This window comes from Candidatus Tisiphia endosymbiont of Myopa tessellatipennis, from assembly GCF_964031105.1.
Classification (GTDB): Bacteria; Pseudomonadota; Alphaproteobacteria; order Rickettsiales; family Rickettsiaceae; genus Tisiphia.
In genome coordinates, this window is record NZ_OZ035005.1 from 519,043 (window position 1) to 634,385 (window position 115,343).

Here is a 115,343-nt window from a genome sequence, read left to right on the forward strand (position 1 = left end):
GGATGCCTTACCTTCTATACCTCTGTTTCCCATTAGACCTACTTCAATAATCTTAGTACCTGTAAGTTCTGGTATAAGATCATTTACCCCTTTATCAGTTATCTTGTTATTTGCTAGATTTACTACTTTAACCTTAGTATTGCCTTCTTTAAGTGATTTTATAATATCTATTGCTCTTTCATCACCTATTCTATTATGTGCTAGATTTAATGTAGTAACTTCAGTACCTGTAAGCATTGTTCCAAAGTCTATTGCTCCTGTAGTTCCTATCTTATTATGTACTAGACTTAATACTTTAACCTTACTCCCTTTAAGAATTTTTCCAATCTCTTGTGCTTTTTGGGGATCAACCCCAACATCCCATAGATATAATTCAGTAATATTACTATTTTCGAGTTGTTGTTTGAGCATTTCTGTATTTAGATCATAGCTGAAAGTTAACTTACTACCATTACCATGTAGTATAATATTACCATTAGCATCATGTAGTATAAGACCATCACCTACTGCACGTTTTCCCCTAATAAGAGATTGGTCATCATTATGTTTTGTAGAGCCTTTTGATTTGTTATGGTTTTGGCTAGTTGAAGTAGTTGCAGGAGTAGTATCAAAAAGAACAGGCGTCTTACTTACCTCAGTGGGACTTGTTACTCTATTCAATAAGCTATTTTGATTATCTGCCGAGATAGCTTTCTTGGACGAAACGGTAATACTAGAAGAAATGGCAGAAAGGGCGGTAAGAGCAGTCAAAAAAGCTTGTGTAGTAGGAGTATGTGCTTTACCTCCATCAATAGGCTCTATAATATTCTGCCTTGAAAGATTAGGTTCATAATCCAATATGGCAGGAATATTAGGTAAGTCATCTGTGTTTAGTCTATTATTTCCTTGTATGTTGTTCCCATTATTCAGCTTTTTATTAAATAAGTATGCTTCAATATCTTGTTCCTTCAGAAACTTCCCTTGACTCGTCCGATGCTGATTAACCCAATCTCCATTATTAATACGTCCCATATTTTTTCTCTCCAGTTATATTACAGATTATTAAAAATTTATTTACTATAAGATAGTATTAGAATAATATCTGTTAACTAATGTCAAGCAAATAATAACAAACTTTAATATTTAAGAACTTTTTTGTAAAATAACTTAGTCTAGATAGCATTAATGTAATCTGAGTCCGATGTAAGACATCGGTTTAATAGCCTCGATGTCACCCCTAATAGAGATAATAGACTTCTTTCAAAACTCGCTTATGCTGAGGGATTTGAAGGAGACGCGGAATCTCGACCCGCAGCGTACTCTAATGTACGTGAGGATTCGAGTACCGCATCGACGTACAAATCACCAGCAGAAGTAGAGTTTCGAAAGAAGTCTAATACTGATAACTTGTTACATCGAACTTAGGTTAAATTACCTTATATTCGACAACAAATTTTTGCTCTTGAACAAACTCATGATTAGCTATATCTTGAAAATATCTACCAATAATATAACTCTTTTTACTATAGTTATTCAATAGCCTAGTCATGATTCTCCACTTTTTTTGATAATACTTCATCAAGTTCTTGCATAAGATCTTCAGGGAGTTGCTTTACTTTATTGGGAGATTCTTGAGATTGTGATTTTTCTAACACATTTGTAGTATCAATAATCTTTGATTTTTTAGGTAATTTAATGGATTCCAAACTATCTTGTGGTAAAGTTCTTATAAGATTTTTACTTAAATTATCTAGATACGATGTAGTCACAGATTCCTTAAGCCATTTTGGATATTTATCAATAGTAGTATTTTGTATAACGTCTTTTAGGGTTTCTGCTTGTAAGTAACTGTCAGAAAAGAAAATTGTTAGGACTAGGAAGATACATAAACAAATAATCATACCTCTAAACATGCCTGCGGCTAAGCCTATAGATCTGTCAATGACCCCACCACTTATAATAGAGATCATCAAAAGAAATTTACGGGTTACAAAAGAGCATATGATTAGAGAGATAATATAGGAAATAATCCCAGAGGTAACTACCAATGCAATGTGGTTATTAAAATATCGAGTAATAATGGAAATAGTATATGGAGATAGGTAATAGGCAAAAAGAATTGAGACTATAAAGCCAAGTAAGCTAATAGTAAGCTTTATTATTCCTCCATATGCCCCGAGCATCGATGAAGTAGTAATAATTGCCAGTATTATTATGTCAAACCAAGTAAACATTAGACTTTTTCAAAAATTACTTTAAGTTTAGAACAGAAGTTGAGTATATTTACTATCATGTTCAAAATTTTTATTAAACCTCTCAGATAAAGTTTCAAAAGAGGTCTATTGAATAGCCGTAATTTAACATTATATGTATCTAAAAGCTAGTATGTTAATAAATTTTAAAATACAATAAACATTATGAGTGTAAACGATAAGATTTTTGATAATTTATCTGGTAAGGTTCTGATCGCTACTCCTTACATGCTTGAGGGTATATTTAATAAATCACTTATTTATATGCTGTCTCATACAGCAGAAGGAGCAATGGGTTTAATTTTCAATAATTTAGTGAATCATATAGAGATAAAATCGTTTTTTAAAATATCTGATGATCAAATAGATAGTAACATTATGATGCCTATATATCTAGGAGGACCAGTTGAGCATGAACGCGGATTCTTCCTACATTCTGATGATTATAACGAAAATCTACTATTGAAGTTTCAGAATCATTTAGCAGTTAGCTCTAATCCTAAAATCCCTCATGATATTGCTTCTGGTCATGGTCCTAAAAATAGTTTATTTATTATTGGATACACTGCTTGGAAAGCAGGGCAGCTTGAAACAGAGATTAAGGAGAATTTGTGGATAATAACAAAGTGTGATAAAGAATTTATTTTTTCTGATCATCCAGAGAATAAGTGGCACAATGCTTTACACAATCTCGGTATCAAAGAATCCCACTTTACTTCACGAATGGCTAATGCTTAACATCAGATCATAAACTTGAGAATTAATTCTTCAAGTTATTATAGTAGTTTATGGAGGGAATCTTGACTTGGGTTGTTTTTTGTAAAGTGATTGCAGGTTTACTAATCTACGATCTTGGTTTTGCAAACCAAGAAAATAAAGTGATGAGCTTCCGCCAAACTATTTATTTTAGCCTTTTTTATTTAATTATAGCATGCCTCTTCGGTATTTTCATTTTTTTTGATATGGGAGGAGAAAAAGCCCGGGAATACTACACTTGCTTTTTTATAGAGAAAGCTATGTCATTGGATAATATTTTTATTATATTGATGGTTTTTCAGTTTTTCTCTATTCCTTTAATATATCAGCATCGGATATTATTCTTGGGAATTCTAGGTGTCATTGTTTTTAGAGCCATAATTATATATCTAGGTGTCATTGTTATCTCGAAATTCTCTTGGTTATTATATATTTTTGCAGCTATTCTTATAGTTACAGGCATCAAAACTTTTTATATAGCAAAAAAAAGTTTTAAAGTAGAGGAATCGTATATTTATAGAATTCTACAAAAATACTTTAATCTTACTCCTAAAATTTCCGGTTACAAATTTTTTATTAAAACTAACAATAGGTTAAGTATTACGCCTCTTCTTGCATCATTAATAATTATAGAAATCATGGATATTGTCTTTGCCATTGATAGTATACCAGCAATATTTGCTATCACTAAGGATCCTTACATAATTTATACTTCTAATATTTTTGCCATATTAGGTTTACGTGCCTTATTCTTATGTTTAGCTAATATTGTTGAGCAATTTAGTTATATAAAATATTCGCTAGCATTAATATTAATATTTATTGGCATAAAAATATTCGCTGAACATTTTATTGAGATTCCATCTTACGCTGCACTGGCTATGACTATTACTCTTCTGTTGCTTGGTATTATTGCTTCTATTATCAGAAAAGGAGTGTATACTAAACTGTAAACTATTAGTAATATTTCAATTTAAGAACTAAAGAAATTTTACACTGGCATAAAATATTTTTTTGTGCTAGAAGTTTGGAATTATTGTATCGTCTTATTCAAAGCTTACTTATGTATAGATTATGTTTATTCCATACAAGTCATTATAAGTGGCTAGAGTTTAAGTGTTTTACTAAATTTAATTTATGTTATGAGGTTCTAATTATGAGTGAAAATATAAATATTACACAAAATGTTGTTGAGCAAGATATTGTCGAACAGGAGGTTATTGAAATCGTCGCTAACACATTAAAAGTAAAGAAGGATTTAATCACTCCTGAATCTAGATTCGTTGAGGATCTTAAATCAGATAGTTTAGATACAGTTGAATTAATGATGGCAATAGAAGCAAAGTATAAATGTGATATACCAGATGAAGATGCAAGTAAAATTTTAACTGTCTCTGATGTTGTACAGTACATAATAAAAAAATAACTAATTAATAAATAATCATGTCGACTAGAAGAGTTGTTATAACCGGTATTGGGCTTGTCACACCACTAGGAATTGATGTAAAGACCTCTTGGGAAGGTATTATAAAGGGTCGCAGTGGTATCAAGTCAATCACAAAATTTGATACTTCTAACCTTGCCTGTAAAATAGCGGGTACAGTGGATCACTCAACAGATAATGGCTTTAACCCGGAAAAATTTATTGACCCTCGCAATGTCCATAAGATGGATTTATTCATTCAATATGGTATAGGAGCAGCTACTGAGGCAATCGAGGATAGCGGGTGGAAAGTAAAAGATGCATTATCTGGAGATAGGACCGGCTTAATACTTGGTTCAGGAATAGGTGGACTTGGGATGATCGAAGAAACATCCGTAAAGTTTCATAAAGAAAATAATGGCAAAGTTAGTCCATTTTTTATCCCCTCCTCATTAATTAACCTCCTTTCAGGTCATGTTTCCATTAAATACGGATTTACCGGACCAAATCAGGCTGTCGTTACAGCTTGTTCTACTGGCTCTCATGCTATAGGGGATGCTATGCGTATGATTCAATACGGTAATGTAGATGTTATGGTTGCTGGTGGGGCTGAAGCACCGGTCACTCCGGTTGGAGTGGCTGGATTCGTTGCCGCAAGGGCATTATCTACTAAATATAATTCTACGCCTGAAATTGCATCAAGACCATGGGATCAAGATCGTGATGGATTTGTAATGGGAGAAGGAGCAGGTGTTGTAGTACTTGAAGAATATGAGCATGCTTGTGCTAGAAACGCTAAGATTTATGCTGAAATTATTGGATATGGTTCTACTGGCGATGCTTATCATATGACCTCACCTCATCCCGATGGAAGAGGTGCTTATAGATCTATGTCTGATGCTCTTAAAGATGCAAAAATTGATGCAAGTCTTATTGATTATATCAATGCCCACGGCACTTCTACCCAAGTTGGTGATGCTATAGAGTTAACGGCTGTTCAAAAATTATTTTTGGATGCTAACCCAAATGTTCTTATGTCGTCAACCAAATCATCTATTGGTCATTTGCTTGGGGCAGCTGGTAGCGTGGAATTAATATATTCAATTCTTGCTATGCGAGACCAAGTTGCTCCACCAACTCTAAATTTGCATAAACCGATAACAGAAGCAAAAATAGATTTAGTTGCTTTAGAAGCTAGAAATACAAAAATTAGTTATGTACTTTCTAATTCATTCGGATTTGGAGGAACTAATGCTAGTTTAATTATTAGGAAAGTATAGGATTTACTTTTGGTTTGTATCATTTTCAAAAGTTGGAGTAGGAAGCTGGTATTTATGTTGGATAATTGTTGTAAGCTCTAAGGGGGATTCAGTAATTGGTAAATGTTTGTAACATAAAGTAGTTAATATATTTTCTAGTTGTTTTGTTCCACAACACATGCTAATACTTATAAAATTTTTAAAAGTTTCTTCTATTATCTTCTTAATCTTTTCTGGAGATTTTATACCAACAGTTTCTAAATTGTGAATTCTGTCAAATATTTTAATCATTATGATATCATATCTCTTTTGCTGCCATAATAATTCCATGATTTCTGCCGAGCTAATCTTTCTGTCACACTTAACTCTAGTTAGTTTTTCTACCTGATCAGCAATTAGATCACTAAAGATATAGGCAATCTTGCTTTTGGTAAGTTTAGTATCCTCAATGGTATCATGCAATATAGCGGTTACAGTTAAATCGGTTCTAAAGTACTGCTTATCATTTTGTGCTGCGTACTCTGCAAGCATATACGCCACTTCTATTGGATGTGAGTAATAGGGTTCTCCTGTTTGTTTTTTCTGCTCTCCATGATACTCTTTGGCGTAATAGATGGCTTTTTTAACAATGTTCATATCTATTGGTTAATCTACTTTACTATTCAGCTGAAAGAGTTTAGCAAGTAAGCTATCAGCATAATCACATGATTCAAACTTTAGCCAACTATTATTAATGCCTTCCATAAAAATCCTCAATATTTTGATATCCTAACTTATAGGTTAAACTAAAACTTAAGGTATTTGCAAAGATTTATTACTTTTTAGGTAATGAAAATAAATATTTCTTAACTTTGTTGTATAAATAGCTACTTATCTTCGAGATGGATAGGATCAAAATTGTGCCATAAAACGAGGTTAGTATACGGCGTGTGGGACAGAAAATTAAATTGACTACATGTATGAACCTCCTGTAAAATGCAAGAAAAAAATAACATCTAATAGCAAAAATGCAAATGCATACATGTATCCGGCTTATAGTTAATAAATTATGTGTAATTTATCCTACAGCCCTGATGGAATTCGCTGGCTTACAAATTTACTATATACTTATCATTTTATCGGCTTCAAAGAGCCATTGTAGTCATCAGTTTCTTTGTAAGCTAAGGTTTGTCTTATTTACCATCAATATTATTATCTCACGCATATTCCGGGTTGGAATCTCTTACATATTCTTTGTTTACCTATTAATTAATAAACCACTATTTATTTTATTTTATGTTAATTATAATAGCTTTGTGCTACAAACTTTACTCTCTACATAATCATCCCCTGACCTTAGTACTGCAAACACCACTCTTGCCAGTTTATTAGCTACAGCAACTACTGTTTTATTATGTCCATTTCGCTCAGATAAATTAAACATCCACTGCGTAAATTTGCTAAAATCTTTTTTAGATTTTTGTTCTTCCAATGTAAATCTTATCTTGGCATTTAGTACAGCTCTAGCTCCTTGGATCAATAGAGTACGCAAGTAAACATCACCTCGCTTGCTAATTCCAAGCAACTTATCTTTCCCTCCACTGGAATGCTGCCTTGGCACTAATCCAAACCATGCCGATAATTGCCTACCATTCTCAAAACTTGTAGCATTACCTATTGATGCTATTAAAGCAGTAGCAGTAATTAAACCAAGACCAGGTATAGCTGTTAATCGTTGATATTGAGTTAAGTTGCTAGCTATTATTTTTAATCTTTTTTCTATCTCTTTTATTTTTTTGTCATTATCCAAAAATTCCTCTTTCAGTTCACTAAATGTTTGATAACCCAGCTGGCTTAAATTTCCTTCATCTGAAATCTCGGTTAATTTTGTCATAACCTTAATTGATCCCTTGAGGAATAATAAAACCAAATTCATGTAGTAGACCCCTAATTTCATTAGCAAGGGCAGTACGATTTTTTACCAATCTCTCTCTTACTCGATGAATTGATAAAATATCTTGTTGTTCTACAGTTCTAATTGGTACAAACCTCATATTTGGTCTTGTTACCGCTTCACATATAGCTTCTGCATCAGCTTGATCATTTTTATTAGTTTTAACATACGGTTTGACAAATTGTGCTGCCATTAGTTTTACTGTATGCCCCAATTTAGTTATTTCTCTTGCCCAGTAACTAGCTCCGCCGCAAGCTTCCATCCCTACCAAACATTTTGGTAAATTAGCCATAAATGTTAAAACTTGATCTCTCATTAATTTTTTCTTTAATACCGTCTTACCATTTTTATCTACACCATGAATTTGGAAAATTCTTTTTGCAATATCTATACCAATTGTGGTAACTTCCATCTTAGCCTCCTGATTGTTATTTTAATATTTAATATTAACTTTAGAAGATTAGCAACTGCTTTTCATTCTGTATATCAGGAGATCCATACCATTATTTTTTCACCTGTGGAATTTTATAATAAAGAAATACTGATAAAAGTGTACTTTAATGACAAGAGTTTTTATTTGAAACAAAACAATGGTAATACACATAAGAAGCATTATGTTGACTAATTTTTAGTATGTCAAGTAGAAAAGTGATGTTTACATGACTACAAACTTCATGCCAAAACCACTGCAAACCTGATTCTTTAGACGTTTTAAGCACTTTTTTGTCTCGAAGATGAGTAGCCAGTTATCAGACCTCCCAACCATTCATTATCAGTTAAATTACACAAGCCTAAAACAGAGAGAGATAAAGCTGTAAAATATCAACGAAAGAGGGGATATCAAGCATGGATAGTAAAGAATAGTTATGACCGAAGGGAGAGCGTAGAAAATACGCTTTTTCGTTTTAAAACTTCTTTTGGTAGCAAGTTTTTATCAAGAGATAATCAGAATATGACAAATGAAATATCGATTAAATGCCACCTTCTAAACAAAATGTTTTAGATTGGCAAACCAATTTCTGTTGCCGTTTGCTAACCCTCTATTTTGGGGTTAGGGGTAATTTATCTCAAATCCTATTTATGCAACAAAGCCCAAAAGAATTATTAAAATTTAACAGAAGTCATTGGTCATGCGAAAATAATTTAAACTGGATAAAAGATAAGGTTTTTGAAGAAGATAAGTCAACTATTAGTACTGGAGAAAATCCGTTAATAATGTCATTATTGGGGATAATAGCTCTATTTTCAAACAAAATTACTGAAACTAGAGAAAATTTTAACAATTATAGACATAGGTTGGTTATTTAAATTATTCTCAACTTAAAGTTAGGATTTTTAAACTGCCCTGAACCTAGAACAGCCTAATTAAAATATTATTTAGCCAAACCAATTTATTAAAGTAAAAGTGATAGCATAATGCATGACTGAAGCAAAGATTGCTGCTGCAATGTCATCTACCATAATACCAACACCCCCTTTGATATTAGCATCGAGCCAATTTATTGGCCATGGTTTTATTATATCAAAAAATCTAAACAACACTAAGGGCAAAGCAAATAAAAAGATAAAATTTATTAGTTGTGAACTTAAATATTTTGTAAGTCCTGAGTAGTTTACGAAAACCACAGAAAAACAACTTAGTATTATTGTTAGCATTTGACCAACTACCTCATCAATCACCACTTCTTTTGGATCGTCCTGTGTAGCATATTGTATGTATATTGAAGAGAAGTATGTGCCTAACATAAATAACAATAGGCAAATCAAAAGAGTAATAATAAAGAGAGTAATAAGTTGTGCTTGTAAAGTTGTGAAATTAGTAAATGAAAAAATTAGTTGATTAGTTAGAGAAAGATATACGATCAAGTAGCACAAAGGGAAAGCAGCTAAAGACCCAAATGTACCAGGACAATATTTTATTCTACCTATATAGAAAAAAGTTACAAAAAGTTCTACAAATTTTTTTCTTTTAGACATAATTCTGCTTAATTTTCTGATAATTCAAATAATTGATGCAAGCAACGTATTGTTTTTTCAGTATCTAGGTCTTTTATTAGGATAGAAATTTTAATTTCTGAGATTTGTATCTTTTTCACTGGTATATTTTCTTTTTCTAGTTCATTTAATACCGTACCAAGTAGGGTTTGATCATTTTTAATACCATAACCAATAATTGATACTATAGAAATTTGACTGTCAATGATAAAATTATTTATTTGATTAGTATTTTTTAGATCATCTAGTAAATGTTGTAATTTATTTTTATCGGATAGTTGGATAATGAAACTATATTGTATATTTGTCTTAATATTTTCCATTAATTCTAGGTGAATATTATGGTCAGCGATGAGTTTGCATATCTTAGAAAAACTCAATTGGGAGGATACCACTAATTGTAATAAATTCTTGTTGGAAGTAATACCAGTAATTTGCCTATTTTCCATAATTTTATCTCTAGATGTTATTAGTGTACCATTTTTTTCGTGGTATAATGGGAGTAAAAACGACGATAAAACGCGTATGGGTACATTATATCTAATAGCAACCTCTAAGGAACGTGGATGCAGCACTTTAGCTCCACAAGATGTAAATTCCAGCATTTCTTCAAAACTAATCTGTGATAATTTTGTTGCTCCCGGGACAATGCGAGGATCGGCAGTAAACACTCCTTCCACATCAGTGTATATATCACATCTATCAGCTTTCATAGCAGCTGCAATTAACGAGGCGGTAGTATCTGATCCTCCTCGACCAAGCGTTGTCAACCTATTATTATTGGTAACACCTTGGAATCCAGCAACTATTGGAATGATGTTTTGCTTAATACATTCTATTAACAAACTAGTAGAGAGTTGTTCAACCAAAGCTTTGCTATAATTATCATTGGTTAAGATCGGTAATTGCCATGCCAGCACAGATCTTGCACTCATGCCTTGTTCTTGTAGTTTAAGGGCTAGTAAAGATGCTGTTACCATCTCCCCGCTACAAAGAGCGGCATCATATTCTGCGAGTTCTGAATTGGTCTTAAGACTAGAAACTTCATTACATAGAGTAACTAGTTGGTTGGTAACCCCGACCATAGCTGAAACGACAATTATTACTTGATTGCCATGCTGCTTTTCAAGCTTAATTATTGGAATAATTTCTTTTATTCTTGCAATGTTAGCAACGGAAGTTCCACCAAATTTTTGAACTATTACTGACATAAATCTGCAAGCGTAATTTTCGATGTCATTCCTACGTAGGTAGCAGAATCTAAAAAAATAGACCAAGAGGGTTTGTTAGACTTTTTTAGACTCCTGTCTACGCAGGGGTAACATTGTGTGGTTAATAGGGATGACATCTGCAGGCAGAAATAGCATCATCACTGCACAATATTGACTATTTTATAGTCTCTCTTACTAGAAAATTCTACTTTGCCTGCAATCAATGCAAATAACGTATGATCTCTACCAAGTCCAACATTTTTACCTGGGTAAAATTTAGTACCACGTTGTCTAACAATAATGTTACCTGGTATCACATATTGTCCATCATATTTTTTAACACCCAACCTACGACCGACCGAATCTCTGCCGTTTCTAGAACTACCACCAGCTTTTTTAGTTGCCATTTATATATCCTTAAATAAATCCTATTATAGTTTAGTAATGTCTAATATTTTCAATTCGGTCAATTCCTGCCTATGACCAGTCTTGCGACGATAATTCTGACGACGTTTTTTCTTAAAGACAATAACCTTATTATCTTTAAACTGGTTAGTAATTTCAGCAGTAACAAGAGCTCCTTTAACCATTGGCGTACCTATAAAAGATGGCTTTGAATCTTCACCAATCATCAATATTTGGTCAAATTGGATTTTTGCACCTCTTTCACCGTCAATTTTTTCTACTTTGATGACACTGTTTTTGCCGACTTTATACTGTTTCCCGCCTGATTTGACGATTGCGAACATGAAAAATATCCTAACTAAAATTTAAACAAATTAAGTCGGCATTATATTACCAGCAACTATTTTAGTCAATAGCAATTCGTAATTAAATAGATAATGCTATAAATAAAAGATAGCCCGTATTATTTATAATAATACAGTTTCTAATCATTATTATTGACCTTGTATTGTTGACATGATTAGTATACTCTTCTGCTCCTACGAATTGTTTTTTGAAAATATCATGGATTCGCATGCTCACCATTCATTTTCAAATCCAATTCTTCAAATCATTTGAGTATAACAGCGATAGTTGCTTGCCTTATCACAACTACACATTCTGTCTTCTATGCTATAATTTTATTTTGGTTTTACTATTACTTATTTTGGATTTATTTGTTGACTCTTCAGTTGTCTTACACTTTTCTTGTTGTTCAAGTATGCTCAAAATACTTTTGATATACAGTTCGATATCCTCTAAGTGATACACTACGCTTAAAATGTTATCATCTCTTTTACTGGTTACAGCACTTAACTGTTGTAGTTCTTTAAATAAACGAGATGTATCTGTCTTAGCTTTGCCAAATATATTGGAGAAATCTTTACTAGTTATATTTATCTGATGCAAATATTTCAAAGATATTAAGATTAATAAACCTTCAATAATAATTAATATTATTGCTAAGTATTGCTGCCACATTCTAATTTCTTATTGTTTTGTTATGATATCAATGCTACTTCAACATGTTTTTTGTGAATTAATCTTGAGTTGTATCTTGCTGTTCCATACATACTACCCCAATTCGTAATAAGAATTAGTTAATTCTTATCACGAATTGGCTTTAATATAAGGAAAAATGCATCCTTAAATCCATTTACATGAATATTAATCATTCTTATTTAAATAAATACTTTGATAAACTACTTTACCTTGTACAAATTTTAGTATATCAATACAGTTAATACTTATAATATTATGCATAATAATATACATTTATTTTTAGTGTATATAAATACATAATATTGTCAACTAAAATGTCTAACTAAATTCATTTATTTATAAGAATGTCACACTTAATTATTAAGAAAAATATTGAAAGGCTATTAAAAGAAAAAAATTGGCGTGTTGCTGATCTTGAAAATAAGATTGGACAAGGTAGAAGCGTTACAAATATATTCAGAGGTACTTCCAAAAATCCTACTATAGAAGTATTGCAATCTATAGCAGGTGCTTTTAATATTGAAATTCAAGAATTATTATTAGATCACGATAACCAAGATTCTATACTTAATATTTCTTTGCTTCGTGATACTTGTGATAAAATCATTAATGAACTTGAGCTAATTCACTATCCTATTGCTGTAAGGTATAGTAACGTATTTGCTCTTATTAAAGAAGTATACGAATACTCTTCACAGTTGAGTTTAGATAAAGCTGATGAAAATTTTACTAAATGGCTTATTCAAAAACATTATAAAAAATAACTCTAATATTTAGATTAACACTAAGTTCTAGAGCATTATTCACTTCAGACAATATGCTTTTATGGGCATACTCCATATAATTCTTTACTCCTAGGATGATCAGAACCAAAATATGTCAAAAGAAGTGAGTAAAAATAAGTGCATTGTATATGTCTATCACTTTTATTAGCTAATTTCGTAGCAGTTTTTGCTGCCTGAAAGAAGGCATAACTTACATTATCCATATTGCCAATGTTTTTGATATTGTATATGTTCCAATAAATATTTTTAGCTAATCTATAATTAATCATAGCCTCTTCTGCTTTCCCTAAAGTACTTAATATATTTGCTTTTACTACTAAAGCATTAGCTAAAAATATATCTATGGAATTCTCTAACTCATTTTCCCTATTGCTTCTATCTTGGTCTTGTATCAGTATATCAACTACTTTTACTATATGTTTCCAAGCATCATTCTGCCTCTTTAGCCCTAATTCAGATTTTGACAACTCTGTTAAACAATATGCTATTGTTGTAGATGTGATATCTTTAATTTCATTTAGATCACTACTCATTATCTTAGTATATACATCGTTAGTTATAGCGTAAGCCTCTTCAAATTTTTGCATATTATTTAGTATTTCTGCTTGCAAAATATAAATGGGTGCAAGCCATACATTTTCTTGTCTTAATTCTACATCACCTATTTGTACCAATGTCCTAGATTTATTTAGCTGAGTTTTTTCTTTACTTATCGTATCTATAATTGCTAATAAAGCCTGCTGATACTTTCCTTGAGTTAATAATATTCTAGCCATACCATAATCTATCATGCTTGCTTTATGTATAAAGTTTTTATTATTAAGCATTATATTTTGTATAATATGTAAGTTATCTTCTGCCTCTTTTATTTGCCCTGTGAATACCTGAACTTGAAACATTTCATAATAAATTGATGATTTTGCTACCTCATTGTTTGGTAAACTATTTATGGCGTTTTTAGCCTTCACTAAATATTGCATGGCTATATCTGAATGGTGATTAACAACAAAGTATTCATATCGTCCTATACGTCCTAAATACCTACTATACGCTACTTGCTCTAATTCTGTCATATTTTGCCAAATCAACTTATGTTCGTGTTCTTTAAACCAACTTACCATTTTTTTGGCATTATATGGTTCTCTAGAACGTAAGTAGTAGCCAAGTAGGCTATTATGCAAGACCATGCTTGCATAAATATTACTATTATACTTATCCGCATTAGCTAGCAGTACTTCTACATTACTTTCAAAGGTATTATCCTGCATAATTAAATAAAATTGATTTACCATCTCCCCTGACATTAAATGTTGTATTTTAATAAGTAGTTTATCAATAGTTTTCTTATTAGTAGCTAAATCGTATATATTTAATATCTCATATTTTACTGCATTATGCATTCGAAATACTTTTTTATTTCTATTGTTACTAATTTGTTCAATTAAACCAAATCTTACTATCTCATCAATTAAATCGGATAATTTCTCCTTATCATCTACTAGATGTTCTAGTAAATTAGAACCTATTTTTTGATTATTTAATAACGCCATATAGTATAATAGTGTTTTGGCTTCTGATGTAATTTCATTTAATACTATTGATAAATGTGCATTTAATTTGTTATCATGTTTTCGTATATAATTTATATACTCTTTGATTGTCATGTGGTTGTTGCTTTGTAAAAAAATAGCACTATGTCCAATTATATTAGTGGGATAACCTTTTAAATTACATGCCAAATCTTTTTTAAATTCCTCTGATCGCTCGTCTATAAGCTTATTAATTGCCATAAAAATGTCTTTTTCTTGTAAATAAGGAACTGAGATTCTTGGTAGCAAATATTGACTATCTTGCGAACAAATTATAATATGTCCATTATGATGCCAATCAATAATATCCTTAATTTTGTTATTTTCATTAATATGTAAATTATCGAATATTAATAACCACCTCCCCTGAGGTTTAAGATATGTCATAAGGTTTTGTTTAACGCTTCCGGTACTTTCTGAAATGAAACACCCCGTTTTTGAACATATTTTTTGATTTATTTCTTTAGCCAATAAAACAAATTGTGGGATTAAATCTATACTTGCATCTAAAAACGCAATAATATCGTAATCTTGTTGATATTTTTGTGCATATTTTCTAGCTATTTCACTTTTTCCTATACCACTGATACCTGTAATACCTACTATTCTGTCTCTTATTAATAACTTCCTTATGTTGTTAATTTGTTCCTCATGATTAACGAAATAGTATACTGGCTCTTCTTTATTAAAAAGAAGTACTGCATATGCTTCACAAGTAGAAATTACTACTATAAATAGTAATAGTATAAAATTTCTCATTTTAAGTCGTTAAGTTTTCTATACTTATTCATTTTAATTATCTGTGCCTTTTGGGTAGTGTCGGTATTTAACTCTGTTGGTACATTATCTAATTTTATTTCTATTGTTGTAGAGTACTTATTTTTAGTTACTTGACAATTTATTTTAAAACTTTTTAACAAAATAAATATTTGTCCCAAATTTAATATGTATAAATTAGCTGTATCATTAAATATTTTTTCAGAATATCTTACTGCTAAATTTTGGTCTAAACTAAACCCTTCACCGATAAAGGTAATCAAGTTGTTTTGAAATATTAACTTTACACATCTCGATCTTTCTGTATTTTTATTAAAGTACAAGATATTAGATAATACACTAACCATAATTTGGTTAAATATTTCCGATTCAAAAGGCACTTCAAGTGTCTCTATATTACTGACTATATCTAGTTTAATATTAGAATTATAGCAAGCTTTGTATCCTGTATAATAACTTTGTAGATATAAAATTATCGGAGTTAGTTTTATTGTATGGTAATTAATTTCATTGTGGGACTCTAATGTTGTTATTGGTAATGGAAAATATTCACTATTATATCCTAGTTCTTCTTCTACATTAACAGTATTAGAGATATTAAATGATTTTTTATTATTACTACTTTTAGAATAGTGATAACATTTTAGAGTAAATTCTTCGTTTATTTTGTGAAACAATAGAATATTTTTACTATGTTTCACACTGTTAGTTAAATCTGCCTCTAACTTGTTAAGTTTAATTTTAATTTTTTTATCTCTATAAGATAGATACAATATTATTGTAAATAGTACTAAAATTGTAAATATAGAACCTATATTTAATAATAAAATTTGCTGCTTAACCCTAGAGATAGCTTGTTGTGTATAATAAGAATTAGGAGAAATTTGTATTGAGATATTATAAGTGAGGTCTTTATTAATGTGATACTGCTTGTTCAAACTCTCCTGAAATTCTACCACACCATTAGATATAATTGAATGATTATTAATAGTAATATTGTATTTAAATACTTGGTTTGATAGTATATCTAGTAGTTCTTGTAGAGTGATATAAGGTAGATCGTTTTTGCCATACACGCTATTTAGTATATGATACTTCGAAATGAAAACATGATTCCTAATATGTTCTTTTAAAATAGAGATTTGATCAGATATATCATTACTACTTAATATATAATTAATATTAAATTTATCAACTAAAAGCGATCTAATTATATTATGATATTCTTCTAATTTTATTAGGTTTTGCTGATGATATTCATGATTGATACAACGACGTACCAATATATTTGTTAATACAACAAAGCTAATCACAAATATCATAGATATTGCACTTGCTTTTAAAATGTTCTCCCTTTTAATAAACATTTTTATTTTTTTTGTTCATGATTTAATAACATTTTATAAGTATTATGGAAAGCAATTTAAGCTCAATAGTATGTACTCCCATGCAGCTTACATCATACATGGAATAATCTTCCGGAAAAACATCACACTTTAAAGGATAATCTTCTATCTGTGTACTATGATCTACACCCCCGAAAACTTTTATACACTCAATATTCTCAGCACGCAATGCCCTTTTTATGCCATCATGATCAGTTTTTTTATCAAAAATCACTAAAACAGCCCCATTATCATTTTCATAAATTTTGCTTGCGTATAATCGAGCATCTGCATTTATTTTAAGTTCTAGAAAACATGATCTTAATATTTTAACCCCGTTAAGGTTAGGATTTTTTACTATACCTTTCTTTAAAACATTAGTAAATTTGTCTTGTTCAGATCTCTCTAATAATCCTAATAGTTTAGGGTCAATAACAGCATAAATATTCTTGTGTTTACTAATACGTATAACATCATCTTCATCTTTTGTTGTATATGATACTTCGTTAGAAATGTTCCAAGTGTGATAATTTTTTTGATGATGATCGGAGCTTTTATCATGAGAAAATCGAGTGGCTTTTTTAATATTTTGATAATATTGATGGATAATTGTCCAGTGGTTTAAACATTTTTCCACAAAATTTGCTTTGGCTAAGGAGTCTTCTTGAGTAGCAATATCACTTACCTCAGTATTGGACCTTTCTTCAGAGCTATATTCTTCTGTGCCACAACTAGATGCACCAACATGACTACCTGCGGGAATCTCATGATGTGTTTTTTCACTAATAGTTTTATCTATAATTCCTAAAGAAAAAGTAACTTCATCATCTTCCGTGATTTTATTAACAATGTTTTTAATTGCATCTTGTGAGTTTGGACTTGTGTTACGATTAGGATCTTTGGTCAATATATGATATTGACATATATCAATTATACTGTGCCACTCCTTTAAAAACTCTTGCCTTTTGTCATTACATATGTCGTATATTTGTTTAATATAATTCCAATTTTTGTTTAGAAATTCTTTATTATTATCTGCAAATGCATCGAGCATTAAGTTTAATTGAGCTGCGTTAAGGTTTATTTTAGGGTCTATTTCATATTGAGAGGATTTATGAGTTTTTAACAGCTTTTCTGCTATATCTAAACAACATTTAGCTTCACTTAACTCTTCTATGGCTAAATAAAATTCCGCCATTTTTATGTTAATTATAGGATCTTTCTTTATAGAATCACCTTTTAGGGCGTCTAAAACTTTTTGATAATTTACTTTTTCTATATCATTTTTAGACCAACATTGCAAACAAGCTAAAATCCTCAAGACACACTCAGAATCATTAGTATTAAGACCATCAATTATCTCACTTATAGTGTCAATACTACATTTACCTGTTTGCATCAGGAATGCCTGTAAAAATTTTATAATAGTTTTTCTAATTTCAGGCTTGTCTATTGAAATAGTTTGTGTAATTATTTTTATATCTTCCTCTATTTTTTTAACAAATGCTTTATCAAAAACATGATATGAAAATAATTTTATAAATTTCTCTTTAACTTCACCAAATAAATTAAAATAATCAATAGCTAACTTATCAAGGGTTGACGTTTTAAATGGACTACTTTTTATATTATATAAAGCTATTAATAAACGATATAAATCTTCCTGTATTTCAGTACTATCAGCATATTTTATTAATTCTAATAATACTTCAATTGTTCCTTGCAAAATTGTTTTTTCTGAATTTTCTTTATACTTATAGTAATTAAAACGCTGCCTATAAGCATAATGTTTTGCACTGTTATCTGCATTACTATTAATACTTAATGTAACCAGTTGATTAGTATACTCATCTAATAACCCTTCCTCTTCCTTTGTTAAGAATGGCTTGAGCTTTTTATCAAAATATAGTCCTATTAATTCTTCATAGTGAATCATCCTTAATGAATCTAACAGTACATCTTTTACAATATAACGTATTATTTCTATATATTTATTATGATCTATATCTTTATAATATTTACGTAGAAGCGTATCCACCACATACACATGAGCCTCATGATTCTTTGTATCTTGTTTTTTAAGAAGTAACTTTATACGTTGAGAAATCTCTCCTCTTTTGTTATTTAAGATAGCATCGAGACATTCTAAAAACTCTTTTGACCTATTTTGTTCGAATTTACGTACCGCTTTAAACCCTCCCTCGGATGTTACCTCCTTTGGTAAACATTCTTGTAATTCTCTTGATCAAATTTGTCTTGTAGTATTTCTAAAGAATGCTTAGCCCCCTTTTTTTCTTTTAACGATTTAATTAATTCCTTGTTTTTCTTGATTTCTGATCTATCTATTAATACATCGTTTAAAGATTCGAGCAAATCTAATAATGTTAAGTTATTATCATCATTTAATCTATTAGGGTTAAATAAATTCTCATCAAAAACTTTACTATTTAATAAATATTGAATAACACTTGCCTCACCTTTCTTATTTAAATGCTCACGAATTAATACAAGATTATATAATTGTCTCCAAGGTTGTAATTGTTCCATTGAATTCTTATCCATTTCTTGAACAAACTTTGACACAAATTGCTCTATAATCTTTATATATTTTATTTTTTCTCCATTAGTTATATTAGTTGCATCAAGGGAACATAAAATACGATTGATTATAAAATTTCCTATTTTACTACCACCTCCTAAAGAATTATTTAAAACTGCTTGTAATTTATCATCAAATTGTCGTAGTTTAACACTAGGGTCACTTACTGAGCTAGCTGATAAGCTACTGCTTGTAGATGATGCTTTTGTAGAGTGTTTATGTTTCATATAAGAACCAATGTTAAGAATGAGCGGTTTTGTTGCCACTTAGATTAGACTTCTTTCGAAACTCGCTTATGCTGAGGGATTTGAAGGAGACGCGGAACGCAGAACCGCAGCGTACTCTAATGTACGTGAGGATTCGAGTACCGCATCGACGTACAAATCACCAGCAGAAGTAGAGTTTCGAAAGAAGTCTATTGAAACTCAAGGTGAGTAACGCCTTACATTCTACACGCTAAAGACATGGGTTTTACGGCATTTTTTATAAAAACAGAAATATTTTCTTATATATTAAACGACTTCCCACATCCACAACTACCTTTTTCGTTTGGGTTATTAAAAGTAAACCCGGATTTAAACTTGTCTTCTACATAATCCATTTCACTTGCTAGAATATACATCAGAGCTTTTGGATCGATTAATATTCGTACACCTTTATCTTCTATCACCTCATCAAACTTATTCTTGTCATCCGCATATTCTACGTAATAAGATAGACCAGAACAGCCACCAGATTTTACCCCAACCCTAATACCAAAAGATGGTTTATTACGTTTGTCTATCAATAGCTTTATTTGCCTAGCTGCTGCATCAGTCAATGACATAATATTTTTCATAAATTTACTGCAATTTTTTAGTTTTATAATCAGCTATTGCAGCTTTTATTGCATCTTCTGCCAATAAAGAGCAATGGAGTTTTACTGGCGGTAAAGATAGTTCTTTGGCTATTTCAGTATTTTTTATACTACCAGCCTCATCAATAGATTTACCCTTAACCCATTCTGTTACTAAAGAACTTGAAGCAATAGCAGAACCACAACCAAAGGTTTTAAATTTGGCATCTGTAATAATTCCATCTTCACTAACTTTAATTTGTAACTTCATTACATCACCGCATGCAGGAGCTCCGACAAGACCTGTTCCAACATATGCATCATTTTTATCTAATGACCCTACATTACGAGGATTTTCATAGTGATCCAGCACTTTTAGACTATATGCCATTTTATTTCCTATCTATATTATAATAATTAAGTGATAAGCATCTAAGCAACCTAAGCGAATTTAGGATCAGAATTGACAAATTCTTATCCCGATGCTGGGGTATCAATGCATTGCCCATTTGATCTGCTTTAAATCAACTCCCTCTTGCACCATCTCCCAAAGAGGGCTTAGTTCTCTTAATTTATTAATTTTTGACGCTATTAACGCTGCAGCATAATCGATTTCTTCTCTAGTAGTAAATCTACCAATACCAAACCTAATGGAGGTATGTGCCATTTCTTCATCAACACCCATAGCTTTTAGCACATATGATGGTTCAAGTGAAGATGACGTACAAGCAGAGCCGGATGAAACGGCTAAATCTTTAATAGCTAGTATCATAGACTCACCTTCCACATAAGCAAAACTTAGATTTAAATTCCCCTTATATCTATTATGTTTAGCACCGTTTAGATAAACGTCGGCAATTTCTTTAGTAATATTATCATAAAACCTATCAAAAAGCTCTTCTACATGCTTAGCATCTTTTTGCATCTCAAGCAGAGCTATTTCAGCAGCCTTACCAAGCCCAACAATTAAAGGAGCTGGTAGAGTTCCAGAACGCATACCTCTTTCCTGCCCTCCACCATTTAAAATCGGCACTAGTCGTACCCTAGGTTTTTTCCTTACATATAAAGCACCAATACCTTTAGGAGCATAAATTTTATGCCCAGAAATACTTGCAAGATCAATATTACAATCATTAACATCTATTGGAATTTTACCGTATCCTTGAGCAATATCTGAGTGAAAGAATACTCCACGTTCACGACAAATTTTACCAATTTCTTTAATTGGTTGGATAACACCAATCTCATTATTTACAGCCATCACCGATACCAGTATAGTTTGATCTGTTATGGCATTTTTCAATATTTCTAAATCAATCAAACCACTCAGCTGAATTGGCAAATATGTTACCTTAAATCCCTCATCTTCTAAATGTCTACAAGCATCTAAAACGCATTTATGTTCACTTACCACCGTCACTATGTGATTTTTTTTATTACCATAGAATTTGGCAATTCCTTTAATAGCTAAATTATTAGATTCAGTAGCACCAGAAGTAAAAATAATCTCTTTAGGATCTGCTCCAATAAGCCTAGCTACTTTTTTCCTCGACAACTCCACAGCTTCTTCAGCTTCCCAACCAAAGGAATGACTCCTAGAATGCGGATTACCAAATTTAGTGGTAAAATATGGCAGCATACATTCCAAGACCCTTGGATCTATAGGAGTTGTAGACTGGTAATCCATATAAATTGGCAGCGATTTACCACTTAATTTTACTTTTTGTTTTAATTTCTCTAATTCATCCATACTAGTTACTCTTTTAGCGTTCCTACGATTTTTAAGATCATCCCTGTACCTAGAAGGGTTATCCGTCATTGCGAGGAAGTAGCAAAGCACGACTGTTGAAAGTTAAAAATCGTCTATTAGCGAAGCACCGTTAGGTGCTGTGGCAATCTTCATGATAGTCAAGACCTCCTTCACAAGATTGCCACGTCGCCGCTTGCAGCGGCTCCTCGCAATGACGGTTTAAGCCTTACAACAGCTCCTCGCAATGACGTTTAAGTTAGAAGCATATATTTCTTCAAATGCTTTAATAAACGTCACAACATCTTGGGTAGTTTGTTGATAATCAAAGCTGGCTCTAATCGAAGACCTAGTGTCATCCTCACTAAACCCCATATTCGATAAAACATGTGACTTACCAACTCTCCCTGATGAACAAGCAGAACCGGAACTAACTGCTATACCCCGTAAATCGAAAGCTATCAATTTGGTTTGTGCATCAGTGTTAGGTACGATTATCAACGTGGTATTTGGTAATCTTTCAACATCTTTCGACACTATTTTAACATTTTTATAGTTGCACAAATTTTGCTCCAAATATGTCTGTAATTTCTTCATTTTTTTGTATCTATCTTCTATCTCTGTCGTTACTATTGATGACACAAGCCCGAACGAAGCAATCGCTAGTACATTTTCTGTACCTGAGCGAATGTTTCTCTCTTGCCCTCCACCAATCATCATTGCTTTAAGCGTATGCTCTGCTTTAGCAATCAACGCACTACTTCCCTGTACTCCTCCTAATTTATGACTTGATATAGTAGCAAAATCAACTCCTAATTCTTTAATATTGACCGATATTTTGCCAACTGCTTGAACACAATCACTATGAAATACTGCCCCATATTTTTGGGCAATTTTAACCAGCTCTTGTACATTTTGCACAACACCACTCTCATTATTAGCTAGCATTATAGACACAAGCTTTTTATTGCTATGACTAACCGATAGTAGTTCTCCTAAATGCTGAGCATCAACAATACCATCACTATCTACCCTAATAATTTTAATATTATTTCTATATTTAGCATGATCAAAGATCGATAAATGTTCTATGCTAGAAACAAAAATTTCTCCGTCATAATAATTATTCATCAGCAAATTATTACTTTCTGTGCCAGAGGAAGTAAAAATAACCTGATATTCTCTAGAATTTATGTCAACGCCCACAGATCTTGCAACTTGCTCCCTAGCTGTTTCTACTAAACCCCTAGCATAACGCCCTTTGGTATGAATAGAAGACGGATTATATGCTTCTTCGAGCAAATTCTTCATAAGTTCCTTAACCTTAGGATGAACGTTAGTAGTAGAATTATGGTCTAAATATAACATGTATGGACCTACCCAACAATGCAAGAAAAAAATAATATATAACAGCAAAAAAATCGAATGCAGTCATGTATCCGGCTTATAGACAATAAATCAAGCAATTTACCCTATAGCCCTGATGGAATTCGCTGGCTTACAAACTTATACTTATCATATATTCGACTTCTAAAGAGCCATCGCTAAATTCAGTTTTTTCGTAAGCTAAGGTTCGTCTTATTTACCATCAATATTATCATTCTTCGCATATTCCGGATTGGAATTTGTTAAACTTTTATTACCTATAATGTCATTTCATCAATTATTTGGAGCAGTTTTTTTAACTACAAACTTTACTCTCGGTATAATCATTACCTGAACTGAGTAATGCAAATACCACCCTTGCTAGCTTATTAGCTACCGCGACAACTGTTTTATTATGACTGTTTCTCTCAGATAAATTAAACATCCACTCAGTAAACTTGCTATAATCTTTTTTAGATTTTTGTTCTTCCGTGGTAAATCTTATCTTGCTATTCAGAACGTCTCTTGCTCCTTGAATTAACAAAGTACGTAAATAAATATCACCTCTTTTACTAATACCAAGCAACTTATCTTTACCACCACTAGAATGTTGCCTTGGCACTAATCCCAGCCATGCTGATAATTGCCTACCATTTTCAAAACAACTAGCATTCCCTATTGAGGCTATTAAGGCTGTGGCAGTTATTAAACCTATACCTGGTATCGTCATTAGTTGTTGGTGATTACTATACTGGCTAGCTATGATTTTTAATCGTTGTTCTAGCTCTTTTATTTTTTTATCATTTTCTACAAATTCTTCTTTTAACTCACTAAACGTTTGATAGCTTAGCTGGCTTAAAGCCCCTGCATCTAAAATCTCAGTTAATTTTGTCATAATCTTATTGATTCCTTGCGGAATAACAAAACCAAATTCATGTAATAATCCCCTGATCTCATTAGCAAGAGCAGTACGGTTTTTTACCAATCGTTGCCTTACTCTATGAATAAATAAAATTTCTTGTTGCTCTACAGTTTTGATAGGTACAAACCTCATATTAGGTCTTGCTACTGCCTCACATATTGCTTCTGCATCAGCTTGATCATTTTTATTAGTTTTAACATAAGGTTTAACAAACTGCGGGGCCATTAATTTTACTTTATGACCTAATTTTGTTAATTCTCTTGCCCAATAGCTAGCTCCACCGCAAGCTTCCATGCCTACTAGACATTTTGGTACGTTAGCCATAAAAGTTAAAATCTGCTCTCTCGTTAATTTTTTCTTCAATACTGTCTTGCCATTTTTATCTACACCGTGAATTTGAAAAATTCTTTTTGCAATATCTATACCAATTGTGGTAACTTCCATATGGATCTCCTTATTATTGTTTAGGATTTATTTCCTATCCTAGAAGATTAGCATACGCTTCTCATTCTGTATATAGGGTAGATCCATACCATTATATATATAACATAATTTATTTGTCCATATATATAACATAATTTATTTGTCCACTAATACATAAGTTAAAATAATTTTCAAAAACTTTTAGAGCTAATCTAGTGTATCAGCTAGCATGTCAGCTACAGAGATGGTGTCAAAATAGTTCCTTATATGCTTACTTAAACCTAACCATAAATGATGAGCGTTACATTTTACTTTATTAGGTACGCAACTATTCTGAGATTTTCTTAAACATCTTGTCATTTCAATATTCTCATCTACCGCATCAATAATATTAGTAATCTTGATATTATTTAATTTTTCATTAATGATGTAACCACCTTTTGGACCTTTCGCTGATCTAACTATATTAGCTTTCTTAAGTTTTGCAAAAATTTGCTCCAAATAGTTAACCGGTATATTTTGTTTTGCCGAAATCTCAGCCAAGGTAACAGGCATATCCGACATTTGCGATGCGATTTCTAAGATAGCCATTACAGCATACCGCCCCTTTGTAGTTAATTGCATACAAACAACTCCCCTATAATAACATGATTATATAATACCATACTAATTTAGTCAAGTATTATTTATCATAAAAAAATCCATTGACAGCAAAAAAATTGTTAACTAAACTTTATTTATTACTACTATTAAAATTGAACTAATATTATAAATTTTAAAATGGAGAGTAACTATGTCTAAGAACCAAGAAGATAATGCCACCTCTACAAGTGAAGAAACAATGGACGAGAAACGTAAAAAATTTTTAGATTCTTTAGAAAATTCCCGGACAGAACTTAAGGAAAAGTCAGTAGAGGAAATCAAAAAATTAAGTACATTGGAATTGGCTAAGTATTTTTGTGATGTTCATCTGCTCATTAAACACTATCAAGAATACAACCAAATTTATTCTGATTCCTCTATTACTAGTGAGGAGCTAAAGCACAACGTGTATATCTATCTAAACGAACACACTAAACCTGATATAGGCAAGTTCATAACAGTCTTTGACACGCTGAAAGCTAGGGTCTCACAATTGCAACAATGCGATCAAAATAGTTCTCAGACAAAATTCAATATATTATGGACAACACCTATGACGAGTTCCTTAAATAAGTTGCAAAAGCTAGATCCTAAAAATATTGAAAATATGATCAACGACGAGACGATGCAGGATATTTTGGTTGGTTTTAGACAATTATTAGATAGTCCGTCCCTAAAAGACCCCTTGATGGTTCGAGAAAGGATTATTGCAAGTAAGGATGCCGTTGCAAATCTTACTGAAGAAGATAAAACTGCTATTGCTGCTAGCGAGGAAAAGCTAAGAGTACAAGTGACTTCATTGCAACTTAGTTATTGTATCGACAGTTTCATAGAAAATACAAATACACTAAGACAGCTCGGTGAAGATACTTCTCAAGTACCTACAACTGGTTCTAGTAATTTGGGTGACGATGATTTAGCTTAAATGAACTGGCATAAATGGTAAACTTCAAGAATTGGCGTATCTCTAAAGATCGAAGCTGCTCACGTACTAATGTACGCCTAGCAGCTTGACTTTGCTACTGCCTAGCTCTTCTTGAAGTTGACCTTTGTCTACCAACTCTTCATTTACGAGCAGTATATCCTTGTAGCACATTGCCCTCGATAACCTTACTTGATTACCTATAGCTAATCGCATTAGCTATAGAACAACCTAATTCTAAATTTACTATTACTTTAACCTCGGATTATCGTATAAATATATCAAATTTGATGTATACATGATATATCATCTTACTTCAAAAGTTATCTTTAATGCGAATTTTCTGCAATATATTGATTATTATTACTTTGTTATCGGTTTTTGGCTTTGCAATAGCTGACAAGCAAGGGACTGATAAACAAAAGATAGGCAAACAATTTAGCTTTATGTCAGCGGATTATATTGAATATAACCAAAAAGAACAGTTTATTTATGCTAAAGGTGATGTTCAAGTTATATTGGATAATTACTTCCTAACAGCTAATTCTTTGATTTATGATATATGGCAAGATAAACTTTGGGCTGAAGGTGATATTAGAATTAAAGATCAGCACAATAGAGTTATTCTAGGAGATATTGTTATATTAAAAGACAAACTAAAGGCAGGGATAATCTCAGATTTTATTTTATATTTTGGTGATAATACACTATTAGTATCAAAATTAGCAGAAAGAGTAAATGAAGATATTTTTCGTCTGCATAATAGTACCTTTACTCCATGCAAAATACTATGTAACCAAAAACCTATTTGGCAAGTTTCTGCAAAAAATACTGAGATAGATCTTAATAAGAATAAAATGGTTTATAATCACCTATTTTTTGAGGTATATGGTGTACCAATCTTGTATATACCATATTTTTCTCATCCAACACCTAAGGCGTCCGCAGAATCGGGAGTATTGATACTTGGAGTGCGGGATAATGCTTTGGGAATACCGCTATATTATAGAGCTAAACCTAATCTAGACTTTACTCTAACCCCTAGGATTTTTTGGCAAAAGCATAATATTATATATAAAATTTTCGAACTAGAAGCTCGTTACAAACCGAATAAAACTGATTATATATCTTTAGACGCTAATTATGGTAAAGTACCATATTCTATAAAAGATGGTAATGTAACGATAAAAAACCGTAAGGTGAACTCATATTATCTATTAAGCAATGGTAATTTTACCAAAAACGATTATAGATACGGATTTAGGTTACAACGTACTTCTGATAAGGCTTATTTAAAAAATTACTATAACAATTATACTCCGTATTTAATGTCTAAGTTATATTTAGAACATGTCAATAATTATAATTATTTATTAACGGAAGGAATATATTTTGAGGGATTGGGAACAAATGATTCTAGTAGTACGAATCCATTAATTTTTCCCAAGGTCAGAACCAAGAATGTTATACCTCTAAATGACGAAGAAACTAGTAATTTAGTTGTAGAGAATGATGCATTAATCTATAAGGAAAGAAGTGGAAAAGAACTAGGTCGAGTTGCATTGCAACTAGCAGTGGATAATAATTTTTTAACTGAGACAGGTCATTTGTTTAATGTTACCTTACGTAATAGATCAGATGTATATTTTATTAATCACCTATATCTAAATGATTCTAGGACTAATCATGTTCTAACTAGAAATATACCTGACATCCAAAATATTTGGCGTTATCCATTAGCTGGATCAATTTTTGATAAAACTAGCTTGTTTGTAGAACCAATTATATCCGTGACTATTGGACGTAGACATAATTATAATAAGAAATTTTCCTTTATTGATCCATCAAAATATGAACTATCAGAAAATAATATATTCAATTCGAATCGTTATAGTGGTATAGATTATCATGAATTTAGCAATAGATTAAGTTATGGGGTTAATTCTTCTATACTATCGGAGGAGAATTATACAAGTTTATTTCTAGGACAAACCTATAACACTGCTATTAATACTAACTCTATTAATAATATCGAAAATGTTGGTAGAATTGCTAGTAGTTTTTCTGATAAGATAGAGCTATTCTATAGATTTAGAAAAAGTAGAAATTTTGATCCAATTAGAGATGAATTAGGTGGAAGCCTTAACTCTAAGAAAATTCAGTTAACTGCTGGATTGGTTCAGATTTCAAATTTACAGAAATATTATTTTACAGATAAATTAACTGATAACAAAATAAGGCAATTTTACTATAATTTCACTTATCAATTAACCGAAAATTGGTCAGTTGCCTATGATATGAGAGTAGATTGGCCAAAAAGCAAACTAAATGTTCTTTCTAAGAGTATCCAGGTGACATACTTGAATGATTGTGTTAGAATAGCCGGAAAACTTTCAGACAATTACATGGAAGATGGTAGTAGGGGAATAAAAAAGAATTCTGCTGTACCTACTATTTCTATAGGTTTAAAAATATTAAATATGTGAGTCTAAAATTATGAAGAAGTTATTTTGTTTAGTTGCTATCGTTTTTAACCTAGCCATAGCGAAAGCAGAATTATCCAATATAGTTGCATTAGTTAATAATGAGCCAATTACATTACATGAATTTCTAGCTAGAAAACACATGATCATGGCACTTAACAATATTAACAATCCTGATTCTCAAACAGATAAGCAACTTGACAAGATGGCAATTAACAGCGTGATTGATGATTTATTGCTTTATCAGTCTGTAAACGGTAAAAAAAGTTCTGATAGTGAGTTAAATGAGTCTATAGAGACTATTGAGCAACGTAATAAAATGGCAAAAGGACAATTAATGCAACTTTTGAAGAGTAAATCTGTAGATATTAATAGTTTTAAATCTCAGATTGGTGCTGAAATTATCAAAATGAATATTTTATCTAGTATTTCTAGATCAGTTGCTATTAGTGCAAAAGAAGTTGATGCTATAATATTAGCGACTAATTCAAAAGACGCAGAAATATCGGCCCAAATCTTTACTTCAAAAGATAAACAGGATAAAATTTTGCAAAAGATGTATGGGTTACAAAAACGCCTTACAAATTGTCACGATATCAAAGAATCTTTATATAAAGATTTTTCTACGTTAGAAATAGTCAATCAAAATTTAAGCACTCTAGATTCTACGTTACAAACAATTCTCAAGGATTTAAATACAGGAGAGAAAAGTAGTGTTTTCGAGATGCAAGATGGGTTTAAGTTAATCTTAATGTGTAATAAAAAGATAGTTAATGTTACTCTAGATGAAAATGATTATATAGTAAATCTTCTGACCAATAAAAAAATGTCACAAAAAGCCCAAAAATACTTTGAGGATATGCGTAAGAAAGCATATATCAAAATAATGCTACCTTTGTGATATACTCGAATGATCCGAGTACACTACCTTCAATCGCCAAGCATGCCAGCCAACATGGTATTGTTCCTATTAAGAGATATGGTCAGAATTTCATTTTTGATAGTAGTCTATGTGATAAAATAGTTCGCGTAAGCGGTCTCCGAGAAAATGACTCTGTATTAGAAGTTGGTCCTGGTACAGCTGGACTCACTAGAGCTATCCTTTCCCACAACCCTAAATCTTTAACTGTGGTTGAAACTGACGCTAGATGCATACCGTTACTGACGGAAATAAGAGAGTTATACCCTAATCTGCATATTATTCATTCAGATGCTTCTAAATTTGATCTATCAACCTTAAGTCATGACAAAACACATGATAAAATAACTATTATTTCAAATTTACCTTACCAAATAGGTACAGAGTTAGTTATAAAATGGTTAAAAAAATCATACTTAATAAGTAGTATGACTTTAATGCTGCAAAGAGAGGTTGTAGAGCGAATATGTGGTAAAGTTGGAACAAAATCTTATGGCAGATTATCAATAATATGTCAGTTACTTTGTTCAGTCGAAAAATGTTTTGATGTTAATCCGCAAGCTTTTTACCCTGCACCAAAAGTCCACTCTGCAATAGTTAGACTCGTGCCTTTTGATAATCCATTAACACTTGAACTAATTGGGAAAGTTGAACTAATTACCAAACTAGCCTTTAGTGAACGTCGTAAAATGATTAAATCATCTTTGAAGAAACTAACCCCGTATATAGAAGATTTGTTATCTCGATTAAAGATTGATAATTCTTCTCGATCTGAAAATTTATCACCACAAGATTATTTGTCTTTAGCAAAATTATACTCAAATGAACCACTATACTGCTTGTAAATGAAGAGTTGATAGACGAAGATCAAAATCATGAAATGCTAGGAATTACCAAGTCGAGGAGCGGAGCGTACATATAGTACGTGAGCACCGCAGATCTTGGATAATGACGACGCAATTCTTGATTTTCATCGAGTATACATCGCTATTAATATCACTACCAGTAAATATTTATTGTTAATTGTCAATTTTTTACTTTGGTATACTTGGTAATGTAATGATACAATTATATGTTACGGTAAAAGCAACCTACTTAACCATATAATCTCAGGTATATTTTTATGAGAATAACCAAAATCTTCCTAATCTATTGTTTCGTAGCTATAGTAAATCTACCTTATGCATTATGTGCAGATACAAATAAAACAATTTATATAACATCAGATGATGGGCCTCTTGGAGGAACCGAAAATGTTATTAATGTCATGACCCAAAAAAAGACTCCTATTACCATGTTCATGGTAGGATTACATTATGATAATTCGAGTCCTAGCCTAAAGAAAGCTGTTGATCTAGCTAAAAAAAACCCTTTTATTGAAATAGGAAATCACAGCTATACTCACGCTAATAACCACTATAGGAATTTTTATCATCAGCTTCCGGATGTAATTAAGGATCTTAAAAAAAATAATACTGTTTTTGGTTTTACTGGTTCACATATCAATACTAGACTACCAGGTAGAGATGTATTCCGTCTCCCCAACCTAAGTAAAGATGATCCATATATTTCAAAAGAAGAAGATAAAGTAGAAAGAATAGATGATGATGGAATATATAAAAACGGCTTCTATCTATATGGCTGGGATTTAGAATGGGTGCATAATCAACATGGCAAGCCAATTCAATCTTTAGATGAATTAGTGCAAGAGATAGAAGATAAATTTAACAGAAATGATACTGCCTTACCTAATAAATTAATTTTACTTATGCATGATGAAATGTTTCAAGACCAATTTAATGGCAAAGAAAATTTAAGTCAGTTAGTTGATCTTTTGCATAAAAAAAATTATAAGTTTGATTTTATTAAAAATTATCATGTAGAGTGATTTTTATCTATAAATGCTTTAAAGAATTGGATTTGAAAATAAATGGTGAGCATGCTAGGCGTACATATAGTATAGTTACGCATGCGAATCCATGATATTTTCAAAAAACAATTCTTCAAAGCAGAAGAGTATACACTAATGCTATATCGAACTTAGGTTAAGTAACTCACCTTACGTATAACCCCCATGGCAATTTAAAAGTCATAGGAAAAACAGCCTAGTGTCTATTAGCGAGAAGCCACTTTGTGGCGACGAAGCAATCTAATGAATGTGGATTGCTACTACACTCACGTGGTCTCGCTAATAGACGTCTTGTACTTTTCTGCAATTTTTAAATGCTATACGTAAGGTGAATTAAGTAAGTCTATTCGCTTTACACTCCGTGACGTTCTATTATTTGGCTTTTTATCTCTGCAATAGCTTTAGCTGGATTTAAACCTTTCGGACAAGTTTTTGTACAGTTCATAATCGTATGACAACGATATAATTTAAATGGATCTTCTAAAGCATCTAAACGCTCTCCTGTATACTCATCCCTAGAATCAGCAATCCACCGATAGGCTTGTAGTAAAATCGCAGGTCCTAAATATTTATCACCATTCCACCAATAACTTGGGCAAGAGGTGGAACAACACGCACATAATATGCATTCATATAAACCATCCAGTTTTTCTCTATCCTTAAGAGACTGCAATCTTTCAGTATTGGAAGGTGGCGGACTGTCAGTTTTTAGCCAAGGTTCTATCGATTCATATTGAGCATAGAAATGCGACATATCAGGTACTAAATCTTTTACTACCTTCATGTGCGGTAGAGGATATATCTTGACATCACCACGAATTTCTTCAATAGACTTAATGCAGGCAAGTGTGTTAGTTCCATCTATATTCATCGCACAGCTACCACAAATTCCTTCACGACAAGAACGCCTAAAAGTCAAGGTAGAATCTATTTCATTTTTTATTTTAATTAAGGCATCTAGAACCATTGGACCTGTTTTGCATAGATCTAACTCATAAATATCAATTCTAGGGTTTTCTTCAGAATTTGGGTCATATCTATAAATTCTGATATTACGTAACTTAACCGCTTCTCCAGAATATTTATATGTAGTACCTTTACGGACTTTAGAATTAGGTGGTAATCTAAGTTCTGCCATGTTTATTCCTTATCTAAAATTCTAACTATATTTCAGAGCAATTTAAAAGTTGTAATCAATGGTGAAAAGATGTCATTCCCGCGTAGACGGGAATTCATTAATATCTAATACTACAGTTGTAGTTACTCACAATGTTGTCCCTGCGTAGGTAGCGGGATATAAGAAACTGTCCTTTTAAGCTATTTAGACTTTTTTAGACCCCTACTTTCCTTTCGCAGGGGTGACATCAAGCACATTGCCTACCGTAGCCACGACTTTTCAATTATCCTGCTGTCCTTTTCTGATTTAGTTTCTTAACTTTTACAGTACCACCATAATCATTTTTTATTGGAAATAAATTTTCCTCTTCTGAATTCATTGATCTATCACTCAGCAAGTTTTTAATCTGCTGACCAGACAATGTCTCATGTTCAATCAATAATTTAGCTAACAAATGAAGTTGATCAATATGTGTAGTTAATATATTTTTGGCAAAATCATAACCTTTTTCAATAATTTTTCTTACTTCTGTATCAATTAATTCTGCTGTATGTACAGAAGTATGACCTGCTCCCCTACCACTAGTATATAGATCTTCATTACTCGAACCATGATATACTGGTCCTATTGCATCACTTAATCCCCAGTCCGTTACCATAGCTCTAGCCATTTGGGTTGCCATTTTAATATCTGAAGAAGCCCCAGAAGTAACTTTCTCTCTGCCAAAAATAAGCTCCTCAGCTACCCTGCCAGCCATTGCTACCGCTATATCAGCTTCCATTTTATCACGTGGCATAGAAAAACGATCATTTTCAGGAAGCCGCATAACCATTCCAAGTGACCTACCCCTTGGAATAATAGTTGCTTTGTGAATTGGATCAGAAGCAGGACAATACAACCCAACCAATGCATGCCCTCCCTCATGATAAGCAGTTAGTTTTTTCTGCTCATCTGACATAACCATAGAACGTCTTTCCACGCCCATTAACACTTTATCTTTTGCCTCTTCTAAATCTGCCATACTTACTTCTTTTTTGCCCTTGCGAGCAGCAATTAATGCAGATTCATTGACAAGATTAGCAAGATCTGCTCCTGAAGATCCAGGAGTTCCTCTAGCTATGATTCTAGCGACTATATTTGAGGCACATTTTATTTTCTTCAAATGTACTTGTAAAATTTGTTCTCTACCATCAATATCTGGATTAGGAACAGTAATTTGGCGATCAAATCTTCCAGGTCTTAGCAATGCTGAATCCAATACATCCGGTCTGTTAGTTGCAGCAATGATAACTACCCCTTCATTATCCTCAAACCCATCCATTTCTACCAGCATTTGATTTAGTGTTTGTTCACGTTCATCGTTGCCACCACCCATACCAATACCTCTGTGGCGACCTACTGCATCTATTTCGTCAATAAAAATTATGCAAGGAGCATTACGTTTACCTTGTTCGAACATATCACGGACACGGCTAGCACCAACTCCAACGAACATTTCAACAAAATCAGAGCCAGAGATACTAAAGAATGGGACATTTGCCTCGCCGGCTATAGCTTTTGCTAGGAGAGTTTTACCTGTTCCAGGTGATCCTATAAGTAAACATCCCTTTGGAATTTTACCACCAAGTTTTTGGAATTTGCTTGGGTCTCTAAGGAAATCAACAATTTCAGTTAACTCTTCTTTAGCTTCGTTAATTCCAGCAACATCTTTAAAAGTAATTTTCGGACCTTTATCTGAAACTAGTTTAGCTTTAGATTTACCAAAACCCATGGCTTTTCCTCCACCTTGCATTTGACGCATGAAAAATACCCACCCACCTATCAAAAGAATCATTGGAAACCACGAAACAAATATGTTAAACAACAAGTTCATTTTTGTATCAGGTGGTATTATTTCAATATGAACCGAATTGCTGTTTAGGCGATTTATTAGATCTGGATAGTCAGCAGCATAAGTTGAAAAAGAAGATCCATCGCTGAGAGTCCCCTCAATCATTCTACCCTGAATTTTAACAGCACTAATTGCTTTCTCATCAATTTTGCTTAAAAAATCTGAAAAAGCGATATTACTTTTTCCTCCAATAAAACCATCATTTTGAAATGCATGAAAAACAAGTATCATTAAAACAAAAACCGACACCCAAATTAGAACATTCTTACCTTGATTATTCATCTATGACTCACCTAACAGAAATGCGTAAAACGCGATATAAAATTGGGAGAGAAAGAAACACTAAGACTTCTCCTCAAACCTTGGTCATTATAATACGATATATGAGGTATGGCTATAACTTTTTCAAGTATCTTGACTACTGGTAGGGTGAATAAAATAGCTATATGATTGTTAAAACTTGCGTCTTTCAGTATTTTAAAATCTAAATCTTGCCTTATTTTACTATAATCCTTGATCGTTAGGTTACTGATCAAATAGCCTGAATTATTAGACCTCTTGTATAATTCTACTCCTGCTGGTAATTTGGACGTCGGGGCTAGACTCGAATCCTCACATACGTTTGAGTATGATGTGGTTCTGCGTTCCGGATCTCCTGCAAATTCCTGAGCTAGAGCGAATTCTAAAAGAGGTCTATTGATATAGAAATGAAATCTACCATCCCATGCATCTACATTATTAAGCCTAATATCTATAGGTAAATTCCTACCAAATTCTCGGTAAATTATTAGATTATTACTAATTTTTTTAATCACGCAACCATGGAGTGTCTTAATAAAGTCTATTTTTTGTTGTAATAGTTCTGTTATCATACTTATTGAGCCTGATCTACTAGTGCGGTTCTTACCGCTAATAATGATAAGTACAAAACTGATTACCTGTAGTGTTATTGCACTAGAAAATTCTGCAAACTTTAATAAATTTATAGTAGCAAAACCAAAATCATAAATTTTTACTGATTCTGCGATGCAAGCAATCAATTCCGGTTGCCATTTCTCTTCTACTACTTGGTTAATTCTAGATTGTTGAGAAGTTATTTGATTCTTTATATATTCTCCTTCTAGGGATAGCTTTTTTCTAATGATATTTCGTTGATATTTATCAGATTTATTAGATTCATCTTCAAACCATTTTATATTATTGGTAACTAAATATGCAATTAACTGTTGTTTCGGAATGTTAAACAATGGTCTCACTATTTTAACATTATTATACCAATTAATATTGCTAGCACTAAGTCCAAATAGACTACTTTTTTTTTCTAATCTCAGACAATAATTTTCAATATAATCATCCAAGTGATGTGCTGTTAAAATTGTCAATATATCTAATTTGCTACACAAATCAGTCATTAATTTATAACGACCTTCTCTAGCCCTTGCTTGTAAATTAGAAAAATTATTTTGGTGATCGAAATGAAGCTGGTGATATCTATGTCCCAATTTATGGCTTAAGTCTCGTACATACTCATGCTCCAACTTAGCCTGCTCTCGTAAATGATGATTAACTAACATCACTACTAGCTTAATACTATTAGTGCTAGCCCATTTATGTGTTAACATTAAAAGGGCTATGGAATCAGAACCACCTGAAATAGCCAATGCGATAGACCTCAGGTGAGGTCTATCAACTAGCTTTTCAATATTCTGCTGAAATTGTTCATAAAGCATTATTTAGGCAAATCTTTTTTGTCAGATTTTTTCTCAATATAGCTAGTATCCTCTTGGTTTTTATCTGAATTTTTGCTTAAGGATAGTATTCTTTTTTTATAGTCTCGTTCTTTGGCAAGATAATTTTGAGCTTCTTGTGAGATTTTTTTATATAATTCACGTTTTTGGCCATTAATTTTAGCCACTTCTATTCTATATTTTGTTATTTCTTCTCTTAGTTCTGCTGAAATTCCCGCAGCATAAGACTTGAAATCATTCTCAATTTTTTGTAATTCATCATTAGTGCCACTACTACTAATATTAGTTTTATTGGCATTTGATTTTGCAGTTGTTGTACTTGCTAAGCTATTTGAACTTAGTAATAGTAATCCTATTATAGTAGTAATTAATCTATTTTTTTTTATCATCATATGCTCCTAAAATGTTTTTATATATTTTTTGCTAAACGTGAAATCTAGCAAAATTTAATATACACTATAATAATCCTATTTAGTCAATCATAAAGATACTGAAATAATCTTTTTAACAGCAAATAATATCATAATTTTTAATATATTATTATATTTAGAATATTAGCTATTAAATATAATAATTTCATTTGATATTAATCGATACTTTATGTAAAGTAGTTGAATGCAACAAATTTGTTAATGTACAAGGAGGAAGAATATGGGACGTAACAAACATAATCAGGGAGACTGGGCTAATCATTTCCGAAAATATAATTTTTCAAAACAAGATAAACCTCTTTCTAAAGAAGTAGAGCCTCTTAAGTTATATACAGATAAAGATATGCTGTTATTGACAACTCTTTCTATGATTCGTCCTAACTCGATAGATGATAAAGATAATCTGTCAGCACATTATATTGCAAAACGTGCAATAAGTGAGGGTTACACAAATGCTGGTTATACATTAGAAAATACTACTACTCCTAAACATAATACTCCTGAAAAATCAACTTCTCACAATCAGGATATAGTCAATTCAGGAGGATTTGGTGCTAGGAGCGATGGAGCGACGCCTATATGTAATAGGCGAGCGACGAGTGACGACGTCACCAACTTCTCATCAATTGACTATAGTGGGACAATAATGTTAAGCATAGGTAGCACAGCTACTGGTTGTGTTATTATAGGTTTTGTTGGGATTGCTGCATGCAAAGCATATAAAAGTTTTGGCAGTAAGAAAAAAAACGTTAATCACCCAACAGAAGTATGTAAAAGTTCTGATAGTAAGAACGAACATGTTGATTACTCAGTAGATACTAACTTGTCAATAATAACAATGCCACTAGAAGAGATTCAAGATATATCTTTAGCAGGTAATACAACAACGCAGGTAGAATAGTAATAAAAATAAAGACCTCTTGCATAATTCTACTTCTGCTGGTAATTTGTGCGTCGGTACGGTACTCGAATCCTCACGTACGTTTGAGTACGCTGCGGTTCTGCGTTCCGGTCCTCCTACAAATTCCCTAGCAGAAGCGAATTCTGCAAGAGGTCTAATATTAGTATCAATTCTTCGCTGCTTTCAAGAATTATTTCTTGAAAGTAGCATGGATGAGCCGTAGTCACGTATATCTAATTCTAGAAGGTTTTAGGCAAAAACGATCATTCCTAGCTAAAAGCGGGAATCCAAAAAATAACCTGCAAAGGCTATTAGATATTATGGATTCCCGTTTTTAGTATAAGAATGATATCAGGAGCGGCAAAACTTATGTTTATATCAACTATTGATTATAATTTTTAATTACCCTGCTCAAATTCGTGCTTATTCTTCTTGACACTAAAGACAATAAGCTTTAATATGTAGCCCTAGCCAATAAATAAGTAGGTTAGGTCTTATATGGCAGTCATTTCTAGAATTCTTTCGTATTTTTCTATAACTCACAATACATCCTCACCCTCAAAATTAACAAATAAATTATTAGAATATATTTGGCCTGTTGAAAGACATGAATTATCCAAATTTCTATATATAACATTATTGATGTTTTGTATTTTGTTTATACAAAACATTATCAGAGCCTTAAAAGACAGCCTTGTTAATACTATGATTGGTACTGAAACTGTATCATTTCTTAAATTTTGGGGTGTTCTTCCTTCTTCATTTCTAGTCATGATGATCTATGTAAAATTAGTAAATAACATGAAAGGTGAAAATATCTTCTACCTTATACTGTCAATTTTTCTAATATTTTTTGCCTTATTTGCTTTTTATATTTTTCCTAATCATACAATATTTCATTTGAGTAGTGAGCATGCAAGCATTTTAATAAAGTCTTATCCTAATTTGAAGTGGTTTATATTACTTTTATCTAATTGGAGTTTTTCCCTATTCTATATTATAGCAGAATTATGGCCAGGTTTGATGTTTGCATTACTCTTTTGGCAGTTTGTTAATAATGTCACTTCGGTAGAACAATCGAAAAGATTTTATCCTTTATTTGGACTCTTGGCACAAACAGGTATTTACATATCAGGCAAGTTTTTAGAAAATTTAGCTTATTTAAATCAATATTTAATTAGAAATTTTGACTTAAAACATACAAATACAGAACTTTCAGTACAAATTATCTTAGTCTGTGTACTTGTTCTTGGTATAATAGCAGTGGCAACTTTTTGGATGTTAAATCATAAAATATTAGCTAAAGATCAGGTAGAACAACTGAAATTTTCGGTCAAGAAGCAATCAATAACTCTTGTGGAAAGTTTTAAAATGATTATCGCTTCAAGATATATTAGACTAATTGCTACACTACTTATTTGCTATGGCATAGCTATAAATCTAGTTGAAGGACCTTGGAAGACATCAGCTGCAAAAATTTATAAAACGCCAACTGAATTCGCTGCTTTTGTTGGCAACTATCTAAGTATTACTGGCATATTTACTATTCTATTTGTTATTCTTGGTTCTAATATTGTAAGAAGGTTGGGTTGGTTTACAGCAGCAATTATAACGCCAATAATGGTTTTTGTAACTGGTATGTTATTTTTTGCAGTATCCGACTTTGATGGATTTGCTGCCTTAATTGTGGTTAGCTTTATGTTAACCGACCCTTCTTTGATTGCTATTACAATGGGACTGATCAATAATGTGTTAAGTAAATCAAGTAAGTATACTTTATTTGATTCTACTAAAGAAATGTCATATGTTCCTTTAGATACTGAACTTAAAACAAAAGGTAAGGCAGCTGCCGACATAATCGGCACTAAGCTTGGAAAGTCAACAAGTGCATTTCTCCAATCTTTAATATTTATTATTATGCCTTCTGCAACTTTTCAATCCATCTCTATCTATTTAATGGTAGTCTTTGGTATAATCTGTATCATATGGATTTGGACAGTTAGAGAATTAAGTAAAGAGTACAATAATATAACATCATGAATCTTAGACATTATTCCTTAAATCTAAGATAACAACTAATAGCTACAACTAATAGATATAATTTAGCATATTAATTTTTAACTCCTGCTCTAAAATAACAATTAGATCATCAGAGGATTTTGATTTCCATTTACCAGCAACATAATAAAAATGGTAAGGACCACTAATCGGTGAAGATAACCAAATTTCTTTAGCAGCTGAGTGTTTGTTAATAACAAATACTCCTTGGTTAGTAGTTAGGGTTAGAATATCACCTTGAAAATCAATATCGATAAGACAATTCTTATCTTCTGCCTCAATTGTATCGGCAATTAAAGATATTGTTTTTTCAGCCAATTTGGCAAATTCAGTATTGTCCATACTTAATGCTCCTTTAAACTTTTGCGATACATCTCAACGTACTTATTGTGATCGTTAAGGTTATTGGAAAAATTATGCCCTCCCATAATGTTAACAACAAAATATAATGAATCAATTTTAGCAGGATTTACTACAGCTTCTAAAGATTTTATTCCAGGGCAAGAAATAGCTCCAGGTGGTAAATTAAAGACATAATATGTATTATAGGGTGATTGGATAGCTAAGTCTTTTTTAGTTAATCGCCTTGCTAGTTTATATTGCCCAAGTGTTATAGCATAAATCGTCGTTGGATCTGCTTGCAATTTCATATGTTTGGTAAGGCGATTTAGAAATACAGCAGCAATCAAAGGTTTTTCTGCGTCTAAGCTAGCTTCCTTCTCCACAATGGACGCTAAAATTAAGACGTCAAGACGGGTTTTTAATGGGGAATTGGGTGATAATTTTTCCATGACTTTGTCAAGATGCAGGGACATTAATTTTCGCATTTTATCAATGATCTGCTCTTTTTGATCACCATATGAAAAAAAATAAGTAGATGGCATTAAAAATCCTTCAGGAATTGTTCCTAGAATCTCACCAATTAAGCGTTCTTCATTATTAATCTTTTGTATTATTTCATGTACAAGCATACCCTCAGGTATAATCATTTTATGAATAATCGATTTGCCACTGGACAATATTTTTAAAGTTTGCATTGGAGAAATATTTTGAGTAAAAGTATATTCCCCACTTTTTATAGGATGTTTTAATGAATATATTTTTGTAAGAAATGCAAATAAATAAGGATATTTAATGATTTTGTTATCATTTAATATCGTGGTAATTTGATCAATCGACAATTTAGGCTTAATTATTAGAGTTTTACTTTCTGCAAGTAAACCAGGTACAAATAAGTAAAATATACAAAAATTGATTCCGCTGATCAGCAAAATCAATGTAATAGTTACAAAAACAAATTTTATTTTTAGTATTTTCTTAAACAAGCTATACCTAATTAGAATTAGATGATTTCAGAAGATTATAACATAACCTCAACTATCGATGTAATAAATTAATAATAGGCGAAACAGTAATATAGGTAGTGATAACATTTAAATAATATGTTATGATGCAGATAATTAACATTCATAAAAATTATTAATATGCAAATACAGAAATGCTATCGCGTTATTTTTCAAACCTATGATCAATCTAATCCTCTAATTTAGTTAAGGAATATAATCAAATGCTAAGATATGATTTGTATAGAAGTGTACATAAGTTCATTCGTAAGAAGCTGTACCAGTTCGGAGAGGAGCTAGGTAAAACAGATTTTCGAAAAATAGCAGCTGTAATTGGTATTAAAGATTCTTTTAATAATATTGCATTTGATCTAAAAATGCATGCACAAAAAGAAGAAAAATATTTTACCCCATTGTTTAATGAAAAAGGATCAACCGTGCATAAGCATGTTGAACAAGTACATTACGACCAAGAAAATGAGCTGATGGAGTTTCAGGGGATTTTTGAAAATGCGATAAAAACAGTGGATGATGAAGAACGGGTTATACAGGGCTGCCATATCTGCTCCTTATATGATAAGTTTTTGTCTAACAATCTTCTGCATTTTTATCAAGAAGAAACCATATTAATGCCTGAATTATGTCATCTTTATTCTGATAAAGAGTTGCAGCAGGTTACCGTAGATAGTTATAGAGGTCTGCCTAAACATGTTTTATTAGATAGCTCGAGCTTCTTCCCGGTTTTGAATTTTCTTGAAAAACGTACTTATTTACAAGATATTAAAGAAGCTTGCTCACCTGAAATGTTTCTTGAAATTTGGAAACGTACATTAGTCTCAGAAGGCTGTTTCACTAATGATGAAAAATCCACTTTCGCCATGGAGTTTGATTTGCCCTTAAAAGGCACTACTGCAGACAGTACAGAACTTGTAAAACTGTAATATATTTAGTGATTTCAACATATTTATGCTGCATTTAATACAGCAGTTTGCCACTTATGCGACTCATTTTCAAGCTCTTTTCTCTCTCGAAGTTGAGTCGCAAAACTGCTTTAAGAATGCATTTTTCTGATATTCTAGCTAGGAACGTAGGGTGTGTTTTAAAAATTTCCTTCCAACCCGTATATATATTATCGTTTCAGCAATCTTATGATTCTCTCAAAAAATTTCTATACTGTTTTTATAGTGTTTTTTTAGCAAAACTCCCCAAATTTGACATACAAAATAGTCTATTTTTAACCGTTTTTCACGGGGAGGAAATATGACAGAATCGTTAATTTTTTCCGACAACTTAATTGAAAATCCTGACGCTATTTTCTATAATATAGTCGGTAATTTTGTCCCGCCTGAGTGGCGAAATCTTACCAATAATTGTGGTAAACAATTAAGTAAAACTTCTCGTCAACTTCTATCTTTGATAGTTTCTTGCATAAAAACTGGTAATTATAGAAATTCGGATGAATTACAAGAAGGCTATCATTTTTTTCAACAAGAGCTTGGAGTTTGTCAAAGACGGGTAAGGCAATGTCTAGTAGAATTAAAAGACAGTGGTTTTATTGATATTTATTCAACTACAATAGTTAAACATAATGTTAAATGTCCTAATATTTTATGTGTCAAACTAGTTAAAAAATTTATAAATCTTCGTAAAAATAATTGTGACCCTAATCAACAAAAAATTTCAGGTCAACCTGAAATAAATTACAGCTTATGGCAAAATATTCAGCCTAACCCACAAAAAATTTCAATTCAACCGGAAAAAAATTACCATCCAACTGTAAAAAATTTTCAAAAAAACGCATCTATATATATATCTATAATATCTAGATATGGAAACAACAAAGAAAATTGTGGGCAAGTCTGTGGACAAAATGTGTCAGAGCCTGAATCAACTGAAGAACAAAACATTAATTTTCTGCTTGAGGTAACGGCAAAAAGAGGTGAACAAAGTTTATCAGAAGTTGAGTCAACTACGGAGCAAAACTTTGATTCATCGCCGGAGATAACGGTAAGTTCAAGTGAAAAAAGTTTACCAAAGCTTGAGTCAACTGAAGAGAAAAGTTTTAATTTACCTATGGAGACAACGGTAAGCTCAGTAAATGAAACGTTACCCTGCAATTCCTCTGAGGCAGCTCCAACTGATGACGAGTCAGACTGCGATTCAGATTCCGATTCAACAGGGGAATCTTCAGGAAATAGCGAAGAGCAAGAAGCTAGTGGGAAATTGCCTAGGTGGCTCAGTGATATTACCAAACAGGCTAAAGGCTGGTATTCACATAGGAAGCTAGAGATGTTTTACCCATTGAGCGGAGAAGATGCTGATTGGCTAAAAAGGCAAACAGGTCGTAATTACGAATTGAGTTTTGTCAACAAGCTATTGATTAAACATAGCGTGGACTCTCCTAATCGTCTCTTTCCCTGCAAGCAAGCAGTACTGAATTACATGAAAAAAACTTTGATTCATGAAATGCGTCCACCAGCTAAGGCAAATAACCCAAACTTTAACTTCGATCTGAACAATGCTACTAAGACTAAGACAAAAAAGGCTTATTTGCAAAAAATAAGAGATAGTAAGGGCGTTAAACCACTGAATCAGTTGCAACGCAAGATTGTTGAAGCTTTTGAGCATCAGCCTAGTACTGCTTATCAATTGCTGAAGAGGTGCAGTTTTTTTGGAGTATATGACGATGAATACAAGATTGATTTAGCAGATATCTCTTTGTCAGAAACTGATAAATTAAAATTGCTTGAGCAAGTGCAAGAGGTATATGGCAAAGATGTTCAGCAATTGCGTATTACCAACAAAAGAGAGGTATCGGATTATGATTTAGAGCTAAGTGGACTAAATCCAGAGTCAGTATGGTATAAAGTAAGGAAATATTTGTTAAAATTATACGGTGAACACTTGGACAAAGCTTGGTTTAGCAAGTTAGAAGCAATTGAAGAAGATACGACTTGCAATAAGCTTATTCTCAAACCAGCTACTGCCTTTATTGGGGATTGGATTAAGAATAAGTACAGCAAAGATTTGGAATATGCTTGCAGTAAACTGAATTATACTTTTGAGTTTATGAAAGTTGATAGAATGGCTGGGCTGTAAGCTATGGTAAATAGCATTTAAAGCTATTTTAAATATGTTTATAAGAGGATTTTAATTTTTAGCTGGGGGACCTATGTTAAAAACAAATAACACTATTGTACGAGTCTGTATTTGCGAAATTTTAAGGTATTATTGCAATAACAAACGAAAGTTTGAATTGGTAGTTAAGTTGATGAAACTAATTGTATTAAGCGAGAAAAAAATGATTACAAATAAATGATTACAAATAAGTTAATAATAATCAAGAATTATTTAATTAGGGTTGAAAACACTATAAAAACACTACAGAAGGTTATTTGAACTTAGAGAAGATGAGAGTAATGCACCTTGTGGATACATCACTATCTTCCTATGAAGAAAGTGGGGTTATACTAAATTCACCATCTATAGCTATTTTGCCAAGATTTTTAGCAAATTTTGTCACTTTTTTACATTTTTTGGCAAAAATTGTTCGCGGAATCACCCGGGGGGTGGTAGCTATGCAAAATGGGGTATAGGGGGCGTCACGCGAAAAATTTTTTTGAGGTAATTAATCACTTGTTATTAAAAATTTCCACTTTTGTCAATTTTTTATATCTTAAAAAAAAATTTAATAATAATACAAAAAATAGAAAATAAAATGTTGACAGCAATTTTTAGTTGTGATACACTGCAAAATATAAGGGGGATATTTTCAATTAATTAATTGGCAAAAAACCTGAAAATCAGGTATAATAAAGGGAATTATAAGGAATTTTTAAAGAGATGTACATGATCAAAAATTATGGTTTGTTTGAAAAATATTTAGCAAAGATATCATCTAGTAGCATTAGTAAGTTTGGCTCAATAGATGATATCTCTAATTTCCTATTATATCTTTGTGAACATGGTAACATCGTTATTGCAGCTAAGAAGGCTGATTGTATTTCACCACTTAGGTTGCACCGAGTTATTAATAGCGATAAATATTTAACCAAATGCGTCAATTTAGCTTTAGCCATTGCGGTAGATAGAGCAGAAGGGGTGTTATATGATAGGGCAATTAACGGTTATGAGGAAGTGACTTATAACAAGGATAATCAGGCAATAGCTACTAAGAAAAAATATTGCTCTAAGTCTTTGCTGGAATATCTTAAAGCCAATTCGCAAAAATATCAAACAAGGAAGCATGATGCTAGTTACCATAGGAAAAATAGTGATGAAACTGAGCAGGCAGCAAAAGCCCGAGAAATAGCAAAGATGATAGATGTAACTAATTTTGAAATAGAATCGTATGAAGCAGAATATGCACTTGCCAAAGGACAGTAAGACCAAAGTGATGAAAACTATTAGTAAAGCTAAAGCCAGCAAAGAGCTTTCTAGCTCTGCTTCTAAAAGTCTTAAATTTCCGGTGGATTGGTCACCCTATCCATTTCAGTTGCCTTTGTGGAGATATTTATACTCGGGTGGTAAGAAAGCTATAGCCATTTGGCATAGAAGAGCTGGTAAGGATATTATGGGTATTAACTGGATCACTGCTAGTGCTATTCGAGAAGTTGGCATTTATTGGTATGTCTATCCTACCTATAATCAAGCTAAAATGAGCATATGGGATGGTATGACATTATCGGGGCGTCCTTATATGTCATTTATTCCTAAAGGGATTATTGCTCGTAGTCAGCAATATAAGCAACGGATATTATTTAAAAATGGTTCAGTGATTCAGTTTGTTGGTAGCGATCGTTATGCCACTATCAGGGGTAGTGGTATTAAAGGAGCAGTTATTTCGGAATATTCCTATCATGATCCACGAGCTTATATCTTAAAAACATGTTATAAGTAGTTGTAAGAGGGTGACTTGAAGCAATCTAGACTGAAATAGTCGTGAACAGAATAAGTACCCTCTATCGTTAAGTTTGCTTTGAACAAATTGCAGAAGGTACTGCAGTACAGTAGCCTTGCACAATAAGATGAAGGAGATTATACTATGAAAAAAATAATAGGTCTAGATGTAAGTAAAAAATGGCTTGATGTATGTATATATATTTCAAACAGTAAACCGGAATATCATCGTTTTGCAAATGATAATTTAGGTCATGAAGAGCTTATAAAATTAACAAAAGAGCAAAAAATTGAGCTAATAGTGTGCGAACCCACAGGAGGCTACGAGGATGAAATTTGCCAAAAATTATATAGTAATGAGCAACGGATTCATAAGGTAAATACCTATAGTTTTAATTCATTTAGTAAGTCAGTAAATTTTTGTAAAACGGACAAGCAAGATGCTTTTAAATTAGCGTATTACGGTGATAAGATGCAACTTACAGCAAATTATATACATCAAATTGAATCAGAAAATTTGAAGAGATATCAGCAAAGACGGGAAGATTTAGTATTGATGCTTAGTAATGAAAAAAAGAGGTTGCATAATAGTGTCGATGGTATTGACAAAGAAAGCATAGAAACATTGATGGGATGCTTACAAAAGGAAATATCTAAAATTGATGATAAATTAAATGAGATAATAGATGGATCAGAAGAACTACAAGAAAAAACAAAAATATTAGAAACTGTACCTAGCATTGGCAAATGTCTAGCTAGTAAATTAATTAGTTTTTTACCTGAGTTGGGAAATAAAAATTATAGCGGCAACGAATTATCAGCTATGGTTGGAATAGCGCCATATGCTCGAGATAGTGGTAATAAACAAGGTCGAAGATTCATTAGAGGAGGCAGAAAGATACCACGAGATGCACTATATATGGCAGTACTAACAGGTAAAAATGGCTTTCAATATTTAAAAGCTTTATATGACAGACTTATTAATAATTTTAAACCTAAAAAAGTTGCGACAGTAGCTTGTATGCGTAAATTACTGGAAGTTTGCCATAAGCTTATTCAACAAAAACGTGTATTTGTTGTTAATCAATAATATTTTTTATTTATATAAAATACAGATAAAAAATATTTAATTTTTTTAAAAAGATAATTGCTATGAGTTGTGTTATAGAGCCGATGGTAATTCGTAATAATGGCTGGTTGCTTTATTTGTATACCCCTTCTGATAATCCAAAACTTGTACATGGTGAAGAATTATACCGGAAATACCAAGATAGTCCGGAAGTATTTTGCCAAATAAAAACTATTGAAGATACTACTGATCATGAGGGGCAGCCAGCTGGCTTAAATTTCCTTCATCTAAAATCTCGGTTAATTTTGTCATAACCTTATTGATCCCTTGAGGAATAATAAAACCAAATTCATGTAGTAGACCCCTAATTTCATTAGCAAGGGCAGTACGATTTTTTACCAATCTCTCTCTTACTCGATGAATTGATAAAATATCTTGTTGTTCTACAGTTCTAATTGGTACAAACCTCATATTTGGTCTTGTTACCGCTTCACATATAGCTTCTGCATCAGCTTGATCATTTTTATTAGTTTTAACATACGGTTTGACAAATTGTGCTGCCATTAGTTTTACTGTATGCCCCAATTTAGTTATTTCTCTTGCCCAGTAACTAGCTCCGCCGCAAGCTTCCATCCCTACCAAACATTTTGGTAAATTAGCCATAAATGTTAAAACTTGATCTCTCATTAATTTTTTCTTTAATACCGTCTTACCATTTTTATCTACACCATGAATTTGGAAAATTCTTTTTGCAATATCTATACCAATTGTGGTAACTTCCATCTTAGCCTCCTGATTGTTATTTTAATATTTAATATTAACTTTAGAAGATTAGCAACTGCTTTTCATTCTGTATATCAGGAGATCCATACCATTATTTTTTCACCTGTGGAATTTTATAATAAATAAATACTGATAAAAGTGTACTTTAATGACAAGAGTTTTTATTTGAAACAAAACAATGGTAATACACATAAGAAGCATTATGTTGACTAATTTTTAGTATGTCAAGTAGAAAAGTGATGTTTACATGATTACAAACTTCATGCCAAAACCACTGCAAACCTGATTCTTTAGACGTTTTAAGCACTTTTTTGTCTCGAAGATGAGTCGCTACGGTATTTTAAATCAAAGATTCACTTGCGTTCAACCTATTTCGATTTTGTCTTGCCTCCATTTTTTTCCAACTAAATAATTTGGTTCGGCTTTCGCCCTTGCTTAGCACAAATTAGTTACCTGATTTGCACCAAAGGCGTGACAATAGGATTTCGATGCTGTCCTAATGCATATTTATGCATATTCTTTTGTGCAACTTCATGTCGCACATGTTCTATCAATGTGAAAATATAACATCCTGATCATTAAATTTAGCCGAAAATAATACATCCGAGCTACTACGAGTAAGCCTTGGTTCAATAAAGCTTGCGTTTTCTATTTTTAACGTAGACGTATCAATTATAGCCAGCACATCCTTAGGCAAATGAGTTTTAAGAAAATCATAAGCTACCATAGGATTTTCCATTGCTACTTTAACAATTTCATCATACTTCGGCTTCTTTGACTTTTTGGACTTCTTTGTGGTCTTTGTGATCAATAATAAAGAAGCCTAGCTAAAGAGCAAAAAGAATAGGCAGGGTTACTCTCAATAGGTATAATTGCCTATTACTTATTCAATAAATGATTTCTATTAATTGACAAGCTTATTTTTCTATCATAATATTATTTTAAAAACAAATTTACTACAACTTCAAATATGCAATTTCAAGATACTAACGATTTATGTAAAATAGCCGATATTATCAAGAATTGCGTTGTCATTATCCAAGATTCTAGCGGTGCTAACGTACTAAATGTACGCTCCACTCCTCGACTTGGTAATTCCTGCTACTATTATGATTTTGATTCTATCGTCTATCAACTCTTCCTTTACGAGCAGTATAAATAGAAATACCCCCTCTTTAAATTATTCGAGTATACTGCAAAAACTTGAAGAGTTGGTAAACCAATTTTCAAGTTTTTGGGTAAAAAATAACCTAAATTTCTCTAGCACTAACCCATTGATAGAAGCTGCGATCACTAAATACTTGTCGTAAGAATTGGTTATTAAGAGCATGACTAGTTTTATAACCCGTGATGTCAGCTATTAGATGACCTCCTGTAGTATATAAATCTCCAAACAGGTCGAGAAGTTTGTGACGCACGAATTCATCAGTATATCTTAGTCCATCGTGGTTCATTATAATATCTTGATCTATACCTATAGCGTTATCGAGAGATGCACCACGTGCTAAGCCCTTACTTTTTAAATATTCAAGTTCATGGATAAATCCAAAAGTTCTAGCATCAGCAATGTTATTTTTGAAAGACTCATTCTCCGAGAAGACTAAATTTTGCTTGCCAATAGCCTTACTAGCAAAATCTATTGTTATATCAACCGTCATGCTATGAGCAGGGCTAGCTACTAACTCGCAATCTTTGTGAATTGCCCTAATTTCTTTTAAGATTTTTAGGTATTTCTTTGGAGTATTTTGTAATTGTCTACCAGCACATTCTATCATAAAGACGAATGGTTTACTGCTACCATCCATTATCGGGACTTCAGGACCATCGATTTCAATTATTAAATTATCGATTCCACATCCCCAAAGAGCTGCCATTAAATGTTCTATAGTTGAAACATAAATATGATGTTCATTTTTTATGGTAGTAGATAAATAAGTTTCTGAAACATTTAAACAACTAGCTTGAATAAAATTTATCTCTTGCCTTACATCAGTTCTGATAAAAACAATACCGGTATTTTCTACAGCTGGTCTTAAAGTCATCTGAGTAATGTTACCGGAATGAACGCCCACACCATAACAACTTACTGGGTTTAGTATTGATACTTGCATTGGTTAATTTTACTAACATTTTAGAAATTCAACTTATTTTAATGCCTTAAACAACTACATGCAAGTTACATTATGTTACAAAATATTTCATCAATCTATATACTGCTCGATAATCAAGTTTTTTTCTGAGTCATTCACCTTACGTATAGCATTTAAAAATTGCCGAAAAGTACAAAACGTCATTGCGAGGAGACCGTAGGTCCACAACTGTCGAAAGTTAAAAACTATAATTCATTGCAACCAAAAATTATACATAAATAATAATCTAACATTTATAATTTTAAATCTACAAGATTAGGCTCTCCGCTGCAAAATAATACTATATCTTTGATAATTTCTGTCTCAAGCAATGACCTATCTATTTTGTATAATTTATTTACTTCATTTAGTTTATCTTCACCTATTAAATTTATAATATTTGTATATTATTCAACTTTTTGTATTTATATGAACTTAATTTATACACAATCTTTAGTTATATTTTAATACCTTTTTTAACTTTCGACAGTTATGACCGTAGGTCGACGAAGCAATTGTAAGTTAAAAGTATGATATAATAGATATTGAAGTCAATGTAAATAATGATTTATACTGACTTATAAGGGGGTATTACAGCGATAGTCATTAATAATATAAATGACTATCGCTGTGCAGGCGTGAGCGACCGTGAAGCAATTGGTTTTAAGATCGTATAGATCCTGGTACTCTAGCCCAAATCCCCGAGACGTTTGAATAGTTGATTGGGATGCCTTTGCACGCCCGCTTACAATCGTAAACATTAAAAGCCTTCGAGGTATTATGCTATTATACAATAATTTTATCGGTCTTGATATAGGAAAATTCAATTTTGTTGTTGCTATTCATGGAAAAAAAGAAACTAAAGAATATAATAACAACTCTAATGGAATAGCTGATTTTATCAAGGATTACAAAAAAGAGATTAGTTCTGCATTGTGTGTTTTAGAAACTACTGGTGGATATGAAATGGAACTATTACTAACGCTTTGCAATCAGGGTTTTGCTGTACATAGAGCCAATACTCGTAAAGTTAAAAACTTTATTAGGTCTTTTGGTAATGCAGCTAAAACTGACAGTCTTGACGCTAAAGCTCTAGCACTTTATGGTTTTGAACGATCAGAAAGATTAGAGCTATTTAAAGTACAATCTAAGCAAGCTTTAAACTTGTATGAATTAGTAGGACGTAGGAACGATCTTAAACAAATGTTGATTGCAGAAAAAAATAGGTTTCAGTCCCCGAGAGCTGATTTAATCAAGTCTAGTTGTGTTAAAATGATCGAAGTACTAGAAGAGCAAATTGCATCTATTACTAAAGAAATAGACGACTTAATAGCAAAAGATAAACTCTTGCAGGCTAAAAGAGACTCTGCAAACTATTAGTGGTATAGGCACAGTAGTATCTAATGAGCTTATAGCTTTGTTACCTGAACTTGGTACATTGAAGCGCAAACAAATAGCATCATTAGTAGGTGTTGCACCAATATCTAATGATAGCGGTAGATATAGCGGATATAGACATACAGGACATGGTCGAAATTTTGTTAGACCTATGTTGTTTGTAGCTGCTATGGCTGCTAGAAATTCCAACTCTGAACTGAAGGTATTTTATGAAAAATTGATCAATAGAGGAAAAAAGAAAATGGTGGCGATGGTAGCATTAATGCGTAAAATCATTGTGATTGCAAACGCTAAGTTACGTGATTTAACTAGCTCTGCACAAGCAATAAAAATTTAAACCAAATTTATTTAAATTTTTATTGCGAACATAGTTGATCTATATAACAAGCTTCATGGATTGCCACGTCGCCACTTGCAGCGGCGTCTCGCAATGACGGTTTAAGCCTTACAACAGCACTTCGCTAATAGATGATTTTTTAACTTTCAACAGTTGTGTCCTGAAGACGACAACGCAATTCTTGATTTTCATCGAATATACCTTACTCTGTTGAATTTGGAAGTCTGTTCTTCAATATAAAAGGTAGTTGTAGTAAAAAGAAAATGATCGTTACAGGTATTGCTCCAAATATTTTAAATATAACCCATGTAGATTCTGCAAAATTACGCCATATTATTTCATTTAACACTGCCATAAACAGTAAAAAAGCAGCAGATCTATAGCTTAAAATATTCCAGTTCTTATCTTCAAGTTGGACAAAATGATTAAACATATATTTCAAAAAGGCCTTATTTCTTATGGCACTGATAAAAAATATACTAGCAAAAATTACATATAGAATAGTTGGTTTGATTTTGATATACATAGAGTTACCACTAATCAAAACTATACTAGCTGAAACTAATAACACTCCAGAAGATATTAAGGAGGATTTGGAAACTTTTCCTTCTATAAGATAACACAAACTAACACAAATAATTGAAGTAATAAGTATATATAACGTCGCACTTTGTATACTACCACCATAAAAATAGCCAATAAAAAAAGCTATAAGCGGAGCAACTTCTGATAAAAAATTAATCATAAATAGTTTTATTTCTCTGTTACTGCTTTTGTGTGTCTGATTTTTATTTGTATTAAGATATTAATTAAACCTAGAGTACAAACATAAAAAACAACTTGTAATCCGTTAGGTCTAGCAATATATCCAGTAATCATTTTTAGGAATTTACCATAGATACTTCTGTCAGAAATGAGCCAAGAGCTATCCCAAAGCTGGTCGGATAAAATAGTAATAATCCCTGAAGAACTCAATATACCAGCAGCTTCTGCTGCAAAGCCACTAGCAACAAGCATTAATAAAATGGAAGATATACGAAATATATATTGTTGGTTTACTATTTTTATTAAACCTAAATAGATAATGACACCCAAAGTTAGACCACTGACTATACCAATAATTAATCCTAATAGATAGCTATTACTGTCAATAATTTCGACTGAAGAAATACTATAAACTAATATAATAATTTCCATTCCTTCTCGAAGAATAGTTGCCGCAACAATCAGTACTAGCATTATATAACTACTATCACCGCTACTAATTTTTACAGACAAATCATTAAGATTTTGTTTTATCTTAATACCATAACCTTGCATCCATACTATAGTCCAACCAATTAATGCAACTGTTAATAAAATAATTCCAAAGTTAAATATCTCATCACCTAGACCACTAAATGCTACGGTTATACTACGAGTAAAGAAAGCAAATAACGCAGCAGAAACTGTACCAAGCATGACTCCAGCAATTATATAAATTCTAGATTTTTCTAATTGTTTTGTCACAGCAAGTATTACACCAAGCAACAAAGCTATTTCTAGGCATTCCCTGAATACCACTAATGCTATTTTAAACATCTAAACCTAAATAAATTTAATTAACAATGAGAGACCCTTGTGCTGTCTCTTGATGAAAGTCTCCAAAAAAATCATATTTACCCGGAGCTAAAGGGGCAAGGATGATATTTATAGAGTCATTTGGCATAATAATCTTTTCGCGGTGCAGATCATGACTCTCAAACTCTTCTACTGTACTATCTTGGTTGTGGATAGTAAAACGAATCTTCTTACCACTTTCTACTCTAATAATATTTGGCTCAAATCTATGATTCTTTATAACCGTTACAATTTCTACTATATTAATATCTACATCATTCTTAGATGTGCTTCGATGACTAATTGCAAAAATTATTACACCTATCAATAGAATAATACCTCCAAAAAATTGAAGGATAGTTTTTTTTTCCATAGTTTTAACTTGAAAGCTTTATTAAAGTTACAAAATACACCAATACAATCATAGCTACAAGCACATATAACAGAGTGTAGTTTTTTTGTTTTTTATGGTTCTTTATTTTTTTGGATAAATTCATAAGCACCCTCCCTATATTATACAATATATTAGATTTCCACTAAGTCATCAAGGATCAAATATTTTTTATAACAATATGTTGTTTTTCCTCTAGCCAACTCTGATAGTTTGTACAGTAAGTAATTAGGTAATTATAAATGATCACCTATAAAAAGACAATTATAATCACTGGAGCTTTTAGCTGGGTAATTAGCTATTGACAAAATGATAAAATCTTGTATACAGATACTCTGTATAATGGGTGAAGTTTAATTGGCGACTAGGTAAATAGTGTCTATAAGTTCAAATCTTCTACAATTTTTTATGCTAGACAATGTTGCTAAGATTTTTTTAAGTTTTAGTCATGATTATAGTCATTATCCCACTACTGATACTAGGCTATATTTGGTTAGAGCAAAAAGTGTTTTTTAATGCAATATGTTTAATATTAGTAAGTATGTTATTTAATTTTGCTCTAAAAATTATATTTCAAGTACCACTATCTGCTCATATTGGTAAACAAGGTTTTGCTTTTCCAAGTGGTCATATGCAGTCTTCAGTTGTTTTGTATGGTTGGCTGATGACAAAAACACAAAGCCGTATATGTAAAATTCTGATAACTGGCTTGCTATTTGGAATAGGAATGAGTTTAGTCTATTTTGGCTATCATAATTATTTTGATATTCTAGGAGCCATATTTTTTGGTTCTTTATTAATAGCCTTTTATACATTTCTTGCAAGCACAAAAAAGCAAATATTGCCACCAGTTTTATTGACTTTTACTACATTTTTGATGTTGTACATTGCATCTATACATAAGGTAGAAGAACATCTATATATGGCATATTACGCTCTTATTGGAGTAATATTTTCTGAAAACATTTTTACAAAAAAAAATAACAATTATAATTATAAATCTACGAAGCAAAATATCAGCAACAATACTGTGTTTTTTCATGCTCTTTATAATCAAAATGCTTTTTACAGTTGGTTATATCTCCTCTTTACCATTAGCTATCAGGCAAATGCAATGGGCTATAATCGGATTTTGTATCCCAGCATCAGTTTTTATTGCAAACTATATCAATCATTATAAGCGTTCTTTTCATGATAGATACTAGTTGGATTGTAGAAATAAGAACAGATTTTCTAACAACCATATTTAAGTTATTTCCATTTTTTGCTAGTGATTACTTTTACATTACCATTACTGCTTTAGGATATTGGTTAAATCCATCGGCATTATTATTCAGATCATTAGGATTTTTAATACCTTTTTGTACTTTACTTAATTGCTTGTTAAAGAATTTATTTAAAATATCGCGTCCTGACATATCTTTACATTTAATATCTGTGTATGATCCTTTTGGCTTTCCTAGTGGTGATGTTCAAGTGGCAACCACTTTTTGGCTAGCAATCTTTTTAAGTCTTAAAAATAGTCCTTTTAAGTATTTATGCTTACTGCCAATAATTGGTATTGGTCTTTCAAGAGTATATCTTGGTGTTCATAGTATATATGATGTAATTGGTGGTTTGATATTTGGGTTTTGTGTTTTCCATATATGGAAAACATATTTAGAAAGAGCATTACTTGTAGAAGTATTTCAACATAGTTGCAAAAAATTTTGGTTTTTACTTGCTATAATAATCTCACTATACACCATAGTGTCTCAATCTTTACCATGGCCACCTATGATACCGATGGCAATAGGAGCTCTCATTGGCTTTGGGTTATCCTTACGATGGATAGAAAATCAGGCAGTTGGTCTACAGCACAAAATTAGTATTCCAACCGCTCTAATATCCCTGACCATTTTAATTGGCATAGCAAAATTCATACCTACTCTAAAAATAAACATTTTTATTTTCTATTGTAGTATTATATTAAAATATAGTGTTCTTGTTTTTGGAATTTTTGTATTAATTCCTAGTACTATCTCTAAGATTACCCGATCTAATAAAATTGATATATTATAAAATGCAATAAATTATCCGTTATTTAGATACTAAAGCAGCATATGGCAAGACCCGATTTCACCAATTCAGACAATATCATAAAAGAAATTATTAGAGTAAATCATGCTGGAGAATATGGAGCTAAACGAATTTATCAAGGGCAATTAAATTATTGCAAAAACCACGAAGCTTCCTCTACAATAAAACATATGATGCAGCAAGAAGAAGTACATTTGAGCTACTTTACTAATTTGTTATTACAACGTAATGTTAGACCAACTATTTTTATACCATTTTGGCATATTATTGGCTATATACTTGGTAGTGGATCGATATTGATAGGAACAAAAACTGCCATGCTACTAACGCAAAGTGTAGAAGAAGTGATTGAACAACATTATCAGAAACAAATAGATTATCTCGAATTGTATAATTTAGAGAAAGAATTGGTAGATAGCATAAAACAATTTCAGGCTGAGGAAATTGAACATAAAGATATAGCCCTAGTACAAGGTAGCAGTAAGATAGTATTTGCTTCCTTAATCAATAAAGTTATTAAATTAATGTGTAATATGGCTATTAATGTGAGTAAAAAAGCATAGTATCCTACATTTTTCTATAATCGTCATAGCAAGGCTCTTTAGATGCCGTGGCGATCTAGGTAAACAGCGAAGCTGTCTAGTACGCTTCGCGTATCCTAGATTGCCACGTCGCCGCTTTTTCGCGACTCCTCGCTAATAGACGTTTTATAGACGTATATGTCTATTAGCGAACAAACATACGTGAGCGTGGCAATCCATTTTGCTAAAAACATGATTTTAATCTTTTAAAATCATGTTTTTAGCTTTAGAAAGGTTTAAAATGCATTCGCAAAACCGCTTTAAGAATGCATTTTTCTGATATTCTAGCCAGTTTTGGATTGAAATTTTTAATTTTAATCCAAAACTGAGGTAAATAGGAATTAAATGAATGAATTACAACAACAAGCATCTGACCCAAAATATTCTGTTTGGGTTTCTGCATCAGCTGGTACAGGCAAAACCAAAATTTTAACAGATAGGGTGCTGCGGTTACTAATTAAGGGAGTTCCATTTGAAAAGATTCTATGCTTAACTTTTACTAATGCAGCCGCCCTTGAAATGCAGAGTAGGATTAAAAATAAGCTTGCTAAATTTGCTGCAAACGAAACCACTAAATTAACTGAAGAGTTAGGTTTATTACTTACTAGAGAGCCTTTAAAAAGTGAGGTACAATATACCAAAACTTTATATCACAGACTACTAAACTCTGAAGATGGTATTCATATTTACACTATCCATGCTTTCTGTCAGAAAATGCTTAAATTATTTCCTTTTGAAGTTGGTATTAATCCAAAATTTCAGATTCTTGACGAGATTACAGCACAAGGGGTTCTTAGCAAAATAAGAAACCAAATCTATTTAGATCCGACTTATAATGAGCTGATTAGTTTTTTTCTGACAAATTTCCATGAAACAACTATCAATGATATTTTCTCTGAAATAATCCAGCAAAAAATTAAGTTTAAGAAATTATTTGCCAAACAAATGGATTCTGTAGAGTACGATACTCAAACTATTTCTGCACAATTACTAAATATTTATGATCAAGCTAAGCAATTATTGGCAAAATACTCAATAGTTATTGACCTAGATCAAGAAATTCAACAATTTTTTCTTACTAAAGAAAACCTTAAGCATAAGAACATATTGCCTAAATCTGTGGCAATGAAGTACCCAAAGTTATTGAATGAACTTGAATATATTCAAGAGAGAATTTTTCAGCTAGATCAACAAGCTAAAATGCAAGATATGGAGAATTACTCAAATTCATTACGTAACTTGGCAAAGATTTTTCTTGATAAATATGATTCCTACAAAACCGGGCATAGTTTGCTTGATTATGATGATTTAATTTATCTTACGCAGTTATTATTAACGGATAATACTGCAAAAAATTGGGTAGCTTATAAACTTAATGGCGGAATTGACCACTTGCTTGTTGATGAAGCACAAGATACTAGCCCAGAACAATGGGACATTATCACTGCAATTATAGCAGACTTTACTTCTAGCACTAAGCAAAAAAGTACTATTTTTGTTGTAGGCGATGAGAAACAGTCGATTTTTAGTTTCCAAGGAGCAGATATTAGTTCTTTTAGTTATGTTAATGAAAATTTGTATAAAAACCTATCTGATGCAAATAAGAATTTCAGAAATATTACCCTCCAGTGGTCTTATAGATCTACTAAAGAAATTATTGATATTGTCTATCTAATTTTTCAACAAATTAAACATACTACCCCTCAATTATTTACATCTGATAACCCTAAAATTTTGTCATTTCGTCAAACTCATAAAGGTAGAGTTGAACTTTGGCCATTAGTTAAGGGTGAAAAAAAGAGTAAGTTGTTTTGGCCTTTACTGGAAGAGCATAATAAATCCAAATCTGCTCAGCAATTACTTGCACAACAAATTGCTAGTTTTATAAAAAGCCAAATAGCAAGTCGAAGAATCCTGCCTGCTACTAATTCCGAAGTCAAAGAATCAGATTTTATGATTTTGGTACGCAAGAGAGATGAGTTGATTTTTGAGATTATTAACTGTCTTAAGCAACATGGTTTGCCAGTAGAAGATGTTGATCGGATTACTTTAAATAAAAGTTTGTCAGTATTAGACCTAATGAGCATAGCGAAATTTGTACTACTACCTCAAGATGATTTGAATTTGGCTAGTCTGTTAAAATCACCAATAATCGGCATGAGTGAACAGGCACTACAAACTATTGCAATTTCTCGAGGCAAAAATTCTATCTGGGGTTACCTACAAACTGTCCAAGACTATGCAAGTATATATAAGAAACTGTGCCATTTCTTGCAGCTATATAAGGTTGCCAATTGTGAGAATTTTTTTCCACTTATTGTCGATTGTTTGGATGTTAGAAAAGTTTTAGTTGAGGCTAATGGCTTTGATAGTGATGACGTAATAAATGAATTGATATATTTGAGTAGCAATTATGCTAATAATATAGATAGCTCATTGCAAAGCTTTGTTTATTGGTTTGAAAATAACAAAATTGAGATTAAAAGAAACTTAGAATCGTCAAGTAAGATAAAAATTATGACCGTGCATGCTTCTAAAGGTCTGCAAGCACCTATTGTTATTCTGTGCGATACTAGTTCAGTACCAACTAATAGTAATAAATGCATTTGGGACGAAAATCAAGTGTTCTCTACCACTCAATCAGCCAATAGCCCAGAATTCTTTAAAGCTCTTAAAGAAAAAGAACAGCAAAAAGACTTACAAGAATATATCAGACTACTTTATGTTGCAATGACTAGAGCCGAAGACCATTTAGTGATATGTGGTTATCAGTCAAGTAGTAAGCTACCACAAAATTGTTGGTATGAGTTGGTTGCTAGAACAATGAATATGCACGGGAAGGTGCAGGAAAATGGTATTATAGTTTATGAATCAGTTATTAGACCTCTTTCGAAACTCGCTTATGCTGAGGGATTTGAAGGAGACGCGGAACCTCGACCCGCAGCGTACTCAGATGTACGTGAGGATTCGAGTACCGCATCGACGTACAAATCACCAGCAGAAGTAGAGTTTCGAAAGAGGTCTATAGAAGAAAGTGAAAATGGGCAGAAATCTAAAGAAATAGACCAAAAAGGTGCTTTAGATATTCTATATCCTGCACCGAAGCAGGATGACATCAAGGGAAGCAGGAATGACATTGAAGGTAGTGGGAATGATATTGAAGATTGGATACCAAATCTTTTTTTAATTAATAAAATCACCAAAAATACAAAGCAAAATTATTCAGTCAATTTTCCTCTTATAGTTAATAATCATTTGGAATATGGTAAGATATTTCATAAAATTCTAGAAGATGCCACAAAGATCAATGATTTTTCTATGATGAATAAACATCCGTTTATTCACAAGTTACCAACAACTCTACAAGAAAAGATTCATAGCAATATTGATAAATTACTGAATAATATAGAATTTATGGCACTTATTTCCCAAGAGCTAAAAACTGAAGTGACGATAGGGACAACTCTAAATGATGAGGTTAAGATAGGAAGGATTGATTTACTTGCCATTGATACGGGAAAAATAACTATTATTGATTATAAATCCGATGCTAGTCCACCTAAAACCTGTCAATTAGTTAAGGAATCTTATATTGATCAGTTGAATTTTTACCGACATATAACAGCAAAACTGTATCCTAACAATGAAATTATTTGCAAAATTTTATGGCTAGAAAATGCCAATTTTATGACAATTAGTTAACCTTTAACCAATAATACACAGGTAATATGACAAAATTAGTGAGAGATTCAGTTCCGCAAATTATCTTAAAATCTAGTCGAATACCAGTCTTTCGTATTGCAGAATTGGCTGAGTATAAACAATTATTAAGACAGAAACTTTCTGAAGAGGTAGAAGAATTTTTAGAAAGTGAATCTATCGAAGAAATTGCTGATATCATAGAAGTACTTGAGGCAATATGTAATAGCAACTCTTATAAATTAAAGGATATACTAAACATTAAAAAGCACAAAAAAGATACCAATGGTGCTTTTGACAATAAAATAGTTTTAGAAAAAATAACCATAAAAACCTAAGCTACTCAATAACAATCAAGTGAGTCAATTATTAAAGGGCTGGTGACTAATTTCAAAGATTGTAGTGATAAGCTAAAAGAACCCTGATCTCTCATCAATTTTTTCTTTAATACCGTCTAGCTTTGTTGCATAAATAGAGAATAGAGTATAAATAATCTGATAGAAAGGAGAGAAATTAAAAAGAAATCAGAATTGACAAGAGAGAAGAAAAAAGAACCATATATTGTTGTAAATGATAAGGGAATAATCCTAGCTGATAGCACTACAGAACATAACACAGGTGACATATCTCAGATTGAGCCATTGCTGATTGGTATCAGGGCTAAAGATTTCCTTGGGGATTCAGGGTATGACGGTGAAGCTGTATATCAATTGTTGAGAAAGAAAGGAATGAAGCCAGTTATCAGACCTCCCAACCATTCATTATCAGTTAAATTACACAAGCCTAAAACAGAGAGAGATAAAGCTGTAAAATATCAACGAAAGAGGGGATATCAAGCATGGATAGTAAAGAATAGTTATGACCGAAGGGAGAGCGTAGAAAATACGCTTTTTCGTTTTAAAACTTCTTTTGGTAGCAAGTTTTTATCAAGATATCAACGATTTGAGTAGTATTTATGATATAATGACTAATTTAATCAACTAGTCTATTAGTTTAATTATTAATGTTAAGTTTTAAGCAAAAACAATTGAAAAAGATTAATTTATTTAATTAACTTATTTTAGTTTAATATTAAAATAATAATTCAACTAATAATGTGACTAGAAACTATTATTTCTCATGTAGGTTTTATTTTGGTTTTTTTAAGAAATCGCCCTAGTTTTTATGATAAATTGACAAATATCTCAGTACAGGACAAAGAGATTAACAAGGTGATAATCGAAGTAAAGATGGTGTTATGGGCTTAATAAATTTTGTTATAACTTCCATCATTTCTTCAATATTCAAAAATATTCTCTGCAAGTAATCTAAGCCATACCTGAATAAGGAGATAGACTTTCTACCGTGTTTTTTAAGCTTTATGGGTCTGATAGAATTTTGCCATTGACCCACAACATAAGCAAAAGTAAATGCTATAGCAAGTAAACCAAGCAATTTACTAATTCTATCTAAATGTATTATATGGGTGTTTTCAAAGTTAAATCCTCGTGTTTTAAGGCAAGCAAAAAGATTTTCTATTTCCCATCTTTTTTTATATATTATTTAGTGCTATATTAGGGTTATCATTGGTAGCTATGATTACTAATTCTCCTTGATCATTAAGCAATGCTGCTACAGATACTTTAGATCCTTTATAATTCTTACCCAAATATCTTTTTCCTTTAAACAACATATATTCACCATTCTGTAACCTCTTAATTAAATGATTAGCAGTAACTAATTCATCTTCTGCTCTACCAATGGTAAGATTGGCTTTGATTCTAATATAAAATGGTATCATTTTATCAGCTAAAAACTTTAGCCATAAATCACCAATAAACTCCCGATCCCCAAGCAATGCTGATAAAAAAGTAGTCTCCTATTAATTGTGATAACGCTGTAATCATTCTCTTGCCTCTTAAGTCTTTAACAACCTAATTAATAGAGCTTTGTCTACGCGTCTCATCTTCGAGATAAATATGAGCAGAAATTATGCTATAGAACGTGAGTATTATGCGACGAGTGGAGTGTAGAATTAAATTCTCGTTACTGACTACATGTATGAACCTCCTGTAAAATGCAAGAAAAAAATAACATCTAATAGCAAAAATGCAAATGCATACATGTATCCGGCTTATAGTTAATAAATTATGTGTAATTTATCCTACAGCCCTGATGGAATTCGCTGGCTTACAAATTTACTATATACTTATCATTTTATCGGCTTCAAAGAGCCATTGTAGTCATCAGTTTCTTTGTAAGCTAAGGTTTGTCTTATTTACCATCAATATTATTATCTCACGCATATTCCGGGTTGGAATCTTTTACATATTCTTTGTTTACCTATTAATTAATAAACCACTATTTATTTTATTTTATGTTAATTATAATAGCTCTGTGCTACAAACTTTACTCTCTACATAATCATCCCCTGACCTTAGTACTGCAAACACCACTCTTGCCAGTTTATTAGCTACAGCAACTACTGTTTTATTATGTCCATTTCGCTCAGATAAATTAAACATCCACTGCGTAAATTTGCTAAAATCTTTTTTAGATTTTTGTTCTTCCAATGTAAATCTTATCTTGGCATTTAGTACAGCTCTAGCTCCTTGGATCAATAGAGTACGCAAGTAAACATCACCTCGCTTGCTAATTCCAAGCAACTTATCTTTCCCTCCACTGGAATGCTGCCTTGGCACTAATCCAAACCATGCCGATAATTACCTACCATTCTCAAAACTTGTAGCATTACCTATTGATGCTATTAAAGCAGTAGCAGTAATTAAACCAAGACCAGGTATAGCTGTTAATCGTTGATATTGAGTTAAGTTGCTAGCTATTATTTTTAATCTTTTTTCTATCTCTTTTATTTTTTTGTCATTATCCAAAAATTCCTCTTTCAGTTCACTAAATGTTTGATAACCCAGCTGGCTTAAATTTCCTTCATCTGAAATCTCGGTTAATTTTGTCATAACCTTAATTGATCCCTTGAGGAATAATAAAACCAAATTCATGTAGTAGACCCCTAATTTCATTAGCAAGGGCAGTACGATTTTTTACCAATCTCTCTCTTACTCGATGAATTGATAAAATATCTTGTTGTTCTACAGTTCTAATTGGTACAAACCTCATATTTGGTCTTGTTACCGCTTCACATATAGCTTCTGCATCAGCTTGATCATTTTTATTAGTTTTAACATACGGTTTGACAAATTGTGCTGCCATTAGTTTTACTGTATGCCCCAATTTAGTTATTTCTCTTGCCCAGTAACTAGCTCCGCCGCAAGCTTCCATCCCTACCAAACATTTTGGTAAATTAGCCATAAATGTTAAAACTTGATCTCTCATTAATTTTTTCTTTAATACCGTCTTACCATTTTTATCTACACCATGAATTTGGAAAATTCTTTTTGCAATATCTATACCAATTGTGGTAACTTCCATCTTAGCCTCCTGATTGTTATTTTAATATTTAATATTAACTTTAGAAGATTAGCAACTGCTTTTCATTCTGTATATCAGGAGGGCCATACCATTATTTTTTCACCTGTGGAATTTTATAATAAATAAATACTGATAAAAGTGTACTTTAATGACAAGAATTTTTATTTGAAACAAAACAATGGTAATACACATAAGAAGCATTATGTTGACTAATTTTTAGTATGTCAAGTAGAAAAGTGATGTTTACATGACTACAAACTTCATGCCAAAACCACTGCAAACCTGATTCTTTAGACGTTTTAAGCACTTTTTTGTCTCGAAGATGAGACGCGTTATCTACTATTTTTTATTCTCTCCTTAATCTCTTTGTCCTGTACTGAGCTTTTTTCTACTATTTATACTAATTTAAATTAGGGAATTGGTATTATCCATCTTTGATACCTGAAGACTTAGATTTACTTATAAAAGTAGCAGAGCAAGTAATAATTGAAATTAAAGTGCAGCGATTAAATGTTTCATGTGTTGATGTCACCTCAATGATCAATGAAGTGTTTAATTATTCTTCTGAATCTAAATTACTCAACGTTGAGATTTAGGATAGCATGTCGAATCCATCTTTAGTATTTCAACACTTTTAGGATGATCTAAACCAAATTTGTTTATATGCTGATCATGAAATTTAATATACCAAGATTTTTCTGCTAAATGGCAAGTAGCTTTTGCTGCTGCTAGGTACATTCTACTTACTTCGTCAACATTTTTCACATTATCTTTGTAATTATTCCAATATAACATTTCTGCTGTTAAATAAGACTGAACTGCTTTCTCATTTTGACCAAGAGCTGCTAATGCATCTCCTTCTGCAACAAAAGCCTTAGCTAAATCTATATCTAGTGAGATGGTAAGGTTTTTATTAGGTCTGCTTGGATTCTGAATAAATATGGTTATTGCTTTTTGGGCATATTCTAGAGCTTCTTGAGTATTACCCAATCCAAGTATAGCTCTCGACATTTGGGTATAAATGCGAGCAAATACTTCATGATCTTCTTTCTTTACTGACTTATGCATATCATATAATTGCTGTGATTGTTCATAGGCTTCATTATATTTACCTAAGGAGTTTAGTATTTCAGATCTTGACATATAAGGTCCTACAAGATATATATCATTAGCTTGTACTCCACCCTCAATATGTTTTTTTATAGTATTATTAACTTGCTCTAGTGCTTCTTTATATTTTCCTTGCATAAAAAATAAACTTGTTTTGGCATAATACAAATTTACTACATCTGGACTATTTACCAACTCCTTATTAAACATATTTTCTACTATTTGAATATTTTCCTCTGCTTTTTGAGTTCTCCCTAGTGAAATATAGGCTTTAGCTAAGAAATATACTACATTACATACAAATTCTCGAACCAAAAACTCTGCTAGTTTAGGATCATTTTTTTCTAAAATATTATTAGCAAGAGTAATAGCATCATCTTTATTAAATGCCGTCATTTTGACTATATTAGGTAATAGCTCACTATCTTGGGAAGCAAAAATAACATGACCATTATGTTCCCAATTAACAAATTCTTGCACCTTATGATTTTCTTTAATTTTTAAATTATCAAATACTAATAACCATTTATCTTTACTAGATAAGTAAGATAACGCTTCTTTTTTTGCTGATCCGACATCTTCCGATATTAAATTAGTCCTAGCCTTTTCATTGATTGACTTTGCTAGTTTTAAAAATTCTTCATTAATATCTAAGTTACAATTGCTTCGTCGACCTACGGTCTCCTCGCAATGACGCCGTGGAATTATACCTTACTCCTGTACAAGGCACAATACTTTAAACAATAGTCCCATTTTATTAGGAGCGATTAGCCTATCAACTTGTTTTGCTATTATATTTGCTTCTATAATAGGTAATTTATTTTGCAATAGTTTACTTCGTAATAATATACCATTACCAATTAGAAAATCACGTTGTGTTATTGATCCATAAACATTTATTCCTATATTTTGGGCTACTGTTTTTAAAGCATAAAAGTCAACATGTGCTGACAAATCAGCTTCTCCTAAAGTTTCAAGCAGAGGGTAATATTTATGATTTTTTATCGCTTGTAAAGTAGGGTCGTATTGGTTACGCATCCTTTTTATTGGATCTATATCATAACCGTAATCAATAACTAAGCTAGCCCCACCAAATTTCATTATATGCTTGCTAATAAATTTTATGATTTCTAATGATTTAGGTGATTCTTCTATTACTGCTCCGTCATATGCGTTTGGGTGTTCTTGCAGTAAGTAGTGTTGCAATTCTTTACTAACTTCTATCTTATCGAACTTAATTTTACCATCAGTTGGGTCAATAATAAGTATTGACTCGTACCAAAGTTCTTTGCTTTTAATATATTGTTTAATTGGCATAGCGTCAAAAAATTCGTTAGCTATTATAATAGAAGGAATTTTAGATATATATTGTACTGCTGTATGATGTTTAATAGGTAAACCAGCTAATTTGAGGTTTGTTTTCTGTTTCTTGATAAAATGAAGATTAATTTCAATCAATTCTATTGAAATGGATTGGTAGAATTTTGGAACTAATTTAGCAACATTGAGAAAATCCCGCATTAATACTCCTTGTCCAGGACCTAACTCAACTAAATTAGTCTTCTGAGGACATCCCATTTTATGCCATTGATCAATAGCCCATAACGCTATCATTTCACCAAAAAGCTGAGAAATTTCTGGAGCTGTGGTAAAATCTCCTAGGCAACCTAACTTATCTTGTTTTTTGTAGTAAGAAGAAGGATTTACCGACATTACTTGGAGCATCATTTCGTCAAGCTTAATACTACCATTCTGTTCAATAAGTTTTCTTACTTTAGAGTCGATTGGCATCTAATTCGTATTATTAAATAAATTCCTAGTATTAGCATAGGTAATGATAAAATTTGTCCCATAGTTAAGTTATTAAAAATAAAGCCTATGTGAAAATCTGGCTCACGAAACATTTCTATAATAATTCGAAATACAGAATATAATATTAAAAATATAGCAAAATTCAAACCACGGATATTTATAGTTTTGTATTTAAAAGTGGCATAAGCTAGAATTGACAGTAATATAATTCCTTCAAAAAATGCCTCATAAAGTTGGCTGGGGTGTCTTATTTGTAGATCACTATTTGGGAAAATCATTCCCCAAGGCATTTTAGTTATTCTACCATATAATTCACCATTAATAAAATTGGCTATTCTACCTAAAAATAAACCGATAGGACCAATTGTAACTAATAGATCACATAGAAATAAGAAGTTAATTTTATACTTATGGCAGAAAAAATAACTAGATATGATTAAACCAATCATACCACCATGAAATGACATACCTCCTTCATAAGTCTTTAAAATGGTAATAGGATCAGAAAAATATTTAATCGGATTATATAGTAATACATAGCCTAATCTTCCCCCTATTACTATACCGAGAATAGCCCAAGTAACAAAATTTTCTAAGTGTGACGCGGTAACACCAACTTCAAATTTTTTTATAATTTTATAAGCATAGAACCACCCAACTATTATACCCAAAACATAAGCCATGGAGTACCAATAAACGGTAAATGATCCAATAGAAAAAATAACAGGATTGATATTTGGGAAGAGCATACGGTAATTATATACACCAACTTGATAGATTGCAAGTGTTGGAAAAAATATTAAATAAATCATCGAATTAATTAGACTAATAGTTGACTAATTAATATCATACAATGAACAAATATCAAAAAGGTTGATTTATGACACAGTATTTATTGCATCTTTATCACAAATACGATAAAGAAACTTTAATGTTAATAATTATGATAGTTTCAATCATTCCATTGGTTATTATTATTAAGACAGTAATATTTTCAATGATAAAAAACTATATTAATAAACGCCATCATGATTATGAAAAAACATTTAAAAAATACTCTATATACACCTACTTATTACATACATTGCTAAGTTTATACCTTATATTTTGGGGCAATATCTTACAGGCATTTCCTATTCCACATTGGATAATTAGTATTAAGAATATTGTAATAACACTCTATACAGGTAGCTTCGTTACATCGCTAATCCTATCTCTTATAGAGGCTTTTGCCGATATTTATCGAAACAAAATGGCAACTTCTGTACAAGCCTATTTAAGTTTATACACACAAATATCAAAAATACTTATTGTTTCTGTTGCTACCATTATAATTATTTCCAGTATTTTGAATATTTCCCTTGGTGCATTTTTTACTAGTTTAGGAGCAGCGGCAGCGTTGTTAACCTTCCTATTTAAAGATACTGTTACAGGTTTGTTAGCAAGCTTACAACTTATTTCTCAGGATATAATACGAATTGGTGATTTTGTTACTGTTAACCAGTATAATGTTGAAGGTACTGTAGAAAAAATTACTATTACAGTAGTTAAGATTAAAAATGCCGATCAAACTATTTCAACAATACCTACATCTAGTCTTTTAACAACTAATGTAGTGAATTCTCGTGGTATAACGGAATCAGTGGCAAAAAAAATTCAGAGAGCAATATGTATTGATACAAATAGTATCGTATTTGTTCCAACTATATTTATACAGGAGTTACAAAAATCACCATATCTTGCACCGGAAGCAATAAATAAAGTGAATTTGGAACATATAGGTAGCGATATAACAAATATAAAAATATTTAGATTATATATAAAAGAATATCTTAAAAATCACCCTGCGATATATAAAGAAAATTTTACATTTTTGGTACGTCAGTTAGCTCCAACCCCTAATGGTTTACCAATAGAATTATATGTCTTTACTAATGAAACAAGAGGGGATATATATGAAGATATTCAAAGCGGTATTTTTGATCATTTGTTTGCAGTGATTCCTGAATTCAAATTAAAAGTATTTCAAAATAATAATGTATAAGCTTAAACTAATATAACAATGACTTTAGAAGAGATCAAATTTAACTTAGCTTCTGCATATCAAATTCTTGCGATTTTGACCCTAGATGACCATACTTATACACATCTATCTGCAAGACCTGAAGGGGCGGATTTTTACTATATTTATCCTTTTGGTTTAAGGTTTGAAGAAGTAACTAGCGATAATTTACTGCGAGTTGGTTTTGATGGAACAGTTCTAGAGGGTAGCGAAGATAGTTACAATGAAACCGGCTACGTCACTCACGGTAATATATACAAAAAAAGATCAGACATTTTATCTATCTTTCATCTACATACTCCAGCAACTGTTGCTGTATCATCCATGCGAGTTGGATTGATGCCCATAAGTCAATGGGCGTTGCATTTTTATGGAAAACTATCTTATCATGACTATAACTCTCTTCTACTTAAATCTAATCAAAGTAATACAATGCTTGATGATCTTGGACAAAATTATGTTATGTTTCTACGTAATCATGGAATATTAGCTTGTGGTAAAACAATCCATGAAGCTATGTTCTATACTTATCATCTAGAGCAAGCATGTAAGACCCAATGTTTAGCATGTTCAACAAATCAGGAGTTAATCTTGCCATCTCAAGAAATTTGTAAAAAATCTGTGCAAGATCTATTGTCATTTGAAGAAGATTTAGGCAAACGTGACTGGATTGCTTGGCTTAACTTACTTAAGAGAGTTAATTTTGCAAAGTATAAAGAATATACTCAAATAGATTTGAAGAATTGGATTTGAAAATGAATGGTGAGCATGCTAGGCGTACAACTATTCACACTACTGGACAAAAGAGAAGGTTTTTACTTACATGTTACTAGATTTTTGGCAAAAAGTGTCTCTAGTTAATCCTATTGTTTACCTCGTAAGTGGATTAAGATAGACTTTTTATGTACTAGTTACGACTTAATCTGACAATAAGTAATAATCAGGCAGCTTGATAAGTAATAGCCAAGTTGTCTGATATTCTCTCTATATTACTAATATTTTTATCTTTAGCAATATAAAGTGAATCTCTAAAAGTTTGCATTGGTGTTTTACCAAAACAATGTTTACCTGAATGAGACCTTTCGTTATTATAATTTGTAAGCCAAGTATCTATATCAGCTTGTAACTCATCTAATGTATTATAGAGCTTTTTACGAAATAGAATGTGATAGCACTCTTCCTGCATAGTTTTGTGAAAACGCTCACATATACCATTAGTTTGAGGGCTATATGCTTTAGTTCTAGAATGATCTATATTCTCAATACCAAGATATAGTTGATAAGCATGATTCTCAGGTTTACCACAATATTCCGTGCCTCTATCTGTAAGTATTCGAAGCAAAGGGATATTATACTTTTCAAAAAATGGAATAACCCTATCATTCAAATGGTCTGCTGTAGTAATAGCTGTTTTCTCGGTATAAAGCTTACAAATAGCTACCCTAGAATAAGTGTCTACAAAGGTTTGTTGGTAGATACGTCCTATGCCTTTAATGTTTCCAACATAATAGGTATCTTGAGAGCCAAGGTAACTAGGATGCATGGTTTCAATCTCACCAGTTGCTTCACGTTTATTCTTGATTTTCTCAAGTGCAGCAAGTTGTGCATCACTCAAAATAATACCATCATTTGCAACTTTAGCATCCAATGCTTTTAGACGTTTTTTGAAATTCTCTAGATCATGACGTAGCCAAACAGACCTTACTCCACCTCCAGAGATAACGATACCTCTCCTACGTAATTCATTAGCAGTACGTTCCTGACCATAAGCAGGAAATTCAACAGCTATATTAACTACTGCATCCTCGATATTAGATGGAACACGATTCTTCAAACATGGCTTCTTTCTAGTCATCTCAAACAAAGATTCTGCTCCACCTTGCTCATGCAGTTCCTTATAGCGGTAAAATGTATCTCTGCTATAGCCCATTACTTTACAAGCTTGCTATACGTTTCCTAGTTGTTCTGCTAATTGTAATAAACCAATTCTTGGTTTTATGATTTTTTCTTGATATGTTGTCATCTGACAGTCTCCTTAATAAGAGGTTGTTAAAATTTGCTGGGTACGATTTTATTCCATATTTTCGTACCCAACAACTCCAAACTGTCAGATCAAGTCTTTACTTTTACAATTTAAATGCTACCTTCTAAACAAAATGTTTGAGATTGGCAAACCAATTTCTGTTGCCGTTTGCTAACCTTCTATTTTGGGGTTAGGGGTAATTTATCTCAAATCCTATTTATGCAACAAAGCCACTTTTTCTTACTATCTTTATCCCTTTCTAGATACCTTATTTCCTAGCTTGCAGTATCTTTTAGTTCTTTTATTCCTGTTCTAAACATTTGCACCCCCTTCTACTCACAGTTGCGATTTTTAAACTGCCCTGTTCTAGGTTTGGAAACTTATGATCTTGACATAATAGGAGTTTAGGGATATAGTATACTCTTTCTAAAAATTTTAAGATGTTTTATAAAAATAAGCACACTATGCTATCTAGGATTCAAGTATACTCGAATGGTCTTACGAATTGAAAATGAATTAGGAACGCACTCAGTGTACTTTGGTACGTGAATCCAATAATATCTCAAAAAACAATTCTTTAAAACAGAAGAGTATATATAGCACCCGTAGCTCAATTGGATAGAGTATATGACTACGGATCATAAGGCTGGGGGTTCGACTCCCTCCGGGTGCGCCACCATATGTATTAGGACTCCAAGGCTTTTATAATTTTTTAAAAGCATTTTTATTTTGGTTTCCCACCAAAAGTCCCCCAAAATAGATTTTTTTGTAGGTCAATTTTTAAGATTAGTACATATGGTACACATATGAAATTTTTAAAAAGAGTAAAGAAATCCTGAAACCCTGATAGGGATTGGCGGGAGTGACGGGACTCGAACCCGCGACCTTCTGCGTGACAGGCAGACGCTCTAACCAACTGAGCTACACCCCCTTTATCAGGCTTACTATGATATACTACTCGTAAATGAAGAGTTGATAGACGAAGATCAAAATTATAAAGTGCTGAAGGATCGAGGTGCTAGGCGTACATTTAGTACGTGAACACCGAAGATACCTGAAGACGACAACGCAATTCTTGATTTTCATCGAGTATATATAGGTAAGCCGTAATATATATAAAGTCAACTCCCCTGTCAAGAACTCATCAGTAACTAATTTAACTTGATTTCTTATATAGATATCTTTGGCAAACTCGCAACTTATCTTCGAGAGGGAGAAGTGTTTGAAGAGGTAGGAAAGTAAGGTTTATAAGGATTTTGCTATAAGATTTGTAGTCATGTAAATGATATTTTTTATTTGACAATGCTGGAATTTAGAGATATAATCTCTTTCATGTATATTACAACTGTTCCAAATAGAAATTCTCGTCCTGCAATATTGCTTCGTACCTCTTATCGCGAAGACGGGAAAGTATTAAATAAAACCCTAGCTAACTTAACTAACTGGGATGATTTACGCATTGAGGCTTTTAAGAAGATGCTGAAAGGTGAATTTGATGGTTTAGATGGTGTTCCTGAGGTTGGTGAAAGTTTTGGGACTATTTTTCTACTAAAAAGAATTGCTGATGAAATTGGTATTACTAAGGCTCTTGGTACTAGAAGCAAAGAAGCTTTATTGAGTCTATTTTTGGTTTTAGCACGCTTTGCTCACCAAGGGTCTAGACTTTCCAGCGTGAAATGGGCGAAATCGCATGCGATATCTGATGTATTATCTGTCGATTCATTTGATGAAACCCATTTATATCAGGCTCTAGAATGGTTAGAAGAGAACCAAGAAAAGATCGAATTAAAATTATTTAAAACTTATCAAAAGAAAAATAACAAGCCGCCTGTTATGCTTTTATATGACGTCACTTCCAGCTATTTCGAAGGAACAGAGAATGAACTTGCGGAATATGGGTACAATCGGGATAAAAAGAAGGGTAAAAAGCAAATAGTGATTGGTCTATTAACTGATGATCATGGCGAACCTTTGGCTGTTAGAGTTTTTAAGGGTAATAGTGCTGATCCTTCTACCATTTATGAGCAGATTGAGCTAGTAAAATCTAATTTTGGTATTAAGAATATAGTCTTTGTTGGTGATAAAGGAATGATTAAGAGGACAGGCAAAGAAGGATGGGACTATATTACAACCTTAAGTAAAGTTGAGATTGAAAGCTTAAAGAAAAGCGGAGTTTTGCAATATAGTTTTTTTGAAGAACAGCTATGCGAAGTAACCAATAATGGCAAAAGATATATTTTAAGGAAGAATGGTTCTATAGCCCGAAAAGTTGAGTTTGATAGGAATAACCGAGTTGAAAAATTGGTTGCAAAGATTGAAGAGCGTAATATATATGTATCAACCCATAAGAAAGCAAAGCTAGAACTTGGTTTAAATAATATTCAAAAAATTGCCAAAGAATGGCGGATAGATAAATTTATCAACCTAAAATTAGACGGCAACCAAATAGTGGTTGAAATTGATCAAGATAAGAAAAAAGAGTTGTTTGCTCTTGATGGTTGTTATGCGATTGAAACACAGATTGAAATTAAACTGATGAGTAAAGAATTGGTTGATAAAGCTTACCATAATTTACATGAAGTAGAATTGAATTTTAGCAGTATGAAGACAGGATTACTCGAGGTAAGACCGATCTTTTTAAGGAAAAGCAACAGAACGAAGGGACATGTATTTGTTTGCATGTTGGCATTAAAAATATGGCACTATATGAAAAATAAGTTGAAACAAGGTTGTGGCGTAACCAAGGATGGTAAATATAATGTGACCATTGAGGAAGCATTAAGAGAGCTGGATAAAGTATGTTTTTTATATTACACAATCAAGGGTTGCAAAGTTGCAAGATTACCAAAATTAAGCGAGTTTCAACAAAATTTATTCAATTTATTTGATTTAACGATGCCCCAAATGACAAAATCTGCAAAATGATAAAATAATGGTATGGATCTCCTGATATACAGAATGAAAAGCAGTTGCTAATCTTCTAAAGTTAATATTAAATATTAAAATAACAATCAGGAGGCTAAGATGGAAGTTACCACAATTGGTATAGATATTGCAAAAAGAATTTTCCAAATTCATGGTGTAGATAAAAATGGTAAGACGGTATTAAAGAAAAAATTAATGAGAGATCAAGTTTTAACATTTATGGCTAATTTACCAAAATGTTTGGTAGGGATGGAAGCTTGCGGCGGAGCTAGTTACTGGGCAAGAGAAATAACTAAATTGGGGCATACAGTAAAACTAATGGCAGCACAATTTGTCAAACCGTATGTTAAAACTAATAAAAATGATCAAGCTGATGCAGAAGCTATATGTGAAGCGGTAACAAGACCAAATATGAGGTTTGTACCAATTAAAACTGTAGAACAACAAGATATTTTGTCAATTCATCGGGTAAGAGAGAGATTGGTAAAAAACCGTACGGCACTTGCGAATGAAATTAGAGGATTATTACATGAATTTGGTTTTATTATTCCTCAAGGGATCAATAAGGTTGTAACAAAATTAACTGAGATTTTAGATGAAGGAAATTTGAGTCAGCTAGGTTACCAAACATTTAGTGAACTGAAAGAGGAATTTTTGGATAATGACAAAAAAATAAAAGAGATAGAAAAAAGATTAAAAATAATAGCTAGCAACTTAACTCAATATCAACGATTAACAGCTATACTTGGTCTTGGTTTAATTACTGCTACTGCTTTAATAGCATCAATAGGTAATGCTACAAGTTTTGAGAATGGTAGGCAATTATCGGCATGGTTTGGATTAGTGCCAAGGCAGCATTCCAGTGGAGGGAAAGATAAGTTGCTTGGAATTAGCAAGCGAGGTGATGTTTACTTGCGTACTCTATTGATCCAAGGAGCTAGAGCTGTACTAAATGCCAAGATAAGATTTACATCGGAAGAACAAAAATCTAAAAAAGATTTTAGCAAATTTACGCAGTGGATGTTTAATTTATCTGAGCGAAATGGACATAATAAAACAGTAGTTGCTGTAGCTAATAAACTGGCAAGAGTGGTGTTTGCAGTACTAAGGTCAGGGGATGATTATGTAGAGAGTAAAGTTTGTAGCACAGAGCTATTATAATTAACATAAAATAAATAGTGGTTTATTAATTAATAGGTAAACAAAGAATATGTAAGAGATTCCAACCCGGAATATGCGTGAGATAATAATATTGATGGTAAATAAGACAAACCTTAGCTTACAAAGAAACTGATGACTACAATGGCTCTTTGAAGCCGATAAAATGATAAGTATATAGTTTGTAAGCCAGCGAATTCCATCAGGGCTGTAGGATAAATTATACATAATTTATTAACTATAAGCCGGATACATGTATGCATTTGCATTTTTGCTATTAGATGTTATTTTTTTCTTGCATTTTACAGGAGGTCCATACATGTAGTCAGTAACGAGAATTTAATTCTACACTCCACTCGTCGTATAATACTCACGTTCTATAGCATAATTTCTGCTCATATTTATCTCGAAGATGAGAAGCTTGCTCACCTGAAATGTTTCTTGAAATTTGGAAGCGTACATTAGTCTCAGAAGGCTGTTTCACTAATGATGAAAAATCCACTTTCGCCATGGAGTTTGATTTGCCCTTAAAAGGCACTACTGCAGACAGTACAAAACTTTAATATATTCAGTGATTTCAACATATTTACGCTGCATTTAATACAGCAGTTTGCCACTTATGCGACTCATTTTCAAGCTCTTTTCTCTCTCGAAGTTGAGTCGCAAAACTGCTTTAAGAATGCATTTTTCTGATATTCTAGCCAGTTTTGGATTAAAATTTTTAATTTTAATCCAAAACTGAGGTTAGTAAATACAATATCAGATTTTTGGTGTCCTTCATAATTCACAATTCTACCTCAATGATTTAAAGCATGAGGTATTTTCTTGGAATTAATAGATACATTAAATGCCATAGAGACCCATTTTCCCAGTTCTTCCTCTTGATCTAAAATCTTAGGTAATACTTTCCAATATGATATAGTTACCAGCTTATTTTTGCTATTATAGGTAAATGGCTGTGAGCCAAAAGATTTAAAATATTTAGCGGTGAAGCTATCTGCTTTAAAGTATAGCTCACTTTCTGCAATAATCCCTATTATCACTCTATCTTTATATATGCCATAACTACCGAACATCGCACGAGTAGTTATTTGACCGAAAGGTGCTAATATATCTTTTATATACTCAATAAATTCATTATTTCTTACAATCTTGTACATATTTTGTACTTTTTATTTTTATAAGCTCATCATACTTTGTTTTAAGCTCATCTAGAGAATAATTACCATCATAATATCCTTGGATATTAATGATCCTTTCTAAATAAAAATTCAACTGCTCAGCATTATTCTCTAGAATATCATTATCAATTTTTAGGTCTTTCGTAATATAGGCCAATGCTTGATTTTTGATAGCTGAGCAGTATAATTTAAATTCTTGGATTTTTTTTATAATGCTTGGAATATCTTCTGGTTTCATTACTATCAGTGCTACTAACATAACCACTAATATTTCTCCTAGAGACATAATAGACCTCTTCATAATTCTATTTCTGCTGTATACTCTTTTGCTTTTAATCCAAAATTGAGGTTTATACTAACTTTTTATGACGATATTTAGGATTAATAATATTTTCCCCTGTTAAATTAATCATATAATCATGGTAATCTTGGTAATTTCCTTCAAACCATGTAGCATTGCCATCTTTATCAAAAGCAATAATATGTGTTGCTATTCTATCTAAAAACCAACGATCATGGCTTATTACTAATACACATCCAGCAAAATCCAAAATCGCATCTTCTAAGGCTCGTAACGTATCAACATCAAGATCATTCGATGGTTCATCAAGTAATATAACGTTAGCTCCCTCTTTTAGTAATTTGGCTATATGCACTCTATTGCGTTCACCACCAGAAAGTTGCCCTACTTTCTTCTGTTGGTCTCCACCCCTAAAATTAAAGGCTGCACAATAAGCTCGACTTTTCATTGATCTAGAACCAAGTTGTAACTCTTCAAGACCTGAGGAAATCTCATCCCACACAGTCTTGTTATCGTCTAAATCATCTCTTGATTGATCAACGTAACCAAGTTTAACAGTTTGTCCTAATTTAATAGAGCCGTGATTTGGATCAGTTTTGCCAGTGATAATGTTAAATAAAGTAGATTTACCTGCTCCATTTGGACCTATAATACCAACAATAGCTCCTGGAACAACCTTAAAGCTAAAATCTGATAACAACACCTTATCACCGTATCTCTTTGCTATATGCTCTGCCTCTATAACTAAATCGCCTAGGCGTGGACCATTAGGTATAATAATTTGTGCAATGCCGGATCTTTGTTCTTTTTGTTTAGTCAACAAATCCTGATAAGCACTAATTCTAGCCTTACTTTTTGATTGTCTAGCTTTTGGTGATTGACGTATCCATTCAAGTTCTCTTTTTAATTGTTTACTCCTATCATCTTCTTCTTTATCTTCAAGCTCTAATTTTGCTTGCTTCTGCTCGAGCCAAGTAGTGTAATTAGAATGCCATGGAACACATCTACCACGATCCACCTCTAATATCCAATCCGTTACATTATCAAGAAAATATCGATCATGGGTAATAACTACTACAGTACCTTTATAATTTTTTAAATAATTTTCTAGCCAAGATACCGATTCAGCATCTAAATGATTTGTCGGTTCATCAAGTAATAACATATCAGGCTTTTCTAGTAAAAGTTTACATAACCCAACTCGTCTTTTTTCCCCACCTGAGATTTTTGTAACATCGGCATCTTTATTTGGACACCTTAATGCAAACATAGCAATCTCTATTTCCCTCTCTAAACTCCAAGCATCACAACTATCTATTTTTTCCTGTAGATCAGCCTGTTTTGCTAGAAGTTCGTTCATTTCATCATCTGACATTTCCTCAGCAAATTTATAGCTTATTTCATTAAATTCATCGATTAAAGCTTTCTTCTCACTTAAACTTTCCATAATATTATCAAAAACATTTCGAGTAGGATCAAGATGCGGCTCCTGAGCTAAATAGCCAACTCTAACCCCACTCGCTACAAACGCCTCACCGTCATATTCTTTGTCAATACCTGCCATAATTTTTAAAAGAGTAGATTTGCCAGCACCATTTGGACCAATAATACCAATTTTTGCCCCTAGTAAGAAGGATAAATACGTTTCCTTTAAGATTTGTTTACCGTTGATAGTCTTACTTAGACCATTCATAACATAAACATATTGATATGACATAACTCTTAATTCCTTTATTTTTTGTAATTTATTTGTAGTTTTTAAATAGTAGTGGTACAGATTAATCTTAACATGAATTCTTTAAGGGAATTATATACATATACAATCTAAATATTTTGTTTATTTGTCCAAGCTGTAAATTCAGACATACTAAAAACACCTTTTAAGTTTCCATGAACTTGATCTTTTAACCATTGTAAAGCACCTTTTTTGTAACCATCTCCATCTATAATGATAATAACATCATAAACACTTTGTTTCCTAATATTTAATATTGTATAAGGGTATTTCTCATCTGCAGAACCGCCTGATTGTTGCCACTTACATTCAATAACAAGACAATTAGAATGTTTTGTAGGATGATATAGAATAAAATCGCATTGCCAAGCAGTATTATAGATAGTTTCTCCTAAATTAAATTGTCTAGTACAGATTGGTTGGGCTAATGCTTGTGAAGCAATAAATCTAGTCTTGGGAACAAAAACGTAACCTTCCCTAACAAGACGATTATTTATAAATACCTCAAGTTCGTTCCCTGTTTTATTTGCAGTTGTTCCACCTTGTATTTTATTCATAATTTCTAATCAAAACCTCTTCTGCATTTTTCCTTTCATTAGCTTTACAATTAATAGTGCGTGGCACTTCTATAATTTCTATATAAAAATCTTTATACATATGCTTTATAAACTGAATATTAGAGTTTGAAAGCATAAAATATACACCCTTATCGTTTAACTCTTTACATTTTTGATAAAGTTTTATCTGATCTATTCCTGTAAAATCAAGTTTTGTATATTTAGTAAACGATTTATTATTTATAGGATGATAAGGAGGGTCAATATAAACAAAATCACCTTTATTTGGAGAAATTTCGCTGAAATCTTGATGTTTTATATCAACATTTTGTAGTAGTTTACTACAAGCTATTATATTTGTCTCATCCACTATTGCTGGATTTTTGTACTTCCCCATAGGCACATTAAATTCCCCTTTGTTATTGGATCTGTACAAACCATTATAACAGGTTTTATTAAGATATATAAAACGTCCAGCAACTTCTACATCATTATCATTAATAAATTGTTTTCTGATTTTGTAATAATATTCTTCACAATGATTTACTTTATGTTTTGTTAGTAGCTTTATCAATTCTTGAGGATTATTTTTAATCACAGCATATGTAATAACTAAATCTAGGTTTATGTCTGATATAGTTGCACTAGATGGAGTAAGAGCAAATAAAAGGGCTCCTCCTCCTACAAATGGTTCATAATATCTTTTATAAGTTTGCGGTGTTCTTGTGGATAATTCTTTTATTAGACTTCTTTTTCCACCTACCCATTTTACAAATGGTTTTGCTTTACTGTCGTTTTCAATTATTATGTCATCATTTTTTAGTACACTTTTTCCTATCTTTGATAAAGCTTCATTAAACGATATTCCTAAATTGTTTACTGATTCAATTTGCATAAGAATTTACCAAAGTTTTATATGCCAAGTGTCCTTTAGCATTTACAAGAATGTTATTAAACATACCACCTATTTTATGATTCCTCAAATTATCTCTTAAAGATAAATTTATTCAAATATCTTCCAGTGTGTTCCTTGTTTATAGAATAGACCTTTTTCGAAACTCACTTATACTGAGGGATTTGAAGGAGATACTTCACCTCGAACCGTAGCGTACTTAAATGTACGTAAAGATTTGAGTACCGGTTCTACGTACAAATCATCAACAGAAGTAAAGTCGCGATAGGTTTAATGATAACTCCCAACCACTCCACACTTAAACACAGCCCAAAAACTTTCTATTGTGTTGCTTCTCTTATCCTATGAATCATAAGCCAAGCTGTTTTTTGAGTAACTTTTATATCTCTTGAAAGTTGCAGTGAAGATAAACTTTTTTATGTGTTGTTACTTAAAATATAGTAGTATATAACTCCTTTTTAATTATTAAAATTCTAATCTAGATTTATTCCAATCTCTATTAAAAACCTCTAAACCTGAATCTGTTAGTTGATGATCTAATAATTGTTTGATAATTTTACCAAACATTGTAGCAACATCAGCTCCATACATAGCAGATTGATAAACATGGTTCGGGTTTCTTATAGATGCAGCTAAGATTTTTGTCTGATATTGATAATTATCATACATCTGTCTTATATCTCTTATTAAACTCATACCATTCTGACCTATATCATCAAGCCTACCTATAAAAGGTGATACATAATATGCTCCAGCTTTTGCAGCGATAAGAGCTTGATTAACCGAAAAGCATAGTGTCATATTTACTTTCTTGCCTTTATTTGCAAAATACTGGCACACTTTAATACCATTCCATGTCATAGGTAATTTGATAACAATATTACTTGATATTCCTAAAATTTTGTTACCTTGGCTAATCATAGTGTCAACATCATTGGCAGCTACTTCTACACTAACATCAGAGCGTACTATCTTACATATCTTAATAATGGTTGATCCAAAATCATCTTTTGTCTTAGACATCAAAGAAGGATTAGTAGTTATACCATCAATGATACCCAATTGGTTAATCTCATCAATTTCTTTAATATCAGCACTATCTAAAAAAATTTGCATTTAATTTAACCTCGACAAAATTGAATCAAGTTCCTCTAAACTATTATAGTGAAATATTAATTTTCCACCAATTGGATAGTCTTCAATAGTTACTTTTATATTAAATCTTTCTGACAATGATTTAGCTAATAACTGTAAATCATTATCTTTACTACCTTCTTTTAGGAATTTTTTTCCTACACGTTTCTCATGTTCTGGTGCTTTTGTATATTCATTTTTGAACCAGTTTCTTACCATATCTTCAGTTTGACGAACATTTAAATCATTCTCAATAATATGATTAGCTATTATCTCAGCCTGCTCATGATTAATTAAACATCTTGCATGTCCCATAGTTAAAAAACCATCATTTATTTTATCTTTGATAGATTGTGGCAATTGATTTAGCCTTAATAAATTCGCTATATGACTACGACTTTTGCTAAGTTTTCCTGCTAGTTGCTCTTGTGTATAACCAAACTCTTTTATTAATCGCTCAAATCCTTCTGATTCTTCTATAACCGATAATTCTTCTCTTTGAATATTTTCAATTAGAGCTATTTCTATAATCTCTTTATCATTTAAATCTTTTATAATCGCAGGAACATCAGTAATCTTAGCTATCTTACAAGCCCGCCAACGTCTCTCACCAGCTATAATTTTATATCTCCCCTCGCTAATTGAACTAACAATAATTGGTTGTAACAAACCATTATTACTTATGGAATCGGCTAATTCTTTTATTTTATCATACTCAAATTTTTTCCTTGGTTGATTATTCCTAGCTTCAATTTTGTCGATATCTATAATTTTTACTAATTCATCTTTCTCTATAGTAAAAACCTCTTCTCCAAGCAAAGCTGACAACCCTTTACCTAAACCTTTGTTTTTCATATATTTCTACCTAAAATCTCTTTAGTAAGTTCCATGTAAGCAATAGAGCCAGCACATTTATGATCGTAAATAATTGCTGGCTGACCATAAGATGGTGCCTCAGATAGTTTTATATTCCTTGGAATAACTGTCTTAAATACCAATCTTCCTAAGCATTTTCTAACGTCCTCTTCCACTTGTTCAGTTAATAGATTGCGTTTATCGTACATAGTAAATAAAATACCAGCGATTTTTATTTTTGGGTTTAGATTCTTCTCTATAATTTCAATTGTTTTTAGTAAATGACTTAACCCTTCTAATGAATAAAAATCGCACTGCATGGGAATTAACACATTATCACAAGCAACTAACGCATTGACTGTTAGCAGATTAAGAGATGGAGGGCAATCTATCATAACATAATCATAGTCACCGACTAAGTTATTTAATAAATCTGATAATAAATATTCTCGCTTTTTTATACTTAATAAATCCAACTCGGCACCAGACAAATTAGTATTAGATGTAATTAATTGTAAATTTGGAATATTTGTTTGTATTATAGCTTCTCCAATAGGCTTTGAACCTGTTAATACCTGATAAATAGTAACCTTTCTATCTTGTTGACTTATACCAAATCCAGTGCTACTATTTCCTTGAGGATCTAAATCTATTACCAAAATTTTTTTATCCATTACAGATAAAGCTGTCGATAAATTTACAGTAGTCGTAGTTTTAGCAACTCCACCTTTTTGATTAACTATCGCAACTATTTTTGTCATGTATATTACTAATTTCTAGAATTTTACTATTATTAGAAGTCTCACTATCATATACCGAATACCAAAAAGACCACCTCTTTTTGGCATTCTCAATTTCTTCGTGATACTACTCACCTTTAAATAATAAATATTTATTTTTTACATTAATATGTTTGGTATAAACAAATATTTTCTCTAACTGAGCAAATGCCCTAGAAGTTAATATATCACAATCTAATTTAACATCTTCTATTCGTTGATTAACCACCTTTACTTTGTTACTAGAAATTTTAGAAGCTTGCAATAAAAAAATAGACTTTCTTATATCAGATTCCACTAAAGTAACATTCTTTATCCCTGCAATAGACAATACTATCCCTAGAAATCCACCACCCGAACCAACATCTACTAAATGGATATTGTGGTCATTTATGTACTTCATGAGTTGCAAAGAATCTAAAATATGTCTTACCCAAAACTCATGTTCGGTATTACAAGAAACGAGGTTAATAGTTTTATTCCACTTCAATGTTAACGATTGATATTTTCCTAGAGCATCTATTGTTTCACGTGAAATATTATCACAGTCATACATTAATTTCTATGCCTTGTTTTCATATAAATTATAATTGCTATTAAAGCGGCTGGAGTAACACCGGATATTCTTCTAGCCGCACCAATAGTAGCTGGTTTATGATGGTGTAGTTTTTCTCGCACCTCTGTAGACAAACTTGGTATTTTAAAATAATCAATATCATCATCTAACAATTCTAATTCTTCTTCTTTAAATAATTGAATATCTGCATTTTGTCTAGTCAAATAAGAGGAATATCTTGATTCGATACAAAGATAATGAAGAAGTTTTCTATTTAATGAAACAAGCTCTGGAAAAATTTCTATTGTTTTATCGATACCAAAATTTGGTAATCCCAGCAAATCAAAGGCTGTTTTATGTGAACCATCTTGTGAGATAGACACGCCTAGATTAGCTAACTTAGTCGTTGTTAGAGAAAGAGTTCTTACAATATTTTCTGCCTTATGAATATCTTCACATTTTTTGTTAAAAATCTCTTTGCGTAAATCAGATACAATACCAAAATCTATAGCCATTTGAGTTAGTCTTAAATCTGCATTATCTGCCCTAACTGAAAGCCTATATTCAGATCTAGAAGTAAACATTCTATAAGGCTCTGCTGTACCAAGAGTAATTAAATCATCAATCATAACACCAATATAGGCATCTGCTCTAGTCAAAATAAAATTTGATTGACTTTTTAGTGATAAAGCTGCATTAATACCTGCTATGATTCCTTGCCCCGCCGCTTCTTCATAACCAGTGGTGCCATTAATTTGACCAGCAAAGTATAACCCCTCAATTTTTTTTGTTTCTAAAGTTGCTTTTAATTCTCTAGGATCAACATAATCATATTCTATTGCATAGGCTGGTCTTAACATTGTAGCCTTTTTAAGACCAGGAATTGTCTTTAGTAATGCTAGTTGTATATCTTCAGGTAATGATGTAGATATACCATTTGGGTATATCGTATGGTCATCCAAACCTTCAGGTTCTAAAAATATTTGATGACTTGCTTTAGCAAACCTAGTAACCTTGTCCTCAATAGATGGGCAATATCTTGGTCCTATGCCCTCGATTTGTCCAGAATACATAGCTGATTTATCTAAATTATTTCTAACAATTTCATGAGTTTGTTCAGTTGTTCTAGTAACGAAACAATTTATTTGCTTTACCTTAATAGAATCTGTAAGTTCAGAGAAAGGGCGTGGCACGGCATCTCCAGTCTGCACTTCTACTTCGTTATAATCAATTGTTCTCCCATCTATTCTTGGAGGTGTACCAGTTTTTAACCTACCAAGGGAAAAACCTAGATATTTCAATGTGTTAGATAAGCCGTATGATGGCCTTTCACCCACTCTACCAGATGGGATTTTTTTAGGTCCTATATGAATGAGTCCAGATAAAAACGTACCTGTAGTCAACACAGCTTTTTGACATGCAATTCTCGTACCATCATCTAAAATCAATGCTTTCACTCTAGAGTTTTGGATTTCAATATTTTCTACAGATGCATATAAAATTGTCAAATTTGGATGATTTATTAAAGCATTATACATAGCTTTTTTATAAAGTTTTCTATCAGCTTGAGCTCTTGGTCCCCAAACTGCTGGCCCTTTACTTTCATTAAGCATCTTATAATGTATACCAGCTTGATCTATAATTTTACCCATAAGCCCATCAAGTGCATCTACCTCTTTCACTAGAGTACCTTTCGCCACTCCGCCTATTGCAGGATTACAAGACATTTCACCAAGATTATCTAGCTTCAGAGTAATTAAAAGAGTATCTACACCACAACGTGCAGAAGCCGAAGCTGCCTCGCAACCAGCATGACCACCACCAATAACTACAACGCTATATTTCATAAGACTTAAGTTATTCTACAATTTCTTTTTTAGTAAAGAATAATTTCACTTCTCTTTCTGCACTTTCTAAACTATCAGAACCATGGATACTATTAGCCTCAATATTCTCTGCAAAATCTTTTCGAATTGTGCCTAGTTCAGCATCATTTGGGTTAGTAGCTCCCATTATTCTACGATTTTTTAAAATAGCATTTTCCCCTTTAAGCACCTGCAAGACGACTGGACCAGAAATGATATATTCCACTAAACTATTAAAAAATGCCTTTGACCTATGTTCTGCATAGAAATTTTCTGCTTGATCTCTAGTTAAAATAGTCATTCTTTGAGCTACTATTTTTAGTCCAGTATTTTCTAAGTAAGAAATAATTTTACCAATTAGATTTCTTTTCGTAGCATCTGGCTTAATCATTGAAAATGTATATTCTTGAGTCACAGTAAACCTTTATTAATTTATTGTTAATATTTATATAAATTTATATATTTTTGGCAAGCAAATTCTGATAGCATGGTTAAAGTGGTACTTTATGCAATTTTTCTAGAACTATAATTCCAAGTTAAGGAAAAAAGTATTGCCCCCAAGAAAGCAGAAAAGATAAAAAATAAAAAAACACCATTCCAACCTAAATTATCAGAAATCCAACCAACACATACCCCAGCCAATGCAGCACCAAGATAACCAAATAAGCCTGAAAGACCATTAGCTGTACCAACTGCTTGTTTATTAGTAAAATCTGCTGTAGCAACACCTATTAAGACTTGCGGTCCAGATACAAAAAAACCAGCCAAAGCAAGAATAATCATGCTAAATATTTCATACTCGTTTGGTATTTGCCAAAATAAAATAAGAGTAAAAGCCAAAACAAACATAAATACTGAACCAACTGGACCACGTCGTCCTTGAAATAGCTTGTCTGACATCCATCCAGCAACAACACCACCAATTAAACCTAAGATATCATAAGAAGCAACTTGTAGACCAGCTTGAGCAATAGTAACGTTTTTTAGTTCACGTAAAAATACGGGTGCCCAAAAAATTACACCTGACCGTACAATATAAACAAACATATTAGCAAAACACACATACCACACTAACCTATTACAAAATACAATTTTTATTAGTTGACGCGTTAATAAATTATCACCATTGTTTCCAAGAGATATATCACATTCTTTATACTCTTCTACTGTGGGTAAATTAACCTCATTGGGAGAATTACGTAATCTATTAAATAAAAATAACGATATTAATAATGCCACTATTCCAGGAATTATAAATGCTGCTTTCCAACCATAAACGTCTATTAAATAGCCACACACTATCATAGTAGTTGCTCCGCCGATTTGATTAGAAGTAGCCCCCAAAGACCATTTCATTCCTAATTCCTTAGAAGCGTACCAATAAGTCAACATACGTGTTGCAGGCGGCCATCCCATGGATTGAAACCAATTATTCAGAATCCATAAAAGACCCAGTAAGGTTATACTAGAAGCAAAACCAGATAACAATGTTATGATGCCTACAAGGGCAAGACCAACCACCATAAATATACGAGCATTTGATCTATCGCTAAAGAATCCATTACACAATTTTCCTACACCATAAACTATAGAAGAGGCTGTTAAAATCCAGCCAAGTTGAGTTTTTGTTACCTCAAAATTATCCATTAAAGCAGGCATTGCAATATTAAAATTCTGACGACAAAATATGAATGTTGAATAACCAATAATTATTGAATATAAAATTCTAATACGCCAGCTATTATACTTTCTAGCATAAGGAGGTCTTTCTTTGAAGGATGTACTTACCATCGTTTCCTTAGGTTATTACTTGCAAACATTTGAAGAGAGTATATATGCTTGTCAGGAAAAATGCCACAAGCTATTATGTATTTTGTATCTAAAACTTATTTTTTATTAAATGTACTTGAGATATATTGCGAACTAGGTTAACCTCCTATAGAATCTAAGACAATAAAATTAATTTCAAACGACAATTATGACAAAATTATTAAGATTTTCTCTGTTTTTTGTTATACTCTTGCAATTATTATCATGCACTCCTGGTCCTCCTTACGAGATTAAAAGCCCTTGTGTGTCTATTGAATCAACAGATTCTTCGAGTACTGGCAACCCATGTGTTCGTAGACCGGTAAATTTAACTAGAGATATTGCCTAAAGGTTTACTTTTATAATAATGTACAAAATTAGTAGATTGTATAATTACCTAATAGATTATATCTTACCAGCAAGATGTTTGTCTTGTGCTGAAATGACTGCCACTAAAGAGGGTTTTTGTCTAAATTGTTGGAAGAAACTTGATTTTATTACAAAACCTTACTGCAATATTTGTGGTTGTAGATTAGATATATCAATTTTAGATAATATGTGTTGTGCAAAATGCTTTCAACATAAACCTTGGTATGATGTATCTCGTAGCTTAATTAAATTTAATGAGCATAGCAAAGAAATAATTCATGCCTTTAAATATCAAGATAAAACTATTTTCTCCAAAACTCTCAGCAAATTACTTTATAGACAATATCACAGCGAATTTCAAGATATTGACCTGATTATTCCAGTTCCAATGAATAGATTCAAAAGATTGTTTAGAATGTATAATCCTGCTTTGATTATGGCTCAAGAAATCAGCAAACTACTAAAAAAACCGGTAAGTCCTGACGTATTAATTAAGTCAAGATGGACCAAATCCCAAACTTTTTTATCTAAAAAAGAACGAGAAAAAAACTTATCAAATAGCCTTATATTCAATAAAAAATATCAAATTATAGGTCAAAAAATATTATTAGTAGATGATGTATTGACAACTGGCACTACCATTAACAAATGTGCTAAAATCTTAAAGGATTCAGGGGCTAAGAGTGTTTATGTTATGACAATTGCCATGACATAAATACTCTTATATCCCCATTTTACCCCCATTCGGGATAAGAATTAGTTAATTCTTATCCCGAATTCGCGTATTTTGCACTCATTAAATTGAGGATAAGCTACTTAAAAATTCACTTTAACCTTCAAACTACCTTGGTGACCAATATATTTGCTGGCAATGTTAACATTATAGATAATACCACATTCCATCATATTATATTTCGCAGTGAAACCAGTACCAACAGTGAAGAAGGTCTTAACAGGTTTAACTGATTTAGTCGGTAATGGTTCATTTATCCCATCTAACCTTGCATCAATAATTGGTGCTTTTCCTTTGAAGTCATGATTAACGTAACCATGCAATTCTGGTATTAACAATACTTTGTTAGCCTTCAGGGTTGCCGCAGTTCTTAACCCCAAAATACCTTCAAATTTATTGTACGACCTTTTCTTAACAACTAGGTTTTGGAATTTTGTACCAGTTTCCGTATAGCCAGCATCTTTAAATTGCGAATATCTGAACCCAATTGTTGGGGTAATCATTAACTTTTCAGAAGCTATATAATTATACCCTGTAAGTAATTGACCACTATAAGAGATAGATTTATACTTAGCAGCAGCAGTCTCTAGAGCAGTAACATTTCTCTTCGTTGTGGCGATTAGGCGTCCTTCAGAGTTCTTAACCCTAGTTATACCATATGATGCTATAGCTTCAGTAAACCAATTATTGGTAAGATTATATAAACTATATAAGGAGAAGATATTAGTCTTACCGTTAGTTTTATCACCAATTTTCTTATCCTGATGAGACATTTGTGTGTTAATTCGGCTATAAGCTGCACCAAGTAGCAGGTTATCATTTACTAAACCATCAAATCCAACTATTCCACCAGCTGATTTCGATTTATAACCACTAACTCCTTTATACGTTTCTTGGCAAGCAGTACCATAGAATGGACTACCCCATACTCCATACCTTAGCGTATCATCATCACCAGAGCCTATAGCTGATGTAGCATTTTCAGAGTCTACAGCTGATGCAGCATTTTGCATAGGTACTGAATTTCCCATCCTTGTTGCAGTAATTTGGGTATCAGCTTGAGCAATCAATCCTCCAATTATTTCAGATGTTGGATTTCTTACAAGGCTCTCTCCTATTGGATGTTCATTACCAGGCAATATTCTATCCATCGCTTGAATAGCATGCTCTTTATCCATCTGACCTATATTGTTCATGAACTGAGCAGCAGAACTATTACGATTTGTTACATTATTCAACTGTGTATAAAATTCCCGATCTTCCTGTGATGTGGATTTATCAGCAATTTCTTTAGCTATAACTTCCTTAGAAATGTCAGTTATATATAGTTTTAGATCGCTAGAATCCATGGACCACTGTACAAAACGGTTTTGTTCACCAGTTGGGTCAAGCTTAATTTTACTATGATCAATTGCAACAAGACCATTACCATTAACTGACGAAATCACAACATATTTAGCCCCCTCCTTAGGAATTTTGTTAATATCAGTCTGAGCTTTCACTTTTATAGTCAGCTCGTCTGCTTTCGATAAATCCAATTTACTACCTGTCTGAACCTCTATATTACCACCTGCTCCACTTGATGTGTCGTAGGCAGTAACTAGTTCTATCTTTCCTGTCAGCTGTGCCTGACCAGTATATTTTAATTGATTAGCTGCAAGATCTACGGTAAAATCTTTAGCTGCTAAATTACCAGTTATAGAGGCTGTTTTAGGTAATATAATTATCTTAGCTTGATCTGCTTTAATATTAGCAAAGTTAATATTTTGTTCTAATATTACATACTTATTTGCAGCAAAATTTACTTCTTTCCCATCAGCAGTTTGTTTAAACCAAACATTATCGGCAAACGTTACCTTACCACCAGTAATTTTGGCATCAACCAGTACTGCCTTATCAAATTTTGCAATACCTTCATTTTTTATTTCATCCGAAACAATTTGTGTACTATAGGCAAAACTTTTCAATGATCTTGACAGGCTAGACCCATCTACAGTGGAGTTTGGCACAGATATAGTTCTGTTTGTAGTACCAGCAAAAGTTGCAGTCTTATCACTAGCAATTGTTATTTGCTTAGAATAAACATCACCTTTTACCGTAGCATTACTAGCAAAGGTTACATCAGACAATCTTAATTTATCTGTTCCTAAATTATAAGCAAAGCTTCTATCCGAGTTGAAAACTACTTTACCAGTATTATCAGTTTTAGTTGATATATCGGAATAGACACCACTATTAATAGTAATTTTATGATCACCCAGTAATTTAATAGATTTTAACCTGTTATTCTCTAACCCAATATATTGATCTCTAGTGGTAAAATCTGCAGCCAATTCAAGAGTATGAACATTATTACCAACAGTCCTAATACTATCTACAGTACTTGTTCCCCTTAAAGTTAAAGTTGCCTCCTGTGTATTAGAGAAGCTAATATAATTCGCTGAAACTGCTTGGGTAATCTCTACATCTTTTCTCGCTATGTCTAGAGTATCTACTGCTATTGCACTATTAACGGTTATAGCTTCAGCATTACTAAATTGAACCGTACCTTTGCCAGCTAGCTCTCCCTTAATATTACGAGTCGTCACGCTGTTAGCAAACTCAGCAGTTGCTTCATTAGATATTATGATGTCCTGATCATTAGCAGTTTGAACTGTGTTACTAAAGATATTAGTACCAGCTTGGACTTTTATAGTACCAACAGGATTTTTTGCCGTTCCAACTACACCAGTAACTCTATTGTAGCCTTCGAAGATTAAGCCAACTGCATTTCCTCCTGTTGAGTTAATAGAACCTGTTAAATTAAAGTTCTTAGAAAAAGTTAATTTATTATTACCATTACCTTGAATTTCAGTAATATTATGATTGACACCTGCTAATCTTACATTAGCTGCCCCAGCTCTTAACATCTTTAAGTTAGTGATCAAGCCTGTTACTTCACCAATTCCTAGGAATTCTAATGTTCCATTAACACCACCAGTACTAGTTACACTACCATTGATGTTTTTACCAGCTTGCAATATAACTGTACCATCTTTATCTTGGAAATCTACATTACCTGTAATATGACCCTCAGCGGTAAGCACAGTATTTGTAGCAAATAAAATATTGCTATTAATCGCACCCAATGTTAGTTCATTTACATTTAATTCTATATTTTTGCTATGAATGGTAATCTGCCGAGTGTCAAATTTACCAGCACCAGAAAAAATTACCTTTTTTAGGTTATTACCAATAATACCTAAAGATTTACCTCCTCCAGCAATCGTCAATGTTTTTTCAGCCACAGCAGAATAAAGCTCAACTATACCCTTACCATCAGCACCTGGATTTAAATTATTTACCAAAGTTATTGTTTTATTGTCAGCAGCACTATTCCGTAAGGTTAACTGAGCATCTGCATGGTCAAAAACAATCTGATTAGCATTATCAGCATTTAACTCAAAATTACGGTGTTTTGCATCAAGTATATAAGTTGCTGGACCGGCAGCAACATTAAGACCAAGATCAGCACAAGCTGCCCCAATATGAATATCTGCAATCTGTGCAGAGGTAGTACTTTCATCGGTAAATCTTGCCCCATTAATAATGGTCAACTTATTTGCATTATGGACAGCAAGCTTATTATGAACAGCAAGAGTATCATCCCCTGCGATGGTAACTCGACGAGAAATACGTAATTCCTTTAGCTTATTAGCAGTACCAAGGGTTTCTGCACCGATTGCAGATTGCACAGTTAAAGTGTGAGCGTCAGTATCAGCACCATCTAGCCACACTATTCCTCCATTACCAACAAAACCACCATGACCATCAGGAGTTCCTCCTGGTAAGTTAGCATTAAAGGTTACAATACTATTACGTCCCCTTGCAAATAAGACCAACGTCGAATCTTCATGCATAAAATTAATCGTTGTACCATCAAGAAGATTAGCATTATCATCTGAGGTATTTATTACTAGAGATTTAGCATCAACTATACCTATATTTATGGTATCAATCTCTCCAATTTCCACATTGTTAGCTATAAGCACGCTAGTATTAACATTTAAAAGACCATTAGCACCACCTTGTATTGTTGAGTTGAAAAAACGAGGTATTTTTGTTACAACACCAGTAGCAGGATCAACACCGTTAAATTCTAATGTTCCACCAGCATTAAAATTAACTTCTCCTGCAAAATGACCACCAATTTTTACAGTACCAACAGCAACAAAGTTAAGTTCTTCAGTATAGACATTTCCTTTTAATATAACATCCCTACCAACTCCATTAATATTAATTTGGTGAATAAGCCTATTAAGAGCAGGATTAGCATTAATAGCACCAATATCCCCAGTTACCGTACCAGCTCCTGCAAAGTTTAATATTCCCTTATTATTTTCAGCAGTGGTGTTAACTATATTACCAGTGATTGTTTTAGTATCTGCTAGTGCAAGTGTTGAATTTTCGTGGGTAAGGTTAGTATTCTTAGCCCAAACATTACCGTCTAAAGTAACCTCTCCTTTACCTATGTTTATAGTTTCTAAAGACCAAAGACTAAGATGAGCAGGATCATCACCACCGATATCTCCAGTTACTCTACCAATTCCTTCGAAGGTTAATACACCCTTATTAGCCACACCAGTAGTATTCCGTACAGCACCAGTGATTGTCTTACCAGCTGCTAGCTTAAGTACAGACGCTCCATCGGTAAGGTTAGTGTTCTTAGCCCAAACATTACCCTTTAAATGAGCTTCCCCATTACCTATATTTACTGTCTTTAAAGTCCTATCACTAGCAGCAGCAAGATCAGCAGCACCGATATCTCCAGTTACTATACCAGCTCCTTCGAAGGTTAATACACCCTTATTAGCCGCACCAGTATCATTCCATACAGCACCAGTGATTGTCTTATCGGCTGCTAGCTTAAGTATTGAATTTTCGTGGGTAAGCCTAGTGGTAGTAGCAAAAACATCACCCTGTAAATAAGCTTCCCCATCACCTATGCTCACTCTCGCTAAGCTAAGAAGATTTGTACCAATATCTCCAGTAGCACCACCAGCTCCTTCGAAGCTTAATATTCCCTCACCATTTCGAGCAGCAGTGACAGTACGAATTGTATTACCAGCTTGAACTACAAGGGTTGATGCATGACCACCACCATCATTACCACCAAGCTCTACATTACCCAAGCCAGTGTAGTCATTGGCTGCTGCAACGAAGCCATGCTGACCTACGACAGCCTGAGTACTAGGTAAAGTTGCGGTGTGGCCAGCTTCTATCTTTATAGGTAACCTACCAACAGCAGCACCTCCACCAGCATTATGAGCATCAGGCACTATAGAACCGATTGACAGATTTTGACTAACCGTAAGTATGCCGGGCTGATGGTTAGCTAGGTTGATAGCTGTAATAATAGCACCTGCTGGTCTGTTAGCATTAAGTGTAAAATTATCACCATAGCTAAATGCCTCGTTATTTAGAGGTGCATCAACATAACCAATTGGATTGAAAACCGCACCATTCTGATCAATTTGTTGCCAATTATTTTGACCTCCAGCTACAGTATCAGTCAACTCCGCATTGTTTATCATCAAAACACCATTTGCAACAGCCCCTGCCAATGCCACACTACTACTGCCTAGGCTAGCTACAACTGAGGCAATCGCACTACTAGCCAGCAAATTTTTAAAGAATTTTTGTTTTTTTGTCATCATTTTACCATTCTATAATTAAAAAAAATAATTCATGTCTATATCCCTGCCATCATTATGTCACTAGGGTAGTTTAAAAGTCCTAACTAATGATAGAAAAGTTTGTTTTTTAAAATGCATAAATGTCTATTAGCGAGGAGCGTTGTCAGCCCTAAACCGTCTATTAGCGAGCGAACGTACGTGAGTGCGGCAATCCATGAAGCTTGTCACATGGATTGCTTCGTCGACCTACGGTCTCCTCGCTAATAGACGTTTGTTGAACTTTCGACAGTTGTGCCACTTTGTGGCTCGCGATGACAACTATTTGTTTTTATAACTTAGTATTTTCTATCATTAGTTATGACTTTTAAACTGTCCCGCGTAGGCAGCGGTCTAAAATAAGTTGATTTCCTGTTGATTTTACACTAAAGTTGCAGAAAGACAACTACAAAAAAACTATTTCTGTAACTAATTTACTTTACGCGTGGTATTTATAAAGTCATAGGAAAAACAGCCTAGCGTCATTGCGAGGAGGCATAAGCCGACGAAGCAATCCATATAACAAGCTTCATGGATTGCCACGCTCACGTACGTTCGCTCGCTAATAGACGGTTTAAGCCTTACAATAGTACTTCGCTAATAGACGGTTTTTTAACTTTCAACAGTTATGGGTTGAAGACCAGCAAGGTGATAAATATATTGTTGAAATAGAACGATTAAAAGAAAAAGTATAATTTTTATTATTTAATACCATTTTGCTATTAGTGCTAGCATATATTTAGGATATTATACTAAACATGGAATAAATAATAATAAAAAGTTTTGTATGATAGATAATGCTAAAATAGAAAATATAGACTTTGGTAATGCATTATCAGAGCGTTACCTCTCTTATGCCTTATCAACAATTATGTCAAGATCCTTGCCTGACGTTCGTGATGGGTTAAAACCAGTGCATCGCAGATTATTGTATGGCATGCTCCAATTAAGGTTAGACCCAACCTCTGCCTATAAGAAATGTGCAAGAGTTGTCGGTGATGTAATGGGTAAATATCACCCACATAGTGACGTTGCAGTGTATGATACATTAGTACGTCTTGCACAAAATTTTTCTCTCAGATATCCACTAATTGATGGACAAGGAAATTTTGGTTCTATTGATGGAGATAACGCAGCAGCTATGCGTTATACAGAATCAAGAATGACAGAAATTTGTACCTTATTAATGTCAGATATAGATCAAGATACTGTTGATTTTCGGGCTACATATGATGATTCCGATACCGAACCGGTAGTTATGCCCGCTATGTTTCCTAATTTACTGGCTAATGGTTCAGAAGGTATAGCAGTTGGAATGGCAACCAGTATACCACCACATAATTTACATGAATTATGTGATGCACTAATATATTTAATTGACCATCCTCAATCAAATGTTAACGATATTTTGCAATTTGTTAAAGGTCCTGACTTTCCAACGGGTGGAATAATTGTTGATAGAATCGATTCAATCCATCAAGCCTATGGTGTGGGGCGTGGTAGTTTTAGAGTAAGAGCAAGATGGGCAAAGGAAGACCTAAGTTATGGTTTATATCAGATAGTAATTACTGAAATACCTTATCAAGTACAAAAATCTAAACTTATCGAACAAATAGCTGTATTGTTAAAAGACAAAAAAATTCCTTTAATAAGCAATATTAGAGATGAATCTACAGAAGATATAAGATTAATTATTGAACCTAGGGATCGTAATTGTGATCCTAATGTAATTATGGAGTCATTATTCAAACTGACAGTTTTAGAGAATAGAATTCAGCTTAATATGAATGTTATAGGTTCAAATAATATTCCTAAAGTAGCTAATATACTGGAAATATTGCAGGAGTTTTTATTACACCGACAAAATATTATTACTCGCAGATCTAAATTTCTTATTGGCAAAATTGAACATAGGTTGGAAGTTCTCAAAGGTCTAAGGATAGCTTACTTAAATTTGGATGAAATAATTAAAATTATTCGTGAAGAAGATGAGCCTAAACAAGTAATGATAGCTAAGTTTGGTTTAACTGATGTGCAAGTTGAAGCAATTCTTAATACAAGATTGCGATCTTTAAGAAAATTGGAAGAACAAGAAATTATTAACGAGCATAATCTACTCGAAAAAGAGCATGCACATTTACAGAAAATTCTACAAGATCCGAGTGAATTAAAAAAGATAGTTAAGAAAGAAGTTAAAATGGTGCAAACAAAGTTTGGTTTTAGTACTAAACTAGGACTACGCCGAACTAGTTTTGAAGAAGCTAATATTGTGGCTCAAATTGTTGATATTTCAGCTTTCATAGCCAAAGAACCTCTTACCATAATATGTTCCAAGATGGGGTGGATTCGCTCTTTAAAAGGTCATAGTAACGATTTATCAACTGTTAAATATAAGGAAGGAGACGCAGAAAATTTTATTCTAGAAGGCTATACTACTGACAAAATTCTTATATTAAGTGCAGCGGGGCGTTTTTTCACTATCCTAGCCGATAATATATTTAAAGGCAAAGGCAATGGAGAATCTATAAAATTGATGATAGATATAGGTAATGAAGAAATAGTAAGTATGTTGGTCTATAGGTCTACCCAAAAACTTTTATTGGCAAGTAGTATTGGCAAAGGCTTTATCATTGATTCAGATGAGGTAGTAGCACAAACTAAACTCGGTAAGCAAATTATGCAAATTCCTGCAAATCATTCCTGTATTGCTTGTGTGCCTGTAGAAGGTGATTGTATAGCTTGTATAGGTGAGAACCGGAAATTACTAGTATTTAAACTAGACGAAATACCAATAATGAAACGAGGACAAGGGGTAATTCTACAAAAGTTCAAAAATGCTAAACTTATGGATGTCAAGATATTTGATAGTAGTTTAGGGCTAAGCTGGAAATTAGGAGAAAAGATTAGGGTAGAGAAAGATCTTTTACCATTTCTTGGACGACGAGGTTCGGTTGGTAAAATCCCTCCTAGTGGATTTCCTAGAAATAATAAATTTTCTTAAGATAAAAATATATGAATAATTCCTCTAATTATATTAATAGACCTCTTGCAAAACTAGAGATGAATACTACTAAAAAAAGCTCTAATAGCTCAGTTATGGACTATATCCTACTCATGAAACCACGAGTTATGGCACTTGTGGTATTTACTAGCTTTTCTGGTCTATGGCTTGCTCCATACCCCATCCATCCATTTATAGCTTGCATCGCTATGCTCTGTATTACACTTGGAGCTGGTAGTAGTGCAGCTATTAACATGTGGTATGATAGAGATATTGATGCGATAATGAAACGTACACAAAACAGACCTCTAGTTATTGGGGTTATAGAACCACAGGATGCTTTAGCTTTTGGCGTGGTTGTGGGGTTCTTTTCAGTTTTTTTGATGGGACTTTGTGTTAACCTACTATCTGCTTTATTATTACTAATAACCATATTGTATTATGTCTTCATTTATACCATGTGGCTAAAACGTTCAACAATGCAAAATATAGTTATTGGAGGGGTTGCAGGTGCATTGCCTCCTATGATTGGCTGGGCAACAGTAACTAATGAGATTTCACTTTTCTCCTTTTCTTTATTTATGATTATTCTAACCTGGACACCCCCACACTCGTGGGCATTAGCAATTTTTCGCTCAGAAGACTACAAAAATTGTGGTGTCCCGATGATGCCGGTGGTAAAGGGAGAATATTATACTAAGAAGCAAATTCTTGCCTATAGTATAATTATGTTTATTACTTCATTTACGCCCTTTTTTTTAGGAATAAGTAATTTTGTATATTTAGTAACTGCATTTATACTGGGGCTAATTTTTTTATACTATGCTGCCTCTCTGTTTAGTGATAAAGATCATAAACAAGCTAAAAAACTATTTGCCTATTCAATATTTTATCTTTTTAGTATTTTTTTAACATTGGACTTCTCTCGAAACTAGTCCACAACTGTTGAAAGTTAGTAAATACAGCTTTCCTATGCGTCTATTAGCGACTCATCTTCGAGACGAAAAAGTGCTTGAAACGTCTAAAGAATCAGGTTCGCAGTGGTTTTGGCATGAAGTTTGTAGTCATGTAAACATCACTTTTCTACTTGACATACTAAAAATTAGTCAACATAATGCTTCTTATGTGTATTACCATTGTTTTGTTTCAAATAAAAACTCTTGTCATTAAAGTACACTTTTATCAGTATTTCTTTATTATAAAATTCCACAGGTGAAAAAATGTAGTCAGTAACGAGAATTTAATTCTACACTCCACTCGTCGCATAATACTCACGTTCTATAGCATAATTTCTGCTCATATTTATCTCGAAGATGAGTAGCGAGGAGGCTGTAAGACCGACGAAGCAATCCAGTAACATCATTTATCTATAGATTGTTTCCTAGATTGCTTCGCTTACGCTCGCAATGACGCTGTGGTATAGGTGTTTGTAAACTTTCGACAGTTGTGGAAACTAGCCGCTTGTGGATAGCAACAGAACAATTTAAAAGCCGGGCTGTTTAAACAGCCCAATTTTAAAATTACCCTGAGCAACTATCCCTCCTACCTCAAAAGCTGTTAATGGCTTTGAAGTAGGAGGAATAAATTATGGGACTTTATTCACTACTTAAGAGTAGCCTTAATAATCGTTAATAGCACACATACCGAGGAGGTCGTAAGTAGATTCTTCATTAGGGGGATAAGGAAACTGCGTAGGATACATATTGAGACCACTACTTTGGTATGCTGTTTTCATATTCTGCAATAATGCTTGATCGTCTTTTATAACAGTAAAAGCCTTTGAATATAACATATAGCTTTTATATTCATGCCTTAACTCCGGTTTGCATGCTAACTGTTGTAATTGCTTAGCAATCTCTTGTCTTTTAGCAACATCTGTATGTGGATAACAATCTAGAGCTTGTGTAATCTGAAATGCTTTAGGGGAAGATAAACAAACCTTAGCTAAGCAATCCCTTTCTTTAGCACTATATCCATCTTGAGCAACATTCTTGGATACTGTAATCGTATTAGTATCAAGTATATTGTTACCGTGTTCATTTTTAGCAAAAAGACGCATAATAGCTTTACTATAAATTTGTTCAGCTTCTAGTTGCTTTGAAGGTAAAAGAACTCCAGCTAAATTTAACAAAACTATCTGATCATCGGTAGCTTGCCATATATTTGGATCAGCGTCAAGAGCCTTTTTACAAACTATTCTTGCTTCCTCCATTTTATTTGAAGACAAAAGAACGTCAGCAAGAAGCACCAAAATTTTAGGATCCTTTATAGTGTTGTTATATACATCAGGATTCTCTTTAATAACTTCATTCAAAAGTTTTTTAGCTTTGTCTTTAGTAATGTTATATTTTGAATCTTGCCAATTAAGCGACGGAATCAAATGAGCTAACTTAGTTAACTCATCTAAAACCTCTTTGGCAAGAGAAGTAACGACCGGAGCTGTGGGGACTGTGGTGGCATTTTTAGATGGATGATTACCTATATCGATAGTGCTATACGGTGGTGGTAGAGATGAAGTAGTAGAAGAGTCACCGGCTTCATCCACTTTAGTATCTTTTGTAGGTGAAGCTTTAGCTTTAATTGTCTCTAATTTAGCATTGAATACAGCGTTAGCTTTCTCTAATTCAGCTTTTAATTCAGCTTTGTATTTAGCTTCAAGTGTCTCTATCTGTTCCTGATGTTCAGCACGAGTTAGAACTGTCTCTAACTTATTGGAAGCTTTTTCAAGTTGCTCTTGCAGTTTTTCAACGTCTTTTTCAGCTTTCTTTACCTTTGGATTTACAGCTGCCGTAGCAACTGTTGGATTTGGGTTGTACTTTGAAGCATAGGTAGCAGCTTTGGCAGCAACTTCTTTATCATTAACTTGGTTAATAAGGTGATTTTGCCACTTTTTAAGGATATCATGAATATCTTGACGTTGTGTAAGATTATATTTCTTTGATTTGTCTTCAAAATACTTCAAAGCTTCATTTGGATCTTTTATTGTACTAAAGTATAGATCAAATATTTGGAAATTATGGCCATTTTCATTCAAATACTTCATTTTTTTACGAGCTTGGTCATATTCTCCAGTCTTAATTAGTGACTGAACGTCTGTTTCGACCTCTTTTAATAACTTATCGCATTGTGAAGAAATGCTTGGTACTTTTGTTTGTACATCTTTATCAAGATTTTTATATATCTTTACCCATATTTCTAGTCCTATTATAGATTTATCTCTATCAGGACTATACCTGTTATACGCATGTAATAAATGTTCATTATGTTCTTGAAACTTACCTGCTCGGAAGGCACTAATAGCTAGACCGTGGTATATTCCAAACAATAGTGAGTCTTTTTGTTCCTTTTCTAGAGAAAACTTAGGGGCTTTGATCTCATCATGTAAAATTTTATATTTACTCTGAACTTCGGTATAACTGCGTTTATCGAGAACCGTACCGATCTTTTGTACATTACCATATTCTTTATTTAAAGCTCCAAGCATTTCTTGGGAAGATTTAAATCTAGCCTCTAAAATAGGATCAGTACCAGTACTAGTATCATTACTAATACTCCTTAGAAAAGCTCCAAGCATATCTTGTAAAGATTTAAATCTAGCCTCTAAAACAGGATCAGTACTAGTATCATTACCATTAGTTCTTAGGATAGAGTTCCTACTTAGACTAGCACTCTTATTTGGACTAACACTCTTATTTGGACTAGATTTCTTAAACTTAAACATAATATCCTCCTAGTATACTTATTGTTTTATTATTTAATCAGTTAGATTTTATATTATCTAAACCTGCTGTACAACTTTAGTTGTACTACACACATAGCTGTCATCCGAGCTACGGTGGGAATGACAGCGTTTGTACTACTGGTACTCCAGTATTACAACTTTAGTATGTAGAAATAGGCTCTTGCATAACTTCATTCTTGTAAGGTAATCTTATTGTCAAAATTAAGTAAGGAATTATACATATCTTGTTCCACTTATACTCCTTACTTAATTTTTTTCCAAAACTTCCTCTTTCATAATTTAGCGATACAAGACGTCTTCAGTAGATTAAGACAGGTTTATAGCCAGTAATCAAGTAATATCAAATAACATCACGAAAATTATATTAACAACCCTAATAAATAGTAACTTTTTTGTAACTTATGATATTTTTGCAAATACTTCAAGTTTTTCAGTATAGTTAACCTCAACTATTGATGTAAGACATCGGTTTAATAGCTCAGATGTCATCAACTGTTGAAAGTTAGAAGAGGAAGCGGTTTTAATATAAGGAAAAATGCATTCTTAAAGCGGCTAACGCGAATGCATTTTAAACCTTTCTAAAGCTAGAAACATGATTTTAATCTTTTAAAATCATGTTTTTATTTTAGCAAAATGGATTGCTACGCTCACATACGTTCGCTCGCAATGACGCTGTAGTATAGGTATTTGTAAACTTTTGACAGTTGTGCGTTAGATGCCGTGGCGATCTTGTGAAGTAAGGGTTGCTACTTCGAAAGATTGCCACGTCGGCGATTCCATCGCCTCCTCGCTACTCATCTTCTAGACGAAAAAGTGCTTAAAACACCTAAAGAATAAGGTTTATAAGGATTTTGCTATAAGATTTGTAGTCATGTAAATGATATTTTCTATTTGACAATGCTAGAATTTAGAGATATAATCTCTTTCATGTATATTACAACTGTTCCAAATAGAAATTCTCGTCCTGCAATATTGCTTCGTACCTCTTATCGCGACTCATCTTCGAGATAAATATGAGCAGAAATTATGCTATAGAACGTGAGTATTATGCGACGAGTGGAGTGTAGAATTAAATTCTCGTTACTGACTACATGTATGAACCTCCTGTAAAATGCAAGAAAAAAATAACATCTAATAGCAAAAATGCAAATGCATACATGTATCCGGCTTATAGTTAATAAATTATGTGTAATTTATCCTACAGCCCTGATGGAATTCGCTGGCTTACAAATTTACTATATACTTATCATTTTATCGGCTTCAAAGAGCCATTGTAGTCATCAGTTTCTTTGTAAGCTAAGGTTTGTCTTATTTACCATCAATATTATTATCTCACGCATATTCCGGGTTGGAATCTCTTACATATTCTTTGTTTACCTATTAATTAATAAACCACTATTTATTTTATTTTATGTTAATTATAATAGCTCTGTGCTACAAACTTTACTCTCTACATAATCATCCCCTGACCTTAGTACTGCAAACACCACTCTTGCCAGTTTATTAGCTACAGCAACTACTGTTTTATTATGTCCATTTCGCTCAGATAAATTAAACATCCACTGATTCAAAAATATTCTCTGCAAGTAATCTAAGCCATACCTGAATAAGGAGATAGACTTTCTACCGTGTTTTTTAAGCTTTATGGGTCTGATAGAATTTTGCCATTGACCCACAACATAAGCAAAAGTAAATGCTATAGCAAGTAAACCAAGCAATTTACTAATTCTATCTAAATGTATTATATGGGTGTTTTCAAAGTTAAATCCTCGTGTTTTAAGGCAAGCAAAAAGATTTTCTATTTCCCATCTTTTTTTATATATATTTAGTGCTATATTAGGGTTATCATTGGTAGCTATGATTACTAATTCTCCCTTGATCATTACGCAATGCCGCTACAGATACTTTAGGTTCTTTATAATTCTTACCCAAATATCTTTTTCCTTTAAACAACATATATTCACCATTCTGTAACCTCTTAATTAAATGATTAGCAGTAACTAATTCATCTTCTGTTCTACCAATGGTAAGATTGGCTGTGATTCTAATATAAAATGGTATCATTTTATCAGCTAAAAACTTTAGCCATAAATCACCAATCAACTCCCGATCCCCAAGCAATGCTGACATCTTCTCTATGCCAAATACAGTAATAAACCTTTCCATTAATTGCTGACGTTCAACGTTATTAGAAGTTCCTGCTTTTGGCAACATATCCCACATAATTGGTATAGCAATGCCTTTATGGCAAATAGATAATACTAAAATATTGATGTCAAGCTTACCAAATTTCCAATTTGTCCGATCAAGCACTAATAACCATTGTTCAGCATCAATTCCAGCCAACCTAACCAGTAACTTGGCTAAGGATGTGTAGATAATTCACATTTGGCAAAAAATCTCTGTAATTTCTTATAGCGTGATTCTTGCTTGTCTCCTTTTATCGTTAAGGCAAGTTGTGTAAGATTTACATCTCTCACTTGCAGTAATCCTAATATTATTTGTTCTATTAATTTTATACTTGCAAAACTATTAAAAAAGTAGTCTCCTATTAATTGTGATAACGCTGTAATCATTCTCTTGCCTCTTAAGTCTTTAACAACCTAACTAATAGAGCTTTGTCTACGCGTTATCTACTATTTTTTATTCTCTCCTTAATCTCTTTGTCCTGTACTGAGGACAAATATATCAAGTTTAGATAGTCTTTAAATATTAATGCAAATTATAGGAAGAAAGCTTATGAGTACTAGGACTTTAAGGATTACAACTAATAAAAAATTGGTGCCGCTAGTAGGAATTGAACCTACGACCTCATCATTACCAATGATGTGCTCTACCTCTGAGCTATAGCGGCCTAGTTTTAAGAGAAGTCTCAGACTATATGAGTATGATCTTTTTGACATATATTGCTTTATTGGTCAAGCAATAATTTTAAAATAATTACTTAGTCAGTTAGCATTTGAGTGTATAGTGTAGTAGAAAGAACTCTATTACCATGCGTTTTCAATAATAATTGGTATACTGTAAGGTTTAATAATTATTAGGTCAAATCTAACTTGATAATTTTGGTATTTTGGGTTAGAGCTTAAAAATACACTAGCAGATCTTTTTATTCTTGCTTGTTGATGAGTTGACAATATCCGATCATCAACGTCAGAACGCCTTGCTTTTACTTCTATAAAAACAAGTTGTTTTCCACGTAGGGCGATAATATCAATCTCACCAACATAATATCTTTTACGATGGTGAAGAATTTGATAAAATTTAATTTTATAAATAATAATAGCCACATACTCAGCTATTAAACCGAATATAATCCTTTTCATAATAATGTTTGCAAGAACTTGAAGAATTTCGAGTACATTCACCGCATAATAGCATAGACATCAAGTAGCACTAATAACTTTCATATATAAAATATAAAAAAATCGCAGTATACTTAATGCTTTAAAGAATTAGTTGTTGATTCTTATTATGAAAACCCCCATTACACAAAGTCGATAATAAACTACCACATGAATTAGCATTTTGTGGTAGCGAGGGAGGGATTTGAACCCCCGACACGCGGATTATGATTCCGCTGCTCTAACCAACTGAGCTACCCCGCCATGATGGAAAGAGCTTCAGAAAATCACATGCTAGACAACTCCAAACAGACTCTGTAAAATTTTAACGTTTAGAGAATTGAGTACTTTTTCTAGCTTTATGCTTACCATATTTTTTTCGTTCTACAACCCTTGAGTCTCTTGTTAAGAAACCGGATTTGCGTAAAATACTATGAAATTCTAGTGCAATTTTGTCAAGAGCCCTAGAAACACCGTGTAGTACAGCACCCAGTTGTCCTGATATTCCACCGCCTCTGACAGTACATATTATATCATATTGTCCAGCAGTATTGGTTACAACAAATGGTCGCAAAAGAGATTTGGTATGAGCTTCACGAGTGAAATATTGCTCCATATTTTTTTTGTTGACAATTACCTTACCACTACCACTTTTTAACCAAACTCTAGCAATTGCACTTTTTCTTCTACCTGTACCATAGACTTTATTATCACTACTTCCTACAAGCGTTTTAGGCTTAACTAACTTACTCTGAACTGTATCGCTTTTGGTTTTCTCACTTTGAACCTTTAATATTGTCATAATTCACTATTTTTTATTCTTTGTATTTTTGCTTGCAAAATCATAAAACTCAGGTTGCTGAGCTTTATGTGGGTGTTCATTCTCTGCATAGACATATAGATTACCCATCTGCTTTGATCCCAAAACATTTCGCGTAATCATTCTTTTTACAGCAAGCTTAACGACACGTTCAGGATATTTACCAGACAGAATTTTTCCAGCTGTTGTATCCTTTATTCCACCTGGAAAACCAGTATGGCGATAATAAAACTTACCATCTTTAAGGTCTGATTTTTTACCTGTCAAGCAAATATGCTTGGAATTAATTATTATTACATAATCTCCACAATCTAAATGAGGAGTGAAGGAAGGCTTATGTTTGCCACGTAAGATTTTAGCTACTTCACTAGCAAGTCTACCTAATACAAGGTCTTTAGCATCTATGACCCACCACTTTTTCTGAATTTGTGATGGTTTTGCAGAATAAGTTTTCACGTTATATATCTTTATTAATTAGAATTAATGTTATCATTGCCCCAACCTAGGCTATACTAAATAGCATTATAACCACTATTTTGTCAAGATAAATGTAAATATATATTTAACATAGTTCTTGACTAATCGACAAACATAATTTTTTTATCAGTAGCAAAATACATACTACCACAGCAGGTTTTTTCATGATATTCAATATTTTTAGTAATTTTAGTAATCTGTGGAGTGGTGCTTAAATTACCATTAACATCTGATTGGAAACTATATAATTCACCTTTAGTGGAAATAATATTTAAATTCCACTCTTCTGCCTCAGCTACCTTACCAATTATAGGGGTTAGGAATGATGAGGCTTTAACTTTTTTAATATCTTTCCCATCATTTAGATCTGCTACAAACTTGACTTTACCAGAATCAGTACTTATAGCAGCTATTTGTCCAGCATTATTTGTTATAAATAAACTATTACCCGCTAACAACATAGATTGCACATCATAAGCTTTGGTTTGCCAAAGAATATTACCCGTCATGATGTCTAGCTTTACTATCTTACCAGCACTATTAGCTATATATATGTGAGAGTTATTGACAATAGGTTTGCATAATATAGATGCTGCCTCAAAATTTGGCAAGCCTATTTCTTGATGACTAGATAAATCGTTAGTCCATAGAACTCGACCGCTACCTGCTTCTAGAGCAAGAATTTGCCCTGAATTATAATTTACTATTACATGATTATTTTGTACTATTGGGCTAACATGGTAACTTGATGACAAAGTTTCTATTACACCTTCATGTTGCCAAACAAAATTTAAATTATCAATATTAATCGCTAATATTTGATTAGCTACTGTTTGAACTACAATAGTATGATTATTAATTAATACCGGTTTTACTCTAGTAATATCAGGCAACTCTTTTCTGATTATTTCATGACCTGACCTACTATCTAATACTACCAAGAATCTTGAACCATAGGTAACATATAGTTTATCATTGTGGCATAATATCCCTCCACCAACATAATAATCACTCTTGTTAGTGCTGATATTATATGACCACATAATAGATTTATCTTTCATAGAAAAAGCAGAAATATTACCTTTAGTATCAATGGTATAGGCAACAGCTTTATTAAAAACTGGCTCTGATATTATTTTATATTTTGCAACAGTATATTCCTTATTTTGAAGCTGTTCAGGGCTAAATATATTTGTTTTTACAGTAGAATCTATTTGAATTGTTTCATTACTTTCTACAGATAATCTAGGAGTTAATTCTACAATATTTTTAATCTTTTTAGCTCCAAGACCGCAAGAAGTTAGAATAAAAGGTAGTAAGAAAATAATTAATCGTTGTTTTATCATAATTTAAGCCTTTGTTATTACGCGAAATTATAGATTGCTTTGTCGACCTACGGTCTCCTCGCTAATAGACGTTTTATAGACGTATATGTCTATTAGCGAGCGAACGTATGTGAGCGTGGCAATCCATTTTGCTAAAAACATGATTTTAATCTTTTAAAATCATGTTTCTAGCTTTAGAAAGGTTTAAAATGCATTCAACCGCTTTAAGAATGCATTTTTCCTTATATTAAAGCCAATTAGGGATAAGAATTAACTAATTCTTATCCCTAATTGAAGTTTATTGTAAGTTTGAAAGTAAAGCTTTAGCCTGCTCTTTAACTACTTGAGTTGTACTTTCTAGTGATATTACCTTTTTCAAGGTATTTTCTGCTAAATCTTTTGAGTTATTGTTAATATACCAAATTGCTTTGATAATATTGGCAGTACCAAAGAATGGTTTATTCTCATCATCAAAATAATTTAAATATTCCTCGATTTCATTAGTGTTTACATTAGATAAATTTGTTTCGTCTATCATTAAACTTAACCAAACTAGACGTGCATATGCACTTGTTAATTCGGTATAATTCTTGTTATCAATAATTTTCTTTAATAAAGTTCTAGCTTCTATAAAATCTCCTTGATGTATTTTTATGCTAACTTGTTCGATAGCAGCAAGCTCTCCTACTTTATTATTACTTGTTTCAATTAAATTATCCAACGACTTTATGGTTAGGTCTTTGTTGTCATTGATAAGCGACATAGACTTAACTAAAATATTACCTGTCTTTTGATTATTCTTTATTTTCTTACCGCCAAGCCAATTGTTTATTAGCATAAATAATACAACTATTAGTGCGAGGATTATAGTTATAGGAAGAAGTTTTTTAAAGTAATAAAGTTTCTTTTCTTCATTTTTATCATTTAAAACTTCTTCTAAAATGTCAGTCATTATTATTTACCTTTTTGTTCATAAGAACCTAACGCTTACAAGCAAATTTGGTTCTTGCGTCCTTAGCTCTTTTTATTGATGTAGCTGGTCTACTCGGAAATTCTGTTTCAAGTTTATTAAGAATAGAGCATGCCTCTTGTATTTTTTTCAATTCTCCAAGAGATAATGCTAATTTTAACAATGAGTCAGAAGCTTTAGAACCTTTTGGTGATTGTTTGTAACCTTTTAGATAATTTATAGCCGCTTTATCAAACATATTACGCCTAAAAAAAGATTCTCCGTACCAAAAATACGCATTACCTACCAAAGGACTATTAGAGTAATTTTTTAAAAAATTTGCAAATTTTTCTTCTGCATCGGTTAATTTATTATCTTTTAAAGAGGCAAGTGCTAAGTCATAAAGTTGCTTATCTTTTGCTATCCCCGAAATGGGTTTTGCAGTATCATACGACACAACTTCTTTTTGTACTTCTTTAGTAGACGGTATTTCAAATACATCGCTATCTATAGAATCATCTGATAAATTTTTTGTTGTACTGGTATCATCAGAATTTATTACCTCTTGTTTTGTAGAGCCTAAAATTTTCTCTAATTTGGCAATAGTATGTTCAATTATTTCGACTCTGCCAAGTAAGTGCTGATTCTCTTTTTCCAAAATATCTAATCTTTCTGTACAATCACTAGATGAATCAAATTTCAAACTCTTTCTAGTAATTTGATTTCCAGCAAATACTTGCGTAGAAATCAAAATAATCAACAAATGTATAGCAATTGCTTTCATGAATTAATATTTAATTTAATATGTTGTAAAACCATCTGAGTATACTAGAAAAATTATAGTAATCCACTTAAACAGCTTTTGGCATCTGTTGCAATATAAAGTTTTTCACTTTCTCAAATGCTGTGTTCTCAATCTGCCTAATTCTTTCCTTAGAGATTTTATATTCAATACTAAGAGTATCAAGAGTTTTTGGAGAATCTTTTAATTTACGCTCAGTGAGAATATGTAATTCACGATCATTTAATATCTTCATCGCTTGTGTTAGCAAATTATGTTTGTTAACAGAATCCTCTTGGCTAATTAATCTTAGCTCTTGACTTGGACGGGTTTCCGGTAAAAATTCAATTAGCTCGCTATCACTGTTATCATTTCCACTATTTACCAAATTATTCAATGATAAGTCTGGACCAAATAACCTAGAATTCATTTCACTAACTTCATTCTTAGTCACTCCAAGTTCTTGAGCGATTTGAACAAAATCTTGATCTGTAACAGCTCTTGAATATAGGTTAGTGATTTTATGCTTAATTTTACCAAGGCTAAAAAATAACTTTTTTTGTGCTGCCGTAGTACCCATTTTAACCAAAGACCAAGACCTTAGGACATATTCATGGATTGAAGCTTTAATCCACCACAAAGCATAAGTAGACAAGCGAAAACCTAAATCAGGATTATATTTCTTTACTGCTTGCATAAGACCTAAATTCCCTTCTGACACAAGCTCATTTAGAGGTAGTCCATAATTTCTATATCTAACAGCAATTTTTGCTACCAATTTCAAGTGACTAGTTACTAGCTTATGAGCAGCTTCTAGGTCATTCTGCTCAAGATAGGCTTTGGCAAGTAGAAATTCTTCCTCTTGTGAAAGTGACGGAACTTTATTGATCTTTTGCAAATACTGATAAAACCCTGATTCTGCAGAAATTACTGGCACACTGATTTTGTTAGTCATATAATACCTTTAAAATAGATTCCTTTACTTAGGGGATATACTAGAATGGGTACATAATATCATAAGTTTAAAATATTTTAAATAGACTTCTTGTAAAAAATTGAAATTTGACTTTTTACAAAAAGAGAGCAACATTGTGTTACAAAAATCTAATAGAAATTTTGCCTTAGCCCTAGTTAGTTTAGTACTTAGCATGGTTTTTTTAAGCTTTGCATCAATACCAATTTACAATTTATTTTGTAAAGTCACTGGATATGGTGGTACTACCACAAGACAAGAACTCAATATATATTCTCCTAAAAAAGGAACTAGAACCATAACTATAGAATTTGATTCCAATGTTGACAGTAAATTGCCTTGGCGATTTATTCCTAAGCAAAGGAGGTCTAAAGTTACCCTAGGACAAAATACACTAATTTTTTATGAGTCTGAAAATCTAAGTAACGACGATATAATAGGAACTTCCATTTATAATGTTACACCTAATAAAGCTGGTAAATACTTTGTTAAAATACATTGTTTTTGTTTTGAAGAACAGTTATTAAAAGCAGGAGAAAAAATGTTGATGCCAGTGACATTTTTTATAGACTCTGATTTTGAGGAAGATAAAGAAATGAATGATGTGGATACAATAACCTTATCTTATAGTTTTTATAAGGTAAGAACCATTGAAAAAGATTCAATGAAATTCAAATAATAATTTAAAAAGTAGAAATTTAGTATATATTTATATAGCTAACCCGATAGCATCTAGCCGTAGTAAATTGACGTCTATTAGCGAAAAGCCGAATGTGACAAAGCAATCTAATAAATGTGGATTGCCACTACACTCACGTGGTCTCGCTAATAGACTGGAATATTTTTACCCAACGTCATTGCGAGAAGCCACTTTAATAGCTCCTCGCAATGATGGAGTAACATCAATCAGGTTATCTATGCTTTTAATAGATGATTTTAATAAAAAAAGTTAATTATTTTATGACCATAACAATTCATTCCCAAGAAAACTTTAAGAAAATGCATATTGCAGGCAAACTTGCTGCAGAAACCCTAGATTTTATTACTGATTACGTAAAACCAAGAGTGAGTACGATCTATTTAAATGATCTTTGCCATGAGTTTATTGTGTCTAATAATGCAATCCCTGCACCTTTGAACTATAATGGGTTTCCAAAATCAATTTGTACTTCTGTTAATCATGTAGTATGCCATGGTATTCCAAATGATAAACTCCTTAAAAATGGCGATATAATAAATATCGACGTTACTGTAATTGTCGATGGATGGTATGGTGATACTAGTAGAATGTATTATGTTGGTGATGTAGGAATTAAAGCAAAACGCTTAGTGCAGGTTACTTATGATGCTATGATGATAGGAATTGAACTAGTAAAACCAGGAGTACATTTAGGAGATATCGGAAATGCTATACAAACTTATGTTGAAAAACATAATTATTCAGTTGTTAGAAATTATACTGGTCACGGGATAGGGCGTATATTTCATACAGAACCAACTATTCTACATTATGGCAAAGCTGGCACTGGCTTGGTCTTGGAGGAAGGTATGTTTTTTACTATTGAACCAATGGTAAATGCTGGACATCACTCCACTCATCTAAGTAAATTAGACGGTTGGACAGTTACAACAAGTGATAAATCATTATCAGCACAATTTGAGCATAGTTTAGGCGTAACCAAAGATGGTTTTGACATTTTTACTTTATCACCAAAACATTTGATACATCCACCTTATAAAACAGACTTATTGTAAAAGCTAAATATGAAAGATGATATACCCCATTATATTGGGCATAGACAACGCCTAAGACAACGTATTATTGTTTCTGCAGAAAATCTTGCAGATTATGAATTACTTGAAATGATATTATTTTTTGTAATACCTAGAAAAGATGTAAAACCATTAGCAAAGGAATTATTAACACAATTTGGTAGTCTCGCTAATTTAATAAATACAGATAAAGAAAAATTGCTTAATATTAAAGGAACTAATGATAATTTATATGTAAATTTTGTCATTATGCGTGAACTAACTAACAGAATGCTAAAACAAAAAGTAATAAATCAAAATGTAATTAGTTCTTGGAACGTTCTAATAGACTATCTAAAAGCAACGATGGGTAGCATGAAGACAGAACAATTTCGTATCTTATTTTTAAATAAAAAGAATGTCCTAATTGCTGATGAAGTTTTAAGCCAAGGCACTATAGATCAGGCAACAATATATCCAAGAGAAATAATTAAAAGAGCTTTATTTAATGAAGCTGGTGCAATTATATTGGTACATAATCATCCAAGTGGTGTTAGTAAGCCTTCAAATACTGACATTGAACTAACACACAAAATAGTAGAGACTTGTGCTAATATGAACATATCGGTTCATGACCACGTAATTATTACAGCCAATGAATATTTCAGTTTTAAATCTAATATGCTGTTATGAGTAACTTTATTAATTATAGTTTTTTGTTTTTATTATCTTTTATAGCAACAAGCTTTCTTACTTGGCTATTGATTTCTAGTCTTCCATCTTTTGGAGTGGTAGATATACCAGATCCACGTAGAGTACATAGTAGAATCACACCAAGAGGAGGTGGGCTTGCGATAGTTATAGTGGTAATAATTGCTCTTATCGCCTATGAATATTTTTCAACAAAAACTCTGATAAACTCAATTAAAATTGTACCTTTATTGCTGATCATTTCTACCATTTCATTTTTAGATGATCTTATTTCTATTCCAATATTTGTAAGGCTAATTTTTCACATAATTTGTTCTACAATAGCTATTTTTTTATTTTTATCTCCAGTAGTATTGTTTCATCACGAATTGCCTTTATATATTGATTTTGTACTATCTATAATAGGATTGATTGTCTTTTTAAATATTTATAATTTTCTTGATGGAATAGATGGTATTAGTGGTGCTGAATCTATTCATTTATCGATCACTATATTGATACTTTGTTATCTAAAATCTGATATAATAATAAATATAAATTTTATAATTGTGCTTAACATCATTATCTTAGCATGTTCCATAGGTTTTTTGATATTTAACTGGCATCCTGCTAAAATCTTTCTAGGGGACGTAGGTAGTATAAGCTTAGGATTTTTATTAGGTTTATGTTTGCTACTTATTTCAGCATCTAGTGTCCATTTGTTTGTTGCTTCATCTATTGCTAGCTTATATTACCTAGCAGATGGAGGATTAACCATACTAATTAGACTAGTTAATAAGGAGAAAATTTGGCAACCTCATTTAAAGCATTTTTTTCAAAAAGCAGTCAGAAATGGTAAAAGTCATAAGGAAGTAGTGAGTAGAATTATAATATGCAATATATTACTTATGGTATTATCAATTATTTCTCTGTATTTTCCTTTATTATCAATTATCTTTGCTATATTAGTAGTAATGGTTACAATAATTAATTTTGCCCATGAAACCACTCAGCCATGACATCAACATAATTATTAGACGAATCTTTGGTAAACAGCACCCATTGCTTGCAGAAATTATGATTAATTGGAGCAAGATTGTTGGACCAAAATTTAGTAGCAAAACTAGCCCATTAAAAATATCTAGCCCTAAAGAGAAAGGACAGAGAATAAATATTTTACATGTACAAGTGGAAAATTCGAGCATCGCCTTAGAAATATCATTTCACCAACAGATAATTATTGAGCGTATTTCCGTTTATCTAGGTTTTAAGGCCATACATAGTTTAAGAACTACAATATATGCTACAAGAAATAATTAGAATAGACTTCTATTTTCATCGAGTATTATCCTGAAATCTTGGAAATATAGGTTTGGGCTGGCTAATGTTACTACCTGGAATTAAAATAAACTCCTTTGTTAAATGTTTAAACATTCTCTGACTTTTTGGTACACCAAGCTGATCAAGCATTTTATTAGCCGAATCAGGAATAAATGGCTGTAACATTACAGCAATATATCTTAGTGTCTCAAGTAGCGTATATAACACCTCATTCATTCTTATAGGATCAGTTTTTTTTAACTGCCAAGGGGCTTCTCGATCTATATAAATATTGGCTTCTTCGGTTAAAGTAATAATATTTTCTAACACAGAATTAATAGCAAAAGTCTTAGTGAACAGTGAATTTTCTGATATAATTTGGTGGGATAGCTTCATTAAAAATGACTCATAAATGCTATCGATAGATTCCTTGCTAATTGACGGAATTTTTGCCTCATTGTTATTATAAACAAAGGCTAGAGTTCTTTGCAATAAATTACCAATTTTATTAGATAGCTCACTATTCACTCTATTGATTAAGCTACTACGAGAATAATTACCATCTGAGCCAAATATTACCTCTCTCATTAAATAATACCTAACTGGATCTAAACCAAACTCTTTTATTAATTGCAATGGATCAATTACATTCCCTATAGATTTAGAGATTTTTTGCCCTTCATTAGTCCACCATCCATGTGCCATAACACATTTTGGTAGCGACAAGCTAGCTGCCATCAAAAATGCTGACCAGTATACGGCATGAAAGCGTAATATATCTTTACCAACTATATGAACATCAGCTGGCCAAAATTTGTTATACTGGCTTGTATCATTTGGATATCCTAAAGCTGAAATATAGTTGGTTAGTGCATCAAGCCATACATATATTACGTGCTTTTCATCATTTGGTACTTTAATTCCCCACTTAAAACTAGAACGCGATATGGATAAATCATGCAATCCGGATTTGACAAAACTAATAACTTCATTACGTCTAGTACTTGGTCTGATAAAATCAGGGTTGGCATCGTAAAAATCTAATAATTTATCTTGCCATTTTGATAGGGCAAAAAAGTAACTTGGTTCTTCAAGCCATTCAACAGGAGCTTTAGTAGGAGCTAGCCCATCTTCTGTTAATTCTGATTCATCATAAAAAGCCTCATCACGCGTCGAATACCAGCCCTTATAGCTATCAAGGTAAATATTGCCACTATCCAGCAATTTTTGCCATATACTACTTACTGCTTGTTTATGCCTAGCTTCTGTAGTTCTAATAAAATCATCATTAGAAATGTTCATTGAGTGCATTAATATACGAAAAGTTTCAGATACTGTATCGGTAAATATTTGTGGTTCAACATTTTGGGCAATAGCAGATTTTTCTACCTTTTGACCATGTTCATCAGTACCGGTCAGAAACATTACCTCTTTACCTGATAAACGCATAAATCTTGCTATTACGTCAGACGCAACGCTTGTATAAGCATGCCCTATATGAGGTATATCATTAACATAATAAATAGGGGTGGTAATATAATATGTATTTTTCATAATGAATTTATAATGGATAAACCTATATTTGTTATAGTTATTCTTGCTAAATATGTATACTATAAAAATAGTTAATTTGAGCCGCTTGTTGCCGATGAAAGCAAGCCAGTGTCATCTCGAAATCAAGCAGTCACAAGTATACATTAGAATAAGAATGTAAATCTTTTGACCTAAGGGTGAATAAGATGGAGTTTAGAAAAATATGTTTTGTAACGTGCTACATCTCTTGTAAGAAGAGGAATATTTAATACAGACGCATGTACTCCGATAAAGAAATTTGGTAATACGGAGTTTTTCTTGCCACTATTTGCTTTTTTATATTGTATAAAAACTTTTCCTGCTAAAAATAGGGCTTCTTTAGGGATAGGAAGAACTTTAAAATTATTGCCGATTACTTCTTCAAGTTCTTCAATTCTTTCAAATCCTATTGAAACTTCTGTATATATATAATCATTAATTGCTAATTCATGAAATTGCGATAATTTTAACAATTGGTTAGAAGACCAATTATACCACCTAGCATCACAGGTGATAATATCTAATAATATATTACTGTCAACTAAGATTATGATCTAGTTAATTTCATTATGGTATCAGTAGACATTTTTACTGTGCTTTTTCCAAACATATGCAATATTAATTTATTACCTCTATTATTTTGATTTTGATATTTTTTTAATAGAACGCCGTCTTCTTTTTCTATAAAAGTGATTTCTGTATCTGGCAAGAAACCAAATTTACTTCTAATATCTATAGGTATAGTTATTTGCCCTTTACTAGATACTTTCATAATTATTACCTCGTGCTTTCGTTGCGCTATAAGATATAAGTGTCGGCTCATCGCAGCTACCTTAACGCTAATTGTATAGGCTAGTGCTATTTAAGAAATTTTCTATCAGAAATATAAGTGGTACTTTATCGCTTATTCCCTAACACTGAGCCGTATTTAAGCAAAGCAGTAGCTGAAACAGTTATAGTTACCTCACTTGTGCTTGGTTCTGCAACTGGCATATTAACCACACTATCATCAGCATTTACAGGTGATCCCATCATCAATCTAGGCACTGGCATTCTCCTTGCTTCAGGATCAACATTTATCTAGTGAATCCATCGTATTCTTTACCAAGAGCTTTAGCTACACGTATAGCTCGTTGCTTTAGTTTTGCAATAGCAGCTTCTATCATAGAATCTCGAATGACTTCTCTTTTTTCATTAGAAAGAGTATAATTTAAACTTTGTATTAATAGCCCTTCATTCTGTAATTTTCCAATTAATGTCAATAAAGCCTCAGATGATTTGCTTTTCAGTGATAATACCTGAGTACCACGCCACATTTTTTTCTTTACTTTATCTTTTTTATTATCAATATTTTGGTCTTGGTTATATTGGTAAACATAATATTGTTCTGTTGATACAGTAATATCTTCAACTTCTTTAGCCATTTTTACTGCTTTAGACATCATTAGGTTAATCTCATCCTATATATATTTTAGATCAACTCCTTCTTTTTCTATTCGCATACTAGATATAAGTAAATCTTCTTTTACATCCATTTGTTCAGTAACAGATATATTAAGATACGAACCATCATG

General features: G+C 32.3%; 111 protein-coding genes, 4 tRNA genes and 6 pseudogenes (2 of these 121 only partly in view). 45 read left to right on the top strand and 76 right to left on the bottom strand.

Features of this window, described 5'->3' with window-relative positions; all coding sequences use genetic code 11:
* The 3 genes from AAHN03_RS02600 to AAHN03_RS02615 all read right to left on the bottom strand — a co-directional run.
* Positions 1-1,011: the beginning of a hypothetical protein gene (locus AAHN03_RS02600; RefSeq protein ID WP_342279008.1), read on the bottom strand. It extends 1,329 nt beyond the left edge of the window; only the first 1,011 of its 2,340 coding nucleotides appear in the window; it begins with the start codon at positions 1,009-1,011; its stop codon lies beyond the left edge, outside the window.
* 394 nt (positions 1,012-1,405) lie between these two features.
* Positions 1,406-1,528, bottom strand: coding sequence for a hypothetical protein (locus tag AAHN03_RS02610; RefSeq protein WP_341761661.1), 123 nt, complete (start codon positions 1,526-1,528; stop codon positions 1,406-1,408).
* The gene (locus AAHN03_RS02615) at positions 1,521-2,213 is read right to left on the bottom strand and encodes a CvpA family protein (RefSeq protein WP_342279009.1); all 693 of its coding nucleotides are present in this window, start codon (positions 2,211-2,213) and stop codon (positions 1,521-1,523) included. Before AAHN03_RS02615 ends, AAHN03_RS02610 begins: the two co-directional genes overlap by 8 nt.
* Positions 2,214-2,396: 183 nt before the next feature.
* Between AAHN03_RS02615 and AAHN03_RS02620 the strand changes: the two genes are divergently transcribed.
* From AAHN03_RS02620 to fabF, 4 genes are all read left to right on the top strand, one after another.
* Positions 2,397-2,969 (top strand): YqgE/AlgH family protein, encoded by a 573-nt coding sequence (locus tag AAHN03_RS02620; RefSeq protein ID WP_341761659.1) that lies wholly within the window; start codon positions 2,397-2,399, stop codon positions 2,967-2,969.
* Between the two features lie 62 nt (positions 2,970-3,031).
* On the top strand, positions 3,032-3,940 hold the full coding sequence (locus AAHN03_RS02625; protein WP_342279010.1) for a TerC/Alx family metal homeostasis membrane protein: 909 nt from the start codon (positions 3,032-3,034) through the stop codon (positions 3,938-3,940).
* 203 nt (positions 3,941-4,143) lie between these two features.
* Positions 4,144-4,413 (top strand): acyl carrier protein, encoded by a 270-nt coding sequence (acpP, locus tag AAHN03_RS02630; protein ID WP_341761657.1) that lies wholly within the window; start codon positions 4,144-4,146, stop codon positions 4,411-4,413.
* Positions 4,414-4,430: 17 nt separating this feature from the next.
* Positions 4,431-5,690 carry a beta-ketoacyl-ACP synthase II gene (fabF, locus tag AAHN03_RS02635; RefSeq protein WP_342279011.1) on the top strand — a complete coding sequence of 420 codons (1,260 nt, stop codon included), beginning with the start codon at positions 4,431-4,433 and terminating at the stop codon, positions 5,688-5,690.
* Positions 5,691-5,693: 3 nt separating this feature from the next.
* Here the strand turns inward: fabF and AAHN03_RS02640 are convergent, their stop codons facing one another.
* From AAHN03_RS02640 to AAHN03_RS02650, 3 genes and pseudogenes are all read right to left on the bottom strand, one after another.
* A complete protein-coding gene (locus AAHN03_RS02640) occupies positions 5,694-6,305 on the bottom strand; it encodes an HD domain-containing protein (RefSeq protein ID WP_342279012.1) in 612 nt (203 codons plus the stop codon).
* A 646-nt stretch (positions 6,306-6,951) separates the two neighbouring features.
* Positions 6,952-8,014 (bottom strand): annotated as a pseudogene (locus tag AAHN03_RS02645) (IS110 family transposase).
* Between the two features lie 145 nt (positions 8,015-8,159).
* Positions 8,160-8,321, bottom strand: coding sequence for a hypothetical protein (locus AAHN03_RS02650; protein ID WP_341761148.1), 162 nt, complete (start codon positions 8,319-8,321; stop codon positions 8,160-8,162).
* A gap of 361 nt (positions 8,322-8,682) precedes the next feature.
* Here AAHN03_RS02650 and AAHN03_RS02655 point away from each other — a divergent pair, with 361 nt between their 5' ends.
* Positions 8,683-8,910 carry a hypothetical protein gene (locus tag AAHN03_RS02655; protein WP_342279013.1) on the top strand — a complete coding sequence of 76 codons (228 nt, stop codon included), beginning with the start codon at positions 8,683-8,685 and terminating at the stop codon, positions 8,908-8,910.
* A gap of 69 nt (positions 8,911-8,979) precedes the next feature.
* On the opposite strand, the gene AAHN03_RS02660 is transcribed toward AAHN03_RS02655, so the two are convergent.
* The 5 genes from AAHN03_RS02660 to AAHN03_RS02680 all read right to left on the bottom strand — a co-directional run bounded on the left by AAHN03_RS02660 (position 8,980) and on the right by AAHN03_RS02680 (position 12,233).
* Positions 8,980-9,579 carry a phosphatidylglycerophosphatase A gene (locus AAHN03_RS02660; protein ID WP_341761759.1) on the bottom strand — a complete coding sequence of 200 codons (600 nt, stop codon included), beginning with the start codon at positions 9,577-9,579 and terminating at the stop codon, positions 8,980-8,982.
* 8 nt (positions 9,580-9,587) lie between these two features.
* Entirely contained in the window at positions 9,588-10,808 is a 1,221-nt protein-coding gene (locus AAHN03_RS02665) for an aspartate kinase (protein WP_342279014.1), read from the bottom strand.
* 158 nt (positions 10,809-10,966) lie between these two features.
* Positions 10,967-11,215 (bottom strand): 50S ribosomal protein L27, encoded by a 249-nt coding sequence (rpmA, locus tag AAHN03_RS02670; RefSeq protein ID WP_342279015.1) that lies wholly within the window; start codon positions 11,213-11,215, stop codon positions 10,967-10,969.
* A 24-nt stretch (positions 11,216-11,239) separates the two neighbouring features.
* Complete coding sequence (gene rplU / locus AAHN03_RS02675) at positions 11,240-11,557, bottom strand: 50S ribosomal protein L21 (RefSeq protein ID WP_341748347.1); 318 nt, start codon at positions 11,555-11,557, stop codon at positions 11,240-11,242.
* A gap of 328 nt (positions 11,558-11,885) precedes the next feature.
* Positions 11,886-12,233 (bottom strand): hypothetical protein, encoded by a 348-nt coding sequence (locus tag AAHN03_RS02680; protein WP_341762890.1) that lies wholly within the window; start codon positions 12,231-12,233, stop codon positions 11,886-11,888.
* A 365-nt stretch (positions 12,234-12,598) separates the two neighbouring features.
* On the opposite strand from AAHN03_RS02680, the gene AAHN03_RS02685 reads away from it, so the two are divergent.
* Positions 12,599-13,018, top strand: a complete 420-nt coding sequence (locus tag AAHN03_RS02685; protein WP_341761763.1) for a helix-turn-helix transcriptional regulator — start codon at positions 12,599-12,601, stop codon at positions 13,016-13,018.
* Between the two features lie 59 nt (positions 13,019-13,077).
* On the opposite strand, the gene AAHN03_RS02690 is transcribed toward AAHN03_RS02685, so the two are convergent.
* The 10 genes from AAHN03_RS02690 to AAHN03_RS02740 form a co-directional block, all read right to left on the bottom strand.
* Positions 13,078-15,387, bottom strand: a complete 2,310-nt coding sequence (locus AAHN03_RS02690) for an NB-ARC domain-containing protein (protein ID WP_342279016.1) — start codon at positions 15,385-15,387, stop codon at positions 13,078-13,080.
* Complete coding sequence (locus AAHN03_RS02695) at positions 15,384-16,727, bottom strand: hypothetical protein (protein WP_342279017.1); 1,344 nt, start codon at positions 16,725-16,727, stop codon at positions 15,384-15,386. Before AAHN03_RS02695 ends, AAHN03_RS02690 begins: the two co-directional genes overlap by 4 nt.
* 67 nt (positions 16,728-16,794) lie before the next feature.
* On the bottom strand, positions 16,795-18,831 hold the full coding sequence (locus tag AAHN03_RS02700; RefSeq protein WP_342279018.1) for a hypothetical protein: 2,037 nt from the start codon (positions 18,829-18,831) through the stop codon (positions 16,795-16,797).
* A gap of 167 nt (positions 18,832-18,998) precedes the next feature.
* Positions 18,999-19,655: a hypothetical protein gene (locus AAHN03_RS02705; protein WP_342279019.1), complete on the bottom strand. Its 657-nt coding sequence runs from the start codon at positions 19,653-19,655 to the stop codon at positions 18,999-19,001.
* 239 nt (positions 19,656-19,894) lie between these two features.
* Complete coding sequence (locus tag AAHN03_RS02715; RefSeq protein WP_341761768.1) at positions 19,895-20,227, bottom strand: HesB/IscA family protein; 333 nt, start codon at positions 20,225-20,227, stop codon at positions 19,895-19,897.
* Between the two features lie 4 nt (positions 20,228-20,231).
* Positions 20,232-20,615 carry a Fe-S cluster assembly scaffold IscU gene (gene iscU, locus AAHN03_RS02720; RefSeq protein ID WP_341753738.1) on the bottom strand — a complete coding sequence of 128 codons (384 nt, stop codon included), beginning with the start codon at positions 20,613-20,615 and terminating at the stop codon, positions 20,232-20,234.
* Positions 20,616-20,717: 102 nt separating this feature from the next.
* On the bottom strand, positions 20,718-21,974 hold the full coding sequence (locus AAHN03_RS02725) for an IscS subfamily cysteine desulfurase (protein WP_342279020.1): 1,257 nt from the start codon (positions 21,972-21,974) through the stop codon (positions 20,718-20,720).
* A 219-nt stretch (positions 21,975-22,193) separates the two neighbouring features.
* Positions 22,194-23,339, bottom strand: coding sequence for a cysteine desulfurase family protein (locus AAHN03_RS02730; protein ID WP_342279021.1), 1,146 nt, complete (start codon positions 23,337-23,339; stop codon positions 22,194-22,196).
* A 313-nt stretch (positions 23,340-23,652) separates the two neighbouring features.
* Positions 23,653-24,702 carry an IS110 family transposase gene (locus AAHN03_RS02735; protein WP_342278307.1) on the bottom strand — a complete coding sequence of 350 codons (1,050 nt, stop codon included), beginning with the start codon at positions 24,700-24,702 and terminating at the stop codon, positions 23,653-23,655.
* A gap of 186 nt (positions 24,703-24,888) precedes the next feature.
* Entirely contained in the window at positions 24,889-25,305 is a 417-nt protein-coding gene (locus AAHN03_RS02740) for an Rrf2 family transcriptional regulator (RefSeq protein WP_341761770.1), read from the bottom strand.
* 169 nt (positions 25,306-25,474) lie between these two features.
* Between AAHN03_RS02740 and AAHN03_RS02745 the strand changes: the two genes are divergently transcribed.
* From AAHN03_RS02745 to AAHN03_RS02765, 5 genes are all read left to right on the top strand, one after another.
* Positions 25,475-26,248, top strand: a complete 774-nt coding sequence (locus AAHN03_RS02745) for a hypothetical protein (RefSeq protein ID WP_342279022.1) — start codon at positions 25,475-25,477, stop codon at positions 26,246-26,248.
* A gap of 329 nt (positions 26,249-26,577) precedes the next feature.
* Complete coding sequence (locus AAHN03_RS02750) at positions 26,578-28,731, top strand: LPS-assembly protein LptD (RefSeq protein WP_342279023.1); 2,154 nt, start codon at positions 26,578-26,580, stop codon at positions 28,729-28,731.
* Positions 28,732-28,741: 10 nt separating this feature from the next.
* A complete protein-coding gene (locus AAHN03_RS02755) occupies positions 28,742-29,629 on the top strand; it encodes a SurA N-terminal domain-containing protein (protein WP_342279024.1) in 888 nt (295 codons plus the stop codon).
* On the top strand, positions 29,629-30,492 hold the full coding sequence (gene rsmA / locus AAHN03_RS02760) for a 16S rRNA (adenine(1518)-N(6)/adenine(1519)-N(6))-dimethyltransferase RsmA (RefSeq protein WP_342279161.1): 864 nt from the start codon (positions 29,629-29,631) through the stop codon (positions 30,490-30,492). Before AAHN03_RS02755 ends, rsmA begins: the two co-directional genes overlap by 1 nt.
* 278 nt (positions 30,493-30,770) lie before the next feature.
* A complete protein-coding gene (locus AAHN03_RS02765; protein WP_341761773.1) occupies positions 30,771-31,535 on the top strand; it encodes a polysaccharide deacetylase family protein in 765 nt (254 codons plus the stop codon).
* 373 nt (positions 31,536-31,908) lie between these two features.
* Here AAHN03_RS02765 and AAHN03_RS02770 read toward each other — a convergent pair whose 3' ends face one another.
* From AAHN03_RS02770 to AAHN03_RS02785, 4 genes are all read right to left on the bottom strand, one after another.
* Complete coding sequence (locus AAHN03_RS02770) at positions 31,909-32,694, bottom strand: succinate dehydrogenase iron-sulfur subunit (RefSeq protein WP_342279025.1); 786 nt, start codon at positions 32,692-32,694, stop codon at positions 31,909-31,911.
* Between the two features lie 262 nt (positions 32,695-32,956).
* Positions 32,957-34,846, bottom strand: coding sequence for an ATP-dependent zinc metalloprotease FtsH (gene ftsH, locus AAHN03_RS02775; protein WP_342279026.1), 1,890 nt, complete (start codon positions 34,844-34,846; stop codon positions 32,957-32,959).
* A gap of 11 nt (positions 34,847-34,857) precedes the next feature.
* Entirely contained in the window at positions 34,858-36,294 is a 1,437-nt protein-coding gene (gene tilS, locus AAHN03_RS02780; RefSeq protein ID WP_342279027.1) for a tRNA lysidine(34) synthetase TilS, read from the bottom strand.
* Entirely contained in the window at positions 36,294-36,701 is a 408-nt protein-coding gene (locus AAHN03_RS02785; RefSeq protein ID WP_342279028.1) for a hypothetical protein, read from the bottom strand. Before AAHN03_RS02785 ends, tilS begins: the two co-directional genes overlap by 1 nt.
* Before the next feature lie 262 nt (positions 36,702-36,963).
* Here AAHN03_RS02785 and AAHN03_RS02790 point away from each other — a divergent pair, with 262 nt between their 5' ends.
* From AAHN03_RS02790 to AAHN03_RS02800, 3 genes are all read left to right on the top strand, one after another.
* Positions 36,964-37,644 carry a palindromic element RPE2 domain-containing protein gene (locus tag AAHN03_RS02790; RefSeq protein WP_342279029.1) on the top strand — a complete coding sequence of 227 codons (681 nt, stop codon included), beginning with the start codon at positions 36,964-36,966 and terminating at the stop codon, positions 37,642-37,644.
* Between the two features lie 19 nt (positions 37,645-37,663).
* On the top strand, positions 37,664-37,867 hold the full coding sequence (locus tag AAHN03_RS07635) for a hypothetical protein (protein ID WP_410521346.1): 204 nt from the start codon (positions 37,664-37,666) through the stop codon (positions 37,865-37,867).
* Positions 37,868-38,142: 275 nt separating this feature from the next.
* Positions 38,143-39,684 carry an Npt1/Npt2 family nucleotide transporter gene (locus AAHN03_RS02800; RefSeq protein ID WP_410521347.1) on the top strand — a complete coding sequence of 514 codons (1,542 nt, stop codon included), beginning with the start codon at positions 38,143-38,145 and terminating at the stop codon, positions 39,682-39,684.
* A 48-nt stretch (positions 39,685-39,732) separates the two neighbouring features.
* Here AAHN03_RS02800 and cyaY read toward each other — a convergent pair whose 3' ends face one another.
* Both cyaY and mltG read right to left on the bottom strand, forming a co-directional pair.
* Entirely contained in the window at positions 39,733-40,044 is a 312-nt protein-coding gene (gene cyaY, locus AAHN03_RS02805; protein WP_341761779.1) for an iron donor protein CyaY, read from the bottom strand.
* 2 nt (positions 40,045-40,046) lie between these two features.
* The gene (mltG, locus tag AAHN03_RS02810; RefSeq protein WP_410521355.1) at positions 40,047-41,015 is read right to left on the bottom strand and encodes an endolytic transglycosylase MltG; all 969 of its coding nucleotides are present in this window, start codon (positions 41,013-41,015) and stop codon (positions 40,047-40,049) included.
* Between the two features lie 254 nt (positions 41,016-41,269).
* On the opposite strand from mltG, the gene AAHN03_RS02815 reads away from it, so the two are divergent.
* From AAHN03_RS02815 to AAHN03_RS02840, 6 genes are all read left to right on the top strand, one after another.
* Positions 41,270-41,986, top strand: coding sequence for a hemerythrin domain-containing protein (locus tag AAHN03_RS02815; protein WP_342279031.1), 717 nt, complete (start codon positions 41,270-41,272; stop codon positions 41,984-41,986).
* A 319-nt stretch (positions 41,987-42,305) separates the two neighbouring features.
* On the top strand, positions 42,306-44,144 hold the full coding sequence (locus AAHN03_RS02820; RefSeq protein WP_342279032.1) for a DnaA N-terminal domain-containing protein: 1,839 nt from the start codon (positions 42,306-42,308) through the stop codon (positions 44,142-44,144).
* Positions 44,145-44,464: 320 nt separating this feature from the next.
* Positions 44,465-44,641, top strand: a complete 177-nt coding sequence (locus AAHN03_RS02825; RefSeq protein WP_342279033.1) for a hypothetical protein — start codon at positions 44,465-44,467, stop codon at positions 44,639-44,641.
* 253 nt (positions 44,642-44,894) lie between these two features.
* The gene (locus tag AAHN03_RS02830) at positions 44,895-45,431 is read left to right on the top strand and encodes a hypothetical protein (protein WP_342279034.1); all 537 of its coding nucleotides are present in this window, start codon (positions 44,895-44,897) and stop codon (positions 45,429-45,431) included.
* Complete coding sequence (locus tag AAHN03_RS02835) at positions 45,397-45,945, top strand: hypothetical protein (protein WP_342279035.1); 549 nt, start codon at positions 45,397-45,399, stop codon at positions 45,943-45,945. Before AAHN03_RS02830 ends, AAHN03_RS02835 begins: the two co-directional genes overlap by 35 nt.
* 144 nt (positions 45,946-46,089) lie before the next feature.
* On the top strand, positions 46,090-47,034 hold the full coding sequence (locus AAHN03_RS02840; RefSeq protein WP_342278931.1) for an IS110 family transposase: 945 nt from the start codon (positions 46,090-46,092) through the stop codon (positions 47,032-47,034).
* Between the two features lie 261 nt (positions 47,035-47,295).
* Here the strand turns inward: AAHN03_RS02840 and AAHN03_RS02845 are convergent.
* The 4 genes and pseudogenes from AAHN03_RS02845 to lpxC form a co-directional block, all read right to left on the bottom strand.
* A pseudogene (locus tag AAHN03_RS02845) lies at positions 47,296-47,796 on the bottom strand (IS110 family transposase); the annotation flags it as partial.
* 145 nt (positions 47,797-47,941) lie between these two features.
* Positions 47,942-48,103 (bottom strand): hypothetical protein, encoded by a 162-nt coding sequence (locus tag AAHN03_RS02850; protein ID WP_342278854.1) that lies wholly within the window; start codon positions 48,101-48,103, stop codon positions 47,942-47,944.
* 243 nt (positions 48,104-48,346) lie between these two features.
* Positions 48,347-48,535 (bottom strand): Rpn family recombination-promoting nuclease/putative transposase, encoded by a 189-nt coding sequence (locus tag AAHN03_RS02855; RefSeq protein WP_341761147.1) that lies wholly within the window; start codon positions 48,533-48,535, stop codon positions 48,347-48,349.
* Between the two features lie 511 nt (positions 48,536-49,046).
* Positions 49,047-49,907, bottom strand: coding sequence for a UDP-3-O-acyl-N-acetylglucosamine deacetylase (lpxC, locus tag AAHN03_RS02860; protein ID WP_342279036.1), 861 nt, complete (start codon positions 49,905-49,907; stop codon positions 49,047-49,049).
* 798 nt (positions 49,908-50,705) lie between these two features.
* Between lpxC and AAHN03_RS02865 the strand changes: the two genes are divergently transcribed.
* Complete coding sequence (locus AAHN03_RS02865; protein ID WP_342279037.1) at positions 50,706-51,305, top strand: IS110 family transposase; 600 nt, start codon at positions 50,706-50,708, stop codon at positions 51,303-51,305.
* A gap of 37 nt (positions 51,306-51,342) precedes the next feature.
* Entirely contained in the window at positions 51,343-51,660 is a 318-nt protein-coding gene (locus AAHN03_RS02870) for a transposase (RefSeq protein ID WP_342279038.1), read from the top strand.
* 202 nt (positions 51,661-51,862) lie between these two features.
* Here AAHN03_RS02870 and AAHN03_RS02875 read toward each other — a convergent pair whose 3' ends face one another.
* From AAHN03_RS02875 to AAHN03_RS02885, 3 genes are read right to left on the bottom strand one after another with little or no spacing between them, the layout of a single operon-like run.
* Entirely contained in the window at positions 51,863-52,405 is a 543-nt protein-coding gene (locus AAHN03_RS02875; protein WP_342279039.1) for a septation protein A, read from the bottom strand.
* A gap of 8 nt (positions 52,406-52,413) precedes the next feature.
* Positions 52,414-53,241, bottom strand: coding sequence for an FTR1 family protein (locus AAHN03_RS02880; RefSeq protein ID WP_342279040.1), 828 nt, complete (start codon positions 53,239-53,241; stop codon positions 52,414-52,416).
* A gap of 16 nt (positions 53,242-53,257) precedes the next feature.
* A complete protein-coding gene (locus AAHN03_RS02885; protein ID WP_341761142.1) occupies positions 53,258-53,632 on the bottom strand; it encodes a cupredoxin domain-containing protein in 375 nt (124 codons plus the stop codon).
* A gap of 559 nt (positions 53,633-54,191) precedes the next feature.
* Between AAHN03_RS02885 and AAHN03_RS02890 the strand changes: the two genes are divergently transcribed.
* The 7 genes and pseudogenes from AAHN03_RS02890 (at position 54,192) to AAHN03_RS02920 (ending at position 60,959) form a co-directional block, all read left to right on the top strand.
* The gene (locus tag AAHN03_RS02890) at positions 54,192-54,830 is read left to right on the top strand and encodes a phosphatase PAP2 family protein (RefSeq protein ID WP_342279041.1); all 639 of its coding nucleotides are present in this window, start codon (positions 54,192-54,194) and stop codon (positions 54,828-54,830) included.
* 11 nt (positions 54,831-54,841) lie between these two features.
* The gene (locus AAHN03_RS02895) at positions 54,842-55,711 is read left to right on the top strand and encodes a phosphatase PAP2 family protein (RefSeq protein WP_342279042.1); all 870 of its coding nucleotides are present in this window, start codon (positions 54,842-54,844) and stop codon (positions 55,709-55,711) included.
* Positions 55,712-55,752: 41 nt separating this feature from the next.
* On the top strand, positions 55,753-56,292 hold the full coding sequence (locus AAHN03_RS02900; protein ID WP_342279043.1) for a demethoxyubiquinone hydroxylase family protein: 540 nt from the start codon (positions 55,753-55,755) through the stop codon (positions 56,290-56,292).
* A 363-nt stretch (positions 56,293-56,655) separates the two neighbouring features.
* Positions 56,656-59,133 (top strand): annotated as a pseudogene (locus AAHN03_RS02905) (UvrD-helicase domain-containing protein); the annotation flags it as partial.
* A 495-nt stretch (positions 59,134-59,628) separates the two neighbouring features.
* Entirely contained in the window at positions 59,629-60,012 is a 384-nt protein-coding gene (locus AAHN03_RS07640) for a PD-(D/E)XK nuclease family protein (RefSeq protein ID WP_410521356.1), read from the top strand.
* Positions 60,013-60,038: 26 nt separating this feature from the next.
* Positions 60,039-60,347: a nucleoside triphosphate pyrophosphohydrolase gene (locus AAHN03_RS02915; protein ID WP_342279044.1), complete on the top strand. Its 309-nt coding sequence runs from the start codon at positions 60,039-60,041 to the stop codon at positions 60,345-60,347.
* Between the two features lie 192 nt (positions 60,348-60,539).
* Positions 60,540-60,959, top strand: coding sequence for a transposase (locus tag AAHN03_RS02920; RefSeq protein WP_342279045.1), 420 nt, complete (start codon positions 60,540-60,542; stop codon positions 60,957-60,959).
* Between the two features lie 253 nt (positions 60,960-61,212).
* On the opposite strand, the gene AAHN03_RS02925 is transcribed toward AAHN03_RS02920, so the two are convergent.
* From AAHN03_RS02925 to lgt, 8 genes and pseudogenes are all read right to left on the bottom strand, one after another.
* Complete coding sequence (locus AAHN03_RS02925; protein ID WP_342279046.1) at positions 61,213-61,443, bottom strand: hypothetical protein; 231 nt, start codon at positions 61,441-61,443, stop codon at positions 61,213-61,215.
* A gap of 33 nt (positions 61,444-61,476) precedes the next feature.
* Positions 61,477-61,551 (bottom strand): annotated as a pseudogene (locus AAHN03_RS07645) (hypothetical protein); the annotation flags it as partial.
* A complete protein-coding gene (locus AAHN03_RS02930; RefSeq protein WP_342279047.1) occupies positions 61,541-61,846 on the bottom strand; it encodes a hypothetical protein in 306 nt (101 codons plus the stop codon). The pseudogene AAHN03_RS07645 and the gene AAHN03_RS02930, both read right to left, overlap by 11 nt.
* 526 nt (positions 61,847-62,372) lie before the next feature.
* Positions 62,373-63,435 (bottom strand): annotated as a pseudogene (locus tag AAHN03_RS02935) (IS110 family transposase).
* A gap of 145 nt (positions 63,436-63,580) precedes the next feature.
* Positions 63,581-63,742 (bottom strand): hypothetical protein, encoded by a 162-nt coding sequence (locus AAHN03_RS02940; RefSeq protein ID WP_341761148.1) that lies wholly within the window; start codon positions 63,740-63,742, stop codon positions 63,581-63,583.
* Positions 63,743-64,014: 272 nt separating this feature from the next.
* A complete protein-coding gene (locus tag AAHN03_RS02945) occupies positions 64,015-65,025 on the bottom strand; it encodes a tetratricopeptide repeat protein (protein WP_342279048.1) in 1,011 nt (336 codons plus the stop codon).
* Positions 65,026-65,256: 231 nt separating this feature from the next.
* Positions 65,257-66,336: a class I SAM-dependent methyltransferase gene (locus tag AAHN03_RS02950; protein WP_341761787.1), complete on the bottom strand. Its 1,080-nt coding sequence runs from the start codon at positions 66,334-66,336 to the stop codon at positions 65,257-65,259.
* Positions 66,315-67,106 (bottom strand): prolipoprotein diacylglyceryl transferase, encoded by a 792-nt coding sequence (lgt, locus tag AAHN03_RS02955; protein ID WP_342279164.1) that lies wholly within the window; start codon positions 67,104-67,106, stop codon positions 66,315-66,317. The genes AAHN03_RS02950 and lgt overlap by 22 nt, the downstream gene beginning before the upstream one ends.
* 131 nt (positions 67,107-67,237) lie before the next feature.
* On the opposite strand from lgt, the gene AAHN03_RS02960 reads away from it, so the two are divergent.
* On the top strand, positions 67,238-68,401 hold the full coding sequence (locus AAHN03_RS02960) for a mechanosensitive ion channel family protein (RefSeq protein WP_342279049.1): 1,164 nt from the start codon (positions 67,238-67,240) through the stop codon (positions 68,399-68,401).
* 18 nt (positions 68,402-68,419) lie between these two features.
* Positions 68,420-69,172, top strand: a complete 753-nt coding sequence (locus AAHN03_RS02965) for a class II aldolase/adducin family protein (RefSeq protein ID WP_341761789.1) — start codon at positions 68,420-68,422, stop codon at positions 69,170-69,172.
* Between the two features lie 187 nt (positions 69,173-69,359).
* Here the strand turns inward: AAHN03_RS02965 and AAHN03_RS02970 are convergent, their stop codons facing one another.
* Entirely contained in the window at positions 69,360-70,349 is a 990-nt protein-coding gene (locus AAHN03_RS02970) for an IS481 family transposase (protein WP_342278413.1), read from the bottom strand.
* 692 nt (positions 70,350-71,041) lie between these two features.
* Here AAHN03_RS02970 and AAHN03_RS02975 point away from each other — a divergent pair.
* A tRNA-Arg gene (locus tag AAHN03_RS02975) sits at positions 71,042-71,118 on the top strand.
* Positions 71,119-71,296: 178 nt separating this feature from the next.
* On the opposite strand, the gene AAHN03_RS02980 is transcribed toward AAHN03_RS02975, so the two are convergent.
* A tRNA-Asp gene (locus AAHN03_RS02980) sits at positions 71,297-71,373 on the bottom strand.
* Positions 71,374-71,774: 401 nt separating this feature from the next.
* Here AAHN03_RS02980 and AAHN03_RS02985 point away from each other — a divergent pair.
* Positions 71,775-73,367, top strand: a complete 1,593-nt coding sequence (locus AAHN03_RS02985) for an IS1634 family transposase (RefSeq protein WP_342278210.1) — start codon at positions 71,775-71,777, stop codon at positions 73,365-73,367.
* Positions 73,368-73,466: 99 nt separating this feature from the next.
* Entirely contained in the window at positions 73,467-74,528 is a 1,062-nt protein-coding gene (locus tag AAHN03_RS02990; RefSeq protein WP_342278211.1) for an IS110 family transposase, read from the top strand.
* A gap of 794 nt (positions 74,529-75,322) precedes the next feature.
* On the opposite strand, the gene AAHN03_RS02995 is transcribed toward AAHN03_RS02990, so the two are convergent.
* From AAHN03_RS02995 to AAHN03_RS03060, 12 genes and pseudogenes are all read right to left on the bottom strand, one after another.
* Positions 75,323-75,685 carry a TfoX/Sxy family protein gene (locus AAHN03_RS02995; RefSeq protein WP_342279050.1) on the bottom strand — a complete coding sequence of 121 codons (363 nt, stop codon included), beginning with the start codon at positions 75,683-75,685 and terminating at the stop codon, positions 75,323-75,325.
* Positions 75,663-75,992 (bottom strand): DUF2672 domain-containing protein, encoded by a 330-nt coding sequence (locus tag AAHN03_RS03000; protein ID WP_342279051.1) that lies wholly within the window; start codon positions 75,990-75,992, stop codon positions 75,663-75,665. The genes AAHN03_RS02995 and AAHN03_RS03000 overlap by 23 nt, the downstream gene beginning before the upstream one ends.
* Positions 75,993-76,056: 64 nt before the next feature.
* Positions 76,057-77,724 (bottom strand): energy-dependent translational throttle protein EttA, encoded by a 1,668-nt coding sequence (gene ettA, locus AAHN03_RS03005; protein WP_342279052.1) that lies wholly within the window; start codon positions 77,722-77,724, stop codon positions 76,057-76,059.
* Positions 77,725-77,831: 107 nt separating this feature from the next.
* Positions 77,832-78,299: a PD-(D/E)XK nuclease superfamily protein gene (locus AAHN03_RS03010; protein ID WP_342279053.1), complete on the bottom strand. Its 468-nt coding sequence runs from the start codon at positions 78,297-78,299 to the stop codon at positions 77,832-77,834.
* Positions 78,292-79,194 carry a DNA adenine methylase gene (locus AAHN03_RS03015; protein WP_341761570.1) on the bottom strand — a complete coding sequence of 301 codons (903 nt, stop codon included), beginning with the start codon at positions 79,192-79,194 and terminating at the stop codon, positions 78,292-78,294. The genes AAHN03_RS03010 and AAHN03_RS03015 overlap by 8 nt, the downstream gene beginning before the upstream one ends.
* Before the next feature lie 483 nt (positions 79,195-79,677).
* The gene (fsa, locus tag AAHN03_RS03030; protein ID WP_342279054.1) at positions 79,678-80,328 is read right to left on the bottom strand and encodes a fructose-6-phosphate aldolase; all 651 of its coding nucleotides are present in this window, start codon (positions 80,326-80,328) and stop codon (positions 79,678-79,680) included.
* A complete protein-coding gene (locus tag AAHN03_RS03035; RefSeq protein ID WP_342279055.1) occupies positions 80,329-81,201 on the bottom strand; it encodes a ParB/RepB/Spo0J family partition protein in 873 nt (290 codons plus the stop codon).
* Positions 81,198-81,962 (bottom strand): ParA family protein, encoded by a 765-nt coding sequence (locus AAHN03_RS03040; RefSeq protein ID WP_342279056.1) that lies wholly within the window; start codon positions 81,960-81,962, stop codon positions 81,198-81,200. The genes AAHN03_RS03035 and AAHN03_RS03040 overlap by 4 nt, the downstream gene beginning before the upstream one ends.
* Positions 81,937-82,536 (bottom strand): annotated as a pseudogene (rsmG, locus tag AAHN03_RS03045) (16S rRNA (guanine(527)-N(7))-methyltransferase RsmG). Before rsmG ends, AAHN03_RS03040 begins: the two are co-directional and overlap by 26 nt.
* A complete protein-coding gene (gene mnmG, locus AAHN03_RS03050; protein WP_342279057.1) occupies positions 82,536-84,383 on the bottom strand; it encodes a tRNA uridine-5-carboxymethylaminomethyl(34) synthesis enzyme MnmG in 1,848 nt (615 codons plus the stop codon). Before mnmG ends, rsmG begins: the two are co-directional and overlap by 1 nt.
* Positions 84,384-84,393: 10 nt before the next feature.
* Positions 84,394-84,816, bottom strand: a complete 423-nt coding sequence (ndk, locus tag AAHN03_RS03055) for a nucleoside-diphosphate kinase (RefSeq protein ID WP_341761565.1) — start codon at positions 84,814-84,816, stop codon at positions 84,394-84,396.
* 89 nt (positions 84,817-84,905) lie between these two features.
* Positions 84,906-86,192, bottom strand: a complete 1,287-nt coding sequence (locus AAHN03_RS03060) for an MFS transporter (protein WP_341761564.1) — start codon at positions 86,190-86,192, stop codon at positions 84,906-84,908.
* 187 nt (positions 86,193-86,379) lie between these two features.
* Between AAHN03_RS03060 and AAHN03_RS03065 the strand changes: the two genes are divergently transcribed.
* Together AAHN03_RS03065 and AAHN03_RS03070 are read left to right on the top strand one after the other, a co-directional pair.
* Entirely contained in the window at positions 86,380-86,559 is a 180-nt protein-coding gene (locus tag AAHN03_RS03065) for a DUF2706 domain-containing protein (RefSeq protein ID WP_341761563.1), read from the top strand.
* A gap of 18 nt (positions 86,560-86,577) precedes the next feature.
* On the top strand, positions 86,578-87,294 hold the full coding sequence (locus AAHN03_RS03070) for a ComF family protein (RefSeq protein ID WP_342279058.1): 717 nt from the start codon (positions 86,578-86,580) through the stop codon (positions 87,292-87,294).
* Between the two features lie 101 nt (positions 87,295-87,395).
* On the opposite strand, the gene AAHN03_RS03075 is transcribed toward AAHN03_RS03070, so the two are convergent.
* Complete coding sequence (locus AAHN03_RS03075) at positions 87,396-93,005, bottom strand: autotransporter outer membrane beta-barrel domain-containing protein (RefSeq protein WP_342279059.1); 5,610 nt, start codon at positions 93,003-93,005, stop codon at positions 87,396-87,398.
* A gap of 808 nt (positions 93,006-93,813) precedes the next feature.
* Between AAHN03_RS03075 and parC the strand changes: the two genes are divergently transcribed.
* The 3 genes from parC to AAHN03_RS03090 all read left to right on the top strand — a co-directional run bounded on the left by parC (position 93,814) and on the right by AAHN03_RS03090 (position 97,194).
* Positions 93,814-96,024, top strand: a complete 2,211-nt coding sequence (gene parC, locus AAHN03_RS03080; protein WP_342279165.1) for a DNA topoisomerase IV subunit A — start codon at positions 93,814-93,816, stop codon at positions 96,022-96,024.
* Positions 96,025-96,083: 59 nt separating this feature from the next.
* The gene (cyoE, locus tag AAHN03_RS03085) at positions 96,084-96,959 is read left to right on the top strand and encodes a heme o synthase (RefSeq protein WP_342279166.1); all 876 of its coding nucleotides are present in this window, start codon (positions 96,084-96,086) and stop codon (positions 96,957-96,959) included.
* Positions 96,960-97,032: 73 nt separating this feature from the next.
* Positions 97,033-97,194 carry a hypothetical protein gene (locus tag AAHN03_RS03090; RefSeq protein ID WP_341761540.1) on the top strand — a complete coding sequence of 54 codons (162 nt, stop codon included), beginning with the start codon at positions 97,033-97,035 and terminating at the stop codon, positions 97,192-97,194.
* A gap of 448 nt (positions 97,195-97,642) precedes the next feature.
* On the opposite strand, the gene AAHN03_RS03095 is transcribed toward AAHN03_RS03090, so the two are convergent.
* From AAHN03_RS03095 to rpoH, 13 genes are all read right to left on the bottom strand, one after another.
* Positions 97,643-99,745, bottom strand: coding sequence for a hypothetical protein (locus tag AAHN03_RS03095; protein ID WP_342279060.1), 2,103 nt, complete (start codon positions 99,743-99,745; stop codon positions 97,643-97,645).
* A gap of 1,439 nt (positions 99,746-101,184) precedes the next feature.
* A complete protein-coding gene (locus AAHN03_RS03100; RefSeq protein ID WP_342279061.1) occupies positions 101,185-101,649 on the bottom strand; it encodes a transposase in 465 nt (154 codons plus the stop codon).
* Positions 101,612-102,112, bottom strand: coding sequence for a hypothetical protein (locus tag AAHN03_RS03105; RefSeq protein ID WP_342279062.1), 501 nt, complete (start codon positions 102,110-102,112; stop codon positions 101,612-101,614). Before AAHN03_RS03105 ends, AAHN03_RS03100 begins: the two co-directional genes overlap by 38 nt.
* 17 nt (positions 102,113-102,129) lie before the next feature.
* Entirely contained in the window at positions 102,130-102,342 is a 213-nt protein-coding gene (locus tag AAHN03_RS03110) for a hypothetical protein (RefSeq protein WP_342279063.1), read from the bottom strand.
* A gap of 203 nt (positions 102,343-102,545) precedes the next feature.
* Positions 102,546-102,620: transfer RNA gene (locus AAHN03_RS03115), tRNA-Thr, on the bottom strand.
* A 136-nt stretch (positions 102,621-102,756) separates the two neighbouring features.
* Positions 102,757-103,092 carry a YraN family protein gene (locus AAHN03_RS03120; protein ID WP_342279064.1) on the bottom strand — a complete coding sequence of 112 codons (336 nt, stop codon included), beginning with the start codon at positions 103,090-103,092 and terminating at the stop codon, positions 102,757-102,759.
* A 205-nt stretch (positions 103,093-103,297) separates the two neighbouring features.
* Positions 103,298-103,374, bottom strand: a tRNA-Met gene (locus AAHN03_RS03125).
* Between the two features lie 61 nt (positions 103,375-103,435).
* Positions 103,436-103,912 (bottom strand): 30S ribosomal protein S9, encoded by a 477-nt coding sequence (gene rpsI, locus AAHN03_RS03130; protein WP_342279065.1) that lies wholly within the window; start codon positions 103,910-103,912, stop codon positions 103,436-103,438.
* Positions 103,913-103,918: 6 nt separating this feature from the next.
* A complete protein-coding gene (gene rplM, locus AAHN03_RS03135) occupies positions 103,919-104,386 on the bottom strand; it encodes a 50S ribosomal protein L13 (RefSeq protein ID WP_342279066.1) in 468 nt (155 codons plus the stop codon).
* A gap of 122 nt (positions 104,387-104,508) precedes the next feature.
* Complete coding sequence (locus AAHN03_RS03140) at positions 104,509-105,750, bottom strand: PQQ-binding-like beta-propeller repeat protein (protein WP_342279167.1); 1,242 nt, start codon at positions 105,748-105,750, stop codon at positions 104,509-104,511.
* A gap of 280 nt (positions 105,751-106,030) precedes the next feature.
* Positions 106,031-106,684, bottom strand: a complete 654-nt coding sequence (locus AAHN03_RS03145; RefSeq protein ID WP_342279067.1) for a DUF2659 family protein — start codon at positions 106,682-106,684, stop codon at positions 106,031-106,033.
* 28 nt (positions 106,685-106,712) lie between these two features.
* Positions 106,713-107,465: a tol-pal system protein YbgF gene (ybgF, locus tag AAHN03_RS03150; protein ID WP_342279068.1), complete on the bottom strand. Its 753-nt coding sequence runs from the start codon at positions 107,463-107,465 to the stop codon at positions 106,713-106,715.
* 67 nt (positions 107,466-107,532) lie between these two features.
* Entirely contained in the window at positions 107,533-108,417 is an 885-nt protein-coding gene (rpoH, locus tag AAHN03_RS03155) for an RNA polymerase sigma factor RpoH (RefSeq protein WP_342279069.1), read from the bottom strand.
* Between the two features lie 136 nt (positions 108,418-108,553).
* Here rpoH and AAHN03_RS03160 point away from each other — a divergent pair, with 136 nt between their 5' ends.
* The 6 genes from AAHN03_RS03160 (at position 108,554) to AAHN03_RS03185 (ending at position 112,197) form a co-directional block, all read left to right on the top strand.
* Positions 108,554-109,114 (top strand): cytochrome c oxidase assembly protein, encoded by a 561-nt coding sequence (locus AAHN03_RS03160; protein ID WP_341748108.1) that lies wholly within the window; start codon positions 108,554-108,556, stop codon positions 109,112-109,114.
* Between the two features lie 94 nt (positions 109,115-109,208).
* Positions 109,209-109,388: a hypothetical protein gene (locus AAHN03_RS03165; protein WP_342279070.1), complete on the top strand. Its 180-nt coding sequence runs from the start codon at positions 109,209-109,211 to the stop codon at positions 109,386-109,388.
* Positions 109,389-109,395: 7 nt separating this feature from the next.
* Positions 109,396-110,190 carry a type I methionyl aminopeptidase gene (gene map, locus AAHN03_RS03170; RefSeq protein WP_342279071.1) on the top strand — a complete coding sequence of 265 codons (795 nt, stop codon included), beginning with the start codon at positions 109,396-109,398 and terminating at the stop codon, positions 110,188-110,190.
* A 9-nt stretch (positions 110,191-110,199) separates the two neighbouring features.
* On the top strand, positions 110,200-110,880 hold the full coding sequence (gene radC, locus AAHN03_RS03175) for a RadC family protein (protein WP_342279072.1): 681 nt from the start codon (positions 110,200-110,202) through the stop codon (positions 110,878-110,880).
* A complete protein-coding gene (locus AAHN03_RS03180; protein ID WP_342279073.1) occupies positions 110,877-111,896 on the top strand; it encodes a UDP-phosphate alpha-N-acetylglucosaminyltransferase in 1,020 nt (339 codons plus the stop codon). Before radC ends, AAHN03_RS03180 begins: the two co-directional genes overlap by 4 nt.
* The gene (locus AAHN03_RS03185) at positions 111,877-112,197 is read left to right on the top strand and encodes a DUF721 domain-containing protein (protein ID WP_341752329.1); all 321 of its coding nucleotides are present in this window, start codon (positions 111,877-111,879) and stop codon (positions 112,195-112,197) included. Before AAHN03_RS03180 ends, AAHN03_RS03185 begins: the two co-directional genes overlap by 20 nt.
* Before the next feature lie 15 nt (positions 112,198-112,212).
* Here AAHN03_RS03185 and metG read toward each other — a convergent pair whose 3' ends face one another.
* The 6 genes from metG to AAHN03_RS03215 all read right to left on the bottom strand — a co-directional run.
* Entirely contained in the window at positions 112,213-113,751 is a 1,539-nt protein-coding gene (metG, locus tag AAHN03_RS03190; RefSeq protein ID WP_342279074.1) for a methionine--tRNA ligase, read from the bottom strand.
* 170 nt (positions 113,752-113,921) lie between these two features.
* The gene (locus AAHN03_RS03195) at positions 113,922-114,323 is read right to left on the bottom strand and encodes a type II toxin-antitoxin system VapC family toxin (RefSeq protein ID WP_341762181.1); all 402 of its coding nucleotides are present in this window, start codon (positions 114,321-114,323) and stop codon (positions 113,922-113,924) included.
* Positions 114,317-114,541: an AbrB/MazE/SpoVT family DNA-binding domain-containing protein gene (locus AAHN03_RS03200; RefSeq protein ID WP_342279075.1), complete on the bottom strand. Its 225-nt coding sequence runs from the start codon at positions 114,539-114,541 to the stop codon at positions 114,317-114,319. Before AAHN03_RS03200 ends, AAHN03_RS03195 begins: the two co-directional genes overlap by 7 nt.
* 125 nt (positions 114,542-114,666) lie before the next feature.
* Positions 114,667-114,822, bottom strand: coding sequence for a hypothetical protein (locus tag AAHN03_RS03205; RefSeq protein WP_342279076.1), 156 nt, complete (start codon positions 114,820-114,822; stop codon positions 114,667-114,669).
* 23 nt (positions 114,823-114,845) lie between these two features.
* Complete coding sequence (locus tag AAHN03_RS03210) at positions 114,846-115,214, bottom strand: SIMPL domain-containing protein (protein ID WP_342279077.1); 369 nt, start codon at positions 115,212-115,214, stop codon at positions 114,846-114,848.
* Positions 115,215-115,229: 15 nt separating this feature from the next.
* Positions 115,230-115,343, bottom strand: partial view of a hypothetical protein gene (locus AAHN03_RS03215; RefSeq protein WP_342279078.1) — the 3' portion only. 90 nt of this gene lie beyond the right edge of the window; only the last 114 of its 204 coding nucleotides appear in the window; its start codon lies beyond the right edge, outside the window; the stop codon is at positions 115,230-115,232.

What these genes read in the sequence shown, in the direction of transcription:
- AAHN03_RS02610 (WP_341761661.1), bottom strand. Translation starts at nt 1,528, where the DNA reads ATGACTAGGCTATTGAATAACTATAGTAAAAAGAGTTATATTATTGGT.
- AAHN03_RS02615 (WP_342279009.1), bottom strand. Translation starts at nt 2,213, where the DNA reads ATGTTTACTTGGTTTGACATAATAATACTGGCAATTATTACTACTTCA.
- AAHN03_RS02620 (WP_341761659.1), top strand. Translation starts at nt 2,397, where the DNA reads ATGAGTGTAAACGATAAGATTTTTGATAATTTATCTGGTAAGGTTCTG.
- acpP (WP_341761657.1), top strand. Translation starts at nt 4,144, where the DNA reads ATGAGTGAAAATATAAATATTACACAAAATGTTGTTGAGCAAGATATT.
- fabF (WP_342279011.1), top strand. Translation starts at nt 4,431, where the DNA reads ATGTCGACTAGAAGAGTTGTTATAACCGGTATTGGGCTTGTCACACCA.
- AAHN03_RS02640 (WP_342279012.1), bottom strand. Translation starts at nt 6,305, where the DNA reads ATGAACATTGTTAAAAAAGCCATCTATTACGCCAAAGAGTATCATGGA.
- AAHN03_RS02655 (WP_342279013.1), top strand. Translation starts at nt 8,683, where the DNA reads ATGCAACAAAGCCCAAAAGAATTATTAAAATTTAACAGAAGTCATTGG.
- AAHN03_RS02660 (WP_341761759.1), bottom strand. Translation starts at nt 9,579, where the DNA reads ATGTCTAAAAGAAAAAAATTTGTAGAACTTTTTGTAACTTTTTTCTAT.
- AAHN03_RS02665 (WP_342279014.1), bottom strand. Translation starts at nt 10,808, where the DNA reads ATGTCAGTAATAGTTCAAAAATTTGGTGGAACTTCCGTTGCTAACATT.
- rpmA (WP_342279015.1), bottom strand. Translation starts at nt 11,215, where the DNA reads ATGGCAACTAAAAAAGCTGGTGGTAGTTCTAGAAACGGCAGAGATTCG.
- rplU (WP_341748347.1), bottom strand. Translation starts at nt 11,557, where the DNA reads ATGTTCGCAATCGTCAAATCAGGCGGGAAACAGTATAAAGTCGGCAAA.
- AAHN03_RS02680 (WP_341762890.1), bottom strand. Translation starts at nt 12,233, where the DNA reads ATGTGGCAGCAATACTTAGCAATAATATTAATTATTATTGAAGGTTTA.
- AAHN03_RS02685 (WP_341761763.1), top strand. Translation starts at nt 12,599, where the DNA reads ATGTCACACTTAATTATTAAGAAAAATATTGAAAGGCTATTAAAAGAA.
- AAHN03_RS02690 (WP_342279016.1), bottom strand. Translation starts at nt 15,387, where the DNA reads ATGAGAAATTTTATACTATTACTATTTATAGTAGTAATTTCTACTTGT.
- AAHN03_RS02695 (WP_342279017.1), bottom strand. Translation starts at nt 16,727, where the DNA reads ATGATATTTGTGATTAGCTTTGTTGTATTAACAAATATATTGGTACGT.
- AAHN03_RS02715 (WP_341761768.1), bottom strand. Translation starts at nt 20,227, where the DNA reads ATGAAAAATATTATGTCATTGACTGATGCAGCAGCTAGGCAAATAAAG.
- iscU (WP_341753738.1), bottom strand. Translation starts at nt 20,615, where the DNA reads ATGGCATATAGTCTAAAAGTGCTGGATCACTATGAAAATCCTCGTAAT.
- AAHN03_RS02725 (WP_342279020.1), bottom strand. Translation starts at nt 21,974, where the DNA reads ATGGATGAATTAGAGAAATTAAAACAAAAAGTAAAATTAAGTGGTAAA.
- AAHN03_RS02730 (WP_342279021.1), bottom strand. Translation starts at nt 23,339, where the DNA reads ATGTTATATTTAGACCATAATTCTACTACTAACGTTCATCCTAAGGTT.
- AAHN03_RS02735 (WP_342278307.1), bottom strand. Translation starts at nt 24,702, where the DNA reads ATGGAAGTTACCACAATTGGTATAGATATTGCAAAAAGAATTTTTCAA.
- AAHN03_RS02740 (WP_341761770.1), bottom strand. Translation starts at nt 25,305, where the DNA reads ATGCAATTAACTACAAAGGGGCGGTATGCTGTAATGGCTATCTTAGAA.
- AAHN03_RS02745 (WP_342279022.1), top strand. Translation starts at nt 25,475, where the DNA reads ATGTCTAAGAACCAAGAAGATAATGCCACCTCTACAAGTGAAGAAACA.
- AAHN03_RS02750 (WP_342279023.1), top strand. Translation starts at nt 26,578, where the DNA reads ATGCGAATTTTCTGCAATATATTGATTATTATTACTTTGTTATCGGTT.
- AAHN03_RS02755 (WP_342279024.1), top strand. Translation starts at nt 28,742, where the DNA reads ATGAAGAAGTTATTTTGTTTAGTTGCTATCGTTTTTAACCTAGCCATA.
- AAHN03_RS02765 (WP_341761773.1), top strand. Translation starts at nt 30,771, where the DNA reads ATGAGAATAACCAAAATCTTCCTAATCTATTGTTTCGTAGCTATAGTA.
- AAHN03_RS02770 (WP_342279025.1), bottom strand. Translation starts at nt 32,694, where the DNA reads ATGGCAGAACTTAGATTACCACCTAATTCTAAAGTCCGTAAAGGTACT.
- ftsH (WP_342279026.1), bottom strand. Translation starts at nt 34,846, where the DNA reads ATGAATAATCAAGGTAAGAATGTTCTAATTTGGGTGTCGGTTTTTGTT.
- tilS (WP_342279027.1), bottom strand. Translation starts at nt 36,294, where the DNA reads ATGCTTTATGAACAATTTCAGCAGAATATTGAAAAGCTAGTTGATAGA.
- AAHN03_RS02785 (WP_342279028.1), bottom strand. Translation starts at nt 36,701, where the DNA reads ATGATAAAAAAAAATAGATTAATTACTACTATAATAGGATTACTATTA.
- AAHN03_RS02790 (WP_342279029.1), top strand. Translation starts at nt 36,964, where the DNA reads ATGGGACGTAACAAACATAATCAGGGAGACTGGGCTAATCATTTCCGA.
- AAHN03_RS02800 (WP_410521347.1), top strand. Translation starts at nt 38,143, where the DNA reads ATGGCAGTCATTTCTAGAATTCTTTCGTATTTTTCTATAACTCACAAT.
- cyaY (WP_341761779.1), bottom strand. Translation starts at nt 40,044, where the DNA reads ATGGACAATACTGAATTTGCCAAATTGGCTGAAAAAACAATATCTTTA.
- AAHN03_RS02815 (WP_342279031.1), top strand. Translation starts at nt 41,270, where the DNA reads ATGCTAAGATATGATTTGTATAGAAGTGTACATAAGTTCATTCGTAAG.
- AAHN03_RS02820 (WP_342279032.1), top strand. Translation starts at nt 42,306, where the DNA reads ATGACAGAATCGTTAATTTTTTCCGACAACTTAATTGAAAATCCTGAC.
- AAHN03_RS02825 (WP_342279033.1), top strand. Translation starts at nt 44,465, where the DNA reads ATGCACCTTGTGGATACATCACTATCTTCCTATGAAGAAAGTGGGGTT.
- AAHN03_RS02830 (WP_342279034.1), top strand. Translation starts at nt 44,895, where the DNA reads ATGATCAAAAATTATGGTTTGTTTGAAAAATATTTAGCAAAGATATCA.
- AAHN03_RS02835 (WP_342279035.1), top strand. Translation starts at nt 45,397, where the DNA reads ATGAAGCAGAATATGCACTTGCCAAAGGACAGTAAGACCAAAGTGATG.
- AAHN03_RS02840 (WP_342278931.1), top strand. Translation starts at nt 46,090, where the DNA reads ATGAAAAAAATAATAGGTCTAGATGTAAGTAAAAAATGGCTTGATGTA.
- AAHN03_RS02855 (WP_341761147.1), bottom strand. Translation starts at nt 48,535, where the DNA reads ATGGAAAATCCTATGGTAGCTTATGATTTTCTTAAAACTCATTTGCCT.
- lpxC (WP_342279036.1), bottom strand. Translation starts at nt 49,907, where the DNA reads ATGCAAGTATCAATACTAAACCCAGTAAGTTGTTATGGTGTGGGCGTT.
- AAHN03_RS02865 (WP_342279037.1), top strand. Translation starts at nt 50,706, where the DNA reads ATGCTATTATACAATAATTTTATCGGTCTTGATATAGGAAAATTCAAT.
- AAHN03_RS02875 (WP_342279039.1), bottom strand. Translation starts at nt 52,405, where the DNA reads ATGATTAATTTTTTATCAGAAGTTGCTCCGCTTATAGCTTTTTTTATT.
- AAHN03_RS02880 (WP_342279040.1), bottom strand. Translation starts at nt 53,241, where the DNA reads ATGTTTAAAATAGCATTAGTGGTATTCAGGGAATGCCTAGAAATAGCT.
- AAHN03_RS02885 (WP_341761142.1), bottom strand. Translation starts at nt 53,632, where the DNA reads ATGGAAAAAAAAACTATCCTTCAATTTTTTGGAGGTATTATTCTATTG.
- AAHN03_RS02890 (WP_342279041.1), top strand. Translation starts at nt 54,192, where the DNA reads ATGTTATTTAATTTTGCTCTAAAAATTATATTTCAAGTACCACTATCT.
- AAHN03_RS02895 (WP_342279042.1), top strand. Translation starts at nt 54,842, where the DNA reads ATGATAGATACTAGTTGGATTGTAGAAATAAGAACAGATTTTCTAACA.
- AAHN03_RS02900 (WP_342279043.1), top strand. Translation starts at nt 55,753, where the DNA reads ATGGCAAGACCCGATTTCACCAATTCAGACAATATCATAAAAGAAATT.
- AAHN03_RS07640 (WP_410521356.1), top strand. Translation starts at nt 59,629, where the DNA reads ATGATGAATAAACATCCGTTTATTCACAAGTTACCAACAACTCTACAA.
- AAHN03_RS02915 (WP_342279044.1), top strand. Translation starts at nt 60,039, where the DNA reads ATGACAAAATTAGTGAGAGATTCAGTTCCGCAAATTATCTTAAAATCT.
- AAHN03_RS02950 (WP_341761787.1), bottom strand. Translation starts at nt 66,336, where the DNA reads ATGCCAATCGACTCTAAAGTAAGAAAACTTATTGAACAGAATGGTAGT.
- lgt (WP_342279164.1), bottom strand. Translation starts at nt 67,106, where the DNA reads ATGCTCTTCCCAAATATCAATCCTGTTATTTTTTCTATTGGATCATTT.
- AAHN03_RS02960 (WP_342279049.1), top strand. Translation starts at nt 67,238, where the DNA reads ATGACACAGTATTTATTGCATCTTTATCACAAATACGATAAAGAAACT.
- AAHN03_RS02965 (WP_341761789.1), top strand. Translation starts at nt 68,420, where the DNA reads ATGACTTTAGAAGAGATCAAATTTAACTTAGCTTCTGCATATCAAATT.
- AAHN03_RS02970 (WP_342278413.1), bottom strand. Translation starts at nt 70,349, where the DNA reads ATGGGCTATAGCAGAGATACATTTTACCGCTATAAGGAACTGCATGAG.
- AAHN03_RS02985 (WP_342278210.1), top strand. Translation starts at nt 71,775, where the DNA reads ATGTATATTACAACTGTTCCAAATAGAAATTCTCGTCCTGCAATATTG.
- AAHN03_RS02990 (WP_342278211.1), top strand. Translation starts at nt 73,467, where the DNA reads ATGGAAGTTACCACAATTGGTATAGATATTGCAAAAAGAATTTTCCAA.
- AAHN03_RS02995 (WP_342279050.1), bottom strand. Translation starts at nt 75,685, where the DNA reads ATGTACAAGATTGTAAGAAATAATGAATTTATTGAGTATATAAAAGAT.
- AAHN03_RS03000 (WP_342279051.1), bottom strand. Translation starts at nt 75,992, where the DNA reads ATGTCTCTAGGAGAAATATTAGTGGTTATGTTAGTAGCACTGATAGTA.
- ettA (WP_342279052.1), bottom strand. Translation starts at nt 77,724, where the DNA reads ATGTCATATCAATATGTTTATGTTATGAATGGTCTAAGTAAGACTATC.
- AAHN03_RS03010 (WP_342279053.1), bottom strand. Translation starts at nt 78,299, where the DNA reads ATGAATAAAATACAAGGTGGAACAACTGCAAATAAAACAGGGAACGAA.
- AAHN03_RS03015 (WP_341761570.1), bottom strand. Translation starts at nt 79,194, where the DNA reads ATGCAAATTGAATCAGTAAACAATTTAGGAATATCGTTTAATGAAGCT.
- fsa (WP_342279054.1), bottom strand. Translation starts at nt 80,328, where the DNA reads ATGCAAATTTTTTTAGATAGTGCTGATATTAAAGAAATTGATGAGATT.
- AAHN03_RS03035 (WP_342279055.1), bottom strand. Translation starts at nt 81,201, where the DNA reads ATGAAAAACAAAGGTTTAGGTAAAGGGTTGTCAGCTTTGCTTGGAGAA.
- AAHN03_RS03040 (WP_342279056.1), bottom strand. Translation starts at nt 81,962, where the DNA reads ATGACAAAAATAGTTGCGATAGTTAATCAAAAAGGTGGAGTTGCTAAA.
- mnmG (WP_342279057.1), bottom strand. Translation starts at nt 84,383, where the DNA reads ATGAAATATAGCGTTGTAGTTATTGGTGGTGGTCATGCTGGTTGCGAG.
- AAHN03_RS03060 (WP_341761564.1), bottom strand. Translation starts at nt 86,192, where the DNA reads ATGGTAAGTACATCCTTCAAAGAAAGACCTCCTTATGCTAGAAAGTAT.
- AAHN03_RS03065 (WP_341761563.1), top strand. Translation starts at nt 86,380, where the DNA reads ATGACAAAATTATTAAGATTTTCTCTGTTTTTTGTTATACTCTTGCAA.
- AAHN03_RS03070 (WP_342279058.1), top strand. Translation starts at nt 86,578, where the DNA reads ATGTACAAAATTAGTAGATTGTATAATTACCTAATAGATTATATCTTA.
- AAHN03_RS03075 (WP_342279059.1), bottom strand. Translation starts at nt 93,005, where the DNA reads ATGACAAAAAAACAAAAATTCTTTAAAAATTTGCTGGCTAGTAGTGCG.
- cyoE (WP_342279166.1), top strand. Translation starts at nt 96,084, where the DNA reads ATGAATACTACTAAAAAAAGCTCTAATAGCTCAGTTATGGACTATATC.
- AAHN03_RS03095 (WP_342279060.1), bottom strand. Translation starts at nt 99,745, where the DNA reads ATGTTTAAGTTTAAGAAATCTAGTCCAAATAAGAGTGTTAGTCCAAAT.
- AAHN03_RS03100 (WP_342279061.1), bottom strand. Translation starts at nt 101,649, where the DNA reads ATGATCAAGGGAGAATTAGTAATCATAGCTACCAATGATAACCCTAAT.
- AAHN03_RS03110 (WP_342279063.1), bottom strand. Translation starts at nt 102,342, where the DNA reads ATGATTACAGCGTTATCACAATTAATAGGAGACTACTTTTTTAATAGT.
- AAHN03_RS03120 (WP_342279064.1), bottom strand. Translation starts at nt 103,092, where the DNA reads ATGAAAAGGATTATATTCGGTTTAATAGCTGAGTATGTGGCTATTATT.
- rpsI (WP_342279065.1), bottom strand. Translation starts at nt 103,912, where the DNA reads ATGACAATATTAAAGGTTCAAAGTGAGAAAACCAAAAGCGATACAGTT.
- AAHN03_RS03145 (WP_342279067.1), bottom strand. Translation starts at nt 106,684, where the DNA reads ATGACTGACATTTTAGAAGAAGTTTTAAATGATAAAAATGAAGAAAAG.
- ybgF (WP_342279068.1), bottom strand. Translation starts at nt 107,465, where the DNA reads ATGAAAGCAATTGCTATACATTTGTTGATTATTTTGATTTCTACGCAA.
- rpoH (WP_342279069.1), bottom strand. Translation starts at nt 108,417, where the DNA reads ATGACTAACAAAATCAGTGTGCCAGTAATTTCTGCAGAATCAGGGTTT.
- map (WP_342279071.1), top strand. Translation starts at nt 109,396, where the DNA reads ATGACCATAACAATTCATTCCCAAGAAAACTTTAAGAAAATGCATATT.
- radC (WP_342279072.1), top strand. Translation starts at nt 110,200, where the DNA reads ATGAAAGATGATATACCCCATTATATTGGGCATAGACAACGCCTAAGA.
- AAHN03_RS03180 (WP_342279073.1), top strand. Translation starts at nt 110,877, where the DNA reads ATGAGTAACTTTATTAATTATAGTTTTTTGTTTTTATTATCTTTTATA.
- AAHN03_RS03185 (WP_341752329.1), top strand. Translation starts at nt 111,877, where the DNA reads ATGAAACCACTCAGCCATGACATCAACATAATTATTAGACGAATCTTT.
- metG (WP_342279074.1), bottom strand. Translation starts at nt 113,751, where the DNA reads ATGAAAAATACATATTATATTACCACCCCTATTTATTATGTTAATGAT.
- AAHN03_RS03200 (WP_342279075.1), bottom strand. Translation starts at nt 114,541, where the DNA reads ATGAAAGTATCTAGTAAAGGGCAAATAACTATACCTATAGATATTAGA.
- AAHN03_RS03205 (WP_342279076.1), bottom strand. Translation starts at nt 114,822, where the DNA reads ATGCCAGTGCCTAGATTGATGATGGGATCACCTGTAAATGCTGATGAT.
- AAHN03_RS03210 (WP_342279077.1), bottom strand. Translation starts at nt 115,214, where the DNA reads ATGATGTCTAAAGCAGTAAAAATGGCTAAAGAAGTTGAAGATATTACT.